Source organism: Priestia sp. 179-F W1.4 NHS (assembly GCF_045369295.1).
Classification (GTDB): domain Bacteria; phylum Bacillota; class Bacilli; order Bacillales; family Bacillaceae_H; genus Priestia; species Priestia zanthoxyli.
In genome coordinates this window covers 230,687-346,029 of the sequence record NZ_JBIQFF010000002.1, presented here as the reverse complement: position 1 = coordinate 346,029, position 115,343 = coordinate 230,687, and the positions used below count along the sequence as shown (strand labels likewise).

General features: G+C 37.9%; 118 protein-coding genes, 1 other RNA gene and 2 riboswitches (2 of these 121 running past the window's edge). Of the genes, 89 read left to right on the top strand and 30 right to left on the bottom strand.

Features of this window, described 5'->3' with window-relative positions; all coding sequences use genetic code 11:
- The 4 genes from ACH0CI_RS12260 to ACH0CI_RS12245 all read left to right on the top strand — a co-directional run.
- Positions 1–731, top strand: partial view of a hypothetical protein gene (locus ACH0CI_RS12260; RefSeq protein WP_033578430.1) — the 3' portion only. The gene continues 349 nt to the left of window position 1, outside the view; the window shows 731 of its 1,080 coding nt (coding positions 350–1,080); the start codon falls outside the window, past its left edge; its stop codon occupies positions 729–731.
- Between the two features lie 69 nt (positions 732–800).
- Positions 801–1,463, top strand: a complete 663-nt coding sequence (locus tag ACH0CI_RS12255) for a hypothetical protein (protein WP_033578431.1) — start codon at positions 801–803, stop codon at positions 1,461–1,463.
- Between the two features lie 166 nt (positions 1,464–1,629).
- A riboswitch (SAM riboswitch) is annotated at positions 1,630–1,747 on the top strand.
- Between the two features lie 71 nt (positions 1,748–1,818).
- Positions 1,819–2,964 (top strand): trans-sulfuration enzyme family protein, encoded by a 1,146-nt coding sequence (locus tag ACH0CI_RS12250; protein WP_328174718.1) that lies wholly within the window; start codon positions 1,819–1,821, stop codon positions 2,962–2,964.
- On the top strand, positions 2,948–4,129 hold the full coding sequence (locus ACH0CI_RS12245; RefSeq protein ID WP_048018481.1) for a trans-sulfuration enzyme family protein: 1,182 nt from the start codon (positions 2,948–2,950) through the stop codon (positions 4,127–4,129). Before ACH0CI_RS12250 ends, ACH0CI_RS12245 begins: the two co-directional genes overlap by 17 nt.
- Before the next feature lie 34 nt (positions 4,130–4,163).
- On the opposite strand, the gene ACH0CI_RS12240 is transcribed toward ACH0CI_RS12245, so the two are convergent.
- From ACH0CI_RS12240 to ACH0CI_RS12225, 4 genes are all read right to left on the bottom strand, one after another.
- Positions 4,164–4,430 carry a hypothetical protein gene (locus ACH0CI_RS12240; RefSeq protein WP_048018482.1) on the bottom strand — a complete coding sequence of 89 codons (267 nt, stop codon included), beginning with the start codon at positions 4,428–4,430 and terminating at the stop codon, positions 4,164–4,166.
- A 62-nt stretch (positions 4,431–4,492) separates the two neighbouring features.
- On the bottom strand, positions 4,493–5,152 hold the full coding sequence (locus ACH0CI_RS12235; RefSeq protein ID WP_335707001.1) for an SIMPL domain-containing protein: 660 nt from the start codon (positions 5,150–5,152) through the stop codon (positions 4,493–4,495).
- A gap of 183 nt (positions 5,153–5,335) precedes the next feature.
- Positions 5,336–6,814: a sodium/proline symporter PutP gene (gene putP / locus ACH0CI_RS12230; RefSeq protein WP_406901512.1), complete on the bottom strand. Its 1,479-nt coding sequence runs from the start codon at positions 6,812–6,814 to the stop codon at positions 5,336–5,338.
- 292 nt (positions 6,815–7,106) lie between these two features.
- The gene (locus tag ACH0CI_RS12225) at positions 7,107–7,652 is read right to left on the bottom strand and encodes a YhcN/YlaJ family sporulation lipoprotein (RefSeq protein ID WP_014460948.1); all 546 of its coding nucleotides are present in this window, start codon (positions 7,650–7,652) and stop codon (positions 7,107–7,109) included.
- Between the two features lie 111 nt (positions 7,653–7,763).
- Between ACH0CI_RS12225 and ACH0CI_RS12220 the strand changes: the two genes are divergently transcribed.
- The 3 genes from ACH0CI_RS12220 (at position 7,764) to ACH0CI_RS12210 (ending at position 8,707) form a co-directional block, all read left to right on the top strand.
- Positions 7,764–7,931: a hypothetical protein gene (locus tag ACH0CI_RS12220; RefSeq protein WP_165573336.1), complete on the top strand. Its 168-nt coding sequence runs from the start codon at positions 7,764–7,766 to the stop codon at positions 7,929–7,931.
- Positions 7,932–8,210: 279 nt separating this feature from the next.
- The gene (locus ACH0CI_RS12215; protein WP_013056130.1) at positions 8,211–8,414 is read left to right on the top strand and encodes a cold-shock protein; all 204 of its coding nucleotides are present in this window, start codon (positions 8,211–8,213) and stop codon (positions 8,412–8,414) included.
- A gap of 104 nt (positions 8,415–8,518) precedes the next feature.
- The gene (locus ACH0CI_RS12210; protein WP_028414062.1) at positions 8,519–8,707 is read left to right on the top strand and encodes a hypothetical protein; all 189 of its coding nucleotides are present in this window, start codon (positions 8,519–8,521) and stop codon (positions 8,705–8,707) included.
- A 277-nt stretch (positions 8,708–8,984) separates the two neighbouring features.
- Here ACH0CI_RS12210 and ACH0CI_RS12205 read toward each other — a convergent pair whose 3' ends face one another.
- From ACH0CI_RS12205 to ACH0CI_RS12195, 3 genes are all read right to left on the bottom strand, one after another.
- On the bottom strand, positions 8,985–9,296 hold the full coding sequence (locus ACH0CI_RS12205; RefSeq protein ID WP_028414061.1) for a DUF6509 family protein: 312 nt from the start codon (positions 9,294–9,296) through the stop codon (positions 8,985–8,987).
- 160 nt (positions 9,297–9,456) lie between these two features.
- On the bottom strand, positions 9,457–10,968 hold the full coding sequence (locus ACH0CI_RS12200; RefSeq protein ID WP_335706829.1) for a sensor domain-containing diguanylate cyclase: 1,512 nt from the start codon (positions 10,966–10,968) through the stop codon (positions 9,457–9,459).
- Between the two features lie 151 nt (positions 10,969–11,119).
- Positions 11,120–11,371: a hypothetical protein gene (locus tag ACH0CI_RS12195; RefSeq protein WP_013056134.1), complete on the bottom strand. Its 252-nt coding sequence runs from the start codon at positions 11,369–11,371 to the stop codon at positions 11,120–11,122.
- A 121-nt stretch (positions 11,372–11,492) separates the two neighbouring features.
- On the opposite strand from ACH0CI_RS12195, the gene ACH0CI_RS12190 reads away from it, so the two are divergent.
- From ACH0CI_RS12190 to ACH0CI_RS12130, 13 genes are all read left to right on the top strand, one after another.
- Positions 11,493–13,763 (top strand): DEAD/DEAH box helicase, encoded by a 2,271-nt coding sequence (locus tag ACH0CI_RS12190; protein ID WP_406901510.1) that lies wholly within the window; start codon positions 11,493–11,495, stop codon positions 13,761–13,763.
- Between the two features lie 4 nt (positions 13,764–13,767).
- Entirely contained in the window at positions 13,768–15,018 is a 1,251-nt protein-coding gene (locus ACH0CI_RS12185) for a ribonuclease H-like domain-containing protein (RefSeq protein WP_406901509.1), read from the top strand.
- 346 nt (positions 15,019–15,364) lie between these two features.
- Positions 15,365–15,874, top strand: coding sequence for a CotD family spore coat protein (locus tag ACH0CI_RS12180; protein ID WP_335706832.1), 510 nt, complete (start codon positions 15,365–15,367; stop codon positions 15,872–15,874).
- A 63-nt stretch (positions 15,875–15,937) separates the two neighbouring features.
- On the top strand, positions 15,938–16,489 hold the full coding sequence (locus tag ACH0CI_RS12175) for an SLOG family protein (protein ID WP_033578438.1): 552 nt from the start codon (positions 15,938–15,940) through the stop codon (positions 16,487–16,489).
- Positions 16,490–16,593: 104 nt separating this feature from the next.
- Positions 16,594–16,923 carry a cell division regulator GpsB gene (gpsB, locus tag ACH0CI_RS12170; protein ID WP_116371885.1) on the top strand — a complete coding sequence of 110 codons (330 nt, stop codon included), beginning with the start codon at positions 16,594–16,596 and terminating at the stop codon, positions 16,921–16,923.
- A 63-nt stretch (positions 16,924–16,986) separates the two neighbouring features.
- An RNA gene (rnpB, locus tag ACH0CI_RS12165) (RNase P RNA component class B) lies at positions 16,987–17,375 on the top strand.
- Positions 17,376–17,622: 247 nt separating this feature from the next.
- Complete coding sequence (locus tag ACH0CI_RS12160) at positions 17,623–17,967, top strand: lmo0954 family membrane protein (protein WP_028414056.1); 345 nt, start codon at positions 17,623–17,625, stop codon at positions 17,965–17,967.
- Between the two features lie 36 nt (positions 17,968–18,003).
- The gene (locus ACH0CI_RS12155) at positions 18,004–18,624 is read left to right on the top strand and encodes a PspA/IM30 family protein (protein WP_406901508.1); all 621 of its coding nucleotides are present in this window, start codon (positions 18,004–18,006) and stop codon (positions 18,622–18,624) included.
- Positions 18,625–18,765: 141 nt separating this feature from the next.
- On the top strand, positions 18,766–19,494 hold the full coding sequence (liaF, locus tag ACH0CI_RS12150) for a cell wall-active antibiotics response protein LiaF (protein ID WP_028414054.1): 729 nt from the start codon (positions 18,766–18,768) through the stop codon (positions 19,492–19,494).
- A complete protein-coding gene (locus ACH0CI_RS12145) occupies positions 19,491–20,537 on the top strand; it encodes a sensor histidine kinase (protein ID WP_165635696.1) in 1,047 nt (348 codons plus the stop codon). Before liaF ends, ACH0CI_RS12145 begins: the two co-directional genes overlap by 4 nt.
- On the top strand, positions 20,530–21,156 hold the full coding sequence (locus tag ACH0CI_RS12140; protein WP_028414052.1) for a response regulator: 627 nt from the start codon (positions 20,530–20,532) through the stop codon (positions 21,154–21,156). Before ACH0CI_RS12145 ends, ACH0CI_RS12140 begins: the two co-directional genes overlap by 8 nt.
- Before the next feature lie 132 nt (positions 21,157–21,288).
- Positions 21,289–22,956, top strand: a complete 1,668-nt coding sequence (locus ACH0CI_RS12135; protein WP_028414051.1) for a glycoside hydrolase family 13 protein — start codon at positions 21,289–21,291, stop codon at positions 22,954–22,956.
- A gap of 209 nt (positions 22,957–23,165) precedes the next feature.
- On the top strand, positions 23,166–24,311 hold the full coding sequence (locus tag ACH0CI_RS12130) for a THUMP domain-containing class I SAM-dependent RNA methyltransferase (RefSeq protein WP_028414050.1): 1,146 nt from the start codon (positions 23,166–23,168) through the stop codon (positions 24,309–24,311).
- 44 nt (positions 24,312–24,355) lie between these two features.
- Here ACH0CI_RS12130 and ACH0CI_RS12125 read toward each other — a convergent pair whose 3' ends face one another.
- Entirely contained in the window at positions 24,356–24,484 is a 129-nt protein-coding gene (locus ACH0CI_RS12125; RefSeq protein WP_013056148.1) for a hypothetical protein, read from the bottom strand.
- A 159-nt stretch (positions 24,485–24,643) separates the two neighbouring features.
- Here ACH0CI_RS12125 and ACH0CI_RS12120 point away from each other — a divergent pair, with 159 nt between their 5' ends.
- Positions 24,644–25,138 carry a hypothetical protein gene (locus ACH0CI_RS12120; RefSeq protein ID WP_028414049.1) on the top strand — a complete coding sequence of 165 codons (495 nt, stop codon included), beginning with the start codon at positions 24,644–24,646 and terminating at the stop codon, positions 25,136–25,138.
- Between the two features lie 34 nt (positions 25,139–25,172).
- Here the strand turns inward: ACH0CI_RS12120 and ACH0CI_RS12115 are convergent, their stop codons facing one another.
- Genes ACH0CI_RS12115 through ACH0CI_RS12100 form a run of 4 tightly spaced genes read right to left on the bottom strand, consistent with a single transcriptional unit; the run spans position 25,173 to position 29,312 of the window.
- The gene (locus ACH0CI_RS12115) at positions 25,173–25,985 is read right to left on the bottom strand and encodes a carbohydrate ABC transporter permease (protein ID WP_033578442.1); all 813 of its coding nucleotides are present in this window, start codon (positions 25,983–25,985) and stop codon (positions 25,173–25,175) included.
- Positions 25,986–25,999: 14 nt separating this feature from the next.
- Positions 26,000–26,953: a carbohydrate ABC transporter permease gene (locus ACH0CI_RS12110; RefSeq protein ID WP_028414047.1), complete on the bottom strand. Its 954-nt coding sequence runs from the start codon at positions 26,951–26,953 to the stop codon at positions 26,000–26,002.
- Positions 26,937–28,184 carry an ABC transporter substrate-binding protein gene (locus ACH0CI_RS12105; protein WP_406901507.1) on the bottom strand — a complete coding sequence of 416 codons (1,248 nt, stop codon included), beginning with the start codon at positions 28,182–28,184 and terminating at the stop codon, positions 26,937–26,939. The genes ACH0CI_RS12110 and ACH0CI_RS12105 overlap by 17 nt, the downstream gene beginning before the upstream one ends.
- Positions 28,185–28,220: 36 nt before the next feature.
- Positions 28,221–29,312: an ABC transporter ATP-binding protein gene (locus ACH0CI_RS12100; RefSeq protein WP_406901506.1), complete on the bottom strand. Its 1,092-nt coding sequence runs from the start codon at positions 29,310–29,312 to the stop codon at positions 28,221–28,223.
- Between the two features lie 332 nt (positions 29,313–29,644).
- Between ACH0CI_RS12100 and ACH0CI_RS12095 the strand changes: the two genes are divergently transcribed.
- The 5 genes from ACH0CI_RS12095 to ACH0CI_RS12075 all read left to right on the top strand — a co-directional run bounded on the left by ACH0CI_RS12095 (position 29,645) and on the right by ACH0CI_RS12075 (position 35,837).
- A complete protein-coding gene (locus ACH0CI_RS12095; RefSeq protein ID WP_028407999.1) occupies positions 29,645–29,824 on the top strand; it encodes a hypothetical protein in 180 nt (59 codons plus the stop codon).
- A gap of 224 nt (positions 29,825–30,048) precedes the next feature.
- Positions 30,049–31,986: an ATP-dependent DNA helicase gene (locus tag ACH0CI_RS12090; protein WP_013056155.1), complete on the top strand. Its 1,938-nt coding sequence runs from the start codon at positions 30,049–30,051 to the stop codon at positions 31,984–31,986.
- Between the two features lie 125 nt (positions 31,987–32,111).
- The gene (locus ACH0CI_RS12085) at positions 32,112–33,629 is read left to right on the top strand and encodes a carboxypeptidase M32 (protein WP_028414043.1); all 1,518 of its coding nucleotides are present in this window, start codon (positions 32,112–32,114) and stop codon (positions 33,627–33,629) included.
- Positions 33,630–33,726: 97 nt separating this feature from the next.
- A riboswitch (purine riboswitch) is annotated at positions 33,727–33,828 on the top strand.
- 103 nt (positions 33,829–33,931) lie between these two features.
- Positions 33,932–34,525, top strand: a complete 594-nt coding sequence (locus ACH0CI_RS12080) for a xanthine phosphoribosyltransferase (protein WP_406901504.1) — start codon at positions 33,932–33,934, stop codon at positions 34,523–34,525.
- Position 34,526: 1 nt separating this feature from the next.
- Positions 34,527–35,837 (top strand): nucleobase:cation symporter-2 family protein, encoded by a 1,311-nt coding sequence (locus ACH0CI_RS12075; protein WP_033578447.1) that lies wholly within the window; start codon positions 34,527–34,529, stop codon positions 35,835–35,837.
- Between the two features lie 138 nt (positions 35,838–35,975).
- Here the strand turns inward: ACH0CI_RS12075 and ACH0CI_RS12070 are convergent, their stop codons facing one another.
- A complete protein-coding gene (locus ACH0CI_RS12070) occupies positions 35,976–36,836 on the bottom strand; it encodes a LysR family transcriptional regulator (RefSeq protein ID WP_406901503.1) in 861 nt (286 codons plus the stop codon).
- A gap of 130 nt (positions 36,837–36,966) precedes the next feature.
- On the opposite strand from ACH0CI_RS12070, the gene ACH0CI_RS12065 reads away from it, so the two are divergent.
- The 11 genes from ACH0CI_RS12065 to ACH0CI_RS12015 all read left to right on the top strand — a co-directional run bounded on the left by ACH0CI_RS12065 (position 36,967) and on the right by ACH0CI_RS12015 (position 47,633).
- The gene (locus tag ACH0CI_RS12065) at positions 36,967–38,391 is read left to right on the top strand and encodes an NAD-dependent succinate-semialdehyde dehydrogenase (protein WP_406901502.1); all 1,425 of its coding nucleotides are present in this window, start codon (positions 36,967–36,969) and stop codon (positions 38,389–38,391) included.
- Between the two features lie 444 nt (positions 38,392–38,835).
- Complete coding sequence (locus ACH0CI_RS12060; protein WP_406901501.1) at positions 38,836–39,378, top strand: GNAT family N-acetyltransferase; 543 nt, start codon at positions 38,836–38,838, stop codon at positions 39,376–39,378.
- A gap of 224 nt (positions 39,379–39,602) precedes the next feature.
- Positions 39,603–40,688 (top strand): type III polyketide synthase, encoded by a 1,086-nt coding sequence (locus tag ACH0CI_RS12055; protein WP_098627144.1) that lies wholly within the window; start codon positions 39,603–39,605, stop codon positions 40,686–40,688.
- Between the two features lie 5 nt (positions 40,689–40,693).
- Complete coding sequence (locus tag ACH0CI_RS12050; protein WP_028414036.1) at positions 40,694–41,257, top strand: isoprenylcysteine carboxyl methyltransferase family protein; 564 nt, start codon at positions 40,694–40,696, stop codon at positions 41,255–41,257.
- Between the two features lie 6 nt (positions 41,258–41,263).
- The gene (locus ACH0CI_RS12045; RefSeq protein WP_155017140.1) at positions 41,264–41,434 is read left to right on the top strand and encodes a hypothetical protein; all 171 of its coding nucleotides are present in this window, start codon (positions 41,264–41,266) and stop codon (positions 41,432–41,434) included.
- Between the two features lie 199 nt (positions 41,435–41,633).
- Positions 41,634–45,251, top strand: a complete 3,618-nt coding sequence (locus tag ACH0CI_RS12040; RefSeq protein ID WP_406901500.1) for a dynamin family protein — start codon at positions 41,634–41,636, stop codon at positions 45,249–45,251.
- A 5-nt stretch (positions 45,252–45,256) separates the two neighbouring features.
- Positions 45,257–46,030, top strand: a complete 774-nt coding sequence (locus tag ACH0CI_RS12035; RefSeq protein WP_033578452.1) for a nucleotidyltransferase domain-containing protein — start codon at positions 45,257–45,259, stop codon at positions 46,028–46,030.
- A complete protein-coding gene (locus ACH0CI_RS12030) occupies positions 46,027–46,284 on the top strand; it encodes a DUF2533 family protein (protein ID WP_182029438.1) in 258 nt (85 codons plus the stop codon). Before ACH0CI_RS12035 ends, ACH0CI_RS12030 begins: the two co-directional genes overlap by 4 nt.
- A gap of 105 nt (positions 46,285–46,389) precedes the next feature.
- Positions 46,390–46,704 carry a hypothetical protein gene (locus tag ACH0CI_RS12025; protein ID WP_013056168.1) on the top strand — a complete coding sequence of 105 codons (315 nt, stop codon included), beginning with the start codon at positions 46,390–46,392 and terminating at the stop codon, positions 46,702–46,704.
- Between the two features lie 130 nt (positions 46,705–46,834).
- A complete protein-coding gene (locus tag ACH0CI_RS12020; RefSeq protein WP_013056169.1) occupies positions 46,835–47,296 on the top strand; it encodes a divergent PAP2 family protein in 462 nt (153 codons plus the stop codon).
- Positions 47,297–47,357: 61 nt separating this feature from the next.
- Positions 47,358–47,633, top strand: a complete 276-nt coding sequence (locus ACH0CI_RS12015; RefSeq protein WP_013082383.1) for a DUF6123 family protein — start codon at positions 47,358–47,360, stop codon at positions 47,631–47,633.
- 6 nt (positions 47,634–47,639) lie between these two features.
- On the opposite strand, the gene ACH0CI_RS12010 is transcribed toward ACH0CI_RS12015, so the two are convergent.
- Complete coding sequence (locus tag ACH0CI_RS12010; protein ID WP_033578453.1) at positions 47,640–48,038, bottom strand: reverse transcriptase-like protein; 399 nt, start codon at positions 48,036–48,038, stop codon at positions 47,640–47,642.
- A 219-nt stretch (positions 48,039–48,257) separates the two neighbouring features.
- On the opposite strand from ACH0CI_RS12010, the gene ACH0CI_RS12005 reads away from it, so the two are divergent.
- Genes ACH0CI_RS12005 through ACH0CI_RS11995 form a run of 3 tightly spaced genes read left to right on the top strand, consistent with a single transcriptional unit; the run spans position 48,258 to position 49,452 of the window.
- Positions 48,258–48,911: a ribonuclease H family protein gene (locus tag ACH0CI_RS12005; RefSeq protein ID WP_034266558.1), complete on the top strand. Its 654-nt coding sequence runs from the start codon at positions 48,258–48,260 to the stop codon at positions 48,909–48,911.
- A 29-nt stretch (positions 48,912–48,940) separates the two neighbouring features.
- Positions 48,941–49,123, top strand: a complete 183-nt coding sequence (locus ACH0CI_RS12000; protein ID WP_013056173.1) for a zinc-finger domain-containing protein — start codon at positions 48,941–48,943, stop codon at positions 49,121–49,123.
- Between the two features lie 56 nt (positions 49,124–49,179).
- Positions 49,180–49,452, top strand: a complete 273-nt coding sequence (locus ACH0CI_RS11995) for a DUF2564 family protein (protein ID WP_028414030.1) — start codon at positions 49,180–49,182, stop codon at positions 49,450–49,452.
- 59 nt (positions 49,453–49,511) lie between these two features.
- On the opposite strand, the gene cspD is transcribed toward ACH0CI_RS11995, so the two are convergent.
- Positions 49,512–49,715, bottom strand: a complete 204-nt coding sequence (gene cspD / locus ACH0CI_RS11990) for a cold-shock protein CspD (RefSeq protein WP_013056175.1) — start codon at positions 49,713–49,715, stop codon at positions 49,512–49,514.
- 275 nt (positions 49,716–49,990) lie between these two features.
- On the opposite strand from cspD, the gene ACH0CI_RS11985 reads away from it, so the two are divergent.
- The 3 genes from ACH0CI_RS11985 to ACH0CI_RS11975 all read left to right on the top strand — a co-directional run bounded on the left by ACH0CI_RS11985 (position 49,991) and on the right by ACH0CI_RS11975 (position 56,195).
- Complete coding sequence (locus tag ACH0CI_RS11985) at positions 49,991–50,278, top strand: hypothetical protein (protein ID WP_028414029.1); 288 nt, start codon at positions 49,991–49,993, stop codon at positions 50,276–50,278.
- 302 nt (positions 50,279–50,580) lie between these two features.
- Complete coding sequence (gene bcbE / locus ACH0CI_RS11980) at positions 50,581–51,822, top strand: bacillibactin exporter BcbE (RefSeq protein ID WP_028414028.1); 1,242 nt, start codon at positions 50,581–50,583, stop codon at positions 51,820–51,822.
- Positions 51,823–51,989: 167 nt separating this feature from the next.
- On the top strand, positions 51,990–56,195 hold the full coding sequence (locus tag ACH0CI_RS11975) for a tetratricopeptide repeat protein (RefSeq protein ID WP_406901499.1): 4,206 nt from the start codon (positions 51,990–51,992) through the stop codon (positions 56,193–56,195).
- 30 nt (positions 56,196–56,225) lie between these two features.
- Here ACH0CI_RS11975 and ACH0CI_RS11970 read toward each other — a convergent pair whose 3' ends face one another.
- Positions 56,226–57,521, bottom strand: coding sequence for a purine/pyrimidine permease (locus ACH0CI_RS11970; protein ID WP_047751354.1), 1,296 nt, complete (start codon positions 57,519–57,521; stop codon positions 56,226–56,228).
- 252 nt (positions 57,522–57,773) lie between these two features.
- Between ACH0CI_RS11970 and ACH0CI_RS11965 the strand changes: the two genes are divergently transcribed.
- The 12 genes from ACH0CI_RS11965 (at position 57,774) to ACH0CI_RS11910 (ending at position 71,303) form a co-directional block, all read left to right on the top strand.
- Positions 57,774–58,598 (top strand): M55 family metallopeptidase, encoded by an 825-nt coding sequence (locus ACH0CI_RS11965; protein WP_033578456.1) that lies wholly within the window; start codon positions 57,774–57,776, stop codon positions 58,596–58,598.
- A gap of 14 nt (positions 58,599–58,612) precedes the next feature.
- Complete coding sequence (locus ACH0CI_RS11960) at positions 58,613–59,542, top strand: ABC transporter permease (protein WP_406901498.1); 930 nt, start codon at positions 58,613–58,615, stop codon at positions 59,540–59,542.
- 1 nt (position 59,543) lies between these two features.
- Positions 59,544–60,482 (top strand): ABC transporter permease, encoded by a 939-nt coding sequence (locus tag ACH0CI_RS11955; RefSeq protein WP_028414023.1) that lies wholly within the window; start codon positions 59,544–59,546, stop codon positions 60,480–60,482.
- Positions 60,483–60,486: 4 nt separating this feature from the next.
- Complete coding sequence (locus tag ACH0CI_RS11950) at positions 60,487–61,485, top strand: ABC transporter ATP-binding protein (protein ID WP_028414022.1); 999 nt, start codon at positions 60,487–60,489, stop codon at positions 61,483–61,485.
- A gap of 23 nt (positions 61,486–61,508) precedes the next feature.
- Complete coding sequence (locus ACH0CI_RS11945; protein WP_406901778.1) at positions 61,509–63,152, top strand: peptide ABC transporter substrate-binding protein; 1,644 nt, start codon at positions 61,509–61,511, stop codon at positions 63,150–63,152.
- A gap of 88 nt (positions 63,153–63,240) precedes the next feature.
- Positions 63,241–64,185, top strand: coding sequence for a S66 peptidase family protein (locus tag ACH0CI_RS11940; protein WP_406901497.1), 945 nt, complete (start codon positions 63,241–63,243; stop codon positions 64,183–64,185).
- A gap of 31 nt (positions 64,186–64,216) precedes the next feature.
- Positions 64,217–65,125, top strand: a complete 909-nt coding sequence (locus ACH0CI_RS11935; RefSeq protein ID WP_406901496.1) for a C40 family peptidase — start codon at positions 64,217–64,219, stop codon at positions 65,123–65,125.
- Positions 65,126–65,137: 12 nt separating this feature from the next.
- A complete protein-coding gene (locus ACH0CI_RS11930) occupies positions 65,138–66,145 on the top strand; it encodes an ABC transporter ATP-binding protein (RefSeq protein WP_406901495.1) in 1,008 nt (335 codons plus the stop codon).
- A 14-nt stretch (positions 66,146–66,159) separates the two neighbouring features.
- Positions 66,160–66,921 carry a serine hydrolase gene (locus ACH0CI_RS11925; protein ID WP_406901494.1) on the top strand — a complete coding sequence of 254 codons (762 nt, stop codon included), beginning with the start codon at positions 66,160–66,162 and terminating at the stop codon, positions 66,919–66,921.
- Positions 66,922–67,259: 338 nt separating this feature from the next.
- A complete protein-coding gene (locus ACH0CI_RS11920; RefSeq protein ID WP_013056190.1) occupies positions 67,260–67,811 on the top strand; it encodes a hypothetical protein in 552 nt (183 codons plus the stop codon).
- Positions 67,812–67,920: 109 nt separating this feature from the next.
- Positions 67,921–68,448, top strand: a complete 528-nt coding sequence (locus tag ACH0CI_RS11915) for a GNAT family N-acetyltransferase (protein WP_406901493.1) — start codon at positions 67,921–67,923, stop codon at positions 68,446–68,448.
- 86 nt (positions 68,449–68,534) lie between these two features.
- Positions 68,535–71,303, top strand: coding sequence for a bifunctional diguanylate cyclase/phosphodiesterase (locus tag ACH0CI_RS11910; RefSeq protein WP_406901492.1), 2,769 nt, complete (start codon positions 68,535–68,537; stop codon positions 71,301–71,303).
- 38 nt (positions 71,304–71,341) lie between these two features.
- Here ACH0CI_RS11910 and ACH0CI_RS11905 read toward each other — a convergent pair whose 3' ends face one another.
- The gene (locus ACH0CI_RS11905; RefSeq protein WP_028414014.1) at positions 71,342–72,178 is read right to left on the bottom strand and encodes a TIGR03943 family putative permease subunit; all 837 of its coding nucleotides are present in this window, start codon (positions 72,176–72,178) and stop codon (positions 71,342–71,344) included.
- 16 nt (positions 72,179–72,194) lie between these two features.
- Positions 72,195–73,064 (bottom strand): permease, encoded by an 870-nt coding sequence (locus ACH0CI_RS11900; RefSeq protein ID WP_033578462.1) that lies wholly within the window; start codon positions 73,062–73,064, stop codon positions 72,195–72,197.
- 259 nt (positions 73,065–73,323) lie between these two features.
- On the opposite strand from ACH0CI_RS11900, the gene ACH0CI_RS11895 reads away from it, so the two are divergent.
- The 4 genes from ACH0CI_RS11895 (at position 73,324) to ACH0CI_RS11880 (ending at position 77,153) form a co-directional block, all read left to right on the top strand.
- Positions 73,324–74,274 carry an ABC transporter substrate-binding protein gene (locus ACH0CI_RS11895; protein ID WP_028414012.1) on the top strand — a complete coding sequence of 317 codons (951 nt, stop codon included), beginning with the start codon at positions 73,324–73,326 and terminating at the stop codon, positions 74,272–74,274.
- Between the two features lie 90 nt (positions 74,275–74,364).
- Complete coding sequence (locus ACH0CI_RS11890) at positions 74,365–75,372, top strand: FecCD family ABC transporter permease (RefSeq protein WP_406901491.1); 1,008 nt, start codon at positions 74,365–74,367, stop codon at positions 75,370–75,372.
- Positions 75,369–76,349 (top strand): FecCD family ABC transporter permease, encoded by a 981-nt coding sequence (locus ACH0CI_RS11885; protein WP_406901489.1) that lies wholly within the window; start codon positions 75,369–75,371, stop codon positions 76,347–76,349. Before ACH0CI_RS11890 ends, ACH0CI_RS11885 begins: the two co-directional genes overlap by 4 nt.
- An 18-nt stretch (positions 76,350–76,367) precedes the next feature.
- Complete coding sequence (locus ACH0CI_RS11880; RefSeq protein ID WP_028414009.1) at positions 76,368–77,153, top strand: ABC transporter ATP-binding protein; 786 nt, start codon at positions 76,368–76,370, stop codon at positions 77,151–77,153.
- Positions 77,154–77,182: 29 nt separating this feature from the next.
- On the opposite strand, the gene ACH0CI_RS11875 is transcribed toward ACH0CI_RS11880, so the two are convergent.
- The gene (locus tag ACH0CI_RS11875) at positions 77,183–77,482 is read right to left on the bottom strand and encodes a hypothetical protein (protein ID WP_028414008.1); all 300 of its coding nucleotides are present in this window, start codon (positions 77,480–77,482) and stop codon (positions 77,183–77,185) included.
- An 88-nt stretch (positions 77,483–77,570) separates the two neighbouring features.
- Positions 77,571–78,122 (bottom strand): TVP38/TMEM64 family protein, encoded by a 552-nt coding sequence (locus ACH0CI_RS11870; RefSeq protein WP_335708307.1) that lies wholly within the window; start codon positions 78,120–78,122, stop codon positions 77,571–77,573.
- 493 nt (positions 78,123–78,615) lie between these two features.
- On the opposite strand from ACH0CI_RS11870, the gene ACH0CI_RS11865 reads away from it, so the two are divergent.
- From ACH0CI_RS11865 to ACH0CI_RS11855, 3 genes are all read left to right on the top strand, one after another.
- Positions 78,616–78,954, top strand: coding sequence for a hypothetical protein (locus ACH0CI_RS11865; protein WP_406901488.1), 339 nt, complete (start codon positions 78,616–78,618; stop codon positions 78,952–78,954).
- A 29-nt stretch (positions 78,955–78,983) separates the two neighbouring features.
- Positions 78,984–79,166 (top strand): hypothetical protein, encoded by a 183-nt coding sequence (locus tag ACH0CI_RS11860; RefSeq protein ID WP_047751346.1) that lies wholly within the window; start codon positions 78,984–78,986, stop codon positions 79,164–79,166.
- A gap of 127 nt (positions 79,167–79,293) precedes the next feature.
- Positions 79,294–79,818: a cupin domain-containing protein gene (locus tag ACH0CI_RS11855; RefSeq protein WP_028414004.1), complete on the top strand. Its 525-nt coding sequence runs from the start codon at positions 79,294–79,296 to the stop codon at positions 79,816–79,818.
- Positions 79,819–79,851: 33 nt separating this feature from the next.
- Here the strand turns inward: ACH0CI_RS11855 and ACH0CI_RS11850 are convergent, their stop codons facing one another.
- From ACH0CI_RS11850 to desA, 3 genes are all read right to left on the bottom strand, one after another.
- Positions 79,852–80,454 carry a response regulator transcription factor gene (locus tag ACH0CI_RS11850; RefSeq protein ID WP_013056197.1) on the bottom strand — a complete coding sequence of 201 codons (603 nt, stop codon included), beginning with the start codon at positions 80,452–80,454 and terminating at the stop codon, positions 79,852–79,854.
- Positions 80,451–81,593 carry a sensor histidine kinase gene (locus ACH0CI_RS11845; protein ID WP_406901487.1) on the bottom strand — a complete coding sequence of 381 codons (1,143 nt, stop codon included), beginning with the start codon at positions 81,591–81,593 and terminating at the stop codon, positions 80,451–80,453. The genes ACH0CI_RS11850 and ACH0CI_RS11845 overlap by 4 nt, the downstream gene beginning before the upstream one ends.
- A gap of 112 nt (positions 81,594–81,705) precedes the next feature.
- Positions 81,706–82,749, bottom strand: a complete 1,044-nt coding sequence (gene desA, locus ACH0CI_RS11840) for a Delta(5) desaturase DesA (protein WP_028414002.1) — start codon at positions 82,747–82,749, stop codon at positions 81,706–81,708.
- Between the two features lie 219 nt (positions 82,750–82,968).
- Between desA and ACH0CI_RS11835 the strand changes: the two genes are divergently transcribed.
- The 9 genes from ACH0CI_RS11835 (at position 82,969) to ACH0CI_RS11795 (ending at position 92,466) form a co-directional block, all read left to right on the top strand.
- Positions 82,969–83,364, top strand: a complete 396-nt coding sequence (locus ACH0CI_RS11835; protein WP_335708305.1) for a ribosomal maturation YjgA family protein — start codon at positions 82,969–82,971, stop codon at positions 83,362–83,364.
- Positions 83,365–83,521: 157 nt separating this feature from the next.
- Entirely contained in the window at positions 83,522–84,076 is a 555-nt protein-coding gene (locus ACH0CI_RS11830) for a hypothetical protein (protein WP_034266583.1), read from the top strand.
- A 260-nt stretch (positions 84,077–84,336) separates the two neighbouring features.
- On the top strand, positions 84,337–85,839 hold the full coding sequence (cls, locus tag ACH0CI_RS11825; protein ID WP_033578467.1) for a cardiolipin synthase: 1,503 nt from the start codon (positions 84,337–84,339) through the stop codon (positions 85,837–85,839).
- Between the two features lie 35 nt (positions 85,840–85,874).
- On the top strand, positions 85,875–86,729 hold the full coding sequence (locus ACH0CI_RS11820) for a DUF1206 domain-containing protein (RefSeq protein ID WP_033578468.1): 855 nt from the start codon (positions 85,875–85,877) through the stop codon (positions 86,727–86,729).
- Between the two features lie 84 nt (positions 86,730–86,813).
- Positions 86,814–87,035 (top strand): spore germination protein, encoded by a 222-nt coding sequence (locus ACH0CI_RS11815; protein ID WP_028413997.1) that lies wholly within the window; start codon positions 86,814–86,816, stop codon positions 87,033–87,035.
- A 208-nt stretch (positions 87,036–87,243) separates the two neighbouring features.
- Complete coding sequence (locus tag ACH0CI_RS11810) at positions 87,244–88,698, top strand: LysM peptidoglycan-binding domain-containing protein (protein WP_406901486.1); 1,455 nt, start codon at positions 87,244–87,246, stop codon at positions 88,696–88,698.
- Between the two features lie 287 nt (positions 88,699–88,985).
- Positions 88,986–90,188, top strand: a complete 1,203-nt coding sequence (locus ACH0CI_RS11805; RefSeq protein ID WP_335707251.1) for a macrolide family glycosyltransferase — start codon at positions 88,986–88,988, stop codon at positions 90,186–90,188.
- 44 nt (positions 90,189–90,232) lie between these two features.
- Positions 90,233–91,141, top strand: coding sequence for a UTP--glucose-1-phosphate uridylyltransferase GalU (gene galU / locus ACH0CI_RS11800; RefSeq protein ID WP_028413994.1), 909 nt, complete (start codon positions 90,233–90,235; stop codon positions 91,139–91,141).
- A 113-nt stretch (positions 91,142–91,254) separates the two neighbouring features.
- On the top strand, positions 91,255–92,466 hold the full coding sequence (locus ACH0CI_RS11795) for a sugar efflux transporter (protein WP_406901485.1): 1,212 nt from the start codon (positions 91,255–91,257) through the stop codon (positions 92,464–92,466).
- 246 nt (positions 92,467–92,712) lie between these two features.
- On the opposite strand, the gene ACH0CI_RS11790 is transcribed toward ACH0CI_RS11795, so the two are convergent.
- The gene (locus ACH0CI_RS11790; RefSeq protein ID WP_028413992.1) at positions 92,713–93,936 is read right to left on the bottom strand and encodes an MFS transporter; all 1,224 of its coding nucleotides are present in this window, start codon (positions 93,934–93,936) and stop codon (positions 92,713–92,715) included.
- A 419-nt stretch (positions 93,937–94,355) separates the two neighbouring features.
- Between ACH0CI_RS11790 and ACH0CI_RS11785 the strand changes: the two genes are divergently transcribed.
- The 6 genes from ACH0CI_RS11785 to ACH0CI_RS11760 all read left to right on the top strand — a co-directional run bounded on the left by ACH0CI_RS11785 (position 94,356) and on the right by ACH0CI_RS11760 (position 99,858).
- Positions 94,356–94,727: a thiol-disulfide oxidoreductase DCC family protein gene (locus tag ACH0CI_RS11785; RefSeq protein WP_028413991.1), complete on the top strand. Its 372-nt coding sequence runs from the start codon at positions 94,356–94,358 to the stop codon at positions 94,725–94,727.
- 147 nt (positions 94,728–94,874) lie between these two features.
- Positions 94,875–95,795 (top strand): oxidoreductase, encoded by a 921-nt coding sequence (locus ACH0CI_RS11780; RefSeq protein ID WP_335707249.1) that lies wholly within the window; start codon positions 94,875–94,877, stop codon positions 95,793–95,795.
- Positions 95,796–95,975: 180 nt separating this feature from the next.
- Positions 95,976–96,956, top strand: a complete 981-nt coding sequence (locus tag ACH0CI_RS11775) for a DUF3231 family protein (protein ID WP_033578473.1) — start codon at positions 95,976–95,978, stop codon at positions 96,954–96,956.
- A 201-nt stretch (positions 96,957–97,157) separates the two neighbouring features.
- Complete coding sequence (locus tag ACH0CI_RS11770; protein WP_406901484.1) at positions 97,158–97,898, top strand: DsbA family oxidoreductase; 741 nt, start codon at positions 97,158–97,160, stop codon at positions 97,896–97,898.
- A gap of 200 nt (positions 97,899–98,098) precedes the next feature.
- On the top strand, positions 98,099–99,058 hold the full coding sequence (locus tag ACH0CI_RS11765; protein WP_033578474.1) for a S8 family peptidase: 960 nt from the start codon (positions 98,099–98,101) through the stop codon (positions 99,056–99,058).
- On the top strand, positions 99,055–99,858 hold the full coding sequence (locus ACH0CI_RS11760; RefSeq protein WP_335707246.1) for an endonuclease I family protein: 804 nt from the start codon (positions 99,055–99,057) through the stop codon (positions 99,856–99,858). The genes ACH0CI_RS11765 and ACH0CI_RS11760 overlap by 4 nt, the downstream gene beginning before the upstream one ends.
- A gap of 50 nt (positions 99,859–99,908) precedes the next feature.
- Here the strand turns inward: ACH0CI_RS11760 and ACH0CI_RS11755 are convergent, their stop codons facing one another.
- On the bottom strand, positions 99,909–100,370 hold the full coding sequence (locus ACH0CI_RS11755) for a MarR family winged helix-turn-helix transcriptional regulator (RefSeq protein ID WP_033578476.1): 462 nt from the start codon (positions 100,368–100,370) through the stop codon (positions 99,909–99,911).
- Positions 100,371–100,649: 279 nt separating this feature from the next.
- On the opposite strand from ACH0CI_RS11755, the gene ACH0CI_RS11750 reads away from it, so the two are divergent.
- The 4 genes from ACH0CI_RS11750 to ACH0CI_RS11735 all read left to right on the top strand — a co-directional run bounded on the left by ACH0CI_RS11750 (position 100,650) and on the right by ACH0CI_RS11735 (position 103,679).
- On the top strand, positions 100,650–101,288 hold the full coding sequence (locus tag ACH0CI_RS11750) for a biotin/lipoyl-containing protein (protein WP_048018524.1): 639 nt from the start codon (positions 100,650–100,652) through the stop codon (positions 101,286–101,288).
- Between the two features lie 33 nt (positions 101,289–101,321).
- Entirely contained in the window at positions 101,322–102,947 is a 1,626-nt protein-coding gene (locus ACH0CI_RS11745) for a DHA2 family efflux MFS transporter permease subunit (protein ID WP_033578477.1), read from the top strand.
- A 61-nt stretch (positions 102,948–103,008) separates the two neighbouring features.
- A complete protein-coding gene (locus ACH0CI_RS11740; RefSeq protein WP_047751338.1) occupies positions 103,009–103,437 on the top strand; it encodes a MarR family winged helix-turn-helix transcriptional regulator in 429 nt (142 codons plus the stop codon).
- Between the two features lie 44 nt (positions 103,438–103,481).
- A complete protein-coding gene (locus ACH0CI_RS11735; RefSeq protein WP_335706998.1) occupies positions 103,482–103,679 on the top strand; it encodes a helix-turn-helix transcriptional regulator in 198 nt (65 codons plus the stop codon).
- Between the two features lie 29 nt (positions 103,680–103,708).
- Here the strand turns inward: ACH0CI_RS11735 and ytzI are convergent, their stop codons facing one another.
- Positions 103,709–103,843, bottom strand: coding sequence for a YtzI protein (gene ytzI / locus ACH0CI_RS11730; RefSeq protein WP_080754395.1), 135 nt, complete (start codon positions 103,841–103,843; stop codon positions 103,709–103,711).
- Positions 103,844–103,971: 128 nt separating this feature from the next.
- Here ytzI and ACH0CI_RS11725 point away from each other — a divergent pair, with 128 nt between their 5' ends.
- Positions 103,972–104,133, top strand: a complete 162-nt coding sequence (locus tag ACH0CI_RS11725) for a YfhD family protein (protein WP_074894520.1) — start codon at positions 103,972–103,974, stop codon at positions 104,131–104,133.
- Positions 104,134–104,170: 37 nt separating this feature from the next.
- On the opposite strand, the gene ACH0CI_RS11720 is transcribed toward ACH0CI_RS11725, so the two are convergent.
- The 4 genes from ACH0CI_RS11720 to ACH0CI_RS11705 all read right to left on the bottom strand — a co-directional run bounded on the left by ACH0CI_RS11720 (position 104,171) and on the right by ACH0CI_RS11705 (position 107,981).
- Positions 104,171–105,178, bottom strand: coding sequence for a FecCD family ABC transporter permease (locus ACH0CI_RS11720; protein WP_406901482.1), 1,008 nt, complete (start codon positions 105,176–105,178; stop codon positions 104,171–104,173).
- A complete protein-coding gene (locus ACH0CI_RS11715; RefSeq protein ID WP_335706996.1) occupies positions 105,175–106,185 on the bottom strand; it encodes a FecCD family ABC transporter permease in 1,011 nt (336 codons plus the stop codon). Before ACH0CI_RS11715 ends, ACH0CI_RS11720 begins: the two co-directional genes overlap by 4 nt.
- Positions 106,186–106,265: 80 nt before the next feature.
- Positions 106,266–107,186 carry an iron-hydroxamate ABC transporter substrate-binding protein gene (locus tag ACH0CI_RS11710; RefSeq protein WP_033578480.1) on the bottom strand — a complete coding sequence of 307 codons (921 nt, stop codon included), beginning with the start codon at positions 107,184–107,186 and terminating at the stop codon, positions 106,266–106,268.
- Entirely contained in the window at positions 107,187–107,981 is a 795-nt protein-coding gene (locus tag ACH0CI_RS11705; RefSeq protein WP_014460855.1) for an ABC transporter ATP-binding protein, read from the bottom strand.
- A 189-nt stretch (positions 107,982–108,170) separates the two neighbouring features.
- Between ACH0CI_RS11705 and ACH0CI_RS11700 the strand changes: the two genes are divergently transcribed.
- The 7 genes from ACH0CI_RS11700 to ACH0CI_RS11670 form a co-directional block, all read left to right on the top strand.
- Positions 108,171–109,220, top strand: coding sequence for an NAD(P)/FAD-dependent oxidoreductase (locus ACH0CI_RS11700; protein ID WP_335706994.1), 1,050 nt, complete (start codon positions 108,171–108,173; stop codon positions 109,218–109,220).
- Between the two features lie 155 nt (positions 109,221–109,375).
- Positions 109,376–110,563 carry a methionine gamma-lyase gene (gene megL, locus ACH0CI_RS11695; RefSeq protein ID WP_406901480.1) on the top strand — a complete coding sequence of 396 codons (1,188 nt, stop codon included), beginning with the start codon at positions 109,376–109,378 and terminating at the stop codon, positions 110,561–110,563.
- Positions 110,564–110,762: 199 nt separating this feature from the next.
- A complete protein-coding gene (locus tag ACH0CI_RS11690) occupies positions 110,763–112,007 on the top strand; it encodes a Bcr/CflA family efflux MFS transporter (protein ID WP_028413975.1) in 1,245 nt (414 codons plus the stop codon).
- Between the two features lie 117 nt (positions 112,008–112,124).
- Positions 112,125–112,967, top strand: a complete 843-nt coding sequence (locus tag ACH0CI_RS11685) for an aldo/keto reductase (protein WP_406901478.1) — start codon at positions 112,125–112,127, stop codon at positions 112,965–112,967.
- A 139-nt stretch (positions 112,968–113,106) separates the two neighbouring features.
- The gene (locus ACH0CI_RS11680) at positions 113,107–113,592 is read left to right on the top strand and encodes a PaaI family thioesterase (RefSeq protein ID WP_034266606.1); all 486 of its coding nucleotides are present in this window, start codon (positions 113,107–113,109) and stop codon (positions 113,590–113,592) included.
- 38 nt (positions 113,593–113,630) lie between these two features.
- Entirely contained in the window at positions 113,631–113,879 is a 249-nt protein-coding gene (locus tag ACH0CI_RS11675; protein WP_049163732.1) for a hypothetical protein, read from the top strand.
- Positions 113,880–114,596: 717 nt separating this feature from the next.
- Positions 114,597–115,343, top strand: the start of a protein-coding gene (locus tag ACH0CI_RS11670) for a CHASE3 domain-containing protein (protein WP_406901475.1). Its footprint extends 2,007 nt past the window's final position; the window shows 747 of its 2,754 coding nt (coding positions 1–747); its start codon is at positions 114,597–114,599; the stop codon falls past the right edge of the window.

The following is a 115,343-nucleotide window of genomic DNA, read 5'->3' as shown; positions in this document are numbered from 1 at the left end:
TTTCTGGATTTAATAGTGAAGTAGAACTGCACAGAGCCAACACATTTGCAGGCACTTTATTATTAATGAAAGATAAACAAGTGCAAATAAATCAAGGAGGGCCAGAGAAAAAATTGGGTAAGATCCTTGATGTATTAGGCTCATTTGAATCTGCGTATGTCGTATTACTAACAGAAGATGACGGCGTCGTTTATATCAATGTAGAGCACATAAAGAGTGTAAGTGAAGTTGTAAGCAAAAATACGCCTGTTGTTCCGCAAAACCCATTATTAGTTGAAGAAACACCTGAGTATATTAAAGCGAAAAGTTTCAATGAACTGTTTGAAGAGTTTTCGCATAGATGGGTAGCTATTAACGGTGGAGGGCCAGAGGCTGTAGAAGGTGTGTTAGTTCAAAGTCGCAATGGAAACTTTACTCTTGTACAAAATAATCAAGTTTTACGTTTACAACCAAGACACGTAAAAACCATTGCCTTAGGATCAAAAGGATCTTTCAAGCAAAATGAAGAAAATTCTGAGCAAAATGGAGATACAAATGAAGAAGATTCTGTGCAAGAATCAACTACTGTAGATAGAACCGGAGGTCGCACGGATGGCCGTACTGGAGACCGTACCGGAAGACGTACAGGAGGTCGCACAGACGATCGCTCGGGAGGACGCCGTACGGGTTCACGCTCTTCAACACCAGGTGAAAAAGTTATTAAAACGAAAAATTATCGTTGGAAAGCATGATGAACTGGAACATAAAAGGTGCTTATAAAGCACCTTTTCTATCATATAGGAAAAAGGAGGAGAATGAGTATGAGTATGAATCATTATATTGATAAAATTGTTGAAGTCGATATATCAGGTAAAACAACGTTTGTAGGAAAACTTGTTGATCTCGGGTTAGATGTAATGGTTTTATATAATGGACATGATTATTTGTATATTCCTCTTTTACACATACATCGCTTGCGAGAGGTTTCAGAAGAAGATTATACACCTTTACGAACCATAGAAGAGAACTTAATAGAAGAAAGTCAGCGGATTTCTTATCGTAATATTTTACAGCAGGCAAAAGGAAAATTTATCGAAATTTATGTAACAGGAGGAAAATCATTGCATGGCTATATTACAAGCGTGCTGAATGATTATCTTGTGTTTTATTCTCCAGTGTATAAAAATGTCTTTGTTTCTTTACATCATTTGAAATGGCTTACCCCTTATAGTAATGAGTTAACCCCTTATTCTTTAAGTGACAAAGAGCTCCCAGTAAGGCCTGCCTCTGCACCTTTTGTCAGAAACTTTGAAGAGCAGCTTAAAAAATATGAAAATCAACTGGTCGTATTAGATTTAGGGGATCAATCAGAAAAAATTGGCGTACTTAAAGAAGTTTCTAATAATATTGTTGAACTAATTACGGCAAATGGAGAAAGTATGTATTGGAAGTTAGCTCACGTAAAATCTGTGCACTTGCCTTAGAAAAAGAGACCTTGGTGTCGTCTCTTTTTTAATGTGCTTATCAGGACAAGTATATTGAATAAACAAATGAGATGATTTAAATTTTTTAGAAAATTATGTTGACAATAAAGAAAATCTTTATTAAAGTTAGTAACAACAAACGTTAACCACCAACAATTATATAGAACTCTTATCAAGAGTGGCGGAGGGACTGGCCCTGCGATGCCCGGCAACCATCAAGTGAAACATTCATTTGAACGGTGCTAATTCCTGTGGAACATCAGTATTGTTCTAACAGATGAGAGAAATCGTGTATAAACGAACACTCTTCCATCTGTGAAGAGTGTTTTTTATTTTGAGTTAAGGAGAGAAATAGATGAAAATTGAAACTTTATTAGTTCGTTCAGGAGTAGGTCGTGACCCTTCAACAGGTTCTATTACAACACCCATTTACCAAGCATCAACATTTGCTCATCCTGCTTTAGGGCAAAGTACAGGATTTGACTATGCACGTACGGCAAACCCTACTCGTACAGCATTGGAAGAAGCAATTGCTGCTTTAGAAAAAGGAGAAGTAGGAGTAGCATTCGCTTCAGGAATGGCGGGTGTAATGGCAGTTTTAGCACTATTTAAAAACGGAGATCATTTAATTGTATCAGAGGATTTATACGGAGGAACGTACCGAGTACTAAATGAAATCTTTTCAGAGCAAGGAATTACTGTTTCGTACGTCAACACAGCCCATCTCGAGCAAGTAAAAGATGCGCTTCGTCCCAACACGAAAGCTTTATTTATTGAAACACCTACAAATCCAATGATGCACGTGACTGATTTGCCAGAAGCAATTGCGTTAGCTAAACAGCATGATTTGCTTACTATCGTTGACAATACATTCATGTCCCCTTACTATCAGCGTCCTTTAGAGCTTGGAGCAGATATTGTGATACATAGTGCAAGCAAATACATTGGGGGTCATAATGATGTTGTTGCTGGTCTTGTAGTCGCTCGATGTAGTAGCTTAGGAGAAAAAATTCGTTTTTATCAAAATGCAGCTGGGGCAATCTTAGGTCCACAGGATAGCTGGCTGTTATTGCGCGGTATTAAGACGCTAGCGCTTCGTATGGAAAAACATAACGAAAACGCACTGAAAATTGCAAATTGGCTTACTGCTCATGATCTCGTGGAAAAAGTGTATTACCCTGGTCTTGAAACACATCCGGGCTATGAAATCATGAAGAAACAAGCAACTGGATTTGGAGGCATGATTTCTTTTGCTGTCTCACACCCTGACATCGTGTCAGTACTTTTAGAAAATGTTAAAGTTATTACATTTGCAGAAAGCTTAGGAGGCGTGGAAAGTTTAATGACATTCCCAGCTCGTCAAACACACGCTGACATTCCGGAGGAAATTCGAAATCGTGTCGGAGTAACAAACTGTTTACTTCGATTATCAGTTGGAATTGAGCACGCAGATGATTTAATTAAAGATTTGAAGGAGGCATTTGATGCATACCAACAATAATAAACATAGATTTGGTACGAACTTAATTCATGCAAATACAGGAATTGACGGTCATTTTGGAGCGGTTAACGTACCTATTTATCAGGTATCTACATTTAATCAAGAAGATGAGACGAACAACGGCCGCTATGACTATTCTCGTTCAGGAAACCCAACGCGTGAGGCTTTAGAAAACACTATTGCTCAGCTAGAAAATGGATACGCTGGTTTTGCTTTTTCATCAGGTATGGCTGCTATTTCATCGGTGTTATCCATTTTTGAATCAGGAGATGAAATTTTAGTTTCACACGATACGTACGGCGGGACATATCGTGTATTAACACGATTATTTTCAAAGTTTGGTATCAAAACAACTTTTGTTGATACAACGAAGGTTGAGAAAGTAGAAGAAGCTATCACGAAAGATACGAAGGCGATTTATATCGAAAGCCCTTCAAATCCATTTTTACAGGTAACGGATATTAAAGCAGTAGCAAGTTTGGCGAAGGAGCACAATCTCCTTACAATTGTGGATAACACGTTTTTAACACCTTATCTGCAGCAGCCCATTGACCTTGGTGTAAATATTGTCATTCATAGTGCTACAAAATATATCAGCGGCCACAGTGACGTCATTGGCGGTTTAGTTGTAGTAAGCGATGAAAAGCTAGCGGAAGAAGTAAAGTTTGTACAAAATGCTTTTGGTGCTATCTTGGGGCCACAGGATTGTTTTTTACTGCTTCGAGGAATTAAGACATTAAAAGTTCGTTTAGATCAGCAGTTAAAAACAGCGCTGCAGTTTGCAAAGTGGCTTGAAGAACAATCTCTAGTGAGCCGTGTATACTACCCAGGCTTAAAAAGTCATCCGGACCACAAACTCATTTCAGAACAAGCAAATGGATACGGAGCTATGATTTCTTTCCAAGTGCAGGATGAAGAAGTAGCACGACATATTTTACAAGGAGTCAAATTAGCTTCAATTGGCGTTAGTCTAGGTGCAGTTGAATCCATTCTCACGCATCCTGCAACAATGTCTCATGCAAGTATCCCAAAAGAAGTACGTGAAGAAAAAGGAATTACTGATTCACTTCTTCGCCTTTCAGTAGGGCTAGAGGAATTCGAGGATTTGAAGCAAGACTTTAACGCTGTTTTTCAAAGCTTAGAAGAAAAAGCGTTAATTAAATAAAAAAAGGACTTCCATTAAGGAAGTCCTTTTTTTGTTATATACAGCTATCTAAAAGGTTTGTGTATAGGGACGTAAGCGCAACTTTTTCATCAGAGGAAAGACCGCTGTTTAGAATTCTTTTTATGCCAAGATGATATTTTACATACGGTGTTTGCCGAACGCGTGGATGAGTCATTTCATCTTTTAAATCTTTCAGAATGGCTTCGTGAAGCTGATCTTCACTTGTCAGGGCTTGTTTAGAAGCGAAAGAACGGTTCAACCATAGGGTCTGATAAGCTGCTAGTAAATGTTCAGAAGTCATTGTGCAAAGAGCTCCTTTAGATTAGTTTCTTCATTATAATAATCTATAGTTTATCATAAGTATTAATACGTGTACGTAACTTTTACAGAAGCGGATACAGTCAAGGACTGAGCTTGGATAGGGGGAGAGGCTGCTAATAACTTAGGCGAGGATCCAGATGACTGATAGACCGGGCCTTCTTCGATTAAAATGGGGATTTGGTTAATAGGGAGCTGCAGCGTGTTGGCAATGGTAAAGGCCTTTTCTTTAGCGTTAAGCAAAGCTTTACTTATCGCTTCTTGTTCATATTTATCATCATTTGTAACGTGAAATTGAAGATCTTGCGCTACGTTGGCTCCGCTTGAAAACGTAGCGTTATAAACATCGCCAGCTTGTTTTACATCTTGTACTCTTACTCTAAACAAATGCTGTACTTCGTATCCTGTAAGAGTCGATTTTCCATCGCTGTAATCATATTTAGGATTTATGGTGAATGAAGCTGTTTCAATTTGTTGGTCATTGATTCCAAGTTTTTTTATCTCTTGCAGCAGAGTATTTGAAACAGCTGAATTTTCTTTTAAGGCTTCTTGAACGTCTCGGTTTTCCGTGCGCGTTCCAATCGTCATGGAAATTTCATTTGGAATGGTTGAAGCACTTCCTTCACCAATTACTTTAATTTCTCTATTTTGTGTATCTACGCGCATTTGTTGTGTAGGTTCATAAGGGAAATAAGAATGTTGCATACAAAAACCTCCTTTATTAATCTTTAATATATATATGATAAGGAAGAGAGATTAAAAACAAAAAGAGATTGAGATATAACTAAATCAATTCAATCTACGTTCACTATCACAACCAAAAGCTCCGAACGATGAATCGTCCGGAGCTTCCTTCAATTGAAATATGTTTGTCCATCCTCTTTTTGTTTACTTCGATTCTTTTATTAAAATTTCTTTCATTTCAACAAATTGCTGTTGAACATCGCTTGATGGTTTCTTTGTTAGGAAACTTACAATAATGACAGCTAATAAACTTAAAAAGAACCCTGGAATCATTTCGTAAAGAGTATCCTTCAACGGAGTATTTACCCAAATTAATACCGTGACAGCACCTACAATCATTCCTGCAAGTGCCCCCCATCGAGTCATACGCTTCCAGTATAGACTTAGTAAAATAGCAGGACCAAATGCAGAACCAAATCCAGCCCATGCGTATCCGACAAGTCCTAAAATCGTATCACTAGGTTTTAAAGAAAGCAAAATACCAATAATTGCAACACCTAAAACGGCAGCTCTTCCGATTGTTACAAGCTCTTTGTCAGAGGCTTTGCGTCGGAAAAATGTTTTATAAAAATCTTCTGTAACAGAGCTTGCCGTTACAAGCAGCTGAGAAGAAATCGTACTCATAATTGCCGCTAGTAGAGCTGCATATAAAAATCCAGTAATTAACGGGTTAAAAAGTATATCTGCAAATTTAATAAAAATAGTTTCAGGATCTGCTAGTTTCATACCCGTTTTTTCTACATATGCAATTCCAACAAGTCCTGTCAGCATAGCACCAATAATAGAAATAATCATCCAGCTCATTCCAATACGACGTGCAGGTTTTAACTCTTTAACAGAAGAGATAGCCATAAAGCGAACGATAATATGAGGCTGTCCGAAATAGCCAAGTCCCCAGGCCAAGAAAGATATAATACCTAAAACGGTTGTACCTTTAAAAATGTCCAGGTATGCTGGATTAATGTTCTGTACAATATCCATTGTTGTGTTAACGCCTCCAACATTGGTGAAAGCTACAATGGGTACTAAAACTAAGGCAAGAAACATAATAACACCTTGAACAAAATCTGTTAAACTAACAGCTAAAAATCCACCGAAAAGAGTGTAGGCAATAACAACAGATGCTGTTACAAATAAGCCAATTTGATAATTCACACCAAATGCCGATTCGAACAATCGTCCGCCTGATACCATACCAGCTGAAGTGTAAAGAGTGAAGAAAATAAAGATAACAATCGCTGATACTGTTCGAAGAATCTTGGCGTGGTCGCCAAAACGATTTTCAAAAAAGTCTGGAATTGTAATAGAGTCGTTCGCTACTTCCGTATAAATGCGAAGACGCGGAGCGAGGATTAAATAATTTAAATAAGCACCAATAGATAAACCTACTGCAAGCCATAAACTTGAAAGGCCTGTCACATACATGGATCCTGGAAGCCCCATTAACATCCATCCACTCATATCTGAAGCGCCAGCTGAAAGCGCAGTAACGGCCGGACCTAGTCCGCGTCCGCCTAGCATGTAACCCGATACGTCTTGAGTTGTTTTTGTGTAGGCATACCATCCTATTCCAAGCATTCCTACAAAATAAATGCCCAGTGAAATATAAACACCAATATCCACCAAATCTCCCCTTTATGCATTTTTTATGCATGAAACGAGCATTGCTCGCCATGCAAACATCTTATGGTTTCTAAAACTAACAAACTTTTCCCTTACTATCAACCCACAAAATCGTAAATTACCTAAGTCTAAAATCCCCTAAACCTTTATATTACAGAAATGAAAACGTTTTCAAAATAAAGTAAAATAAAAATATTCAGAAATTTATAAGAGCAATTTTTATGCAATATTTTATGCAAAAAATAAAATAAAAAGAGCATTTCGTAAAATGCTCTTTTGTCATTCATGTATATTAGCGTGAGTTCGGGAATACGCGGCGAACCACTTCTGAAAACTCGTCAAACAGTCCAGAGACTGGTTTGCCGGTTTGAAGCTTGTCTACATATCCGTTCATACGGTTTACAAAGTCAGGGTTTGTTGATACAAACACTCGATGAACACTGCCGTCAGCTTTTCTCACTTCATGTGCAATCTTATGCTCCATATCTTTTGTGAGATTACCTTCTTTGTTATCGTCTAATACAGCTGCTACGTAAGCTGTATGATCGGTTACGATTACGTTAGCATCTTTTACGTTTTTTAACGCTACGATACGATCAGCTGCCACATCGGCTACTCTCATTCCGCCGGACTGATTGTACTGCTCTTTTTCATTACGCTGTACGTCTTGCGTATCGTTTACATCATTCATTTTCGTTTTATTGTTTCCATTTTCATATGTGACGTTGCGGACTGTATTATCGTCAATGACGCCATCTTTACCTTGATCTGCTGTGCTGCAGCCGAATAAAGAAAGGGTCGTCATGCAGCCTACAACAAACAAAAACGATTTCTTCATGATAGTATCACTCCTTATAAGTTTTAACCTTTCTTATAATTTGTTAAAAACGTGTGAAGCATACATGAAAAATATAAAAAAGCCTATACTATCGAAAAAGGAGGAATATGTATGAGTGAAATCCGACAAAGCATATTTGTGCTTCATACAAAAGAAGAAAACCATGAAGAAACAACAACGTTTGCGTTAACTTCAGAAGAAGCTAAGCTATTATTTGAAACCCTGCAAAATAAACGAAAAGAAATTATCGACGCCCATATTGATAACATGTTGACGTAAGGAAGGTAAATATCTTGTAAAACAGATGAGCCATATGTTAAAAGTGGCCAAATATTTGCATTCTACATATAGGTATAGTATAATGTAAACGCAACCAAATATAATTAATACTATGTTTTGACCATATACTCGAATTAGATTTAGTGAAAATTCACTTGTTATAAAGGAGATCTACTTCGCGTAGGTCTCTTTTATAATATGTGAATTTTTTATTTACGGTATAAATGTAAATATAGAGTAACATATTAAATTTTTTACATTTTTTGGAGGTTTTTTTACATGGCTACTACAGGTACAGTAAAATGGTTTAACAGTGAAAAAGGCTTCGGTTTTATCGAAGTACCAGGCGAAAATGATGTATTTGTTCATTTTTCAGCTATCCAATCTGAAGGCTTCAAAACATTAGAAGAAGGCCAAAAAGTTGAATTTGAAATCGTTGAAGGCCAACGTGGACCTCAAGCGGAGAATGTTGTAAAATTATAATTCAACGCTACATATGAAAGCTGCCGATCGGCAGCTTTTTTTGTGCAAATTTGTTTTATTTGTATGATTAAGAAAATAGATTAAAGTAGGGGAGAAGGGAAGGCGTGAGTTCATTTCATTGCTGTGCCACATGTCAACATTTTCAAAGCATTAAATTGGATAAGGGAATGAAGTATCAATGCAAGAGACTAGGCTATGAAACTCGTCCTGCTTATCAGTTTACATGCTGGGAACCAAAAGAAGTAGTTAAAAAGCTAATGGAAAAACGAAATCAAAAAGATATTGATACATAACGAAATCGATCCCATCTAAAGACGAACAGAGAACAAATGGAATGGATTCTCTAGTATGAATTGCTTGTTACATCGCTGTTGGTTTCCGTGCAAGACTGCGCTTTCCGCGGGCGGGCGCTGAGCCTTGCCCTCCAATCAACAGCTATAAGCACCTACATACATGAAACCTACGTTCATCATCACTACGAAAAAATCCGAACGAGTTGGATTCTCCATCAGGAATCTCAATTCATCGTTCGGATTTTTACTAAACTACTTTTGTTCTAGCCGCTTTTAATTATTCCTCTTTATCTGTCCCTTCCTCTGAAGGTAAATGCTTCCCGCAAAACTCTTTGACAGCTGCTTCTTCCTCTTCTTCTAGGTCGAAGTCTAATACTTTATTTGTTGAAACTTCGTAGAAATGAGTCTGGGCAATAGAAGTGTTATCTTCGCCTTTAATATACACTACGCGTAGTGCTAGGTCGCTGCCGGTATATAATTCATCCTCTTCTTCTACCTCAATGTATAAATGAAATTCATAGCGTTCACCTAGAAGGAGACCAAATGGATCCTGCAATTGTTCAGCTGTATATTCTTTAATTGTAAACATATGTACGTCCTTTCCATATATCAGTAAAATACTTGCATCATCTATTATAGTTTTTCTTTGCAAAGAAAGAAAGTGCATGCGTAATTCATGTACGGATTTATTCCTTGGTCATTCTATTTAGCGAATCTCCTTGATGCGATGGCGCAAGGACTTCGATGATTTACTTAAAGATGGAAGAAACGCGCGTATGTTTTTGCTTATACATGGCAGCATCTGCTTTTTGAATTAATGTATCTAGATTGGTGTCGTCTGAAGGCGCACATATAATAAACCCGTAACTCGCAGACAGTGCATATGGCTTCTTACATTCTTTCTTTTTATCTTCTAGCTGATTATTAATATTTTGCCACAGCTCGTGTACGTATTCTTCCGTTTGTTCAGGAGCAATTAATAAAAACTCATCACCTCCGTAGCGAAAGAGCGTATCATCCTTGCTAATATAACCACTAATTGATTCTGCTATTGTTTTAATAAGCCAGTCGCCTTCTCTATGACCGTATTGATCATTTACTAGTTTTAAGGAATTAATATCGATAAAACATAATACAAAAGATGTATCATTGGTTTTAGCTCTCAGCAGTTCCAGCTGCAGTTTTTCCATTCCGCTTCTTCGATTTAAAATTCCGGTTAGCATATCAGTTGAAGCGTGCAAGCTCAATTCATGCTCAACCGCTTTTAAATCGGTTATATCGGTAATACCTGCGAGTATGCAGCTTTCGCTTTTATACTCTAGTAATTCATAATTGATCATAACCCACTTAGAATCTCCATGTTCACGTGCTTCTAGGATGTAGTTTTTTACATGCTTTTCTTGTTGAAGACGTTTTAAAATCTCCTCTCGATCTTCATCAGTAGGGTAGATTATAAATCCGTCTAGTTGATCAAGATCTTGAGAAGCAAGATTGTAAAAATGAATAGCTTTATTGTTAATGAGCAGCACTTTGTGGTCGGATAATCTCGTTAATAGTAAAGGATAGGGATTAATTTTGAACAGCGTAAAAAAATTATGTTCGCTTTCTTTTAGCTGTAAATGATTCATATATTCTTTGTGACGGTATGTATAGAGAATATATGAGATAAGCAAAGCGATAGCAACTGCTGCAGTTGTATTGATCTGCTTTGAAATAAGAGAAAAAGAATCCGGTACATATCGTGATAAGCCATATAGTAAAAAAAGATGGTTAGGAATAAAAATAATGCACAGATGTTTTAATTTCATAGGACATAAAACAGCTGTGGAAATCAAAAGCATCATATAGACGTCTACGCGACCTGTGAAAAGCTGGCTGTTAATAGTAGAAAGTGCTGCAGCAAATACGTAATAAAATATATAGCCATATACCATGGTGCTTAAGTAGTTAGCAAATCGCTCTTTTCTTTTACTAAAATAATAGAAGAATAAATAAAGAGAAGAGAGAGCGAAACTAGTGAAATGAATACCAATTAGTGTATGTCTAAACTGAGATGTCCCCGCATGTTGAAGTAAAGAAAACCCTATATAAATATAAAGAGGGTAGGAAATGACAAGAGCAAGTGAAACTAGCTTGACTCTTTGTTGAAGCATTTCTGCATTCGTTTTATCGAACATTTTATCTTCATTAACTTCTCTTCCTGAAGGGAAACGAAATTTCTTCAGAAAGGAGAAAGGTAAAAGCGAAATAAGAAATGACATGACCATCATCTCCATATCTTTTTTTAGGTATTTTAGCATGTTTGTATAAGAAAAGACATGAATTTTTTAGATGAAAATGTCTGCTTTTCCATCAAGAAAAAGCACTAAGAGTTATAGGAGTAAAGGTGAGACCAAAGGGCCCCACCTTTTTTTATTGAAGTTTATTTGATTCAGCATGCCGTACAAACATGGTTTCATCTTCTACTAAGCCGCAAGCTCCGCACTGAATGCGTTTTTGGGGTCCGTTATAAGCAGCGTGAAAGGCATCGAGCGTATCGTTTGTGTATTCTTCTACGACGTCTCCGCTTCTTGGGTCCATTTTTACAGGTTTTGCATTTTGTTCAATGATATTAAAGCGCGTTCGATTTGTTTTGCAGCTGGGGCAAAGATAAGGGCTTCCCATTTTTAACATCTCCTTGAAAAATTTACTGTATTAATACCATGTCCGAATCCACCAAAAACATACAAAAACTTATGGTTTTCTATCGAACGTTCATTCGTTAAAATAGAAGCAGGTGATGAAAATGAGAATACGAAAAAACTTACAAGAAGTAATAGATATCTTGCAAACGAATCCATCGTATCAGCAAAATATTGTTCATTGGCATACAATCGAAGAGAAAGAAGCTAAAACTGCGCCATTTCCAGCTTCTTTGCATACGAAACTGCGGGAAGCACTTGAAAAACGAGGAATTGGTTCGCTCTATACGCATCAAAAAACAGCGTTTGATTTGGCGACAGCTAAGAAGAATGTTGTGGCCGTTACGCCAACAGCCTCGGGGAAAACACTGTGCTACAACTTGCCGGTACTGCAAAGTATTATGGAAAACGATCAAGCTCGAGCTCTTTATTTGTTCCCAACAAAAGCGCTTGCCCAAGATCAAAAAAGTGAATTAAATGAAATCATTGAAGAAATGGAAGTGCCAATCAATAGCTACACGTATGATGGAGATACTCCGGCAAATATCCGCCAAAAGGTGAGAAAAGCAGGGCATATCGTTATTACGAATCCGGATATGCTTCATTCAGCTATTTTACCTCATCATACAAAATGGGTATCACTGTTTGAGAATCTGAAATACATTGTGATTGATGAACTTCATACGTACCGCGGTGTTTTTGGAAGCCACGTAGCCAACGTTATCCGCCGGTTAAAGCGAATTTGCCGCTACTATGGAAGCGATCCTATCTTTATTTGTACATCAGCGACCATCGCTAATCCAAAAGAACTCGCTGAACATTTAACGGGAGCTCATGTTATGTTAGTAGATAACAACGGAGCGCCTAGCGGCCGCAAACATTTTATTTTTTATAACCCGCCTATTGTGAATAAACCTTTAAACATTAGAAGAAGTGCTACGCTTGAAGTGCGAAATATTGCAGGAGAGTTTTTGAAAAATAAAATTCAAACGATTGTATTTGCACGAAGCCGAGTACGAGTGGAAATTATTTTAACGTATCTGCAGGAGCTCGTAAAAAACCAGCTTCAACATAAGTCTATTCAAGGGTATCGAGGAGGATATTTGCCGAAGCAGCGACGCGAAATAGAAAGAGGACTTCGAGAGGGAAGTATTTACGGGGTAGTCAGTACGAATGCTTTAGAGCTAGGAGTGGATATCGGGCAGCTGCAGGTGTGTGTAATGACAGGTTATCCAGGCACGGTTGCAAGCGCTTGGCAGCAAGCAGGACGAGCAGGAAGACGTCATGGAGAAGCCGTCATTGTGATGGTCGCAAGTTCAAGTCCGCTTGATCAGTATATGATTCAGCATCCGGATTACTTTTTTAGCAGAAATCCAGAAACAGCTCGAATTAATCCTGATAATCTTGTTATTTTAGTCGATCATTTAAAATGTGCGTCCTATGAGCTGCCGTTTAAGCAGGGAGAAACATTTGATGGGGTAGAAATTGAAGACGTGCTGGAGTTTTTGCAAGAAGAACGAGTGATTCATTTTAGCGGAGATAAATGGTACTGGATGAATGATTCCTTCCCAGCTCATAATATCAGTCTGCGCTCTGCATCCCAAGAAAATGTTGTCATCATTGATCAATCGGACGTTGCAAATGTGAAAGTAATTGGAGAAATGGATCGCTTTAGTGCTATGACGCTTCTTCATGATGAGGCGATTTACTTGCATCAAGGCATTCAGTATCAAGTAGAATACTTGGACTGGGATGAGAAAAAAGCGTATGTTCGTGAAGTCGATGTAGATTATTTTACCGATGCAAACTTGGCGGTTAACTTGAAGGTTCTAGAATCTGATAAAGAACGACTGGAAGGGACATATTCAATCAGTTATGGCGATGTAATGGTCAGCGCCATGGCGACGATATTTAAAAAAATAAAGTTTGAGACGCATGAAAACATAGGGTCAGGTCCCATTTCACTTCCGGAAGAAGAGCTTCATACAAATGCCGTGTGGCTAAGCTTTGAAAAAGAACAGTTTCACGAATCTGAAGAACGATTGGAACAAGCTCTTATTTCCGTGGCAAATGCCATTCAGTCAATTGCACCGCTTATGGTGATGTGCGATCCTTCTGATTTACATGTAGTGCCTCAGATAAAAGCGGTGCACAATGAACAGCCCACTATCTTCTTATATGACCGATACCCGGGAGGCATTGGCCTAAGCGATAAAGTATACGAACAAATGAATGGTGTGCTAAGTCAAACTAATCAATTAATTGTAAATTGTTCTTGCGAAGGCGGCTGTCCGTCCTGTATTGGTATGGAAGCACAGGGAGAACACGCGAAAAGCGATGCGCTCGTACTGCTACAACAACTGCAAAGTAGGTGAACTCGTGTCTTTTAAAAATAAATTAAACCGTATGAAAAAGCATCTTCATGTTACAGAAGCGAAGCCTCCGGTTGAAAGTAACCCCCAGCGATCTAAGGGCGCGTCTATTCCCTATGAGCAGGAATGGAAGGGAAATCATGCTGCGCCTTACTTTGCCGAAGACAGCTACTGTATGATCAGAGAAGTGGTTTACCCGCTCGACTACAAGCATGGACATTATGAATTTAATGAGCTGAAAAAAGTAGTGGAAGTATGGAATCAGTCTACAGTTGCTCATCCGCTTTCATCAAAAGGCCACACATATTCAGATTTGTTTTTCTTTGATACGGAAACGACGGGGCTTAGTACAGGTACGGGAACGACTATCTTTTTGCTAGGATACGCAAGGGTGTTAAAAGATTCCGTCGTTTTTCGTCAGCATATATTAACCGAGCCAAGTGGAGAAGTAGCATTTTATGAAAGTTTTTTAAAAGAAGTAGACTACACGACGCTTGTGACTTATAATGGTAAATCTTTCGATTGGCCTCACGTCAAGACTCGCCATACGCTATTGAGAGATCATTTGCCCAAGCTGCCTAAGTTCGGTCACTTTGATTTACTGCATGCGTCAAGAAGGCTGTGGAAACATAAAATGGGTTCGGTTAAGCTTACGAATGTCGAAAAAGAAATACTTGGAATTGAACGAGTTGATGATATTCCCGGTTTCTTAGCTCCCATGATTTATTTTGATTTTATTGAAACGAAAAATCCAAGAGGCTTATTCGACATTATGAAACATAATGAACATGATATTTTATCGCTTATTACCTTATACATTCATTTATCAAAACATCTCCTTACTAGTGAGGAGTTTACAGAAAAAGAAACATATGAAGTGGCAAGGTGGTATGAGCAGTTGGGGGAGAACAAGCACGCTTTCTCTCTTTATCAAGGCGTAGCGGAAAAAGAAAAAGAAGAGCATAAAAAAGCTCAGCTAGCGATGGCTTATCATTATAAAAAAGAGAAGAGTTGGAAAGAGGCAGTGGACATGTTTGAACCCTTGGTTCAAACATGTGAAGGTGACGTCGCTATAGAAGCACTGGTTGAGTTAGCTAAAATTTATGAGCATCGTCTCAAAGATGTTCATCAAGCACTTCTATATACTGAGCTAGCCTCGGAGAAGTGGAATCAACTCAGGGGAATGACGAAAAAAACGTCGAAGGAAGCGCTTGAAAAAAGACTTCTTAGATTAAAAAATAAATCAGCTAAAGGATAGGCTTTAGCTGATTTATTTTAAAATATTCAGAATTATTATTCTTTTGTTTTTGTAGACGTTTTATATTGTTCTATTTTTCAGTCATTGATAAAATTAGTCAATGTAAGACTGATTCTTACAGCTTAAAAACAGAACTTTGGTGAGATGGAGAGAGGCCTCATGAAAAATGTGATTTTAGTATCATTTTTCGCATTAATTTGTTTAACAGTAATTGTCTTAAGCAGTTTGAAAAATTCGTATAACTCCTTTATGTAGGTCAAAAATAGGTGTTTGTCTTAGTACATGTACATTACCCTTCACATATTGTAATAGTGTAATAACTAAACAGTGAAAGGGGAAAAAGGATATGTATCCAAGACCAACAAAATGTATGCCACCAATTGTGCATCCAACAAAATGCTGCACACAGTTTACTTCTCAGGAGGTAGTTGTACCTCACATTCATCCAAGTCATAATACATTGGTGAATCATACAAATGTGAAGCACGTGCATTACTTCCCGCAAACACAATCTGTTGTAAATGAAACTTCAAATCAACAGTTTTTTGGCGGTGCGCAGCAATATCCAACTCAAGTAGGTGGAGCAGGCTATCCAGGTCAAATGGGAGGCTACCCAGGTCAAGTAGCAGGTGCTGGTTACCCAGGTCAAGGAGGTTACCCAGGTCAAGTAGGTGGAGCTAGTTATCCAGGCCAAGGAGGCTACCCAGGTCAAGTAGGTGGAGCTGGTTTTCCAGGCCAAGGAGGTTACCCAGGTCAAGTAGCAGGCGCTAGTTATCCTGGACACAAAGGTTGCGGCCAAGGAAGCTGTCATACAAAAGGCGCGCATCAAGGACCTAATTCAGGGTATTTTAGATAATGTACGTTAATAGGAGCTGATTACATCAGTTCCTATTCTATTTTGTTACAAAGGAGTTATATAATGAAGGTGCTAACGGTTACTGGTTATAAGCCATTCGAACTTGGAATTTTTAATGAAAAACATCAAGGCATTACATACATAAAAAAAGCGCTCTATAAAAAATTACAGGAATTAGTAGAAGATGGATTAGAATGGGTATTGATTAGTGGCCAGCTAGGAGTAGAGATTTGGGCAGCAGAAGTGGTATTTGATCTGCAGCTCGAGTATCCCGAGCTTCAGTTAGCTGTTTTAACACCATTTTTGGAGCAGGAAGAAAAATGGAATGACGTCAATAAAGAATTGTATGAATTCGTCTTAAGTCAAGCAGATTATGTAGATAGCATCACAAAAAAGAAATATGAAAGTCCAGCACAGTTTCGGTTGAAAAATCAATTTTTAGTAGAAAAAAGTGAAGGTATTTGTTTAGTTTACGACGAAGAGCACGAAGGAAGTCCTAAATATATGTTAGAAACGGCTAAAAAGCGTGCTGAACGAGAAGAATACCCTATTATAATGGTGACGTCTCACGACTTACAAGATATCGTGGATGAAGAAAAATTTTCGTCTTTTTAACGCCACTTGACGAAACATTTTAAAAGATAAATTGACATTTGAAGCTATTTTTGAAAAAATGAATTATAATAAAGATAAGGTTTATCGTATTCGAGGTGATAGAGATGTTAGCTGATAAAATTCGTTTAACGGCCAAAGAAATTTTAGAAAAAGAATTTAAAACAGGCATGAGAGGCTATAATCAAGAGGAAGTAGATAAGTATCTAGATTCTGTTATTAAAGATTATGAAGCATTTCATGAAGAAATTGAAGCATTACAAACCGAAAATTTACGCTTAAAAAAGCAAGTAGAAGAGTTATCTAAAAAGCCGCAACAACCTTCGTTTACCCCGCCGCCGGCTCAGCAGCAGCAAGCGGGTACGACAAACTTTGATATTTTAAAACGTTTGTCAAACTTAGAAAAACATGTGTTTGGAAGTAAATTATACGAATAACCTAAAAATAGGAGTTGCATTCAACTCCTATTTTTATTATACTAAGGAAAGTCGTTATCAATAACGTTCGGGTAATTGCTGCATCACATATGAGGATGTAGAGGAAAGTCCATGCTCGCACAGACTGCGATGTCTGTAGTGTTCGTGCCTAGCGAAGTCATAAGCTAGGGTAGCTGTTAAAAGCTAACGGCGGGGAAAAAGCCTAAGTCTTTTTAAGATATGGCTTGACTACTCTGAAAGTGCCACAGTGACGAAGTCTTATCAGAAATGATAAGAGTGGAACGAGGTAAACCCCTCGAGCGAGAAACCCAAATAATGGTAGGGGAACTTTCTGGAAGGAACTGAACGGAAGGAAGGACAAAATGGTTACATTTTGTAGATAGATAATTGCCACCGGAGTACGAGGTAGCTAGCCGCTTGCAGTACAATGGTACAAAACATGGCTTACAGAACGTTATTGAAAAGCAATCGACAATAGTTGTTATACACTATATTTTAATCCAACCCAGCTCTTCATATAACGGAAGAGCTTTTTTTATGTCAAAATGACAGCTTATCATAAGCTGTCATTTTTTTGTACAATCAGGCTGAGCTTGTTGTCAGCCTCAGGTCTTAGGAGAAAATAAAGCTCTAGCTCGTTTTGAAAAAACGTTATCATCCTTAAACTAAGTATATAGAGAAGCGAAAGGAGGAAACAAAATGAAAAAAGTTGGTTTGTTTTTGATTGGTGCGGTAGCTGCTATCGTTCTTCTTGCAAATGCTGGCCCCATGGTAGGACTTGCGCTTGGCTTGGTTATTTTGTACGTAGCATTTAAAGGGTTTGTTAAAGCAGAGACCCCCTTTAAAAAATGGTTCTGGGGGTTTATTGGTGTCGTCGTACTCTTAACAACCGTTTCAAACCTTCCGGCTCTTGCTGGTATCATCGCAGCAGTAGTACTTTACATTGTATATAAAAAGTGGAACAGCAGCAGGCCTATAAAAATGGAAAAAGAAGATCCGTTTAAGCACTTTGAACGTCAGTGGGCTGACTTAAATCAAAAATAATAAAATTTCACTTTATTATCTAAGGAGATGAACAAAATGAGAAACTTATTTACTCGGATGAAAGAAACGATTTCTGCAGACCTTCATCAATTACTTGATCACAAAGAACAAAAAAATCCAATTGCTGCGTTAAATCACTATTTGCGCCAATGCGAGCAGGAGACTGAAAAGGTAAGGCAGCTTGTTGAGCGGCAGCACACGTTAAAAGAGCAGTTTAATCGCGAATACCATCTGGCACTTGACATGATGAAAAAACGTCATGAGCAAGCACAAGTGGCGCAAGCAGCTGAAGAAGCAGAATTACATGAATTTATTGTAAAAGAGCATGCTCACTACGAAGAGAGAGCAAAGCGTGTAAAAGAATCTTATGAAGATGCATCCAAGCAGTTAGAAGAGCTTGAACAAAAGTATGAAGAAATGAAGCATAAGGTAAAAGATATGCATATTCGCCGTATGGAACTAATGGGGCGCGAAAATATTGCTCGTGCGCACCATCGTATGAATTCAGTAATGAAAACGGAAGCATCTTATGCGTCCTACAGTCAGTTTGACGAAATGGAAACCTATATTGACCAGCTTGAAAATCAAATTAATACAAATTACTACAGACAAACGGTAGACAGCAAGATTGCTGAATTAGAAAAAAGAGTAAAATGATCGTAAAAAATCAGTGTTTCTGCATAAAACATGGTATTCTAAAAAAGGCGTAGGTTTCTGCGTCTTTTTAAGGTGAGAGAATAGATATCTGCAGCATCCAAAGAACGCTATGTCATCTACGAGGAGAAAGGAGAGGGAGCTGTGCAAAGCGTAAACAAAACAGAATCTCTTATGTTCATTTTTATTTGCAGCTTATTTGTCCTGTTTATTGAAATTATGTTTTTTCACAGCGGCTTGATCTTTTCTGTATTAATTGCCGGTGCGTTCATGTATATTGGGCGAAAAAAAATGAGAAGAAAATTAGGGCGTATGTTATTTTGGATTGGCGTTATTGGGCTTGTGTTGAATATATTTAATACGGTTGCCTTTAAGTTTTTAGTTATTGCTCTTTTCCTGTACTTTTTACTTAGATTTATTCAATTACGAAAGCATCCGGTTGAATTTAGACCAACTGACGAGTTGACACAGCAGCCAAACCAAAGTTTGGTGCAGGTCCGGCCGGTTTTGACGAATAAACTTCTTGGTAGTCAAAGAACCGAAGACTCCGTATACGAATGGGATGATATTAATATTCAAAGCGTATGGGGAGACATTGTGATTGATTTAAGCAATACTGTTCTGCCAAAAGGCGATGCGGTTATCTTTATTCGTCAAGTGTTTGGAAATATTAAAGTGCTCATTCCTTACGAAACAGAAGTATCTGTGAATCATTCTAAACTAGCAGGAAACGTAACGGTTTTTGGCCATCAGCGCGGCTTTTCGTTCAATGAAAATTTGTCTATCAAAACAGAGGAATTTGATCAATCTGCTCATAGGGTGAAGATTGTTACAACTGTTGTGATTGGAGATTTAGAGGTGCAAAGGATATGAGTATTCTTCAACGGCAGTTATTGTGGGGGATTTTCTTAAGTTTTTTTGTATTTGTATCCGTGCTCCTTACCGTGTTTTTGGCATATCCTGTTTTTCAACTTAGCGACTTATGGAAAACGAGCGTATTTGGCATGCCTTTTGTGCTGTTTTCCTTCAGTTTAAGCCTTACGATTGGAAGTGTGATTGGAGGAATCATGGGGTTTATGTGGAGACAGCAGTGGACATATGTTGAAAACCGATTATATGAAATAGAAAATGGCCACCGGCATATGTCGGCAAATGAACCGCTTATTCAAGAAACGTCTCGAATTATAAGCCGTTTAAACAAAGTAGATCATAAAATGATTTTTCAAGCGCAGCAATCTCAAAAGATGGCAACGGAAAAAGTGGAAAATCAGCAAAAGCAAGTGCAAGAAATTGTTTCTCAAGAACGAAATCGGCTTGCTAGAGAACTGCATGACTCCGTTAGTCAGCAGCTATTTGCCGCTTCGATGCTTATGTCTGCTATTACGGAATCCAATCTTACGCTACAAGACTCTGAAGCTAAGCAATTAAAGATGGTTGAAAAAATGATTAATCAATCACAGCTTGAAATGAGGGCTTTGCTTCTTCATCTTCGTCCTGCAGCATTAAAAGGAAAATCGCTACAGGCTGGAATGAAAGAACTGATGAATGAGCTTGCTCAAAAAGTACCGCTTGAATTAAATTGGAAAATAGAAGGGTTTGAACTTGATAAAGGCATTGAAGACCACTTGTTTAGAATTTTGCAAGAATCCGTATCAAATACGCTGCGTCATGCAAATGCAACAGCTTTAGACGTGCTGCTGATCAAACGTGACTTTTCCATTATTTTACGTATTGTGGATAACGGAGTTGGTTTTGATGTAGAAAAGGAGAAAGTCGGATCGTACGGTCTGCAAAATATGTATGAACGCGCAGTTGAAATTGGAGGCCTATTAAAAATTATTAGTTTGCCCGACAAAGGAACAAAGCTAGAAGTAAAAGTACCGTTAGTAGAAAGAGAGGAGAAGCAAAATGATTAATGTACTGTTAGTAGATGACCATGAAATGGTTCGTATTGGCGTAGGAGCGTATTTGTCGGCTCAAACAGACATTCATGTAATAGCTGAAGCAGCCAATGGCCAACAGGCCGTTGAATTAGGGCTTCAGCTGCGCCCGGATATTATTTTAATGGATTTAGTCATGGAAGAAATGGACGGGATTGAAGCAACAAAACAGCTCATTAAGCAGTGGCCGGAAGCAAAAGTAATTATTGTCACTAGCTTTCTAGATGACGAAAAAGTATATCCCGCTCTAGAGGCAGGGGCAACAAGCTACTTATTAAAAACGTCTAAAGCAGGAGAAATTGCAGCTGCTATTCGCCGTACATATGAGGGGGAATCTGTATTAGAGCCTGAAGTAACCGGTAAAATGATGTCTAAAATGAGAAAGCCGTCTTTACCTCATGAAGAACTCACAGCTCGTGAAATGGAAATTTTACTTTTAATGACACAGGGTAAAACAAATCAAGAGATTGCAGACGAATTATTTATTGCGCTAAAGACGGTAAAAACACATGTGAGCAATTTATTAAGTAAGCTGGATGTGCAGGACCGAACTCAAGCCGTCATTTATGCCTTTAAACACAAATTAGCGCAGTGAGAATCGTTATTCAAAAGAGAATAACGATTTTTTTTGTGAAAAACCTATTTTTTTGCATGTATTCATTATAAAATAGCCATATGCGTAAAGGCGAACGCTTACGTAAAAGCACTATTTTGAGGGGTTGAGCACATGGAAAAGAAATGGTGGAAAGAAGCTGTTGCGTATCAAATCTATCCGCGAAGCTTCATGGATTCAAACGGCGACGGAATTGGTGACATTCAAGGGGTTATTTCAAAATTAGACTATTTATCTGATCTTGGAATTGATGTCATTTGGATTTGCCCGATTTATCAGTCTCCTAACGACGATAATGGCTACGATATCAGTGATTATAAAGATATTATGAAAGATTTTGGAACAATGGAAGACTTTGATGAGCTGTTAGATGAAGTTCACCATCGCGGAATGAAGCTGATTATGGATTTAGTTATTAACCATACTTCAGATGAACATCCTTGGTTTTTAGAATCTAGGTCTGCTAAAGAGAATCCATATCGTGATTATTATATCTGGCACGAAGGTAAAGATGGAAAAGAGCCAAACAACTGGGAATCTATTTTTAGCGGATCAGCTTGGGAGTTCGACGAAAAGACAAAAGAATATTACATGCACGTATTTTCTAAAAAACAGCCCGATTTAAACTGGGAAAACGAAAAAGTACGTCATGAGCTTTATGAAATGGTTAACTGGTGGTTAGATAAAGGAATTGACGGCTTTCGTGTAGATGCTATTTCGCATATTAAGAAAGTGGCCGGCTTCCCAGATCTGCCGAACCCTGAAAAGCTAGATTATGTGCCATCGTTTGAAGGGCATATGAATCGACCGGGAATTCAAGAACATTTAAAAGAGCTAAAAGAAAAAACGTTTGCCAAATACGATATTATGACGGTTGGAGAGGCAAATGGTGTAACATCGGACAGCGCAGATGAGTGGGTAGCTGAAGATGGCGGAAACTTCAATATGATTTTTCAGTTCGAGCATATGGGACTGTGGGATAAAGGAGAAGAAAAACCGCTTGATTTAATCGAGTTAAAAACAATTTTAACTAATTGGCAAAATGGTTTAGAAAAAATTAACGGCTGGAACGCTTTATATTTAGAAAATCATGACCAAATTCGTTCTGTAAATAAATTCGGCAGCACAGCTTACCGAGTGGAAAGTGCAAAGTGCTTAGCTGCACTATACTTTTTAATGAAAGGAACACCGTTTATTTATCAAGGACAAGAACTTGGAATGACCAATGTTAAATTTGATTCTATTGATGATTATGATGATGTTGGGATGATTAACTACTACCGTATTCAGCGTGAAAAAGGCGATTCACATGACGAGATTATGAAAGTTATTTGGGAAACAGGCCGCGATAACTCAAGGACGCCAATGCAGTGGAATACAGAAAAAAATGCAGGATTTTCTACCGGAAACCCTTGGATGAAAGTGAACCCAAATTACGTAGACATTAACGTAGAAGAGCAGAAAAGTGATAAGAATTCGGTACTGAATTTTTACAAACAGCTCATTAAAATTAGAAAACAGCATGATGTGCTGGTGTATGGAACTTATAAGCTGTTGGCAGAAGAAGATTCCGCTATTTACGCGTATACGCGAACATTAGAAGGTAAAACCGCTGTTGTTATTTGTAATATGTCACCGAATAATCAAACGTTCGAGTTTCCTTCAGAGAGCTCATTTACAAACATAGAAGTGCTGATTCATAATTATCCGTTGGATAAAAACGAAACGCTTGAACAATGTACGCTGCACCCATATGAAACACGTGTATACTTACTTTCATAAACAAGTTGAGCAACCGATTGCGCAACTGTAAAGTGGAAAGCTTTTAAAAACAAATTTAAACGTGACATAGGTAAAGAAACTGCTGGCTCTACCAAGAGCGAGCAGTTTCTGCATTTTGATAAAAAGACGGAGAAAGCTTTGACTACGGCGCATGTATATGGTACTTTTACACTTAGTGTAGATAATTAGAAACAAAATGAGGTTGAAAAATGGCGAAATATAAAATTATTGCAACAGCAGCAATGGGAATTGAAGCACTAGTCGCTAAAGAAGTGCGTGCTTTAGGATATGAATGTGAAGTAGATAATGGCAAGGTTATCTTTGAAGGAGACGAGCTTGCAATTGCTCGATGCAATTTATGGCTTCGTACAGCAGATCGAATTAAAGTACAGGTTGGACAGTTCAAAGCTCGTACGTTTGATGAGCTTTTTGAACAAACAAAAGCATTAAATTGGGGAGATTATTTGCCCGTAGATGCACAGTTTCCTGTATCGGGAAAATCAGTTAAATCTAAATTGTTCAGCGTATCAGATTGTCAAAGTATTGTAAAAAAAGCAATTGTTGACAGCATGAAAAAACATTATAACAAAACAACAGGCTGGCTCGAAGAAACGGGGTCAACGTTTAAAATTGAAGTAGCGTTATTAAAAGATGTTGCTACATTAACAATTGACGCAAGCGGTGCAGGACTTCATAAGCGCGGTTACCGCGTAGGACAAGGGGAAGCTCCTTTAAAAGAAACGCTGGCAGCTGCTTTAATTATGCTAACGCCGTGGAATGCGAATCGTCCGTTTGTCGATGTTTTCTGCGGTTCTGGTACAATTGCTATCGAAGCAGCGCTTATTGGTCAAAATATTGCACCAGGATTTAATCGTGACTTCTTATCAGAAGAGTGGCCGTGGATGTCAGCAAGCATTTGGGACAAAGCGCGCGAAGAAGCAGAAGATTTAGCGAACTACGACCAAGTGCTAGATATTGCTGGTCATGATATTGACCATCGTATGGTAAAAGTAGCGGAGCAAAATGCATTTGAAGCTGGACTTGGAGATTTAATTCAATTTAAGCAAATGCAAGTGCGCGATTTTACGACGCCGAAAGAATATGGAATCATTATTGGTAACCCTCCGTACGGCGAACGTTTAAGCGATCGTCCTTCTGTTGAAAAAATGTACGCTGAAATGGGCGAAGCGTTTTCTAAGCTTGATACGTGGTCGATTTATATGCTTACATCTCATGAACAGTTTGAACAGTACTACGGTAAAAAAGCGACGAAAAAACGCAAATTGTTTAACGGATTTATTAAAACAGACTACTATCAGTACTGGGGACCTCGTCCTCCACGCAACGATCAATAAATAAAAAAAGCCAAGCGGTGTAAAAACAGCTTGGCTTTTTTACGTTATTTCTTTTTTAAACCGCGATAAGCTAGCATTCCAAACATGCCTATCCCGAGCACGACAATTAATAAAATAAACCAAAACGTAGCATTAAGCAGGTATTTATATAGTCCGTCATAATAATCATGCATGTACTCACCCCATTATGTTTTTTTATAGTATGGGCGAGTAGCAGGGCAATATATGTATTCATTTCTTTTCAATAGCAGGCTTAAAACGAGAAATGATTAGCTTATTTCTAACATATTTACGAAAGGGAGATCTCATACTAAAACCTAAGAGGTGATAAAATGAGAAAAAATCGATCAGCACGGGTTTTTGGCGGGATGATGCTTCTTTCATGGTTAACCATCCCTTTTATAGGACGACAGCATATTAAGCGCTATTTATCATCTACTATGTTTATTTCCTTTTTAATTATGGTTGAAAGCTATATTGCTGAAAAAAAGAAGTGGTGGATATTCCCTAATCCCCCTCATCCATATTTAACAGGTGAAGCTGCTTTACTTTTAGGTCCATTTTTAGCAGGTTCTTTATGGATTAAAAAGTTCACATATGGCCATTTTGGAAGGTATATGTTATTAAATGCAATCGTAGATACATTTTTTGTTTATCCTTTTCAACGAGCTATGAGCCGTGCAAAGCTTTTTAGGGTAGGCACTTTTAAAGAGTACCATTTGCTAGGTATCTTTCTGTTAAAAGCTGCTTTAATGTACGTTTACCAACACCTAATAGTAGAGAAACCGAAACCTCAGCGTGCTTTAAAAAATAATCCTATAGAATAAAGGGGCAGGCAGGGAAGCGTGATTTTCTTGCCTGCTATTTTAATGCCCCAGAGGTCATTCCTGAAATGAAATGCTTTTGCAAAAACACGTACGCAATCAATAATGGAATAGAAGAAAGAACGACTGCTGAAAACAGCATAGGGTAATTGGTTAGAAATTCCCCTTGAAAGTCCAATAATGCAATAGGCAGCGTTTTTACTTCTTTAGATTTTAATAATAGCAAAGGGAATAACAGATCATTCCACACGATCACAAACGAAAAAATTCCTACTGTAGCCATTGAAGGTATGGAGAGTCGAAGAGCGATTTTTGAATATATTTTCCACTCTGACGCCCCGTCCATGCGAGCGGCTTCGAATAGTTCCTTTGGCAAAGTTTTCATAAACCCCGTTATAATAAACACACCGATAGGAAGCAAAAAACTTATGGAGACGATAATGACCCCTGTTAGCGTATTGACCAGTCCAAGCTTATTCATCAGCAAAAAGACAGGAATCATATTGACTTGAGTAGGGACAATCATTCCGCAAACAAAAAAGCCGTATACAATCCATCCAAGCTTTTGAGGTAGCTGAATAATAGCGTAAGCAATCATGCTTGAAAACCATAGAATAAAAAACGTGCTAAAGACGGTAACAATCACGCTGTTTTTAATATAGCCAAAGATGGGTTCATTGACGAGCAGCTGTTTATAATTTTCAATATTCCAGCCTGCTGGTAATCCAATTGGGTTGCTGTAAAGTTCAGGCGTTGTTTTAAAGGTTGTTAATAAAACCAAGCTTAAGGGCAACAGAATGATTAAACCGTATATCCCTAAAATTAGATGTCTGAATGGATTTTGTTTCATAAAAGAATCTCCTTTTACATTTTGGTCAGGCGAAGTACGCGAAATTGAAGAAACGTTAAAAGAGCAATCACAATCATAAATACAACGGAAATGGCAGAGGCATAGCCAAAACGAAAATTAATAAAAGCTTCGTGATAAAGAAGTGTCGAAAGAATTTCAGTTGAGTTGGAGGGACCTCCATTTGTCATTGCAATGATTAAATCAAATGCTTTAAAGCTTTGTATGGTCGTATAAGCCACAACCATTGTCGTAGCTGGAGCTAAAAGAGGCCACGTAATGCGCTTGAATTTTTGCCATCGTGTTGCTCCATCAATACTAGCAGCTTCATATAACTCACTGGGAATAGCTTGAATTCCAGCTACAAAAATAATAAGCATTTGACCAGTATGTGCCCAAAATTGTACAAAAGCCAAGCTGTAAATGGCGATATGTCCATTTCCGATCCAAGACTGTGTCCAATGCTCAAGGCCTATTTTACTTAAAAATAGGTTAACTCCTCCAATGTTGGGGTCATACATAAAGTTCCACGTGAACGCAATCGACACGGACGAAATAATCGTCGGTACAAAAAAGAGTGAGCGATAAAATGTATTCCATGCAGAATTTCTATAAAGTAAAAGTGCAAATCCCAAGCTCAATAACGTTTGAAAGATCAGCACGCCAATTGTGAACTTTAAGTTGTTTGTAAGCGACTGTGTAAAAATAGCATCGTTTGTTAAAATTTCTTTGAAGTTTTGAAACCCTACAAATGAGAACTGAGAAGACAATCCATTCCAATCAGTTGTACTTAAAAATAAAGCAGAAAGCGTTGGCAATGCAAAGAAAACCGTATATATGACAAAACCAGGAAGCAAAAACAACCATAGATGCCTGCTTTTAGAGATATTTTTAAATGAAAAGAGAGGAAAAGAGAACGAGGGAGTTCTCTTTTCTTCCTCTTGAATAGACGTATTAGTTTTTAGCGACACGTTCTACCTCTCCTTGTGCTTTTTCAGCAGCTTTTTTCGCTGACATACCAGATAGTACGTCCTGTACAGATGTTTCAACAGCTTTTGATACGCGCTCATTTAAAATGGTAAATCGAGGTTGGAAGACCGTTTTTTTGTCTTTCCACTTTGCGCTTTCTTTGAGTTCAGATGAATCATATTTCACGTCTTTGACCGTTAATAACTGGCCAGTAGCATTTGCATACTCAGAAGAAATCTTTGGATCTGCAAGGAAAGTTAAAAATTTCTTAGCAGCTTCTTTGTGTTTTGATTTTTCAGCAACACCTAATAAGAATGTTGTGGTATGAACACCTTCGTATTTGGCTTTATCTTGATCCACTGTAATCGGTGCAAGCAAACCTTGATCAATCTTTGGATTTTGCTGTTTGACTGTAGCCATCATATAAGAACCTTGAGCAAGCATTGCGCCTTTTTCCTGAGCAAAAAGTGCTGCAGCACTTTCTTTTTTCGTACCAAGAGCATCTTTTTGGAAGTAACCTTTATCATTTAATTCTTTAATTTGAGATAGGGTTTTGATAAACCATTCATCAGTTAGCTTGCGCTTGCCCGTTTCTACTTCGTGAAGGGCGTTATTTGTAGGTTCGTTATTCATAATCATTGGGTTAATAAATTGAGAAGGACTTACGTCTCCTGAAAATAAAATCGGCGTGTAACCATTTTTCTTTAATGTTTCAGCTGTTTTTAAAAAGCTATTCCAGTCTTTAGGAACATCTAAATTTAGTTTTTCAAAAATGCCTTTGTTATAGACAGGGATGTTATAGACTAGCTGATAAGGAAGAGCATATTGCGTATTATCCGCTTTACCCGCTTGGATTAGCTTTTCGTCAAATTTGCTCAGTAAGTTTTGGTCGTCCAGCTTTGCAAAACCGTTTGCTTTGCGAATCGTTTCAAATTGACTTCCTGGAAAACTAGCAAATACATCGATGCCTTCTCCAGATAATAGAGATCCTTGAATTTGTGATTGATATGAATCCGAAGGAAAGACGATCATCTCTACATGAATATTTGGGTTTTTCTTTTCAAATTGCTCAATGATAGAATCAAAGGCTTTCGTATCTTCTCCTCGCCAATGCGTAAAGTTAATGGTTACTTTTTTTGAAGAATCGCTGCTGTCGCCGCTTGTTGAACTGTTTTTGCCGCAGCCGGCGATGATCACGGTGAGCATTGCTAACAGAATTAATAATTTTTTCATTTTAGTTCCCCCATTTATAGAATTCTTTTTAGATAGTTATTGGTCAATTTTGATACGATTGGTAGATGCTTGGTCAAAGAAATGAGCATGATTCATTTGAAAATGAAACGGAAAGTGCTGATGAACTTGAATATGTTCATCCCCAGGGATTTTAGCCACAAAGAGCTGCTCTCCTAAACTGCTGTATAGTATGTACTCTGCTCCTAATAACTCAGACACATCTACCGGTAATGAAATATGAGGAGCATCAGAAAAGGCGCGCGTAATATGCTCGGGTCGAATTCCTACAGTAATGAATTGATTATTGTAGCCTTTTTCATGTAACGAATGCATTTGATTTTCTGTCAGTTGAAACTCATGTTCACTGATGTACAGTTTGCTGTTCACTACTTTTCCTGTGAAAAAGTTCATTCCCGGTGAGCCTATAAAACTGGCTACAAACGTATTCTCTGGAGCATTATACACTTGCATAGGTGAACCTATTTGCTGAATTTTTCCGTCTTTCATAACTACGATTCTGCTTGCCATCGTCATGGCTTCTGTTTGATCGTGGGTTACATAAATAATGGTCGTCTGCAGCCTCTGATGAAGCTTACTGATTTCAGCACGCATTTGTACGCGAAGCTTCGCATCAAGGTTAGACAAAGGCTCATCCATTAAAAAAATTTGGGCATTCCGTACAATAGCTCTTCCTAAAGCCACCCGCTGACGCTGACCTCCTGATAATGCTTTTGGCTTGCGTTTTAAATAGGGTTCTAAGTCCAAAATACGAGCCGCTTCACGAACGCGCTCATCAATTTCTTGTTTTGGGACTTTGCGGAGCTGCAAGCCAAATGCCATGTTGTCGTAAACTGTTAAATGAGGGTAAAGGGCGTAGTTTTGAAACACCATTGCAATATCCCGGTCCTTAGAAGGTAAATCGTTTGCACGATCTCCATTAATAAGCAATTCTCCTTCTGTTATCGATTCAAGGCCGGCGATCATTCGAAGGGTAGTGGATTTGCCGCACCCTGAAGGTCCTACAAATACAATAAATTCTTTGTCTTGAATATGAAGATTAAAATTATCAACTGCAAGACTATGTTTTCCGTATTTTTTATACACATGCTGCAACTGCAGTTCTGCCATTTTTTTCTCCTCTCAGCAGGCTTTTAAAAAATAAAAGCCTCTAATTGCACAGACGGATTGTACGTGTATCTGGCAATTAGAGGCTATCGGTTGACCGGTAAGCCTGTAGTATGTAGTTTTGAGTGATTGAATCTGTAAGTAATTTTAAAATATATTATTCCTATATGTCAAGTGAGAATTAAAATATTTTAATAAGTTCGATTATTTTCTTAAATGAAAGAATCCATTTATTAAGCCAGAGATGCTGGTTTTGAGAATAAAATAAACAGCTGGTGTATAGAATGATAGTATTCACTTTTATAGTAAGCACTACAGAGAGAGGATGTTTATAAATGGATAGAAACACGCAGTTCACTATGATTCGGCAAGCGTTGGAAAACAGCTATCATTTAATGCAGCAGGGAATAGAAGTTAGCGGAGAGACGCTTACTCAGCTGGAACAAGCAAAAGCCGAGTATGAAGCGGCCTTTTTATTGTCTCATTCCACGGATTCCAAATTCCGCTGCAATTAATTTTTTAATAGCACTTATTCCGTTTGCGTTCTATACACCCAGCTTTTATACAAAAAGGTTCTGTCCTTACAGGCAGAACTTTTTTATGTTCAGCTCTTTTTATTGACATTTTAGATAAAGTAGTCAATAATTAAGTTTTGCTTACATGAGAAATTTACTAGATAAAAAGAAGTGAAGCTAATTTTTATTGATAGATATTTACATAAATAAAGGAGTCAGTATCGATGATGAGAGAGCGGTTGCCTTTTACAATTGAGCGGGATGAAAACTTTTTTGACAAATTAAATGAATGGATAGGTGATGTTTTTTATGATCATCTTCCAGACGCAGGATTAGAACTTCGGGATGAACAAATTTTTATGGCTTTTCAAATCGAACGAGCTTTTAAAGAAAAAAATGTAATCTTTGCAGAAGCAGGTGTAGGAACAGGGAAAACCATTGTGTATTTACTGTACGCTATTTGTTATGCAAGGTATATTGGCAAGCCGGCTATTATTGCCTGTGCGGATGAAACATTAATTGAACAGTTAGTAAAAGCCGAAGGAGACATTGCCAAGCTCTCTGGTATTTTAGATATTAACATGGATGTTCGCCTAGCAAAATCTCAAGATCAGTATCTGTGTTTAAAGAAATTAGATGCTGTGACAGCGCGAACAGATAATGAAAACATTGAAGAAATTTACGATACGCTTCCTGATTTTGTTCATGATCATAGTGGTATGCAGTCGTTCTATCACTACGGAGACCGTAAAGAATATCCTCATTTAACGGATGAGGAATGGAATCAAATTAACTGGGATACGTTTCAAGATTGCTCTTCCTGTGAGCAGCGTCATAGATGTGGCTTAACGCTTTCACGCGAGCACTATAGAAAAGCACATGACTTAATTATTTGCTCTCACGATTTTTACATGGAACACATTTGGACATATGAAGCCCGCAAGCGTGAAGGACAGCTTCCGCTTCTTCCTGAAAGCAGCTGTGTTGTATTTGATGAAGGTCACCTGCTGGAATTTGCTGCACAAAAGGCTTTAACGTATCGCATTCAAGAAGATACGTTAGAAAACTTGTTAACGCGTCTATTAGAAAATGACGTGCGAGAAGAATTTGCTGTGAAGATCGAGCACGCTATCGATGTGTATGCAATGTTCTTTGACCGTTTAAGTGAAGCAAGCACAGAAATTGTTGGTTCTAGCCGTAAAGAAGTAGCCCGAACAAACGGATTACAAAGTGTAGGAAAAGAACTTTTATCGCTGCTTGAACATATCGGAAACGAGCTTGTGTTTGAGAGTGAGACCTATACAGTAGACGAATATACGCTGCGAATTGTAGATGAGTACCTAGATCAAATTGATTATTCGCTGCGCTTATTTATGGACAACGAAAATGCCATCTACTGGGTGGAAGAAAACAACTGGCAGCTGACGTTGGTTATTATGCCGCAAGCAGTAAAAGACGTCTTAAAAGAACGAGTATTTGCGAAGAAAATACCATACATTTTCACTTCTGCCACTCTTTCAGATAACCAATCGTTCGATTATTTAGCATATAGCTTAGGAATTGCAAAGCCGCTTTCTTTTTCAGTTGAATCGCCATTTGATTATGATGAGCAAATGAAAATTGCGGTGAAAAATGTTTCGGATGATCAAGAAGAAGCGTTTGCTGAAAAATTTGCCTTTGCTGTTGCTCAGCTCGAAAAAACGAACGGACGAGCACTTTTATTGTTTAACAGTAAAGAAGAACTAGAGATGTTCAAAGAAGTTTCCAAAGAGTTAAATCAGTACACATTTTTATTTGAAGGCGATCAAGAAATCAGTAAATTAGTGTCTCAGTTCCAAAGGGAAGAAGAAACGATTTTATGCGCTGTTCATTTGTGGGAAGGGTTGGATATTCCTGGGCCTTCGTTATCGAATGTAATTATTTGGTCTCTGCCGTATCCGCCAAATGATCCGGTCTTTGAAGCAAAGCGCAATCAAGTAGTCGATCCATTTTGGGATGCAGATATGCCGTATATGCTTCTTCGCTTAAAACAAGGAGTTGGAAGGCTGATTCGCTCTCATAATGATAAGGGTCTAATCACGATCTTTATGCCAAAAAGCACAGATTCAAAAGTGCGTTCAATCATTGAACAAAATGTTCCAACGAAAATAGAAAACGTATAAAAAAGCGCGGTGGCAGCCGCGCTTTTTTATATGCACAATAGATTGAATTTTCAGTTATATACACACCGTTACTATTATGATAAAATAATTTATGGTGAAATAAGGAAAGTAAGGAGGAAAAAACAATGAGAGAAGACATACAGAAAATTGAGAAACAGTTTTATGAATACATGAATAAAATCAAAAGTTATCACGAGGCAATCGGAGTGATGTACTGGGATTTGAGAACGGGTGCTCCAAAAAAAGGGGCGGATCAGCGTTCTGAAGTGATTGGCATGATGTCATCAGAAGCGTTCAATCTTTCCGTTTCTAATGAAATGGCAGGTTTTATTGAGAAATTAACGAACCCTGAGTCACAGCCTTACATAAACGATATTACGAAAAAAGCAGTGGAAGAATGTAAAAAAGAATATGACTTAAATAAAAAGATTCCTCCACACGAATATAAAGAATACGTTACGTTAACTTCAAAAGCGGAGTCAATTTGGGAAGAAGCAAAAGAAAAAGCAGATTTTGCTTTATTTCAACCGTATCTTGAAAAAATTGTAGCGTTTAATCAGAAGTTTGTGGAGTATTGGGGGTATGAAGGAAACAAATATAACCGTTTATTAGACCTTTTTGAACCGGGAATGACGGTTGAAATTTTAGACGAGGTATTTGGAAAGCTGCGGGAGCATATTGTGCCTCTTGTTCAGCGAATCGCCGGGTCAAATACAAAGCCCAATACGGAATTTTTATTCCGTACTTTCCCAAAAGAAGCGCAAAAGCAATTTAGTCTAGACGTGTTAAAAACACTCGGCTATGATTTTGAAGCGGGGAGACTTGATGAAACCGTCCATCCTTTTGCTACTGGCTTAAACCCGGGAGATGTGCGCATCACCACTAAATATGCCGAGAACGATTTCCGAACGGCTATTTTTGGCACGATTCACGAATGTGGCCATGCTTTATATGAGCAGAATATTTCAAAGGATCTTGTTGGCACGGTTCTATGTGAAGGTACTTCAATGGGAATTCATGAATCACAGTCGCTGTTTTTTGAGCAGTTTGTCGGGAAAAATAAAGCATTTTGGCAGCATCATTACGACGTACTAAAAAAGCATGCGCCGGAACAATTTGACGATGTAGGTTTAGAAGATTTTTACCGAGGAGTAAATGAAGCAAAACCGTCTCTTATTCGTATTGAAGCAGATGAGTTAACGTATCCTCTTCATATTATGATTCGTTACGAAATTGAAAAAGGATTAATAAACGGGGAGTATAAAGTTGAGGATTTACCGGAAATTTGGAATGAGAAATACGAAGAATATTTAGGGGTTCGTCCAAGTCACGATGGAGAAGGCGTGCTTCAGGACGTACACTGGGCCGGAGGAAGCTTTGGGTACTTCCCTTCCTATGCTCTGGGCTATATGTACGCAGCGCAGTTTAAGCATACCATGTTAAAAGACTTGCCTAATTATGATGAACTCTTGGAAAAAGGAGAAATTTCGCCTATTACAAATTGGTTAACAGAACATATTCACCAGTACGGAAAAATGAAAAAACCTCTTGAAATTTTAAACGATGTGACGGGTGAAGGGCTAAATGTAGATTATTTAATTCAATATCTAGAAGAGAAATACGGACAAATTTATCACGTATAAAAAGTGCTATAACCGAATATTATGTTTTGTATTGCAAGTAAATGTTCGAAAATATCTTTTTTAGATATTTTCAAATAAAAGATTTACTGATATAATACAAGTAACTCAATAACACACTCATATAATGACGAGAATAAGGCTCGTAAGTATCTACCAAACTACCGTAAATAGTTTGACTATGGGTGAGCGATGAAGTTTGTTTTTCACTTTTGTGCGTAAAAGCTCAAAAACATTGCTCTACTCATATACGAGTGCAGCTATGTTTTTGAGCTTTTTTAATACAAACGTTGGAGGAACGAACTATGAAAGCTTTGCAAAACAAAATTTTAACAGATGGAATCGTATTATCGGACACGGTTTTAAAAGTAGACACATTTTTAAACCACCAAATGGATCCTGTACTGATGAAAGAAATTGGAGAAGAATTTGCTTCGCGCTTTGAAAATGCAGGAATTACGAAGATTTTAACGATTGAATCATCAGGAATTGCTCCAGCGATTATGACCGCATTGAAGCTAAACGTTGGGATGGTGTTTGCCAGAAAAAGAAAATCTTTAACACTTCAAGACGGACTCATTACATCAAAAGTATATTCATTTACAAAAAAAGAAGAAAATGAAATTTCAGTTGCTGATAAATTTATTCGAGAAGATGACGTGATTTTAATTATTGATGACTTTTTAGCAAACGGCCAAGCTGCATTCGGCTTGATGGATATCGTGCAAAAAGCAGGTGCTAAAGTAGGCGGCATTGGTATTGTTATTGAAAAAGCGTTCCAAGATGGAGGAAAACAAATTCGTAAATCAGGCGTTAAAGTAGAATCATTAGCGCGCATTCAGTCTTTATCAAATGGTAAAGTTACATTTGCTGAAGATAAACCAACAGTGGAGGTTTAATATGAATAAAGGAAAAGTCTTTTCACTTGGTTTACAGCATGTTTTAGCTATGTACGGAGGTGCGATTGTTGTCCCTCTTATTGTTGGAGGAGCCATTGGCTTGACTCAGCAGCAGCTTACGTATTTAGTGGCGATTGACTTATTTATGTGCGGTGTGGCAACGTTACTGCAAGTATGGAAAAATCGTTTTTTCGGTATTGGTCTTCCAGTTGTATTAGGGTGTACGTTTACTGCCGTAGGACCTATGATTTCAATTGGAGGTTCTTACGGCGTTTCCTCCATATATGGTTCTATTATCGTCGCCGGTTTACTCATTGTCCTTCTTTCTGCTTTTCTAGGTAAATTGGTTAAGTTTTTCCCTCCTTTAGTTACGGGTTCGGTTGTAACGATTATTGGAATTACGTTAATTCCTGTAGCGATTAAAGATTTAGCTGGAGGAGAAGGAAGTAAAGATTTTGGCAGCTTGAGCAATTTAGGTTTAGGTTTTGGCGTTTTGCTATTAATTATTGTTCTGTATCGATTTACAAAAGGATTTATGCGCTCCGTCTCTGTGTTATTAGGATTGGTTGTTGGAACAATTGCAGCGTCTTTTATGGGGAAAGTCGATTTTTCCGGCGTAAAAGAAGAAGCGTGGATTCATATGCCGCACGTGTTTTACTTTGGGATGCCAACGTTTAATATTATGGCCATCCTGACAATGTTCCTTGTTTTACTTGTTGGCATTGTCGAGTCCACAGGCGTTTATTTTGCCGTTAGTGATATTTGTAAAAAAGAAGTGGATGAAAAAGATTTATCTAAAGGCTATCGTGCAGAAGGATTGGCGATTTTATTAGGCGGATTTTTTAACGCATTTCCTTATACAGCGTATTCTCAAAATGTAGGACTTTTACAGTTGTCAGGTGTTCGCACAAGAAATGTTGTGTTTGCAGCGAGTGGAATTTTAATCATTTTGGGCTTTCTACCTAAAATCGCAGCCGTGACGACAGTTATCCCGAGCTCTGTACTTGGAGGAGCTATGGTAGCCATGTTTGGGATGGTCATCTCTTCAGGTATAAAAATCCTTAGTCAAGTTGATTTAGCAAAACAAGAAAACCTTCTTGTAATTGCATGTTCGGTTGGTATGGGTCTAGGGGTGACGGTTGTACCTGAACTCTTCAAAAACTTACCAGAGAGTCTTCAAGTTCTCACTGGAAGCGGTATTGTGATGGGGAGTTTTACAGCAATCTTTTTAAATATTGTCTTTAATATGATGAAATCACCACGTGCGCAAGTTGCGGAAACAAAATTAGCAAATGAAGTAATATCGAAATAAAAAGAGGCTGGCGCCAAAATATTTTAGTTGAAGAAGATCCGAACGATTAATCGTTCGGATCTTTTCAATGTCATAGGGAACATAGCTGTAACAAGCGATTCATAGTAGATTATTTGTCCAATTTGGTCGTCGTTCCTATTAAGAACGTGTTTTGAAAAACAGTGTATAAAGCATTTTCCCCACGTCAGGATTTTTTGCCACTAATGAAATTTCCCTTTTGAATTTGAAGTCTGTAATAGGCAATGCTTTAATGTTTGAGCTTTGTAAATGGCGCATAAAAATTTCAGGGAGAATTGAAATACCTAAATTAGCTGAAATAAATCCCATAATACTTTGAGCAAATTCAATTTCATTGGCAATGGAAATTTTTAAGTTATGACGATTGTACGCTTTTTCTACTAGTGTCCGAACATCGCACCCTGGAGGGAGAACTACAATGGGTTCTTCTTTGAAATCTTCAAATGATACGCTTTCTTTTTCGGCTAACGCGTGCTGATCATTCACAAATAAATAAAAGTCTTCTTTGAATAATAATTTTGACCAGTAGGTATGTTGAATCTCTCGATCATCAAATAAAGCTCCATCAATTTGATTGCTTTCTAACTGCTCTAACAAATCATAATAGTGATGCGAGGTTTTTATATCAATATGGCGATTGTGATCTTTAGCAGAAGCCAGTTGATAAGGTAAGTAAAAAGCAGCCATACTTTGCCACGTTCCGATAGTTAAATCACAAGCTTCTTGCGTAGACACTAATTTTTTTTGAAGAGCATGAACGCTTGATAGTATGGATTCACCTTCTTGTAAAAGAATTTCACCTGCTGAGGTTAATTCTACTCCTGTAGCGGAGCGAATAAATAATGTTACTCCTAAATCTTCTTCTAGTTTTCTCATTTGCTTACTGAGCGCGGGCTGCGTCATATGCAGCTGTTCGCTTGCTTTGCTTAAGCTTTTTGTTTTGGCTGTTTCAATAAAAGACTCAAGCCATTCTGTTTTCATATTTATCACCTATAACCTTTTGTTATACCCATAGTATAGAAGGGAAGTTCTCATAAATCAACGAAGATGCTAGTGTATATAGTGTAGTTAACACAGCGCAAAGAAATTCACACAACTAGGAGGATGAATGATGTATCCAAACAAACTATATATTAACGGTGAATGGACAACAACAGAAGAGAAAATTGATGTGATTAATCCAGCAACAAAAGAAGTTATAGGACAAATTCCCAAGGCAGGCGCAAAGGAAGCAGCACTTGCCGCTGATGCAGCAGCGACAGCTTTTAAAACATGGTCGAAAAGAACCGCTCAAGAGCGCAGTGCTATTTTAATGAGATGGCATCAACTTATTGAAAATCATAAAGATGAACTAGCAGAAATTATGACAACGGAACAAGGCAAACCATTTGCAGAAGCAAAAGGTGAAGTGCAGTATGGCAATGATTATATTGCTTGGTTTGCTGAAGAAGGAAAGCGTGTATATGGTGAAACGATTCCAGCTCATCATACGCATAAGCGTATTACGGTTAAAAAACAGCCTGTTGGCGTTGTAGCAGCTATTACGCCATGGAACTTCCCTGCAGCCATGATTACGCGTAAAGTGGCCCCAGCTCTTGCAGCAGGATGTACAATTGTTTTAAAACCATCTGAAGAAACACCATTTACAGCATTTCGTTTAGTAGAACTCGCAGAAGAAGCGGGCGTTCCACAAGGTGTGATCAATGTTGTTACTGGAGATGCAGCAGCTATTGGCGACACATGGCAAAAAGACGGACGCATCCGAAAATTAACATTTACTGGTTCAACAGCGGTTGGTAAACATCTAATGCGGGGTGCTGCTGATACTGTGAAAAAATTATCGCTGGAATTAGGCGGTCATGCACCGTTTATCGTAACAGAAAATGCAGATTTAGACGCTGCTGTAAACGGCGTAATTGCTTCTAAGTTTGTCAACGCAGGTCAAACGTGCATCTGCACAAACCGCGTATACGTACAAGAATCCATTGCAGATGCTTTCGTTGAAAAATTTGCAGCAAAAGCGGCGAAATTAACACTAGGAAACGGATTAGAAGAAGGTACACAAGTTGGACCGTTAATTAACGACAAAGCGGTTGAGAAAGTAAAAGCACAAATTGCGGATGCAAAAAGTAAAGGAGCTAAAGTTGTAGTTGGCGGACAAGCTATAACAACTAAAAACGGTTTCTTTATGGAGCCGACAATTATCACAAATGTAACTGATGACATGAATTGCATGTTTGAAGAAACGTTTGGACCATTGGCACCTGTAGCAACATTCAAAACAGTAGAAGAAGCCGTAGAACGAGCAAACAATAGCCCTTATGGTTTAGCAGCTTACGTATTTACAGAAAACATCAAAGAAGCAACATTTGTATCTGAAGAATTAGAATACGGCATTGTAGGAGTAAATGATGGCTCTCCATCTGCAGCTCAAGCTCCATTCGGCGGCTTTAAAGAAAGTGGCCTTGGACGTGAAGGAAGTCATTACGGCATTGAAGATTATTTAGAAGTAAAATATATCTCAATGGGACTTTAATAAAAAGTAGGACAAAAATAGTTTAGTCGAAGTGAAATACGAACTAGCAACTAATAATCAAAATTATTGGTTGTTAGTTCGTATTTTTTTATTGTTAAGATGGACGTAGCTTTCATGCGTTTCGTTGCTTCTAGCGGATTAATCCCATTTGTTCGTCTTTAGGTCGGAGTGATTTCGTTGTGTCCCAGCCTCTTTTTTATGCACTTTTGTAAAGAAAATTTGAAATAATAGTTCTTTAACGCAATTAATTGCATTTCTAGGATGTCTGTGCAAGAATAAATATTTCAAAAATGGTTTAGCTTTGTTTAAAGCGTGGGTAATACAACAAATGCACATGATTGCTTGTTAGATGAAAGGAAAAGCAGAACTTTACCACTGATAAATTACGCAAGCTAGAACCAAAATAGTAGTACTGAATGGTGAAAAATATAGGAGTTGATATAGATGATTACAGCAGAGAAAAACATAGTGAAATTTAAAGCAAAAGACGGACGTGAAGTCACTATACGCCCTGCAAAGGCAAATGATGCAGAGCATATTACAACAGCGGTAAGAGAAATTATTGAGGCCGGGGAATTTATTCAAAAAGATGAGCCGCGCACAGTCCAAGAAGAGCAAGATTTTATTGCATCAGTAGAAAAGAACAATCACATGTACGTTGTAGCTGAAGTCGAAGGTGAAGTGCTTGGAATCGCACGTGTTCTGAGAGGCGAAATTAAAATGAAGCGCCACACGGGGCTCTTCCGTACATGGCTTATTTCAAAAGCACAGGGAATGGGAATAGGAAAACAATTTATGAATTATACGCTAAACTGGTGCAAAGAAAATAATCTTCATAAACTTTCTTTAACTGTGTTTGCTTCTAATAAAGTGGCATACGAATTGTATAAAAAGGTAGGATTTGAACAAGAAGGTGTTATGAAAGAACAAGCTTATTTCAACAATGAATATGTAGATGAAATCTATATGTCCATTTTCTTTTCATAAAAAATAAGCACTTATTTTCGTCAATCCATAAATTGTATCTGTACATTCAGATTATTTGCGCTATAATAAAAGTGCACAACAAACATACACTTCTTCAAAACGTAGACTTTCCTGAGTTACAGGAAAGTTTTTTTATGTTTCACCTCCATTCCACTAAAAAAGAATTGAATAAATCCCCAGCTATTACAAATGTTAAATGTAACGCAATCAAAGAGGTGAAGTGTATGCCAAAAATTATCTCAGTTGGATTTGGAGTTCCCCCCTATGAATTAACTCAGCAAGACACGCTGCTATTTGCAAAAGAACTTTTTTCCGAGTCGTTTAAAGATATTAATCGTCTGCTGACCGTTTTTCAAAATGGTCAAATTGAAAAACGTAATTTTGCCAAAGACTTATCTTGGTTTCAAGAAGATCATACATTCGAAGAAAAAAATGATGCTTTTATAGAATGTGCTGTTGAATTAGGTACAAAAGCCATTGAAGAATGCTTAACAAATAAAGACTATGTAAGTACCCCTTTGCCGTGTGGAGAAATTGATGCTATTTTTTACGTTTCAACAAGCGGTGTAGCTACGCCTAGCATTGAAGCGCGAATTATGAATAAGCTTGCGTTTTCAGACCATACAAAAAGAATCCCTATATGGGGATTAGGGTGTGCCGGAGGAGCATCTGGACTTTCAAGGGCTTACGAATATTGCAAAGCCTTTCCGCGCGCTAAAGTTCTTGTATTATCCGTTGAGCTGTGCAGTTTGACTTTTCAGCGGAATGATCGTTCAAAAAGCAACTTAATCGGTACATCTTTATTTGCTGATGGAGTAGCAGCTGCTTTAGTCGCAGGTGACGAAGCAGATATCACTTTTGCCCGTTCAAAAAGCTTTCCTTACATTTTACATACACAATCGACGCTTATGCCAAATTCCGAAGACGTAATGGGATGGGAGATTAAAAATGATGGGTTATTTGTTGTCTTTTCAAAAGATATTCCCACTATTATCGATTCGTGGTTAGGCGGAGAAGTTGAGTCTTTTTTACAAACTCAGAATTTGACCAGTCGGGATTTAAAACATTTTGTTGCTCATCCTGGAGGGAAAAAAGTGCTTGAAGCATATGTATCAACGCTATCGCTAAACGAAAATATGATTGCTGATTCACTAGATGTACTTAAAAACCATGGAAACATGTCTTCGGCAACCGTTTTATATGTGCTAGACCGCTTTATGAAGAAAGAAATTCCGAGTAAAGAATACGGTTTATTAACAGCTCTTGGTCCTGGATTTAGTTCTGAAATGCTTCTATTAGAGTGGAGGTAAAGCGATTGTTTTTTTATAGTTTTTTTGTATTTATTATCTTACAGCGTCTATGTGAATTGGTGATTGCCAAAAGAAATGAAGCTTGGATGAAGAAGCAGGGAGCGTACGAAGCTGGTCAAAGTCACTACAAATGGATGGTAAGCATGCACGCCGCTTTTTTTGCTGCTCTTTTTACGGAAGTGTATGTGTTAAACGGTGGAATGTATCACTTTTCTTTTTTGTTGTTTAGCTTTTTTGTGCTTGTGCAACTTGCAAGAGTATGGGCTATTTCTTCGTTAGGAAAGTATTGGAATACAAAAATTATCGTCTTGCCTAACGCGAAGGTTGTGCTAAGAGGTCCTTATCGGTTTATGAAGCACCCAAATTATACAGTTGTAGCGGCAGAATTGGTGTTAGTTCCGCTTATGTTTCAGGCATACTGGACGTTAGCTATTTTTTCTGTTTTCAATTTGTGTATATTAGCCGTTAGAATTCCTTTAGAAGAGCAAGCGCTAACGAATGAAACAAATTATGGCGAGGTCATGCAAAATACGGGACGTTTCTTTCCTGCAAAAAAATCTCAAAACTAATTGAAAATGATTATCTTTCATGATAAGATGAAATCAAATGATAAAGATTATCAATTTCATCAAGTAGAAACGGTGGTGGACGTAATGGTTAGTCTTTTTGTGATCGGAGCACTTGCTACATATGTTGGCGTCACAACGTATGTAATGAAAAATATTGAAAAAGCCCAAAAGGCGTAATATATACACGGTAAATAAATACAATGCAAAGCTGTCAAATTATTGACAGCTTTTTTTATTGTTTTTGTAACTAAAAATTCAGTTTTTTATGGGAAAACGTAGGTGAATCAAGTAAAATAGAGAAAGAATAAGCAGAAACAAAGATGGATAGAGAACATTTAAATACAGTCTTGAATGAGGCAAAAGGGGTAGAGTAATAATGGGTAAAGTGAGTGTGAAACATCAAGAAAATCTCCAATTGGAAGCATCTCTTTTTCATTTACATAAGCAATTTCAAGCAGCTGGAGATGAACAGCAGGCAGCAAAAGCAATACAGCTGTTAAAAAAGTGGGTGAACGGTGAATTTGTTGTAGCATTTTGCGGACATTTTTCGGCTGGGAAATCGAGTATGATTAACGAATTAATGGGGCAAGCAATTTTGCCTGCAAGTCCTATTCCGACAAGCGCAAACTTAGTATCAGTAAAGGCTGGGGATGAGCATGCAACCGTTTATTACCGCAAACAGCCGCCGGTGCGTTATGAAGCGCCTTATCAGTATGAACAAATTAAGCAGTTTGCTGTCGACGGAGATGAAGTAGAGTCCATTCATTTATCAATCGAGACAAACGCTATTCCTAAAAATGTTGTGGTGATGGACACACCGGGGATTGATTCAACAGATGATGCGCATCGTGTATCGACCGAGTCAGCTCTTCACTTAGCGGACGTTATTTTCTACGTGATGGATTATAATCATGTGCAGGCAGAATTAAATCTTCAATTTGCAAAACAGCTGCAAGAAGCTAATAAAACGCTTTATTTAATTGTAAATCAAATCGATAAACATCAAGAAGATCAGCTAACATTTCAAGCATTTAAAGAATCTGTAGAAACGTCATTTTTAAAGTGGAATGTTAGACCAGAAGGAATCTTCTATACGTCGTTAAAAGAGCCAGCCAACCGTCATAATGACCTTTCGTACGTAAAATCTCTATTACTTGCTATGATGACGGAAAAAGAAAACCGACATCAGCATATTCAACATGCGATGCAAATGTTAATTGACGATCACCTTGCCTTTATTGAAGACCAAGAAGAAGAAAAGTTAACGATTCATGACGAGCTGCGCCATAAGCTGACGCTTGAGAACCATGAAATAAATAAGCAGCAAAAAGAGCAGCTTCTCGAAAAAGAAGCGGAAATAAAGCGTGCTGAAAAGCAGTTAGCAGAAACATACCAACAAGAAACAGGCAAGATACTAAGCAACGCCAATTTAACACCATATGAAATGAGAGAAAAAGCTAGGCTGTTTTTAGAAACGACAAAGCCTGATTTCAAAGTCGGTCTTTTGTTTGCTAAGAAAAAGACCGAGGAAGTAAAAAAAGAGCGGCTGACGTTATTTTTTGACGATATGAAAGAACGAACAGCCTCTCAGCTGCAGTGGCACTTGCAGCAATATGTGCAAGGTCTGGTGAAAAATCAAAATCTTACTGACCCGGATCTTATACGCCAGGTTCAGCAGTTTGAAATTCCGTTAGAACCTCATGACTTAATTGAAACGGTAAAAGCAGGAGCTACGATTAATGGTGATTATGTTTTAACGTACGCAAAAGATGTAGCTGATCACATTAAGAAAAAAGCCACGCGATTATTATACGAGCTCTATGCGCAAATCGAACAGAGCAAAATGGAGCAAGATGAAGTAAAGCGTGAGAATATTTCTCAACACTTGCAGGAATGTGAGGCATTTGAAGAAGCGTATACATCTCTTCAGGAAATGAAAGCAAAACTGGCACGTACAAAAGCGTTGCTTCAATCTTTACAGCAAACTGATGACGACCTAACGCTAGAAGATACAAACGAGTTGTCATATATGTTACAAGAAGAATATGAAACGGGCATCATGAAAGCTGAAGAAAAGCATGAAGCTGCGAGTGAGCAGCAGTTAGTTTCACAGCCTGAGGAAGCTGTGCATGAAACAGGAACAGAAAAGGTTCTTCAAGATGTATCAGCTGTTCTCGAACAGCTCCGTTCATTTGGAAAATTAGACCGCTTTATTAATAGGCTTCAAGAAAAACGTAAAAAGCTATCAAATCAAACGTTTACCGTAGCTTTATTCGGAGCATTCAGTGCCGGTAAGTCATCTTTTGCTAATGCGTTGATTGGAGAAAGATTACTTCCTGTATCTCCGAATCCAACAACAGCAACCATCAATAAAATTATGCCTCCAACAGAAAAACGGCCGCATAAAACAGCTGTTGTGCAAATGAAAACAAACGAGCAGATGATCCAAGATTTAAATGGTGCACTTAAGCTGTTTCATCATGAAGTAGAAACAATTGACGAAGCGCTAACGATTATTCCGACCCTGCAGGCAACAGAAGAGCTGCAGCTGCATTTGTCGTTTTTACAGGCAGTAGAAAAAGGCTACGGCGAAGTCAAGCATCATATCGGTTCAGAAGTAGTAGTGGATACAGAAGGATTTCATGATTATGTAGCCAAGGAAGAAAAAGCGTGTTTTGTTCAATTTATTAACCTGTATTATGACTGTGAATTTACTCGCTTAGGCATTACGCTTGTTGATACACCTGGAGCTGATTCAATCAATGCGAGACACACGGGAGTAGCGTTTGAGTATATCAAAAATGCAGATGCCATTTTATTTGTAACGTATTATAATCATGCATTTTCAAAAGCTGACCGAGAATTTCTTATTCAGCTTGGCCGTGTAAAAGATGTATTTGCGCTTGATAAAATGTTTTTCTTAGTAAATGCAGCGGACTTAGCCAGCTCGGATACAGAGCTGCAGTTAGTTCAGACGTACGTAAAAGAGCAGCTTGAACAGTATGGTATACGCTTTCCGCGCTTATACCCGGTATCAAGCTTGCAGGCTTTGCAAAACCACGAGGATAAAATGTTTCTGCCATTCAAAAATGCGTTTTACCGCTTCATAAACTATGAATTACCAGAGCTTGCTATCCAAAGTGTCTATGCAGATTTCGAACAAATTTTAGCAGTTGCCAATGAAATGAAACAGGTGCAGACAAAATCAGAAGTCGATAAAAAGCGATACATTCAATCTCTTCACATAAAAAATGAGCAGGTAGCAGCAAAACTGCATGAAATTCATTTTGAATATGAACAACAGCAGTTTGACCGAGAATTAGAAGAGCTCTTATTTTATGTGAAAAAACGTCTGTTTGTGAGGTACGATGACTTCTTTAAAGAAGCATTCAGTCCGGCAAACTTAAGGGATGATCGAGGTGAAAAGCAAAAACAGCTGCGCCTGTGTTTGCAGGAGTTGTTAACGTCTATTTCCTTCGATGCAACGCAAGAAGTGCGTGCGACCACTTTGCGAATCGAAAAATACATCGTAAAATTAATCGAAGACTGGCATCGAATGATCATTACAAAGCTACAGCGCTATGAACCGACGTTTACTCCAACGTTGAACTCGTTAGAGCCTCCAAATGGCAGCGAAGTTGTGACAAGTCATCAATTCGATAAGAATGAATCGTATCAAAAAGAGCTTTCACTGTATAAAAACAATAAAAGCTTTTTTGAAAAAAATGAGAAAGCAAAGCTCCACGCTGCTTTATTAGAACGTATTAAGCCGGATGTTAATCACTACATTGCGAAAGAAGAAGCTGCTCTTCATTCACACTATACCTATTTAGTGAATCAGTACGTTTTAGCGCATAAACAGTCTGTATCTGAAGAATGGTATGATTATTACAAACAGCTGCAAGCGGCCGTGTCTGAAGAATTTCCAATTCAAGAATTGGTAAGTACAATGACGGTGCTAGAACATGTATTGGAGGAAAGAAAGGGTCATTAATTTTTATGTCTACACACATAAATAAACGTTTACAGGAAATTGAAAAAGAATATAATGTAGAAATTTTGTTTGCATGTGAATCAGGGAGCCGTGCTTACGGACTGGACACGTTAGCGAGTGATTTTGACGTCCGCTTTATATATAAATATAAAGCATCACGCTATCTTCATCTCAATAGACCTCAAGAGGTCATTAATGTAGCAGAAGGCAATTATGATATGCAAGGGTGGGATTTGTACAAAACCATTTATTTGTTTACAAAATCAAACCCTTCGCTTTATGAGTGGCTATGGTCGCCTTTTGTTTATTATCAAAAGTCATCGTTTGCTGAGCCACTCCGGCAAATGATGGCTCAATCATATTCCTTAAAAGCATTGGGATATCATTATTTTAAAATTTTAACGATAAATAGTAAAAGAAATCTGACATCTTCTGTTACAATAGAGGATATAAAAGTGATGCTCCAACTGATTCGTGCATTTTTATCACTGAAAGTAGTAGTAAAGCAGCGCAGTTTCCCTGTCATTTTATTTGCCGATTTATGTAAGCAGGCAAATCTCGACGATAGGCAGCAATCCATCATTGAGCAATTTGTACAATGCAAGATAAGCGGGAAAGTCGCTTTTAATGAAAAGATGAAAAACTTTTTGGATAGCATTAAGAAAGAATCTGCAGCGATAGAAAAAAACTTAAAAGAATTACCGGAAAAGCAAATCAGTTATGAGGACATTAACTTATTTTTACTAACTCAGCATAATATAATGGAGGAACGAACATGAGTGTACATAAAGAAATTTCAGCCCATTCTAAAAAACAGCACGAATTAGTACGTGCTTTTGCCAGCTTAGAAGCTCGACGTGAGCAAGCTATTGAAGCAGCTGTGCTTCTCTGCAAAGAAGGGAAGCCCTTTTCTGTAGACGGTATTAACGCTGTAACAGCAGAAATTAATGAGCTGTCTCAAAAATATACCATCATTCCAGGCCGTAAAGTAGTGACGGAAGAAATGGTTAAAGAGTACGCAGCAAGAATATAAACGTGCTAAGCTCTGGTGTTTTTACCTTAATTTGAACAGGATATGACGTGCCGCTTGATCCATACTAATAGTGTACCAACGAGGTACAAATAGGAGGAGATAGCGATGGGTCGTCAAAAATTAGGTAATAAAAATGCGCAAGCGAATAACAATGCAAAGCATAATTATAACCAAGAGTTCTCTTCTGAGTTTAAAGCAAATCAGGCTCAAAAAGCAAAGCGTGCAAAAAGTGCAAATGACACTTATGCTGGGGAGTTTGCTTCTGAGTTCAACGTACAACAAAACCAAAATAATTCTGTTAACAAGAAGTTAGAAGCTAATAAAAGTGCAAATAATCAATATGGACAAGAATTCGGCTCTTATGCTGAAGTTGAATCTGCCAAAATGAATAATGCTGCACAAAAAAAGCGTAAAAAATAACAGAACTGTTTCCAAAAACGCCGGGATTAGTCTGCTCTGTCAGCAGATTAGCCCGGCGTTTTTTGTTGGGCAATATTTGCTTGGGTACAAGATGTCAATCCATCGCAAACTATAGATGAGGTGAAGCAATATGAATAAAGGAATTGTCATTGCTCTTTCATCAATCGGTTTAGCACAAGCTTTAAAAATCCCAATTAAAAAGTATCAAACAGGAAAATGGGATATGCGGATGATTGCTGCGTCGGGTGGAATGCCAAGCTCTCATTCAGCCGGCGTATCTTCTTTGGCTACCTATGTAGCATTAAAAAGAGGTGTTTCTACGATTGACTTTGCGTTAGCATCTGTTTTTGGAATTATTGTGATGTACGATGCACAAGGAATTCGAAGGCAGACTGGCGAAATTACTATTAAAGTGAATACGTTAGATGAAGAAATTGAAAAGCTTGCGGGTCTTCCAGACGGAGGCTTTCACGATTTGACGGAACAGCGCTTGAAAGAAATGCTTGGTCATCAGCCAGAAGAAGTGATTGGCGGAGCCATTTTAGGAGTAGCACTTGGAGCAATTGGCTATTTTTTAGAAGGGAAATCATAGTCAAATAGCCAAAAGTAAGCTAAGATAAAGAAGAACCTTTGCAAAAGGATGGGACGAAAAAGTGACAAAAACAGCTCAAACCGTTGAAGAGTATCTTCTTTATCTTGAAGAAAAAGGCTTTCATTTAGCAGAAGATGCACGTGGATTTATTTCATTTGGTCAGCAGTATACGCGTGCAGCTGACGAGATGGTCATATTTACAATTGAATGGACACTAAAAGTACAAAAAGAATTTGACGGCAGTTTTTTTGTATCGCTCCTCGAGAATTTGACATCAAATCGTATTAGCAATCAAAAACAAGCCATTCAATATTTAAAGTCATCAGGTATGATTTAAGCAGGATTACATTCCTGCTTCTTTTTGATTAATGGCTTGTCTGGCCAGCTGATCAGCACCTGCATTTTGAGAGCTAGGGATCCACTTTATAAAAAATAAATCAAATTGACTGGACAATTTGAGGGCTTCTTCCAGTAAAGGAGCAAACGCTTTATTTTTAACGTATTCTTGGTTCATTGCGCGGTCTACTAGCTGAGAGTCTGTTCGAAAAGATACGCTCGTATACTTTTTTTCTAAACAAATTTTTAATGCATGAAGAAGTGCATGGTACTCTGCTTCATGATTCGTCATTGTCCCAAGAGCAATAGCGTAACGATGATGTTCACCATTTCCTTTAATTAAAATACCAGCTCCAGAAGGACCAGGATTGCCAGCAGTGGCTCCGTCTATATAAACTTCAATCATCATACAGCCTCCTTGTTAAAACAATATAAGCTTAAACCATGTTTTTTCATCAATAGTATTGTATCATAAGTACTTCAGCTATTTTATATTAGCACGTATAAACGCTAAAATCCGCTTATTAGGTAAGAAAACTGTCATGAAAAGACATAATAGAAGATAAAATACAAAAAAGCAGAAAAAGTGTTGAATTCAAAATTGCTGATGAAAGGAATGCTCGTTATGAATTTCCAAATTGAATGGCATTATAAATCCTCGAAACATAAACAGTTAATTTTCACATCCGATTTCACAGATGCGAATGAGGCGCTAATGATTGTGGGTGATTTAGAAAAAACAGGTCGAACGAAGGAAATTTTTCTACTTGATGAGCAGCAGCAAAAATGGACTGTAAAAGAAGCGAAAAAGCTCTTACAGGAAGTACAGACAGAGCCTCACGATATTGTGGCATATTTTGACGGAGGCTATGAGCATGATACGCTTTTAGCGGGGCTTGGGGCTGTGATTTATTTTAAACAGAACAACCAGTCTTACCGAATACGACGAAACTCAAGACTGCAAGAGATAGAATCAAATAATGAGGCAGAGTATGCTGCTTTTTATTATTTAATACAAGAGCTTGAGGAACTTGGTGTTCATCATATACCGGTAACGTTTAGAGGTGACTCTCAGGTTGTATTAAATCAGCTTGCAGGGGAGTGGCCCTGTTTCGAAGAAGAGTTTAATCGGTACTTAGATCGAATAGAAGATAAAATGCAGGAACTTGGTATCCGACCGGTATATGAGCCTATTTCAAGGAAGGAAAATGAAGAGGCCGACCAGCTTGCGACTCAAGCTCTTCAAGGGATACCAATTGCTAGCAGGAAGCAAGTGTAACACACAGAACGAAATGGAGATGAACGAGAGTGGAACGTAAACAATTATTAGAAGAAGTAACGGAGTTATTGGATTACTACTGTAGTGATTGTTTTGTAAAAAAAACGTTTAACAAAGAAAAGGGCAAAACATACGCTCAGACGTTTTGTATTAAAGAGTGTACCGTAGGAGAAAAGATTAAGCAGTATGGAGATTTGCTGACTAAAAAGTAAGCGTGTATAATTTGTCGGCAGCAGCTTCATTCTATCCATATGGAGGTGTTCTTTCAATGGATAAGTTTTCAAATGAAGAAGTAACAACAGGATATAATGATTTAAAGCAAGTAGAAGTGTCCATTCAATCTGCTCAAAAGATGATTGGGACAGCTACGATGAGTATGAGTCCTCAGCAGCTTGAAGAGGCAACGAATGCGCTTAATGATGCAAAAGCACAGCTTCAATCTGCCAAAGCTCATGGCACAGGAGTAGACGAGCAATTTCTTCAGCAGTGCATGCAGTCTATTCAAACATGTGACCAGCAGCTTACTGAGGCCAAACGCTAGGTATAACAAAAAAGAGACTCAGAAAAGAGTCTCTTTTACTATAAAATAAAAAGATCTATTTATGATAGCTTAGTGACATTAGCGGCTTGTGGGCCTCTATTGCCTTCTACAATTTCAAAAGATACCTCTTGTCCTTCTTCCAAGGATTTATAACCTTCGCTTTGGATGGCAGAAAAATGTACAAATACGTCGCTTCCGCCTTCAACTTCAATAAAGCCATAGCCTTTTTCATTGTTGAACCATTTTACTTTACCATTTTGCATAACTTGAATCCCCCTAGTACTGTGCAGCATCATGCTGCTGAAACTCGAATTATCATTTCCAATAGAGGTAAATGATTGTTTATATTATATAATAAGAAGAAATAAAATTTCAATATTAAAATTTAACTTTTCTGAAAATTAAATTTTATTTAACGGGGACATAGTCTATTTTTAATAAAAAAATTTCTCGTGAGATGAAAAATAACTGAAAATTTAGTTTATAATAAAAGTATAGTCAGCATAATTTTAACGCGGTGATAAGGAGTGGGTCGTGTATGTATCGTACACAAATAAATGGAAAAGAAATCATTTTGTTATTTTCAACGCTCGAAGCAGCAAAGAGCCGCAGCAGCCTAGAGAAAGAACAAATTTATAAGCGCGTATTGCATTTAAATGAGCAGCTGTTAATGTTTCAAAATGGAACAAGCTTCACCATCGGTGATCCGTTAGGATTAATTGTAGCTCAAGTGAAAAAAAGCGATTTGACAACCATATATATCGAACATATTATTGATAAACAGTTTATGTATGATGGAGATGGTCATCGAGGTGAAGTAGTGTAATAAGATGACGCCTATATATGAAGAAGCGTACGGAGATACTCGTACGCTTCTTCATATATGGGATTAAAAACATGTGTTTTTACAAGTATTAACAAGAATAAATAACAAAGTTCAATAAATTAAAGAAGAACAGTGAAACCATGAATAGCAATTACCTTTTTAGCTAAAAAATATAGATACACATCATCTTATGTAATGAGATAGTTAAGCTTTGAAATCAATGAACACGAGAAGTTTTATAAAGCTTAAATTGAAAAACGTGTGATTGTGACGTTAATTAGAAGTAAGGTTTGGAGGACGCTATGGAAAGTAGAAAAAAATTGGATTTACTTGCTCTTGCTTCTGTGCCACTTATCATGACCCTCGGAAATTCAATGTTAATTCCGGTGTTGCCGGTGATTGAAAAACGTCTACAGATAAGCTCGCTGCAGGTATCCATGATTATCACGGTCTACTCAATTTTCGCTATTTTTTTAATCCCGATTGCTGGTTATTTATCAGATCGATTTGGCCGCAAGAAAATTATTATTCCTAGTTTGCTGCTTGCTGCAGTAGGAGGGGCTTTAACAGGCTGGGCTTCATGGCAAATGGCCAATCCATTCTGGGTTATTTTAATTGGCCGCGCGATTCAAGGAATAGGTTCAGCAGGGGCTATGCCTGTTGTGATGCCTTGTGTAGGAGATATGTTCAAAGACGAGCAAGAAATTACAAAAGGACTAGGTTTAATTGAAACAGCCAATACGTTTGGGAAAGTACTAAGCCCAATACTGGGAGCTTTTTTAGCGGCTATGATTTGGTTTCTTCCTTTTTGGTTCATTCCTATTCTTTGCCTTATTTCGATTCTTTTAGTTATCTTTTTAGTAAAAGTTCCGAAAAATGATAGTTCTTCTGAATCTGAACAAAAAAAGAAAAGTATCACGCAGTTTTTGAAGGATTTGAAGAAGACGCTCAAAGAAAATATTGGATGGCTTATGGCTATTTTTATTTTAGGCGCCATTATTATGCTTGTATTATTCGGGGTTTTATTTTACCTATCGACCATACTAGAGGAGCGTTATCATATTGTGAATACGAAAAAAGGCTTGGTAATGGCTATTCCTTTGCTCGCTTTATCTATTTCTTCTTTTGTAGCGGGGAAAAAAGTTGGCAACAATAAAATCGTTATGAAGTGGTCTGCTTTTTTTGGCTTTTTATTGTTAACATGTTCTTTCATCATTTTATTTTTTAATACGTCTCTTTTTAGTATTTTACTCACTTTAGTGCTTGGTGGAATTGGAATTGGAGCAGCTCTTCCCAGTCTTGATGCACTTATTACAGAAGGAATTGAAAAGGAAGAGAGAGGAACCATTACGTCTCTTTACAGTTCGATGCGCTTTGTCGGAGTAGCAGCTGGGCCTCCTCTTTATACATTGCTTATGAAGTGGTCGGACATGGCTGTGTTCCAAACGTCTCTAGGGGTTAGTGCAGTAGGTGCCATTTTAGTTTTAAAAGCTATCAAACCAAAACCTGAAGGCGGCGTAAAACTGAAGAAAGCTGAAGTGTGATTTTACGGAGCTGTCTTATGATAAAAGACAGCTCTTTGCTATTTAAAGACCCGTCAATATGCTTAAATTTATATTGTGTCTAGAAAAAATCCTTGAAATTTCTTATACTTCAATTTATAGACAGCAGATGCAATAGTTCTTATTTTATTGAATAAGGTGGTTTTGAATTGAGTATAAATTATCAGAAATTAAAAAGCATGGTGGATCATTATCAAATATTTGATCTTGTAGCGTATATAACAGAAGAAGTACAAAGCCTTCAACCAAAGAGCCTTACGGGTATTGTGAAAGAATGGTTAGCAAACTTACAAACGGAAGAAGAGCTGTACGAGCTTATCCGCTTTTGTGATGAAGCTTTATTAAATCGTTTAAGTCGAATGTTAACGACATATGGATATCGTCGATTTAGCTCGATTCGAATGGTAACTCTTTATTGTGATGATCTCCTGCGAGAAGGCAAGATACTCGACGCTGATGATAGACTTTCTTTATTAATTTCTCAGCTGGATACGGAATCAGTTAAAGAGGAACAGCTTGAGAAAATCTATTTTTTAAAGGTAAGAATTCTTTTAGAAATGAAACAAGTGGATGAAGCTTCTGAGTGGATGAAACAAGTAACGTCCCATAATCAAAAGGGTATGGCTGACAGATGGGGCTATTTTTATTTGCAGCTCAACGACAGAATGAAAGCTGAAGCCTGCTTAAAAGAAGGAACGACATATAAGGAGAATGGAGATTTTTGCTATGCAATGCTCGCAGATCTATATGCCTATGAAGGGAAGCATAAACAATCGCTTGAAAAAATTAACGAGGCTATTGTCCGCTACCCACAGCTTCCGTCTTTATATATGGATAAAGTGATGCGATTAAAAGATTTAAAAGAGTATTCTCTTTTGCTTGAAACGATTGAATTTATCGATTCAAAGTTACCCTATCACGATTATCAAGATTTTTTTACGCTGCTGCGCGCCGACATTTATTTTGAACAGAAGCAGCAATCTCAGCTTACGCATCTGCTCTCGACTAAGCGATGTTTAAAAGATTCACCTTATCAAAAATTAATTGGAAAGAATACAGACGATAAATGCAGTACAATCAAGCTTCCTATTGTACCGATTGTTCAAAAAGATAATTATTGCGTGCCAGCTAGTATGAGTATGATGTTAAGGCTTTTACATACCGAAAAAACACAGGATGAGATTGGGACGCGTATTTACGGAGGGTTAGGCTCCAAATTATCAACTGCGGTGAGCTACTTTGAATCTCTTGGCTTTGCAGCGATGTTTTTTACAGGCACAGTTGAACAGTTTAAAGAACTATTAGACAAAGGGCTGCCTATTTTGGTCAGTCTGGAATTTGAACAAGCTTCCCATGTTCAAGTTGTATTTGGCTATGATGATGAACTTGAACTTTTTCATGTACAAGATGCTAATTTTCTAAGTCCAACGTATGTAGAATATAAAAATTTTGATCAGCATTACGCTAATTCGGGTTTTTTATCAATTGTTGCTTCTAAAGCGGCAGCGGATCTCGCTTCACTTTCTAAAGAGCAAGATGTGTTTATTCGTCAGCTGTATGACTTAATCGAACTAGTTGAAGCGGATGAAGAGGCACACATTAATGATCTCGTTTCTTTACTAAAAGCAAATGAGCATGTTCCATTTGCCGCTATTTACAGTATGAAGCATTTGTATAGAAAAGAGCATGAAGCTTATATTCGTACGTGTATTAATCATGTGTTAGAGAAATATAGCAATCATGATTATCTTAAGCTTCACGCCGCATATGCCTTTTTTAAACTTGACGACAGTAAGGGAGCATCTTCCTTGTTACACCACATAGATAACAAAAAGCATAGCTCTTTTTATCACTATCTTAAAGGAAGAATTGCGCTGGATGAAGAGAAATACGATGAGGCTGTTGAAGCACTGCGCAGCTCGCTGCAATTAGACGTAGAGCAGCATTTGAACTGGAGCTATCTAGCACTTGCATACATGTACCAGGGAAACCTCGAAAAGGCTTTTGAATGCTCGACTATTTCCTTAAATATGTATAGTGATGAATCTTATACACAAATCAATCACGGACTTATTTTAATGGAGAAAGAAAGATACGCAGCAGCCAGAAATCTTTTCGACGCGTTATTAAAGGAAAACCCAAAAGATGCGCACAGCTGGTTTGAAAGAGCCCGTTGTGATGAACATTTAAAAAAGTTTCGTAAAGCTTACCGGGGGTTTCAAGTAGCTAAACAGCTTTTGCCGACTGTTCCTTATCCATATCTTTCGATAGCTGATTTGCTACAATATCAACTAGAAAAAACGGACGAAGCTGAAAGCTATCTCAAAGAAGGCATGAAGCATCTACCGGGCGACATGACAATTCGAGGAAGACTAGGCGATTTATACGTCGCGAATCAAAGGTACGAAGAAGCTATTGCTCTGTATAAAGAAGGCTTAAAAATAGAGGAAGATGCCCTTATGTATTTGGGGTTATCTTATGCGTATTTAGAAACAGGTGAACATTTAACGGCCGTTGATACGCTCACGCTTATTGCGCAGAAGTTTTCATCGAACAGCGACGTCATGTTGGATGCAGGCAGTATGCTTTTAGATGCAGCAAAACAAAAGGAGCTAGACAATCAAACGTTAGAGTTTGGATTTGCTCTTTATGAAGAAGGACTTCATTTTGCTCAAACAGCGTTAGATGAAGTGTTAGAAGCATATACGGGTTATTTAGAAGACACGGCGTTATTGACTCGTGGAATTAAGTTTTTAACTGCAGAACATCAAGAGCACCCTAATGAGATTTTGTACATGTGCTATTTAGGCATATTATACGAACAGGTCAAGCAGCTAACAAAAAGTGAGAAGCTTTATCATCAAGCGCTTCGTATCAAGCAAGATGCTTTGCCATACTATCGGTTAGGTGAAATATATCAATCAATGAATCGCATCACTGAAGCAAAAGAGGCCTTCCGAAAATGCTTAACTCTTGATAAAACATTTGAAGCCGCTTGTATGAAGCTTGCCGAAATAGCTTGTGAAGAACAAAATCGAACGGCTGAAAGAAATTGCCTGCTTCAATGGATACAGCTGAATCCTATGGAAGTAAACATTGAGCACGTAGCTTCACTTTGTGAAACAGAGAAAGAGTATGGAGAGCTGTTAGAAGTATTAAAGAGCGTAGAGGAAATTGTGCTTCCTCAATGGCTCGCTGACAGCCAGGCTCATGTGTATCGTCTAAAAGGAGACATTTCACAGGCTGAAGCGTATTTAGAGAAGGCTCTTGAACTAGATCCACAGAATGCAGCTATTCGCCACCATCAGGCAAAATGGCTCATCATGGAGCAGAGATATGAAGAAGCTAGAAAAATTCTTACAGAGTTGCTAAGTGAGGATCCGGAAGATTACGCTCTATTTCAAACATTCATGTCTAGCTTTCCAAATGGAAAAAAACTGTCCGGGCTTACGGCAGATTTAAAAAAGATAAAAATGGAAAAACAAAGCAAAAGCTTGTTATTTAAAAACGCAGCCGAGGCTTTAAATGAGTATGCCGATTCGATTGTAGAAGAGCAACAAGGATCTATCTTCAAACGAAGCTTAGCAAAATTCAAAGCAAAGGCAAAAACGGTTACGCTGCTTGGCTTAACGATTGAACTGTATGAACTTGCCATAAAAACGGATCGAAATAATAAAGAGGCTGTGCATGCATTTGCGGCTTTTTACGAAGAGAAAGGGTTGATTGAAGATAGCATCACCGTGCTGAAAAAATCGCTGCATCAAAGCTGGGATTTTGATGTTGCCTATCATTTAGCCAACATACTCGTTAATATCCAAGAAAATGAACAGGCTGCACATGAAGCGCTAAACTTAGTTCAAAAACTTCTCAAACAGCAGCCAAATCATATAGATTTGCAGATATACCGAGCATTTATTTTGAGTAACCTTGAAGAGGTAGAAAAATCAGAGGCTGCTTTTCAAGAATTACTTCAGCAGGAGATTTATCAGCCTGACATATATGCAGGACTAGCAAAACTGTATAATAAAACGGAACGTTATCATGAAACTGTTCAGCTTCTTCAAAAAGCAATTGAACAGCATCAAGAGTATGAAGGAATGTATACCGATTTAGGCATCGCGTATCATTTAGAAGGTGAAACAGAAGCAGCAGCTTCGCTTATGATAACCAGAGTAGAAAGCGGAGACGAAGATCTTTTTATTCGCTATAACTTGGCATGCTACCTAGCTGTTCTTGGAAAAACTGCCTCTGCTCAGGAAGAGTTGGATTATGTTTTAGCGCACGATGAAACGGGAGAATTTTATGAAATGGCTATGGAAGACGATGAACTAAAAGGATTAACGGTAAAAAGGTAAAAAAAGAAGCTGAGTTTCAGCTTCTTTTTTTTATCCCTCTTTTGCATCTTGTCTTTTCAACGAAAGTGATTCGGAAATTTCCAGTGCAAGAATGATAATGGTGCCAAGAACTAATCCGTTGCTTAAAAACGTAGTAACTAAAGGTGGCAGCGTTGAAAAAGCTTGGGAAGGCAAAAACATAACCCCTATCCCCGACAGCAGCGCAATACCTGCTTTTTTCATTGCTTTTTCGGGCTGTTTGGCATGCTTGAATTCTCCAATTCCAAGAGCCATCATACCTGTAAAAACAGGAAAGATTGCCGCGTATCCGACGGCAGGAGGAAGAGCGGACATAATGGACGTTAAAGGGGTAAAGATACTCAGAAAAAGCAAAAGACACGATGCTACAATAAAAGGAACTCGACTATAAAGATTTGTAGCTGAAATAAATCCACCGGAACCTGAAATAGGAACGGCCCCGACACCTGAAAACAATCCTCCAAGCAGCTGGCTTATACCCGAAACCATCCCGGAACGTTTAATATTGTCTTTTTCAATTTTTTCTCCTTTGTGTTTATAAACAGACTCAACAACACGAATAGAAGCGAGCATGTTTGTAATTAAAATGAGTGTTACAAAAAAAGCAGTAACAACCATATTCCATTCAACGCGAGGAGCTCCGAATACAAACACTTTAGGTATGTAAAATAACTGCGCCTGAAATTCGATAGGTTTAGCTAACCCTAACATTGCAAATACTCCCCAGCCTACACCAATACTAATAATAATGCTGAGTTTATTTAACGTCCGGTGTGATAATAAATAAAAAGTCAGCAGCAAAATCGCAGCTGAAGTCAGCGCAATTGGAAGTTTAATAGCTGAATTCGTTTCTGTAATGCCAAACATTCCTTTTAAAAAGGAACCGCTGAGCTGCGTCACTAATAAAATTAAATATGTACCGGTAACCGTTGGAGTAAAGTATTTTGCTAGTTTATCAATGAGACCAAATAGGCTCATTAAAATAGCAATTATCCCGCTTATAAGAAGGGTGAACTGCAGCACGCGAAGCGTTTCGGAGTGAGAACCAAACAGAACGGTTCCAAGACTCGCATACAGAGAAAAGACGCCCCACCAAACGCCAGCAGGCCCTTCCATGATTGGGTATTTATGCCCTATAAATACCTGCAAGAGCCCGGATAAAGCCAAAATAAATAACGTTCGCTGTAAAAATTGAATAGAATCTGCTGCGTTTAAATGAAACTGAGAAGCAATTACAATAGGAACAATCATACTATTAGAAATCATAAATAAAAACCATTGTAGCGAAGCAATGGAAACTCGAAACATTCTTAACACCTCAATTAATGCCGACGAGCGGCTGAATGAACCAACAGGTTGCTCTATTATTTTACCATGGGATTTCCAATTTGTAAGCGATATCTTGTTAAAAGGATGACGAGTAAAATGTCAAAAGATTCAATATATTGTTGTAAAAAGAAGAAAGATAATTTATAATTTTCTTACAATTATAAATTATAAACATAAGAATAATTTATAATGAACTGACTAACAGTCAAGGAAGGAGGAGGGATAAGACAAATGAAACTATACCTGTCGGTTGATATGGAAGGAATTACGGGACTCGTCGATCACACAAATGTTCTGCGAGAGAAAGAGAATTATGAAAGAAGCCGCAAAATAATGACGGATGAAGCGAATGCAGTCATTTATGCAGGGTTTAGAGAAAAGTGCTCAGAAGTTGTGGTAAATGACAGTCATTCGAGTATGAATAATCTCCTTGTTGAACGGCTTCATCCAGAAACTCAGCTTATTTCAGGAAGCGTAAAACCATATTCAATGGTACAGGGATTAGATCAGACTTTTGATGGTGCTATATTTCTAGGGTATCATGCTAAAGCATCCATGCCTGGTGTCATGTCTCATTCAATGATATTTGGTGCTCGCAATATGTACATAGACGATATGAATATTGGAGAGTTAGGCTTCAACGCATACGTCGCAGGCTATTACGGCGTGCCAGTTTTAATGGTAGCTGGTGATGACCAAACGGCGCTGGAAGCACAGCAGCTTATTCCAAACGTGACGACTGCTATCGTCAAACAGGCCATTTCACGTTCTGCAGCCAAAACATTAACCCCTAAGAAAGCAGAACAATTACTTCAAGAAAAAACAGCCGCAGCTATTCAGCACAAACACCTTGTTAAACCTTTAATTCCACCTAAACACCCAACCTTACGAATAGAATTTGCAAATTATGGTCAAGCAGAGTGGGCGCATTTAATGCCGGGCACGGAAATTGAACCTGGAACGACGACCGTTCGGTTTCAAGCAAAAGATATTTTAGAAGCTTATCAGGCCATGCTTGTTATGACTGAATTAGCTACGCGCACAACATTCTGTTAGAAGGTGGGATAAAGGTGAAAAGTTATATTTTAAAGCGATTTTTATCCATGCTTGTTACGCTATGGGTAATTGTGACCTTAACCTTCTTTTTAATGCATTCGATTCCTGGATCTCCATTTAATGAAGAACGAGCGACAAGCGATGTAGTTCAAAAAAACCTGGAATCATTTTATCACTTAGATGAGCCCCTAGCTGTGCAATATGTTCTTTATTTGAAATCTATTGTTACCTTTGACTTTGGTCCTTCTATTAAACAGCCGTCTCAAACGGTTAACGACCTTTTAGGAAGAGGGTTTCCCGTGTCATTTGAACTTGGAATGGTGACGTTAATTCTTGCGGTGATTTCCGGTATTACACTAGGCATTATCGCTGCTCTTAGAAGAAACGGAATAATTGATTACATTGCGATGAGCATAGCAGTTATCGGATTGTCGGTTCCAAATTTTGTTATGGCCACGTTGTTAATTCAACAGCTTTCTGTCAATTTAAAAATTTTACCCGCTGCTACGTGGACGAGCCCTTTACATATGATTCTTCCGACTCTAGCTCTTGCCACAGGTCCTATGGCTATTATTGCACGTTTGACTCGCTCAAGCATGATAGAAGTACTGACTCAAGATTATATTCGAACAGCGCGTGCAAAAGGGCTTTCGCCAATGAAAATTGTATTTAAACACGCGCTTAGAAATGCTTTAATGCCTGTTATAACAGTTCTTGGAACGATTGCAGCCAGCGTATTAACTGGCACATTTGTTATTGAACAAGTCTTTGCTATTCCTGGCATGGGGAAATATTTTGTGGACAGTATTAATACGAGAGACTACCCCGTAATTATGGGCACTACGGTCTTTTACAGTTCGATTCTCATCATTATGCTTTTTTTAGTAGACATTGCTTACGGAATACTTGATCCACGAATCAAACTGTATAAGAAGGAGGGATAACGTGCTGGAAAAACAGGAGTATAAGCAAATTCCTGATGAGTGGTTTACGCCAAAGAAAAAAAAGAAATCTGAAGCCGAAGCAGTTGTAAGGCCGAGTCTTTCTTATTGGCATGATGCATGGCGCAGGCTTGTAAAAAACAAGTTGGCCATGCTGGGTCTCTTTTTTTTAGTCATCCTCGTTGTGATGGCTATATTCGGTCCTATGTTTTCACCCTACAGCGTAACGAAAGCCTCTTTTACAGAGCAAAACCTTCCTCCTTCAGCTAGTCATTGGTTTGGAACGGATGACTTAGGCAGAGATATGTACACTCGGACATGGTACGGGGCTAGAATCTCTTTATTTGTAGGGCTGATGGCAGCGCTTATTGATTTTATCATCGGTGTCATTTACGGGGGCTTCTCAGGCTATAAAGGAGGAAAAACAGATAATGTCATGATGCGCGTAATTGAAATTTTATACGGTCTTCCTTATTTATTAGTGGTAATTTTACTAATGGTAGTCATGGGACCCGGGCTTTCTACGATTATTGTGGCACTTTCCGTTACAGGTTGGATCGGGATGGCGAGAATTGTACGGGGGCAAGTATTGCAAATAAAAAACTATGAATACGTGCTTGCATCCAAAACGTTTGGAACAAAAACAAGCCGTATCATTAAGCGAAACCTGCTTCCAAATACGATGGGACCGATTATCGTTCAAATGACACTAACCGTACCAACTGCCATTTTTGCTGAAGCTTTTTTAAGCTTTTTAGGGCTGGGTGTACAGGCTCCTTATGCGAGCTGGGGAGTAATGGCAAACGATGGTTTATCAACGATTCTATCAGGCTATTGGTGGCGTTTGTTTTTTCCCGCGTTTTTTATTTCTCTTACCATGTTTGCTTTTAATGTCCTTGGAGACGGACTGCAAGATGCACTTGATCCGAAATTAAGGAGGTAAGCAAATGGAAAAAATAATCCGAATCAAAAACTTACACGTACAGTTTTCAACTTACGGAGGGCAAGTTCAAGCTGTAAGAGGCGTTAGTTTTGATTTACATAAAGGAGAAACCCTAGCGATTGTAGGAGAGTCAGGTTGCGGAAAAAGCGTAACATCTCAAAGTATCATGAGGTTAATTCCAACACCTCCGGGCAGGATCACAAGCGGCTCTATTTTATTTAAAGACCAGGATTTAACAAAACTATCAGAAAAGAAAATGCGAGACATTCGAGGCGCTGATATTTCGATGATTTTTCAGGATCCTATGACTGCGCTTAATCCAACTCTTCGCGTAGGTGAGCAAATTGCAGAAAATATTATGCAACATGAAAACATTTCAAAAGAAAAAGCCAAAGAAAAAGCATTTGAAATGCTGGAGCTAGTCGGAATTCCAAATCCTAAAGAACGCCTAAAGCAATATCCTCATGAATTTAGCGGGGGAATGAGACAGCGTATTGTCATTGCAATGGCCCTTGTATGCAACCCCGAAGTGCTAATTGCTGATGAACCTACCACAGCCCTTGACGTCACGATACAGGCGCAGATTTTAGAATTATTTAAGGATATTCAGCAGAAAACGGATGTCTCCATTGTTTTAATTACCCATGATTTAGGTGTAGTTGCTCAGGTAGCTGACCGTGTTGCCGTAATGTATGCAGGAAAGATTGTAGAAATTGGAACAAGAAGAGACATCTTTTATACGCCGCAGCATCCGTATACAAAAGGATTGCTGCGTTCAGTTCCTCGGTTAGATCTATACGAAAGTGAGCTTGTGCCTATTGCAGGCTCACCTCCCGATTTATTTGCACCTCCATCTGGATGTTCGTTCGCACCTCGCTGTCCTTACGTAATGGAAGTGTGTGATCGCATGTATCCTACGTCGACAAAGCTGAAAGAAAGTCACCAAGTGCACTGCTGGCTTCAAGATGAGAGAGCCCAAAAATTTGTAACAACTATAAGCTAGATTTATAGATGAATAGCGAACTTATGAAAGAGGGGAAAATGATGAAAAAAATAGGGTCTTTACTAATGATGTGTGTACTTATATTTGCACTTGCTGCCTGTACGGCCACAAAAGATTCAGACGCGGAGCCAGAAAAGAAAAGCAGTACAGCAAAAGAAGACGGTAAGGTCCTTTATATGAATAATGGCGCAGAACCTACGTCTTTTGATCCGCCTATTGGGTTTGATTCATATTCATGGAATATGCTTAATAACTTAATGGAGGGGCTGACTCGTTTAGGAAAAAGCGATGAGCCTGAAGGAGCAATGGCCGAGAAATGGGATATTTCTGACGATAAAAAAGTCTATACATTTCATTTGCGAAAAGATGCTAAATGGTCAAATGGAGATGACGTAAAAGCAAGTGATTTTGTGTTTGCATGGAAGAGGCTGTTAGATCCTAAGACTGGTTCTCCAGCGGCGTTTTTAGGCTATTTCATTCAAGATGGAGAAGAATTTAATACGGGTAAAGGCAGTGCTGATCAAGTAGGAGTCAAAGCGCTAGATGACAAAACTTTTGAAGTTACGCTTAAAAGTCCGCAAGCCTATTTCTTAAGCGTAGTTTCCAATCCAGCGTTTTTTCCAATTAATGAAAAAGTAGCAACAAAAAATCCGAAATGGTTTGCAGAAGCAGATTCGTTTGTTGCTAATGGTCCTTTCAAATTAACTCAATGGAAGCATAACAGTAATCTAGTAATGGAAAGAAACGATCAGTACTGGGATGCTAAAAATGTAAAGCTCGATAAGGTAAAATGGGCAATTGTTGAAAATACAAACACAGAATACCAAATGTATCAAAATGGAGAACTAGATGTTTCTGAAATTCCATCGGATTTAAGTGAAAAGCTGTTGAAAGATGGAGATGTTCATATCGAAGACCAAGCGGGAACTTACTTCTATCGCTTTAACTTAGATAAAGAGCCCTTTCAAAACAAAAATATCCGTAAAGCATTCGCAATGGCTGTAGATCAAGATCAAATTGTTAATTTTGTTACAAAAAATAAAGAAAAACCAGCTCGCGGGTTTGTATCATACGGATTTAAAGATGCAGATGGAAAGGATTTCCGTAAAACAGGCGGCGACTTACTAAAAACAGATGGCAAAGAAGCAAAAGCACTTCTGAAAAAAGGAATGAAAGAAGAAGGATATAAAAAGCTGCCAGCTATTACGCTAACATACAGTACAGACGATACACATAAAAAAATAGCAGAAGCACTTCAGCAAATGTTCAAAGAAAATCTAGGTGTAGATGTGAAGCTTGCCAATATGGAATGGAATGTTTTCCAAGAAGAACAAAAAGCGTTAAAGTTTCAGCTGTCACGAAGTTCGTTTTTAGCTGATTATGCAGATCCAATCAACTTTTTAGAGAGCTTCCAGACGGGTCATTCAATGAACCGTACAGCTTGGAGCAATAAAGAATATGATAAGTTAATTAAACAAGCTATGAACGAAACGGATAATAAAAAACGTTTTGAGCTTATGTATAAAGCAGAAGGTATTTTATTTGATGAGATGCCGATCATTCCTATTCATTTCTACAACTATGTGTTTTTAATAAAAGATAACGTATCTGGAATTGTTCGTCATCCTGTTGGCTATTTAGATTTGAAGTGGGCAGATAAACAGTAAAGTGGAACTTTTCGTCAGAGGGGATTTCAATTCCCTTCTGACCCAAGTTTCACTTTCTTCATTTCTTTACACAAAAGGAGTGTAGCAAATGATCAAACCAAAACGATTAAAAAAAGGTGATACAGTAGCTGTTATTGCACCTGCTAGTCCGCCTAATCAGCACAATCTAAAAAAAGGACTAGAATATTTGAAGGAAATAGGATTAAACGTAGTAACGGGTGCGCATTTATATAAAAAAAACGGGTACTTGGCAGGGACTGATGAACAGCGAGCAGCCGATATACATGCGATGTTTGCCAATAAGGAAGTAAAGGCAATTATCTGTGCATGCGGAGGGTACGGGACTGCTAGGCTTGCCTCGCAATTAAACTACAATTTAATTAAGCAAAACCCAAAGATTTTTTGGGGATATAGCGATATTACGTTTTTACATACCGCTATTCATCAGCACACAGGTTTGGTTACCTTTCACGGGCCAATGCTTTCGTCGGATATCGGAAAAGAAGATGTTCATATAGAGACGAAGCAAGCTTTTTATCAATTATTTTCTCACCGTTCTTTTTACTATACGGATCAAATTAGCCCGCTCGACACTATTTGTGAAGGAGAAGCAACTGGTCAGCTGATAGGAGGAAATCTGACTTTGCTCGTGAGCACGCTTGGCACTCCATTTGAACTAGATACGAAAAATAAAATTTTATTTATTGAAGATATTGACGAAGAGCCGTATGAAATTGACCGCATGATGACACAGCTGTATATGGCCAATAAACTGCAGGATGCAGCGGGAATTCTTATCGGAGATTTCCATAACTGCTATCCTAAAAAACGTACAGAGTCGCTTTCATTAGAAGAGGCATTAACAAGTTACCTGACTTCTTTAAAAAAGCCTGTTATGAGAGGGTTTCGCATCGGGCATTGCTCGCCTCAAACAGCTGTGGGAATTGGAAGTTATGCCACGATGTCGACTTATGAACGAATGGTGGAATTTGAATCTGGTATTACATTACCAAAAGATAAAGTCGAACGCTGAAGGTTAAACCTGCAGGGAGGAGAAATAAGTGATGGATAAAAAAGCGTATTACGTTTGTGTAGCTGTGGCGACTGTGTGGACTTCCTATGACTCTAGCAGAGAAATAGATGACAATGCAACAAGTGTCCCAGTAAAACTGGATAAATGGCTGGAGCAATTAACGTATACACGTCGGTTGGAGCTTTGTGAGAAAAATTTAGTTCAAACGCAGCTGTTACTAGGAGAAGAAGTATATGTAACGGAACTGAAAGGTAAATGGGCAAAAATCGTTATTCCTTCTCAGTTTTCTTCTAAAGATGAAAGAGGATATCCCGGGTGGGTTCCTTTCCAGCAACTGATTTCCCAAGCTGAATATTCTCCATTGAATAAACCAACGGTAGTGGTAACAGCAGCGATTGCGACACTGCAGCTAGCGGAAGAAACCTTGCAAATTAGTTATCAAACGCAGCTGCCTCTTTTAAAAGAAGATAAAGAATGGCTAGAGGTTCAAACGCCGATTGGCAGTGGGAAAATAAAACGTCAAGATGCTGTTGTAATAGAGGATAGCAACCGTAAAGCAACAAAAGGAACTGGAGATATGATTATTGCAGCAGGAGAACAGTTTTTGAACCTTCCATACTTATGGGGTGGCATGAGTGCTTGGGGATATGATTGTTCCGGGTTTGCCTATGCTACTCATAAAGCAAACGGCTATCTTATTCCAAGAGATGCCACCGATCAAGCAAGGCGGGGCAAAGAAGTAGGATTAGACTCTATTCAACCTGGAGATTTATTGTTTTTCGCGTATGAAAAAGGGAAGGGGGCTATCCACCATGTTGGTATTTGTTATGGCAGAGGAAAAATGCTTCATTCACCTAAAACGGGTAAAACCGTCGAACTGATTGAATTAAAAGGAACGCTTTATGAAGAAGAGCTGTGCGCAGCCCGGCGCTATTATTAGGAGGTGGCAGTTATGACAACAAAGCATTTGTTAGAAGTAAAGCAGCTGAGCAAATATTTTTCAATTACGAACAAGCAGGTTTTGAAAGCAGTAGACGGCGTGTCTTTTTATATTTCAAAAGGAGAAACCTTTGGACTTGTTGGTGAATCCGGCTGCGGAAAATCCACTGCCGGGCGAACAATCATTGGATTGTATAACCGTACATCAGGGGAGGTGCTTTATAAAGGGAAAAACGTGCATGAGCTATCAGAGAAAGAGAAATTTGCTTTTCATCGTAATATGCAAATGATTTTTCAAGATCCATATGCTTCACTGAATCCTCGTTCTACCGTAAAGGAGATTATCTCAGAACCAATGGAGGTTCACGGACTTTATTCCAATAAAAAAGAAATGCTGAACCGGGTGTATGAGCTGCTAGAAGATGTGAGGCTAAATCGTGATCATGCCAACCGCTATCCTCATGAGTTCAGCGGCGGGCAGCGCCAGCGCATAGGGATTGCGAGAGCTTTAGCGTTAAATCCAGAATGCATTATTGCAGACGAACCTATTTCTGCTTTAGATGTATCTGTACAGGCTCAAGTAGTTAATTTATTAAAAAAACTCCAAAAAGAAAAAGGGTTAACTTATTTATTTATTGCACATGACTTGTCGATGGTAAAGCATATAAGCAGTCGTATTGGAGTTATGTATTTAGGGCATTTAGTAGAATTAACAACAAGTTCGGAGCTGTATCAAAAACCGCTTCACCCATACACTCAAGCTCTACTGTCAGCTATTCCTATTCCCGATCCTGACGTTGAGGATAATCGGAAGCGGATTGTTCTTAAAGGAGAATTGCCAAGCCCCATTAACCCTCCCTCTGGCTGCGTGTTTAATACGCGCTGTCCTCTTGCAGTAGCAGCCTGTAAGACTCAAAAACCAGAGTGGCAGGAAGTTGAAGAAAATCATTTTGTGGCCTGCCACTTATACAATCAAAAGATAATGAGTACCAACTATATTGAAACAGCTGCGACAAAATGATGGAAAAAGCAAGGATGAAAATAGAAGATGCAGTTACGAAATGGAAACGGAGGAATAATGGACTTATACGGATTCATATTGAAGGGAAAGAATCCATACAGATTAATTCTTTTATCCAACAACGAGCAGCAAGTACAATCAAGCTGCTGCTTGCAATAGAAGCGTTTCGTCAAATTGATGAGGGCATCTTGGCTTTAACATCTGTCATTCAAAGAATGGAAAAAAATACGGTTGGCGGAGCAGGTGTACTTAGAGCTCTTCCGCGGTTAACACATATTAAAGTGGAAGAGCTGCTTACCCTTATGATAATGGTTTCTGACAACACAGCTACAAATGAGCTCATTTCTTTAGTAGGATTTGAAAAAATTAACGAATGTGCTAAAAATCTAGGATTAAAGAAAACCGTTTTAAACCGCTATATGATGGACGAAACAGCTGTTAAACAAGGGATTGATAATTATACGTGTGCCTCTGACGTAGTAAAGTGCCTAAAGGAAATATATGTAGGAAACTTTTTGCGAAAATCTAGTTGCGAAAAAATAATGAGAATGCTAGAAATGCAGCAGTTTCGGCATAAGCTTCCAGCACGTATAGGATCAGCGTTTCAAGCTGCGAATAAGACTGGAGAACTACAGGGAGCAGAACATGATAGTGCTATTCTCATGCGAGGTAACGAAACGTATTATGCCGTTGTTTTGATAGATGGACTAAGTGACAATGAACAGGGAAGAAGATTGATTACTGATATTGGATACCTTCTGTCATCTAACATCTAAAAATCTTTTCACCATTTCAATAAGCGGGGGTAGTTTGGTCTCTTTTTATTTAATGTCTTCCATCAAAGAAAAACTGACATGTACTAATAATAAATGCTTGTCTTCTCAGATTTTGGCGAGACCGTTGTTTGCAGTGCTGGATTTGTGCTAGTAATAGATAAACATGTTCTTTTTCATAAAATTTTATGAAAAAATAATGATAAATCATTCATCCTATACCAACTTATTCATATTTTTTATATAATAGAATAATAGTATATATTTTAAACGAATAGTGAATGTCTATGCCAATTAGCAAGGAGCATGAAATTATTCGATTCATAAATGGTGGTGTATGTATGGCAAACGAACATGTAATGATAGATATTATAAAAGCATTTAAACGCAATTCAACTGAATCCATTGCCATGGATTTAATTAAGGAAGTGCGAGGGACATTTAGTCCTTTACCTAAATATATAGCGGATTTAATTGATGAGCTGAGAAAATTAAATTTAAAAGACGAAGTGATCAGTGTAATCTTGTATCAATCTGTATATGTGGCGGATCATCAATTTAATATTAAAGATACCATTACCAATCGTCAGTTTGTAAAAGATACGATTGAAATGGGCAGAAGATGGGTGCATCAGTACGGCCGAATTGAAACAGTAGAAGAAGCAATTCATATTGCAGAGCAAGTGTCTACAAAAGAGGACTTGCCTCATCATTTGCAAACAGCAACAATTGACGAAAAAATTACGCTTGAGGTGCAGCTTGATCATCAAACATATGAAATGTTAAAAAATATAGCGGTTTATTATGATCATCATTCCTATGAACAGTCAATGACTGTAGCAATTAATCGTTTATATACGCAGCTGCGCGATGCACAATCAAAAAATAGTTAAATGTCAAATCTCACATGTTCCGTGCACCATGTGAGATTTTTTAAGATGTGAAAGAGGCGCAGATGAAAATGTCTTGCTCCATCATTCATCAAAAGGAGGGAGAACATAGATGAGGGTATATTTATCTCCTCTTCAAGAAAAAGATGCTTCTAAAGTTTTTGCATATTGGTCGGATGAAGAGGTTACGAGATATATGAATATTGAGCCCTTTACGACGCTTTATCAAGCGGAAAGCATGATTGCACTTCTTCAAAGTTTGACGAAAGAAGGAAAAGCAATACGCTATGCTATTCGATTAAAGACTTCCGATGAAATCATTGGAACCTGCGGTCTAAACCGTATTGATTATGATAAAAAGCAAGCAGAGATAGGGTATGATTTAGGCAGACCTTTTTGGAAAAAAGGCCTCATGACAGAAGCGCTCTGCCTTTTGCTAAAAAAAGCTTTTGAAGAGTTTCATATAAAGGAGATTGAAGCAAAAGTTGATCCTAATAATAAAGATTCAATTACGCTTTTAAAAAAATTCTCGTTTCAACTAGAAGAGGAGTATGAGTCAGATAACTGTACGTGTTTATACACCGTCAACAAGGAAAAAGTGAGCACGATATTGTCAGGATGTTCAAAAGGCAGGAAGTAAATCAAACAGAAGTTCTTTTGAAATAGTAAATATTTTGGGGCCTTAACCGATAACAAAGAAAAGAACGAATTGAAGGAAGGTCATGAATGAATCATCATACACATTTACTAGAAGGAACGTACAATGAATTACTCGTTACACTCTCTTTCCTTATCGCTATTACTGCGGCGTACGCTTCTTTTGGGTTAGCTAATCGTGTGAAAATTTCCCGGGCAAAATTTATTCAGTTTTGGCTAATCAGCGGGGCATTTACATTGGGAGTAGGCATTTGGTCCATGCATTTTATCGCCATGCTTGCTTTTCACTTGCCCGTAGATGTTTCATACAATTTATGGTTTGTTCTTCTCTCAATCTTGGGAGCGATAACAGGATGTTATATAGGCCTTTACCTCATTCACAAACAAAAGAAAAGTATGAAGGCACTCACCATTGCGGGGAGCTTTATGGGAGCTGGAATTGTTTTTATGCATTATTCCGGCATGATGGCAATGCAGCCCATTATGATTTCATATGATCCATTTGTCGTTTTTCTCTCTATTCTTATTGCTGTTGCTGCTTCTAATACAGCTTTGTGGCTTGGTTTTTACTCAAAGCTAAATGAAGGGAAGCTTACCGTTTTTGCTAAGCTTATTTGTTCTACTATTATGGGCATTGCTATTGCTGGTATGCACTATACGGGCATGCAGGCAGCTTCTTTTTCAGGAATGCGAATGCCTGAACAATCAAACGGTTTTGCTTTAAATCCACTATATTTATCCGCCGTTATTATTTTTTTTGTTGTCTGCCTATTTACGGCTGTGTTTTTAACCATTTTTATGGATCGACGCGTACAAAAACAAGAAGTTTTAAAATGGGCTTTTTTTGAATCTGCCCTGGATGCTATTTTGGTGATTGATGAAAAAAGACATGTTTTATCGCTCAATTATGCAGCAGAAACGCTTTTCTCTCTTAAAGCATCAGATGTAATCGGGAGTGATGTTGTTAAGCTGCTGCCCTTCTATAAATTTTCTTCTCTACAAGACGGACGGACTGAGCACTCCCTTTTGATAAGTAATAGAGAAGTTACGGTTGAGATAACGGTGATGGCGGTAGCGATTGAAGAGACGGTTGAGTATATGCTGTATATACGCAATATGACGCAAGAGCGTGAAGCGGAAAAAACGTTGATTGAAGCAAAAAATCGTTATGAAAACTTGTTTTACTCCTCTCCATTGGCAATTATGGTCCATCGAGAAGAAGAGGTCGTGTCCGTGAATGATGCTATGATTCAGCTTTTAGGAGTAACGGAAGACCAGCTCGTTGGGAAATCGTTATATGATTTCTTTTCATCTGAACAAGTTCCTGATATTAAAAAAGGATTGAAGGCAGTAAGAGATAGAAAAGATGAGCCAAGACCTCCATTAGCTCAGTTGAAAATGTTTAATGCGTTAGGTAAGGAACTCTTTTTAGAAGTAAAATCTACGCTCATTCAAATTAATGGAGAGACGCTTTTTCAGACAGTAACTAGAGATGTAACGGAGCAGAAAAAAGCTCAAGAATCGCTTCAATATATGGCTTTTCACGATATGCTAACAGATTTACCAAATCGAAGTATGTTTTCAAACATTGTAGAGAAATCCATTGATTCAGCAGCTGCTTCAGGAAAAAAGCTTCATTTCTTATTTTTAGACCTCGATCGTTTTAAACAGGTAAATGACACGCTTGGTCATCATGCTGGAGATCAGCTTATGCTTCAGGTGGTCGATCGAATAAAGAGCTGCCTAAGAAACCAAGATGTGCTTTCGCGTTTTGGAGGAGATGAGTTTTTAGTTTTACTGCATGATAGGACGGATGAAGAAGTGAGAAAAATCTGTCAATCATTAAATGACTGCTTATCCACTCCTTTTGTAGTGCTATCGAGAGATGTTTATTTAGGGGTAAGCATCGGAGTTAGTTTATTTCCTAAAGATGGAAAAACGCTTGAGGTGCTAGTTCGCCATGCTGATTTAGCGATGTACGAAGTCAAAAAACAAGGGCGTAATCATTATCTGTTTTATCAAAAAGAAATGCAGGTTCATACTACGCGACGAATGAGAATTGAAGATGGTTTACGAAAGGCTTTTGAGCTGGGCGAAATGGAGCTTCACTATCAGCCGAAAGTCAATATTCAAAGTGGCCATATTGTTGGAGTGGAGGCTTTGATCCGGTGGACTCACGCCGAGATGGGCGTTATTTCTCCCGCAGAATTTATTCCGATTGCTGAAGAAACAGGCGTTATTGTTACATTGACGAAATGGGTATTAAAAAAAGCGTGCCATCAAAATAAGTATTGGCAGCTGAAAGGACTTCCTCCCTTAAAAATGAGTGTGAACATATCAAGCGTGGATTTTGGTATAACTGATTTTGTTGATTATGTGTTAGATGTCTTGCGTGAAGTAGAGTTAGAATCACGATATTTAGAACTTGAAATTACGGAAAGTGTAACGATGAAGCATGTTGAGCAAACAATCGAAAAGCTACAAATTTTAAAAGATGCAGGAGTATTTATTTCGATTGATGATTTTGGCTCAGGATATTCCTCATTCAGCTATATTCAGAAGCTGCCTATTCATACCCTGAAAATTGACCGGTCTTTTATTAAAGATTTAGATCCTAATACAACGGAAGTATCGATTGTCAGAGCCATTATTACACTAGCCAAAAGTTTGCAGCTATCCGTCGTAGCAGAAGGTGTAGAAGAAGTTGAACAAGTAGAACTTCTTCATAAAGAAAAATGTGATGAAGTGCAGGGATACTATTTCTCCAAACCGATTTCAGCGCAGGAATTTTATGAGAAATTTCATAAAATCGAAGAAAAAATGGAATTTGTTCATTAATGTAAAAAGCCGTTCTTCTAAATAAGAACGGCTTTTTATTATTGGTTATTTCGATATACATAAGGGTCTTTTGGAGACTGCTCACGCTTTACTTTTGTTACTTTCACAACAGGGATGGTTTTTTTGAACGGCTGGTAATACATTGTACTAATTTTTCCTGTAACCGTTGCCCAGTCATCATTTTTAAAAGTAACATCATCTGGAAACTCAATAAGCATTCCAAACACCCCTGAATCTGCAATACAATGAATGATACCAAAGCGAAAGAGAAAATATTGATTCTTTTTTAATTCTTTCGTTTGATACATAAATCCTTTAAAAGAAATGGTTTTGTCAGTGAATTCACCAGGATATCGGTAAATAGTCTCCATTGCATTTAAAAATTCCTCGTCTTCTAAGTTGATATTTTCTCCTTTAGAAAACTTTTTAAGATCACGATGAATCATTTTGTCATAGGCTTCTTCTCCGTAAAAAGAACTTGTGTCAGGCTGTAAAAATTGATGAGAAGAATAAGGATCCTTTTTGTCATAAATAGGAAAATGAAACCCTTTAGCTTCAACAATATTAGAATCAAGGGTTGCGACAGGTAAAAATAAGACCGTGAGTACAGGTAAAATATAAATTGGGTACCATACTCTTCGTTTCCATTTGCCATCTTGCTGATTATGGACGCATCCACAGCTACAATCATCATCATGTTTTTTAGGGCCTATCATGTAAAAGATTAATTCTGCAATGGTCAAGAACCAAAGGACAAAGATGGTGCAAAATGAAATCCAGGAATATTTCATATTGATATATTTTGAGATATCCCCAGTTGCATGAAGGTGCATGAAGATGAATGTAAACCCTATTAAAATTAAAATACGAATCATGCCAAATCCCTCCTTACTAATGAACAATTAAAATCGAAACAATAAGTACTAAAATGAAGACATACGCCAAAAGCGTAAAGACAAATTTAGTCTTAAACTGGCTTAGCATCATCAGCGTATTCTTGATATCAAACATTGGACCGAATACCAAGAATGAAACAATAGCACTATCTGTAAACGTACTGCGAAACGAGGAAGCGATAAACGCATCTGCAGAGGAACAAAGCGATAATACATAGGCAAGTCCCATCATTACCGCATTTGATGAAACATTTCCTTGTCCCAATGAAAGTAAAGTAGAGGTCTTCACGAACGTTTGCATGCCGGCTGCAATTAATCCGCCAATAATTAAAAATTTCCCAACAGAAAAAAACTCATCAATAGTATGACGAATCGATTGTGAAACTTTCTCACTCATTTTCTTGGGGGAAGTATGCAAATGAACCTCACGTTTTGTCTGAGGTGCTTTGAATTGAACACTTAAAATAAGACCTACAAGTAAGGAAACAATAAAAGCTACTCCTGCCCGATAAAATACTATTTTCCAATCATTTCCGAAAGCTACAAAGGTAGAAAATAAAACAACAGGATTAATAATAGGGCCTGTTAACATAAAAGGAATGGCAGCATAAAGGGGAACCCCTTTTGCCATTAAGCGCCTAGTAATAGGAACAATTCCACATTCACAGGCTGGAAAAAGAGCTCCAATCACACTAGCTAATATGACAGCACCTATTTTATTTTGAGGAATAACTCGAGCCATCATTTCATCCGTTACAAAAATTTGAATAATTCCTGAAATGATCACGCCTAATAATACAAAAGGAAGAGCTTCAATAAGAATACTAATAAATATAGTATTCATTTGTAATAGAGACGAATTCATTATTTTCACTCCAAAATTAAGTTTATCTAAAATGTATTAGTGCAATAAAGTTGTATTTGGTCAACTTATACATAGTGTATCGTAAAAAGGGAAGGGAATAAAGCTTTTTCAAAAAGAAGTGAAAGGATTTTTTTGTTATTTATTCAAAATATGTCCCGTATTATGAGAAAACTATTGACTCATCTTGAATTAACAGATAACATTGATGATAATGATTATCAGCGTCATCAAGAGTATATACATAGGAGGAAGCATTAAAATGAAGCAAGTTAAAAAGATTAGACTTCTCAGTATAGCTACTATTGTTGCTATTTTATTTGTTCTAGCAGGATGCGGGTCAAATCAAAATTCTTCAAAAGAAAATTCAGATAATAACCAAAAGGTGTCTGTTCAGCATGAGCTTGGAAAAACGAAAGTTCCTAAAAATCCTAAAAAAGTAGTTGTTCTTGAACTATCCTTTGTGGATGCTCTGCAAGGTTTAGGAATGAAGCCAATAGGGATTGCAGACGACAACAAAAAAGATATGATTAAAAAACTTGTAGGTGGAAAGATTGACTATACTTCAGTAGGAACACGTCAACAGCCGAATTTAGAAGTAATTAGTTCCCTGCAGCCGGACTTAATCATCGCCGATGTGCAGCGTCATAAAGCAATTTATAAAGAATTAAACAAAATTGCACCTACAATCGAATTAAAAAGTCGTGAATCTACATATGAAGAAAATATAGACTCATTTAAAACAATTGCAAAAGCAGTAGGAAAAGAAAAAAAAGCAGAGCAGCGATTAAATGAGCATGAAGAAACGATTTCGAAATTAAAAAATGAGTTAAAAGAAGAAAGTGGTCAGACAGTCTTACCAGCAGTTGTCAGAGATACTTCTTTCCAAGCGCATACGTCTTCTTCTTATGACGGAGAGTTTCTTGAAAAGCTAGGGTTGAAGAACGCTGTGCAGAACAAAGAAGCATATGCTGAAATGAATTTAGAACAGTTGTCAGACATTAATCCAGATATTTTAATCCTAGCAAATAATGAAGGCAAACTTGTAACGGATGAATGGAAAACAAATCCTCTTTGGGAAAATTTAAAAGCTGTTAAAAATGATAAAGTGTTTGTAGTAGACCGTGATTTATGGACAAGATTCCGAGGGGTAATTTCAGCTGAGGCAATTGGAAAAGATACGGTTAAGTTACTAAACAATAAGCAGCAGTAATATAACGGAATCTGACAAAGAGGCGAGAATAGTTATTCTATTCTTGCTTCTATTTGTTTAGAAAAGAAAACTGTAGAAAGTGTGTTGGAAATGACAAATCTTGTCCAAAAGCAAAAAATAAATAAATACATTGTGTTGGTAGCTAGTGTTTGCTTGTTAATCATCGGAATGATTTTACATGTCGCTGTGGGATCCTCTGCAGTTAGTTTTACAGAAGTAATTAAAGCAATTTTTGCTCCTGATGACTCTAAGCAGACAACGATCGTACAGACGCTCAGGTTGCCAAGAGCCGTGCTGGCAGCTCTTATTGGAGCCAGCTTGGCAGCTGCTGGAGCATTGATGCAAGCTATTACACGAAATTTGCTTGCTTCACCCCAAGTGTTTGGGGTAAATGCAGGTGCTTCATTAGCGATTGTAATAGCTTTTATTCTATTTCCTGATTTTACCTCTCAATCAACTGTTTATATTGCCTTTTTAGGAGCAGCTTTAGGAGGAATAACGGTTTATTTGTTCGCATCGGGCGGAAAGACAACTCATGTGAAACTAGCACTTGCCGGAATGGCCGTGCATTTATTTTTATCGTCGCTTACTCAAGGAGTGATTGTGTTAAATGAACAAGCTACGGACGTTTTGTATTGGCTTGTAGGTTCTATTAACGGGAAAGACTGGACTCATGTAAAAATTTTGTTACCTTGGTCATTTCTAGGTCTTCTTCTAGCTTTTGTATCATCTCGTTCTATATCGATTCTAGTGTTAGGAGAGAATATGGCAACGGGTTTAGGCGAAAAGGTAAAATGGATTCGCTTTTTTGCAGGTATACTAGTCATTATGCTTGCAGGTGCATCTGTTGCCGTTGCGGGGCCAATTGGGTTCGTAGGTCTCATTGTACCTCACATAGCTAGAAAATTAGTAGGAGGAGACTACCAGCGAATCCTGCCATTTTCAGCTCTATTAGGAGCCATTTTGCTTGTCTATGCCGATGTGCTTTCTCGTTTCATTGCCTATCCTTTTGAGTCGCCAGTAGGGATTGTAACAGCTCTTATCGGAGCTCCTTTCTTTTTATATCTTGCTAGAAAAGGGAGGAATATTAAGCAATGAAAAGAAAACACCCTTATCAAATATTAAGTATCTTATTGCTATGTTTAATCATCACGGTTGTAATTAGCTTAGGAGTAGGAGCCGTTTATATTTCCCCTGCAGAAATCTTTCAGCAAATAGTAGGTAGTTCCCAAGGTAGTTCCTTTATTTTAACAAATTATCGCATTCCACGTACCCTCATTGCTATTGTGGTCGGTGCGGCTTTAGCGGTAGCAGGAGCTATTTTGCAAGGGATATTAAAAAACCCGCTTGCTTCTCCTGATGTTATCGGTGTAACAAAAGGAGCAGGGCTATTCGCCGTTTTTATCTTAATTGTATTTCCAGCTGCTTCTATGCTTCTGCTGCCGCTTTCAGCTTTTTTAGGAGCATCGGTCATCGCCGTTATACTCATGGTGTTTTCCTATTCTCAAGGAGCTAAAACTCATACGCTGGCTTTAGTGGGTGTAGCTTTAGGAGCTATTTGCCAGGCTGGAATTCAGTATTTTATGATTAAGTTTCCAGATGACGTGAATACAACTCTTCTTTGGCTTACAGGAAGTTTATGGGGAAGAGGCTGGAGTGAGCTTTTGATGTTAATTCCTTGCGTCGTACTTGTTCCTTTTATTATTATATTTGCATCTAAGCTCGATATTTTAAACTTAGGAGATGAGATTGCAGTTGGCCTAGGAGAGCGAACAAAGTACGTTCGTTATACACTATTGAGTATGGCTGTGATATTGACAGGGTTATCTGTAGCTGTGGTTGGGTCAATTGGTTTTATTGGTTTAATTGCTCCTCATATTGGCAGGAGGTTAGTAGGAAGTCGTTCGAAATTCTTGTTACCAGTTTCAGCAGCAGTAGGTGCTTTATTCCTGATAATTGCTGACAGTCTCGGAAGAGGGGTTGTGCCGCCCATTGAGATTCCCGCTGGAATCGTAACATCCGTTATTGGTGCCCCTTATTTTCTATATTTACTGCGGCGTGAACAGAAAAAATAGGAGAAAGGAGGAAGAGTAATGACAAAGTTAACTGCGGAAAAACTTTCGCTATCATATGATTCAACTTCAGTTATTCGCGATATTGACCTTCACATTCCAGAAGGAAAGATAAGCATAATCATTGGATCAAATGGCTGCGGAAAATCAACAATCCTTCGTTCATTGGCGCGTTTATTAAAGCCGACAGAAGGAAATATTTATTTAAACGGAAAAGATATTCATCAACATTCATCAAAAGAAGTAGCAAAAAAACTGGCTATTTTGCCTCAAGCTCCTGAAGCTCCTGAAGATTTAACAGTAAAAGAGCTATGCTATTATGGTCGTCACCCTCATAAAGGCTTATTTGCTCGCTATTCTGCTGAAGATCATCAAATTGTAGAGGAGGCTTTACAGGCAACTAAACTGTCTAATTTAAGTCATCGCACACTGGATGCGCTCTCTGGAGGACAGCGTCAAAGGGCCTGGATTGCAATGGCATTAGCACAGGGTACGGAGCTTCTGCTTTTGGACGAGCCTACCACATATTTAGATTTAGCTCATCAGATTGAAGTGCTTGAACTTCTTCGTTTCTTAAACCAAAAGAGAAATTGTACAATTGTGATGGTCTTGCACGATTTAAACCAAGCAGCTCGCTATGCAGATCATTTAATCAGTATTTCAAACGGTCAGATTTACAAAGAAGGTTCTCCTGCTCAAGTATTTACAGAAGAAATGATAAGGGATGTGTTTAATTTATCATCAACTATCATTCAAAATCCGGTTGATGGTTCACCTCTATGTATACCAACTGGAATCATAAAATAAACTGCACTTAAAAAAACAGCGTACTATTTTCACATAGTACGCTGTTTTACATTTAAGGTCAGAGCTAACAGTTTATACAATACATAGATTCCAAGGTATGCACCGGTTAATAAAAAAGCTGAATTTAAAAAGATTGCATGAATGCTCGTCATAAAAACAGTATGATTTTTTAAGATACGATAGATAGAAGCAGCGGCTATATTTCCAAATACTAGCGCTGAAAGAAGGGCTAGCGTATTAAAAACTAGTTCTGCTCCTTTCCACTTTAGTGAGAAAAAAAGCATGATAATAGGAACAATAATACTTGCAGAAACCAACAGGAAAATCAATGGACCATCTCCAATACGTTATCTTATTACAGTTACATAGGATAATGTTTTTACTTATTTTTAGATAGTCTTCCCTTTTTATAGTCTGTTAAGCTTTTTTCTTCCATTTTTCACTTATATAAAAAAGTGAAATAATGGATAAAACCACTAAGATGATTTTTCCTTGCATAGATCCTTGTGAAATATGATAAATCGAATAAACTTCAATAAAAAGCGCTGGAATTTTTCCAAGTGCGCTAGCAGAAATGAATACCGCAAAGGAGCCTTTTCCTACAGCACTGAAGAATGTAATGAGGCCTGATGGAACAAAGGGAAGTAATCGCAAAGAAAGAATGAATATAAAAATCTCTTTCCCTTGTACGCGCAGCAGCTTTAGCCACTTGGAGTGAGAAGGTGTTTTGGTATGAACAAGTGTACGGAAACCTTTTCGGTACAGCCAAAAAGAGAGAGCTACACCTAAAACTTCTCCAATAAAAGAAAGTAAAAATCCATTCCAAAAACCAAATAATTTTACGTTTACGAACGTAAGGGGCGCGCTTGGAAATACGCCCGTAATGCTAATAAGGATGTTCAAGAGAACACTGATAAGCTCTGCTGCTTCTAAATGTTCAAGCAGAAATGTTTGAAGATAGTCAGTCATGGTTATACTCCCGTTTATGTTTTATATGTAGGGCTAATTTAAGCTCATTTTCTACTATTATATAATTTTTGGCATGAAATAAGCAGTCAGCAGTTTATAAAAAACGAAACAGGGTAACTACTTACTAACGAAAGACGATTTACTGATTTGAAGGGATGGACAACTCATGTTGAAATTTTTGCTTGTTATTGTGGTTGTATTATTAATTATTATGATTTTTAAACGCATTATCCGAAAATAAAAATGCTAACTAAGCAGCTCGTGAGACCTTTCTCACGAGCTCTTTTGCGGAGCTATTCGGCAGCTCTACAATACACTTTTTACTGTGATGAATATCACTGCAGCTAGAGAAATGAAGGGGTAAGATAGAAATGGGAGGGAGGTATATGGAGCTAATATTCTATCTCAGCACTTATTTATCAGGGGGAGCTATCGCATTATGGCTAATTAATGCAGCGTTTAATGGATTATTAAAATAACAGAGGGAGAGAAAATGAACGATTCTAAAGGTATAATGAACGATTCTAAAGGTATATTTAACAATAAAGAAAGAAAGCTTGCTCGCTATTTGGAGACGTACACAACCGAGCAAATTTTAAACGAAGCAGGCATGTCTTCGTCTGCTGCGTTATATGAGTTGAAAAAAATAAGATTACCGCGGGCAGTTGCTAATACGATTGTTTATTACGTACTGGCAACCAATAATCAAAAGCTGGTTATGTACAAACTGCTCATGTTAGCGGGCGTTTGTAAAAAGCTTGGCATTCAAGATGCACAGGCAGCCCTCACTTTTATCAAAAAATATTACGTTTGTCATCAGCATTTACACTAAAAAGCACATCTGTCTGAGGGGGAAAAGAGATGAATATTGTCCCGTTTAAGCAGCGTTCATCTGCGGAAATTTATCAAGATAAAGAACAGCCGTTTCAATGTTTCATTGAGGGAGATCGATTTCAGTTAGATTTGTATATGACGTATTTATTTCATCGCTGCCATTCTAGCAGGTATAGATATAGCCGTGCTAACAGAAAGGGTAGGATGTAATGATAAGATATCGGTGGTAAGCGGCTTCATTTTCCTAATGGAATAATGAAGCCGTTTGTTGTGTTAGAAAGAATGATTTACTATGATGTAGTTAATGATAAAAGAAAAAAGGAAGGGAAGGAACGTAATGGATTTACATAATTGGGAATATTGGATTTCAAAGCTTGAGCTGCAGCCTCATCCAGAAGGAGGGTTTTATAAACAAACCTATCGTTCTAATGATGAAATTTCTGATAAAGAAGTGTCATCTCAGTTTGATGACAAACGATTTCTATATACGAGTATTTACTTTTTATTAAGGTCTCACGATGTATCGCATTTCCACCGGCTGCAATCAGATGAATTATGGTACTATCATGGGGGAAGTTCTTTAACCATTCATATTATCTACCGCGACGGAACCTATCAAGAAGTAAAACTAGGTACAAACTTAGAAAATGGAGAAGTTCCTCAATTTTTAGTTCCAAGAGATACCATTTTCGGTTCCTCTGTCGCAAATGAGAATACGTTTTCCCTGGTAGGGTGTATGGTCGCACCAGGCTTTGATTTCCGTGACTTTGAATTATTCACAAAACAGCAGCTGCTTGATGAATTCCCCGAGCATGTCGTGATCATCGACAAATTAGGGTACGATAAACTCCCAAATGATTAAAAAGCATGCATCTCGGTTTGATGCATGCTTTTTTCATTTGAACCATCCTTTTTCCTTAAAGCGAGTAATGGCTTCAATGCGATTCTTTACTTCGAGTTTGTCCAGAATGGTAGAAATATAGTTGCGCACTGTTCCGGTCTTAATAGATAGTTCGTCAGCAATTTCTTTTGTGTTTTTTCCATCAGCTACTAGAGCTAATACTTCTTTCTCTCTAGCTGTAAGAGGACTGGTAGATTCACTATATAAGTCATCCACTAATTCTGGAGCATAGAGGCGTCTGCCTGCCATCACGCTTCGAATTGAATTTGCGAGTTCTTCACTTGGACTATCTTTTAGCAAGTAGCCACTTACGCCTGCTTTCAAAGCTCTTTGAAAATAGCCGGAGCGAGCGAACGTTGTTAAAATGATGACTTTGCAGTTTAAATCTTTCAGTTCCTCTGCAGCTTCAAGCCCAGTTTTAAGTGGCATCTCGATGTCCATTACGCATATGTCTGGCTGGTGCTGCTTAGCAAGTGATACCGCTTGTTCCCCATTTGAAGCTTTTCCGACAACTTCCATGTCATCTTCTAAATTTAACAAAGAGCCTAAAGCTCCTAACATCATTTGCTGATCTTCGGCAATGACAATTCGAATCATAATTGTTCCTCCTTAATATGTTTGACGATGTTTGGAACTGTAATATGAATAATCGTCCCCCCTTGACTGGAGATATCAAGATGGCCGTTTACAAACTCCAACCGCTCTTTCATTCCTAAAAGTCCGTTTCCTTCCAAGCAGGTTTTTTTCGTATTAATACCCACTCCATTGTCTGCTACCGTTATACCTACTTCTTTTGCAGACTGATGTAAAGTAATCGTGCAAACGGTGGCTTGACTATGTTTGACCACATTGGTTACGGCTTCTTTTAAGCACATGCTCAGAATATTTTCAATTAGCAAAGACACATTCTCTAATGAAATATCCTTTTCTCCTACAAACGTAATTTCGGCAGCTTCTAAAAGCTCTTGAACGCGTTTTAGTTCTTCGCTAAGGCGAATTCCACGCATTTGAGAAACCATTTTTCTCACTTCATTAAGAGCCGTGCGCGCTGTTTGCTGGACATCTTTTAATTCAGATTTTGCTTTTTCAGGATCTTTTGCAATAAGTTTTCTTGCTAAATCACTTTTTAGACCGATAAGAGACAGCTTTTGTCCTAGCGTATCGTGCAGGTCGCGAGCTATACGCTGGCGCTCTTCCTGTTTTACAAGCTCAGAAATACGTTTATTTGCATCTTCCAGCTGTTCTTCCAGACGGTCTCGCTTCTTCCGGTTATAAATGCTAAATGGCAGTACAATTACACTAATGGAAATTACAAAAATGAAAGGCAGCTGTTTTAAAAAGATCTCTTCTTGCATAACAACGTTAAAGTTTACTGAAATAACGGTGCTGATCAAATGAACAGCATACAAAGTGAAGAAAGCGAGCCGTTTTTGGATATTTCCAATAAAATAAGCGATAAAAAAAGCGAAGTAAAAGGCAAAGTAAATATAATTAAAAATCGTTGTTAGTGCTAAGGAAATGACGATTAATAAAGCCGTCCATACGTAAACGGACTTGTCTGTTGAAACAAATGCAAAACGATAGAAAATAAAAAATAAGATGGTTAGTAAAGAGCCAAGAATAATGTGATTCATGGATGAAGACTGTAAGATAAAATAAAATGGTAAAATGGCAAATACCGTCCATATGTAAGGAGATAGCCCAGTGATTTTTTGGAAAAACGTATATTTTTTCATAAAGAACCTCATTTGTTTGTTAAAATACACTATTAGTTTACCACAAAGTAGAATGAAATAAGTTTAGGCGAATAGATAAAACAGTCAAGCTTTTGAAAGCTTGACTGTTTTATTAAAGTTCTGCTTTTGTTTGAGAAGAAATTCTGCTTGCTTTTGGTGCAGCTGAGCGTTTTTTTATTTCTTTAAAGCTCACAAACATTTTGTTTTCTTCATCCCATAAACGGAATCGAAGAGAGCGAAGGCTTGTTGCGAGTGTAATGGTTGGTACATTTTGAAGAGGCTGTGTGTGTTGATGAACAGCTTCAAGCTTATAGTTGGGCACTCTTGGGCTTAAATGATGTACGTGGTGAAACCCGATATTGCCTGTTAGCCATTGCAAAAGTTTTGGAAGCTTGTAAAATGAACTTCCTTCAACGGCTGCTTTTACATAATCCCAGTGCTCATCTTCTTCAAAATAAGAATCTTCAAACTGATGCTGTACATAAAACAGCCAAATTCCAATTGAACCTGAAATGAAGAAAATCGGTCCTTGAATTAATACAAACGCCTGCCAACCTACCAACCAGCAGGTCGCTGCTGCTAATGCAACAATCAATACATTTGTAAGATACGTGTTCATTCTCTCTTTTTTCTTCGCATTTTTTCGATTGAATCGGTTTGTAATCAAAAATACATATATAGGTCCCACGCCGAACATAACGAACGGGTTGCGATAAATACGGTAAGCGATTTTTTTCCAAATAGAAGCTTCTTTATATTCCGTTACGGTTAACACCCAAATGTCACCCGTACCTCTTTTATCTAAGTTGCTGCTTGTTGCATGGTGAATGGCATGGCTATGTCCCCATTGACTGTAAGGAAACATCGTTAACACACCGGTAATTGTTCCGAGAATTTTATTGTGTTGTCTACTCTTAAAGAAAGAGTAGTGACAACAGTCATGAAAAATAATGAATATTCTTACTAAAAACCCTGCTGCGATAACAGTTAGCGGAAATGCTAAAAAATAAGAAATTGAAAGGCTCTCATAAGCGAGAAACCATAGTGTGAAAAAAGGTAAAAAAGTATTAATCAATTGTCTTATGCTGTCTTTCATTACTGCTTTTTCAAAGGGTGCAACTTGTTTTCGTAAATTCTTTTGTTTTTGTATAGTCATATGAAATTCCTTTCATCACCGTATATTATCCTCAGTATAAAGGGATTTTTCTGACTATTTAAGACATACGTGTCATATAGAAACTATGACACTTGTCATATATACGTAGGGGGAAGCTGTAAAAAATGAAAAAAAGCGGTATTTAACAGTTTGCGGTTCTGATAAAATTATACAGTGAAGGCTTATTGTTACGGAGCATTTAAGAAAAAGGAGTTTGAAATGAATAAAAGAAATAGATGGGTATATCTGCTTCTAGCTATTGTTGTCATGGGAGCGGGCCTCTTATCAAGAAAACTTACTGCGTATCTTCCTCACATCATAAATATATATGCGGGAGATTCGTTATGGGCCTTAATGATTTTTGTCAGCGCGGGTTTTTTGTTTCCTACATGGAAGACAAAAATGATTGGTATGTTTGCTATAGGGTTTTGTTACTTCATTGAATTTACACAGCTGTATCACGCTCCGTGGATTGATGACATAAGAAGGACTGCGCTAGGAGGGCTCATTTTGGGGTATGGCTTCTTATGGAGCGATATACTAGCCTATTCGATTGGAGTCGCGGTAGGAATGAGCTGGGAGTATTATAGATATCGATTTAAAAGACCCGCCTAGCAAATACGTTTCAATGAATCTTAGAACTCAGCTGAGGATGGAATAAGCCGTAGGGTTATGAAGCAGGATGTATATACATAAAAATAAACTTATGCATAAAATTTTTTATTTAAAACCTATTATCTATTCGTTGAACGAGAGGAAGAGAGGGGATTATTTGAATTTAATAGCCTGGATGATTATTGCATGTGAAATCGCTTTTTGGATAGTCATCATTTTAGGATTAGCAACAAGGTATATGTTTAAAAAACAAAAGCTCAGTTTTTTTATTTTAGCTTTAACACCTGTTGTTGATTTTTTTCTTCTGATTGTGACGAGCATAGACCTTTACGGAGGTGCTACAGCGACTTATGCTCACGCTATTGCAGCCGTGTATATTGGAATTTCGATTGCTTTTGGAAAAAGTATGATTCAATGGGCAGACGAACGCTTTCAATATTATGTGATGAAAAGCGGAGAAAAACCTCGTAGGCGCTATGGAATAGAATATGCAAAGCATTATTTTAAATCATGGATACAGCATCTTATTGCTTACGCTATTGGGGCAGCTCTTTTAGCGGCGATGATGTATATAGTACCAAATGGAAAAACTAACGTGCTGCAAAATGTAGTGGAAGTTTGGACAGTTATTGTAGGAATTGATTTCTTATTATCTCTTTCTAATTTCGTTTGGCCTAAAAAAGAAAAAGAGTCTGGTTATACTAACTCATAAAAAGGCATCGATGCTTGAAAAGCCAGTGAAAAAACCTCCCTGTAAGGAGGTTTTTTGTTTTACCATCCAGGGTATAGGTATATGAATGATGCTTGTCTGAGGTAGTTCAGTTTAGTTGCTTAAGCGGCTAAACTGCTTTTTGTGCAAATATATGTACATTTTATGTAGCATGCATGATAAGAATTCTGTGTATTCCATATACTACCTCATATGAAAGGTAGGCAAGTGATACAATACAGTTTGTTTTTAGGAGAGCTTTTATGAAAAAACGCCGGTTGGACTTTATTTTTTTATTTATTATTTTACTTTCAATTTATGCTTTCTTTTTTACCTCTATTGATATTCATTGGAAGTATGCCTTAGTTGGATTATATGGTGTCATCATTTTCATTTGTATGTATTCACTTATGCTTGAAAATCGAACGCCTGAAAGTACGTTGGTTTGGATGTATGTCCTCTTTTTCTTCCCTGTTGCAGGCTTTTTCTTTTATTTGTATTCAGGACAGCTCTATTTAAAGGGGCATATGTTCAAAAAAAAGCGTATGCATAACCGAGAGATGCTTAGAAAGATGGCAGATAAAGAAACGACGCCTGATCTATCAACGCTTCAATCTCATCAGCGTTACTTTGCTCAGTATCTTCAATGTGTATCTTTGACAAAGATGAATGTTCATACAAAAACCTACGTCCTTAAGAACGGGCAAGAAACGTTTAACGAAATCAAAAAGCATTTGCAGTCAGCCAAACATTTTATTCATATGGAATACTACATGTTTCACTCAGATTCGTTAGGAAAAGAAATCATTGATATTTTAATTAAAAAAGCAAGCGAAGGTGTAGAAGTGCGCTTTACGTTTGATACAATGGGAAGCTTTACATTATCGGGTTCAGATATTAAGCGAATGAAGAAAGCGAATGTTAAAGTGCATCCTTTCTTACCTATTAAGTATGGATTTTTTAATCAAAAATTTAACTTTCGAAACCACCGTAAAATAGTTGTAATTGATGGGGAAGTAGGTTTTGTAGGGGGACTAAATGTAGGAGATGAGTACTTAGGGAAAAATAAAAAAATCGGTTTTTGGCGAGATACCCACCTGATGTTAAGAGGTGAATCTGTTCAAACGCTGCACTCAATTTTTATGTTTGACTGGGAATACGTTTCTGGAGAATGCTTAATTCATAATGAAGCGTATACAAAACCTCATCGTGTTGAAGGAGAAGGGTTCGTTCAAGTAGTGGCGACGGGGCCAGATACGCAGGAAAATATGAGCGACTATTATTATACAATGATTACAAGCGCGACGAAGTCAATTTGGATTTCTACCCCCTATTTTGTTCCAAACGAAGCTATAAGAACTGCTCTTCGTATTGCGGCTAGAAAAGGTGTAGAAGTACGAATTATGGTGCCGGAAATTAATGATGGCTTTCTGACTCAATATGGAACAAGATCATATTTTGCCGAACTTCTTCGATGTGGAATTGAAGTATATTCGTATAGAAAAGGATTTTTGCATCAAAAAATTGTGATTATCGACGGAGATATGGCTTCGGTCGGTACCGCAAATATGGATATGAGAAGTTTTCATCTGAACTTTGAAGTGAATGCATTTTTAATTGAGGGAGAGACGATTCAAACGCTCATTAAAAATTACGAAGAAGATATGGAAGACAGTCATTTGATCAAACCAGTAGCATTTTACAAGCGAAGCTTAGTAGAACGTTCGAAAGAGTCATTTGCTCGCTTATTTTCAGGTGTTTTATAAAATAAAGTTTGTTTTCAAAAAGCAGGAGGAAACGTATGGGTGAATCTCCATTTGTTAAAAAAGATACGTTTGGTCGAAAGTTACATCGCTTAAAAGAACGCACTAAGCCGTTTGTCGTGCGTTTTTCACGGTTTGGTCATGTAGCTCAAGGTGTGGTCTATTTTGTCATCGGTATATTAGCGATTCAGACAGCTTTCGGATTAAAAGGCGATTTAGTTACTTCTCAAGGGGCCCTACACACAATTGCAAAGCAGCCGTTTGGATTTTTAATTTTAATCGTTTTGGCAGTAGGTTTAAGTGGATATGCGTTTTGGCAAATCATTTCTGCTATTTTTGACCCTCACCACGTTGGGCATGGTGTAAAAGGCGCTTTTACTCGTTTAGGCTATTTAGTTGTAGCCACGTTTTATATTAGTCTTTGTGTGAGTTCGATAAAAATTTTGCTTCATGCTCACGTTCATACGTCAGGTAAGCATTATCAAACGGTATCAGCCAAGCTGTTATCTTATCCCTTTGGGCAAACCATCATTGCGCTTACAGGTATCGGCGTTATTATCTTTGGGATTGGACAAGTATATTGGGCTCTTTCAGGACGCTTCCTAAAAAAACTAAAGAAAAACGAAATGTCAAAAGAAGAGTGGCGATGGAGCGGGCATATTGGAAAAGCGGGTATTATTGCTCGAAGTATCGTCTTTGGGATTATTGGCTTCTTTCTTATTCGCACGGCTCTTCAAGCTGATCCAGATGAAACGAAAGGGTTAGATGGAGCCCTTGCTGAAGTAGCGCAGCGTCCTTTTGGGTCTGTACTGCTGGCTATCGTATCAATCGGGCTTATGGCATACGGAGTATATATGTTTGCAGAATCAAGGTATAAACGAATTGATCCTTAATAAAATTAAAAAGATGAAAAAGCTACTTTTTAGCCTTCTGCTCATATCATATAGCAGATAGATAGTGAACAGGAGGAGAGGCAGATGCCATCGGTAGTAGGAGCCGTAAATATCTCGAATGTATTGGTTTCATCTTCAGTGGAGTTTGGTGATTGTCTGGCTATTAAGCCAAAGAGTACAGCTTTTACAACAGTCGGTTCTGGTAGCGGGAACACAGGAAACTTTATGAATATTACAAGCAGTGCCAGTACCGCCAATACAATTGATATGGATATTAACGATCAAAATGTAGTGGGAAATGCATAAGAAACGAAAGCTTATCGTCATCGGACGGTAAGCTTTTTTATTTGAGTTTGACGTATACCCAGACGTTTCTTTACCACAATGTACCTCTAGGATTCTATCTTATAGGAGTAGTAAACTAGACAGGTGATGTCAAAAAGTGGGGAGGCGAGATTATCAAATGAAGAAAATATGTATGAGCCTACTTATTCTCTGTCTTTTCAGTGGAGGATTGGCCCCAATAAGTAAAGGAGACGCTGCTTCTTCAGTAGGCACTGTCAAAGGTGATAATGTAAATGTGTATCGTTCTCCATCTTTACATTCTTCGGTTGTTCAGACAGTGAAAAAAGGAGAAGAATTTCCTGCTATTTCATCTGAAGCGGGAGATGCAGCTCAAGTTATCACCCATAAAGTAGTGCCAGGAAATACACTATGGCTACTAGCTAAACAATATGGTGTAACAGTCAGCGAGCTAATAAAACAAAATCAGCTAAAAACGACGGAGCTAACTCCGGGGCAAACGCTGAAAATACCACCAAAAGGCTTGTTACATAAAGTAGTATCAGGAGATACGCTTTGGAAAATCTCTGTAAAGTACGGTGTAAAAGCGACTGAATTAACAAAGTTAAATCAGCTATCATCAACAAATATTAAGCCTGGACAAATGCTTATTATTCCTGATTACTATGTACAAGTACAGCTTTTGGAAGGGAAAAAGGGCTGGATCAAAAAATCTGATTTAGCACAAAAGAAGCATCAGCCAGTAGTTATGGGCTGGAGCTTTAATGAAAAAACAGCAGGCTATGCAGAATCGATGAAACAAAAGAACTTAGACGTTGTTTCACCACGCTGGTTTACGTTAACGCGGAGTGACAAAGTTGTTTCATCTTCTATAAATCCATCGTATGTTCAAACAGCTCACAAAAACGGCAAAAAAGTCTGGCCGCTCATCGGTAACAATTTCGATGATGTGCTGACAAGTGACGTCCTAGGCAATAAAACAAAGCGGCAAAAGCTTGTATTGTCAGTCGAAAGTTCGCTTGTGAAAACAAACAGTGACGGTATTAACGTTGACTTTGAAAATATTAATATCAAAAACAAACAAGATTTTGTTTTATTTATTAAAGAATTAAAAGCAGCGTTAAAGCCTCATGGTATGACCGTTTCAGTAGACGTAACACGAGAGAATAATGATCCGTTTTGGTCAGGAAGCTTTGATCGAAAACAGATTGGTCAAGTTGCAGATTACGTCATTATGATGGGTTATGAAGAACACTGGGGAGGAAGTCAGGTTCCAGGGTCTGTGGCTTCGCTGCCTTGGGTGAAAGAAGGAACAGAACTTCTTATGAAAGATGTACCTGCACACAAAATCCTGCTGGGAGTTCCTTTTTATACGCGAGAATGGAAAACGGATCTATCGACCAAAAAAGTTGTCACAAAAGACTTAACGATGAAAGAAGCCGAAGCAATTATCTCTTCTAAAAAGTTAACTAAAAAATGGGACAGCCAAGCCTCTCAGTACTATGTAGAATACACCGAAAATGGTACGAAGCATCAAATATGGCTCGAAGACAAAGCATCTATGCAGCGCCGGGTTAAATTAATTAATGACTATCATTTAGGCGGGGCGGCAGCTTGGTATATTGGTTCAGAAACATCAGATATATGGGAGTTATATAACTTCTAAATAAAAAACACACCTTATGCTTAATGTAGCTAGGTGTGTTTTTTATTTTCATCATATTGAAGCGCATACATCTATTTACAAACAAGATAAATTTTACAATATTTGTTTTTCTTGAGTTAATTTATAACTATATTCCAAAATGAGCCTATTTAACCTTTTTTTAGTTGAAAACGCTTAATGACTTTACGATAAAGATAATTTATAGTAAATTCAGTTTCTATACAATAAATTTACCAAATGAATAATTAAGTTATTTAATTATTAACTAAGTGAAAGGAATGGATGTTATGGGAAATGTATTAGTAATAGGCTTTCCAGGTGAAGGACATGTGAACCCTTCTTTAGGAATTGTAAAAGAATTAATGGCTCAAGGGGAGAAGGTCGTCTATTACGGCATTGAAGACTATGCTGAAAAAATCCGAAAAGCAGGAGCGGAATTTCGTGAATACGAAGATTTTCGTCCAAGTCTTGATATGAGCAACCGGATGACCAAAGAAGAGTCTTATGACCGCTATGAAATAATGAATTTGTTTTTAAATGAATCTGAAAATATTATTACTAAAATTATGAGTGAAACGAAACATGAAACATATGATTATGTACTTTATGATTATCACCTTTTAGCAGGTTCCGCTGTGGCCGACCTTCTTCAGCTTCCAAAGGTTTCTCTTTGTACGACGTTTGCGTTAAATAAGGAGTTAGCAACTTGTATGATGCCAAGTGGTCAAACAGAACCTGACCAATCTTCCTTTTATCCTCAATTCGAAAAATCATTAAATAAGTTCAACAGCCAATATAATACGGAGTTAAAAGACTCCATGGACATTATGTCAAATCCAGGGGATATTACGTTAGTATTTACGTCAGAATTCTTTCAGCCGCACGTATCTGAATTTACGAGTGAGTACAAGTTTATTGGTCCTTCAATTGTTAAACGACTAGATATTGAAGATCCTTCTTACTTACAAAATGAAAATGAAAAAATTATTTTTGTTTCTATGGGAACTATTTTTAATCAGCAGCTAGAAATCTATAACTTATGTATAGAAGCATTAAAAGATTTTGAGGGTAAAATTATTTTATCTATTGGTAAAAATACAAAACCTGAAGAATTAGCACACATTCCAGAAAACTTCGTTGTAAAACAATACGTACCGCAGCTAGAAATTTTAAAACGTGCGGATTTATTTATTACTCACGGCGGAATGAACAGCAGCAGTGAAGGATTATACTACGATACACCGCTTGTCGTTATTCCAATGGCAGTGGATCAATTTATGGTGGGCGATCGCGTGCAGGAGTTAGGAGCAGGCGTGAAATTAGATAAAAATAACGTATCTGCTGAGCTCATCAAAAATACAGTTAACGACGTTTTAACTACTCACACATATAAACAGCATGCACAACAAATCGGAGAATCACTTCGCTCAGCGGGAGGATACAAGCAAGGTGTGAAAGAAATTTTCAAGATGGTGCCTGTTAAAGCGTAATAGATGTAAGACAGCTAGATAACTAACAGAGAGGAGTAAATCATATGCAGACTATAAAAAAAGCAGTTATACCAGCAGCAGGGTTAGGTACTCGTTTTTTACCCGTTACAAAATCTATCCCAAAAGAAATGCTTCCAATTGTAAATAAGCCCGTCATTCAATTTATTGTGGAAGAAGCCTTAAAATCAGGCATCGAAGATATTTTAATTGTTACAGGAAACGGAAAACAAGCGATTGAAAATCATTTTGACCATAATATTCAATTAGAACACTTGCTTCATCAAAAAGGAAAGACCGAACTATTAGAGGAAATGGAGCATATCTCTGAACTAGCGAATATTCATTACGTTCGTCAAAAAGAAATGAAGGGCCTTGGCCATGCGATTGGCTGTGCTCGACAATTTATTGGAAACGAACCGTTTGCAGTTTTACTTGGAGATGACTTAACAGACCCAGATCAGCCTTGTTTAAAACAGCTGATTGACCAGTATACCCAAACGGGATCGTCGGTTATCGGCGTGCAGCGCGTAGAGGAAGAAGCCGTTCATCGTTACGGGATTATAGATCCAAAAGCAAATAAAAACCGATTATACGAAGTGAATGGTTTTGTAGAAAAACCATCAGTCGAAGAAGCTCCGTCTAATTTAGGAATTATTGGACGCTATGTATTTACACCTGACATTTTTGATTATCTTGAAACGCAGGAAGCTGGAAAAGGTGGGGAGATTCAGCTAACGGATGCTATTCAGCGTATGAATATAGACCGTTCTATTTATGCTTACGAATTCGAAGGCGAACGTTATGATGCAGGGGAAAAATTAGATTTTATTTTTACGACCCTTGCTTTTGCGTTAAAAGATGAAGAATTAAAAGCACCTCTTTTAACTAAATTCAAAGAGCTGATCAACAAGGAAGAACAAAAAGAAAAAATTGCTGTACAAATTGGAAAATAACCTTCATTTACACACCTTTCTTCTACTGTTTCTTGAAGAAAGGTGCGTTTTTTTGCGAAAATGGAACGTTTGACAGCTGGATAGAACTGGATAGAAAGGGTTGAAATGAGTTTATGTCGAAAACAGAAAATTCGTTTGTATCAGGCATAAAGATTGTATTTACAGACCGGGATTTTCGAACGATTTTTATTTCATTATTTATTATTGGGTTGTCTGTTGGCGGCTTTATGCCTTATTTAACGGTTTGGGCAACAAATACATTGCACGCCACTTCGTTTCAAGCAGGATTTTTATTTGTCCCAATGAGCATTCTTGGTTTAATCGTCTCGTTTTATTTGGCTTCTTTATCAGACAAATGGGGAAAACGAAAGCCATTTATTATTTGGGCCTTACTGATTGGAACCATTTCAAGAGTTCCCTTAGCGTTTACGCATTCTTATACAATAGCACTCATTTTACTTGCTATAGGAGGGTTTAATGCGTTCTCTTTTTTCTTTGCTCTGCTGAATGATTTTATTGTTAAAAAGGAAGAAAGTAAATCGCAGGCAGGTACGATTACCGGTACTGTGCGAATGGCATTTTCACAAGGCTATATTTTTGGACCGATGCTCGGAGCTTTAATCATTGACCACGGAGGGTATACTCTTTTATTTTTACTATCAGGGTTGTTATCGCTGGCAACTTTAGTGTGGGTTCTTTTTGCGCTTAAAGAAGACAGTATGCCTCAACCTTCAGCACATGCATCTTCAAAAGCGCCAGCTGGTATACCTTCTGTATTAATAGCTGTATTCGTAGCAGCTCTTTTCATTTTTGCGGGTGATTCCGGACGTTCTATGTATTTGCCGCTGTATATAACGGATACGTTAAAGCAATCCGTTTCGATTGTAGGAATTCTTTTTACCGTTACGTCTGTTTTTGAACTAATATTTATGCCGTTAGGAGGCTATTTTTCTGATAAAATCGGAGTCAAACGCTTCTTTGTTATCGGCATAGCTTGCCAAGTGCTTTATTTTGTTTTAACAAGCCTTCATTTACCGCTGAGTGGATTGATTGCGCTTCAAGTATTTTATGCTTTCATTCTATCCGCTACAATGGGAGTTGGCATGGTGTATGCTCAGTCACTGGCCCCGCGTCAAATTGGACTAGCCACGACGGCATATATGACAGCTATACAAACTTCAGCAGTTGTCAGCAGCTTAGCTATGGGGTCACTAGTTAGTGTGATTCCGTTGCCTTCTACTTTTTACATTTTAGCTGTTTTTGCGGTTATTTCAGGTGTAATGTTTCTATTGATGAAGCAAAAATCAGCTGAGGAAGTGAGCTGAAAAGTTAAGAAGAGGTTGAGATATTACCAAATTAATCTAATCTAAAGACAAACAAATAGTATGCATGAGCTGCACTGCTTGTGACACCGCAGTTGATTTCCGTGCAAGTCTTCGCCTTGCTCTCCAATCAACTGCTAGAAGGACCTAAAGAAATGACACATACGTTCACCATAACAAAAAACGAACCATTCATTAATGGTTCGTTTTTTTACTTTCTCTAAAATACTTTTGCCCCCAGCCTCTTTTTTATGAGGCTGTTTCTTGAATTTGTTCGCGGGGCTTTTTATTTAAAATTTTGCGGTAGCGGTAATTAACAAAAGCCGCCGCCGCCATACCTACTACTGAAAGCATCGCATCAAAGATAAAGATAATTGAAATATGTCCCGTTTTAGACATGAGCCCTGTTGCTAAAGGCAATAAAATTGCAGCTAATCCAGCAGCGGTCGCTACAATTCCTGTAACCGTTCCTTTTTTGTTCCAGAAAAGCTCGGTCATAACGGTAATCGCTAATTGAAAGACCCCAGCCGTAGAAAATCCCATGAAAAAAGCAGCTGCAATTGCAATAGCAGGTACTTTAACAAATAGAAGCGTAAGTACAGCGATAAGGGTAATCATCGGGTAAACGAGAATAACCGTTACAGGACGAAGCACTTTGCTTAATAATACGGCTAATACTAAAACAGAGATTAAAGCTCCGATGCTGTAGTAGCTTAAAAGGCGAACCGAGCTGCTTTCAGCCATACCTAATACTTGTTGACCATAAGTAGGAAGCCAAATTTGAGCCACTGTAAACAGAGCTGTAGAAGTAAATCCAATCACAATAAGAGCGATTCCTTCTTGTTTCATGTTAGGAGGAGAGATAAATTTATTCTCTTCTGTACTTTGCTGTTGAACTGTATTCTGTTCGCGTTTATGATTGGGAAAAGGCAGTTTGAACATAAAGATCATATTTAGTAAATAAATAAGAGCGGGAAGGAAAAAAGCATACCCATAAAACAAATCACGATCCGCAAAAAAGGCAATCATAAACGGCAGAAGCGCTGCTCCAGCTGATATAAATGCTTTTACAAGAACACTGGCTGAACCTGAAGATTTAGGAAAAACTTCAATCAAAGCAGGGTATGTTCCAGCGTCCATAGCAGAGTTTGCAATACCAGCAATAATGGCAAAGATAAAGGCTGTTTGATAATTTGGCGATAATGGAATGCCAATTAAGAAAATAGCCATCGTCAGAGACGAAACAATAATCAAAGGTTTTCGTCCGACTTTATCAGACAAGATGCCTGATAGAGAATATGAAAGCAATTTTCCAATTCCGATAGCAGAAATGATATAGCTGATTCCAGCACCGTCGGTATTTAATTGTTTTGTCAAAAATGACATATTTGATGCAAGCATGATATTGACCATGCCAAGTAGAAAATAGTTAATATACATACCTGAAGCTGACAGCATGTACTTATTTTTCATCGTTTACACATCCTTACGTAAAAAAGCTTATATGAAATGGATAAAAGCAATCACCCAGCCCTCCTTTTTTCATCGTTATTTATAAACCTACTTCCATGATAAGTTTATGAAGACATTACCTTTACCTTTTATCATTGGATTTATTCAGTTCTTTTTAGTATGCGACTAAATGCGTGCATCTAGTGCTTCAAATCAATATGAAATCTATTCTAACATGTTTTTAGCGCTTTAAACCAAAAAAGTGATATTTTATAAAAAAATCCTATCTTCTTTCGCGGCTTCACAAAAGAAACTCCACAAAAAATGTTCGCTTTAAAGCCAGGCTGCACAAGAAGTACCTCTTAATGATGGTTATTAAAAATGAGAAAAGGGTATTTATAAACTAAGGAAAAAGAAATAAGGGAAGAAAGGTGGAAACAATGAAGCACAAAGTATTTTTTGATGCGGAATGTCCTTTATGTTACAACGTAAAAAAAATAATTAAAGCGCTGGACTGGACGAACCAAATCCAGTGGATTCCAGTTCAATACATTGAGCGAACGGAGTATAGCTACTTAAAAGAAGAAGGAAGAGACTTATATGATCAAATTCATATGGTCACCAAAAAAGGGGAAGTATTAGCAGGATTTGAAACGGTCAGACGGCTTTTAGCTGTTTTGCCTCTTACATGTCCAATCGGCGTGCTTCTGCATTTACCATTAATGAAAAAAGCGTTTAGTCCGCTATACAAATGGATATCCACAAACAGGTACGACTGGTTTGGGCGCTACGATTCGCCGCGAACCACATAAACATATAAAAAGGACAAGCTTTTAAAAAGCTTGTCCCTTTTGTTTTGAAAACATTATAATTTATACATACTTTAATTTCTAAAAACGTATGTGACCGAGATGCGTAAATTCTAGAAAAGCAGCTATAGCTGAAAGGGAGAACTTTATATGAAAACAAAATGGACAGCTGAACGAATGCCTGATCTAACGGGGAAAACTGCCCTTATAACGGGAGGAAACAGCGGTATTGGGTTTGAAGCTGCAAAGGCTCTAGCAGCTCGCGGAGCAGAAATCATTCTTGCTGTGCGTAATGAAGCAAAAGGGAAAGAAGCTAAGAAAAGAATTAAAGCGGATAACGGAAATGCTAAAATGACTATTATGTCATTAGATCTTAGTGACTTGAGCTCTATTTGGCATTTTGCCAATCAATTTCTTCAACAATACTCGTCTTTGGATCTTCTCATTAATAATGCAGGCGTGATGGTGCCGCCTCACAGCAAAACGAAAGACGGATTTGAACTGCAGTTTGGCTGTAATCATTTAGGACATTTTGCACTTACGGGCTTGCTGCTTCCTTTACTAACGGCCACTCCACATTCACGTGTCGTAACGGTAAGCAGTATAGCCGCTAATTCTGGAGAAATCTATTTTGATAATCTCGACGGAGAAAAAGGCTACAGTCCAATGAAGTTCTATAGACAAAGCAAACTCGCCAACCTATTGTTTGCCAAAGAATTGCAAATTCGCTTAGAAGCAGCCGGATCAACGACAATTAGTGCCGCTGTACATCCGGGTATTTCAAATACAAACCTATTATCACGCGGTTCAGGAAAAGAACCAAACGGCTTGTTGAAATTTTTAGTCAAGCTATTTAGTCAATCTGCAGAAATGGGCGCGCTGCCTACTCTTTATGCAGCCACTGAATCAATAGAAGGCGGTACATATATTGGGCCAGACGGAAAAGATGCTAAAAAAGGATATCCTGTAAAAGATATGATGGGAGATGTTTTATTTAAACCGGACGTAGCGGAAAAACTATGGAGCGTATCTGAGGACTTAACAGGTGTTGAGTACTCGTTTCGTGCTTAAGATAAAAAACAGTTCTGTAAGTGCGGAGCTGTTTTTTTGTTGCTCAAAAACTATAGATCAGCGGGTTAAATAAAAAAAAGAATGTTGGATAGCATAATGGTAAGTAAACGTACAATGAGTATGTTCTCTTTTGAGCGATAAAAGCACTCAACAAAGCTCAAGAAGCGGAGGAAAGTAACAGTGCCTGACAAACCTAGTATTACCTCAAGTGAAATTGGAACGCTGTGGATGACATATCAGCAGAAAACGTTAATCATTTGCTTGTTGGATTATATGATTGAACATGCAGACGATGAAGATGCTAAAACAATTATGACAGATTTGCGTGAGCAGCTTATTATATACATACGAAAGATAAAAACAATATTTGAAAAAGAAGGAGCCGTAGTGCCAACCGGGCTTTCATCTCAAGACGTAAACATACAGGCTCCAAAACTATTTACTAATGGATTTGATATTATGTTTCTTCGTGTTATTAAAGAAATTAGTATGGGGATGTATACATTAAGTTTAGGTAAGGCCTACAGAGAAGATGTGGTGAAATTTTATCAAGATTTAACAAAGATTACGCAACATTGTTATGATTCCTGTACGCAGTATTTACTGAAAAAAGGGATTTTATCACGTCCACCCTATATTCCGATGCCAACCACTGTTGAGTTTGTTTCTGACAGAAAATATTTGAGCGGCTTAAATGTATTTGCGGATAAAAGAGTATTAAATACGATGGAGCTAGCTCAGCTTTATCATGGGGTCGAAACAAACATTGTGGGGATGAAGTTAATGAAGGCTTTTTCTCAAACGGCTAAAGATACCGAAGTCAAAAAGCATTTTTTGAAAGGAAAAGAGCTCAGTAAAAAGATTATTACGCGTCTAGAAGAAATAATTATACAAGACGATATTTCACCTTCTGTTGCCTCAACAGGAAGCATCACGACTTCTGAAACGCCTGCTTTTTCTGATCGTTTGATGCTGACATGCGATATTTTACTAAGTAATTTTAGTATTGGAAGTCAGGCATTTGGAGCAGCATTTAGTTTTCGAAGAGATATTGTGGCTAAAATGATGCTGATAGGAGAAGATGCGTTTCAATATGCAAGCGAAGCGACGGAAATTATGATTAAAAAAGGCTGGCTTGAAGTTCCACCAAGTATTGATTAGCTAATATGAAAATACGTATTTACATGATGATCTTTTAAAAGCAATGAATTTAAAATAAGTGAGATAAAAACACGGTGCTGATTCAATACACTTAGTATGTAAATCAACACCGTGTTTTTTGCTTTGTTTGAGCAAGTTATGATGGAAATTATTCAAAGGTATGCTACGATAAGAATTATCTTGAATTGAAGAGGTGTCACGATGAAAATAGAAGTTTGGTCAGATTTTGTCTGTCCTTTTTGTTATATTGGAAAGCGTCGATTAGAGCAAGCGCTTCAGCAGTTTGCACACAAAGATGAAGTGCAGGTTGAATTTAAAAGCTTTGAGCTAGATCCAAATGCTTCAGTTAATACTGGTAAAACGATTAATGAAGCTCTTGCTGCTAAATATGGAATGACCATTGAACAAGCAAAGCAAGCAAATGAAGGGATCGGACAGCAGGCAGCTGGTGTGGGATTATCCTTTAATTTTGACGATATGAAGCCAACTAATACGTTTGACGCTCATCGTTTAGCTAAATTTGCAAAAGCTCAAGGAAAAGAAACAGCTATTACAGAAAAACTCTTATATGCATATTTTACTGAATCAAAACATCTAGGTGAAGAAGCGACGCTGATTGCTCTTGCTGAAGATGCAGGTCTTGATCGAGAAGAAGCACGTCAAATTCTTGCAGATAAAAACGCATATGCAAATGAAGTGCGCAGTGATGAAGCAACGGCTCAGCAATATGGCATTAGCGGCGTTCCGTATTTTGTTATTAATCAAAAATATGCGATTTCAGGTGCACAGCCAGTCGAAACATTTGTAGGAGCTCTCCAACAAGTATGGGAAGAAGAAAATCCGACTCCCGCTTTGAAGAGTTTGTCTCCAGAAGGCGCAGATGATGCCTTTTGTGCAGATGGTCAATGTGCTGTGCCTGATCCTTCTAAAGACCAACAATAAAAGAAAGCAGAGGCGGAAAATTCCGGCTCTGCTTTTTGTTTATTTGTGAAAATTTTATCCAAAACACAAACATGTGTTCTGTTTTTGTGCTATAATAGACTTAGAAGCAACAAACCTCGATGAGTGAACTCCAAAAATAAGCGATTAAAAGTGATCCCACCATGAACTAGCTTCCATTTAATCCTGCAGGGGGAATCTAAATGAAGAACAAAGTGCGCATTATCCCATTTCAAGTAGTTGAACAATTAAGTCAATTTAATGAAGTCCCACAAGGAGTGGCTCTAATTGGAGCAGAGGAAGTATGGAAGCAAACAAAAGGACAGGGAATAACCGTAGCGGTTTTGGATACTGGCTGTGAGGTTACACACCCAGATTTGCAGGAGCGAATTATTGGAGGAAGAAATTTTACGCACGATGATCAGCAAAATCCTGATGTTTATCAAGACTATAATGGTCACGGTACTCACGTAGCAGGCACAATTGCAGCAGCTCATAATGGAGCGGGCGTTGTAGGAGTGGCTCCTGAGGTGAATTTACTTATCCTGAAAGTACTTGATGGGAATGGTTCAGGTCAATATGAATGGATTATTCAAGGTATTACCTACGCCATCCAGCAAAAAGTAGATATCATTTCAATGTCACTTGGAGGTCCGGCCGATGTACCTGAACTGCATGAAGCGATTCAGGATGCTGTTGATCAGAATATTTTAGTTGTCTGCGCAGCGGGAAATGAAGGAGATGGAGAAAGCTCCACAGATGAGTTTGCATACCCAGGCTCATATAATGAAGTGATTAGCGTAGGAGCGGTTGATCTAAAGAAACGTTCTTCGATATTTTCCAACTCAAACAATGAAGTGGACGTAGTGGCTCCGGGGGAGAAGATCATATCAACCTACTTGAATGGAAAGTATGCCGCACTGAGCGGAACTTCTATGGCCACGCCTCACGTGGCGGGAGCTTTGGCATTGATAAAAGTTCTTTCAAATGAAACGTTTGGAAGAGAACTTACAGAACCAGAGCTTTACGCACAGTTAATCAGAAGAACACTTCCATTAAATGAATCACCAAGAGAAGTAGGAAACGGGTTTGTGCACTTGACCATTGTTGAAAAGCTATTGCGTGAAATTCAACGTCAAATGACTTCAGAGGTGATGGGATGAAAAGCAGTTTAGATATATTAATGGTGGAAAAACAGCAGGCAAAAGCCCTTTATCACGAATACGTAAACAAACGAAGCTATTATGATGAAAAGACGGATGAAGAGAGTAAAAATCTTTATTATCGAGGTACTCTCTTTGAAAGAGAAGCCATGCAAGCTTTGTTAACGGAAACGCATCAGCATTTGCTGAGTTATTCGCCGCATAAATATGTATATCCATGGGTGGATCTACAGGAGAATGGAGAGCTGAAGAGTCTGTATTCAGGGAAAGGTATGGATCCGTTAGAAGCGATACAGCAAGATATTGATGCACTTCAGTCGCTTAGTCACTCATCTGTTTCAAGCAATGATATACTGCTAAACTGTGAGCACGTTGTCCCGCAATCTTGGTTTGGAAAACAAGAGCCTATGAGAGGCGATTTGCATCATTTGTTTGCGTGTGAACCTTCTTGTAACAGCCGAAGAGGTAATTCCTCTTATATTGACTTCCCGGATTATACACCGGAAGTTAAGCAATCAGATGTGAAAGAAGGGTGCGGCAAATCAGAAAAAGGTAAGTTTGAACCCGAATATGGAAAAGGAATTGTCGCCCGAGCTACGCTTTATTTTTTAATTCGCTATCATAATAAAATTGACTCTTCACGAGTAGATCTTCCTCTTTTACTAAAATGGCATGAAGAATTTACCGTTTCACTTTATGAAAAACATCGCAATGCAGCAATTTTTGAATTGCAAGGCAACCGAAATCCTTTTATCGATTTTCCTGACAAAGCAGCTGCATTAATGAATTCGGCTTTCTAAAATAAAAAAGGAGCTCCGTTTCTATTCGAAACGGAGCTCCTTTAGGTATCCTAATAAGAAAATCCATATTTATCGCTCAAAAGGGCATCCATTTTATTTAACAAGCGAAAATATTCTTCTTGTTCTTCTACAGTTAGAGCTGCTAGCATATCTTTTAAAAATACATTTCGCTTCTCTGTAATCATTGAAACAAGCTGTTTGGATTCATCGGTCAATGAAACCCACACGACTCTCCGGTCTTTTTCGTCTCGCACGCGCTGAATGAGAGATTCTTCTTCCAATTGATTTAATAAGCTAGTTGTAGCGCCAGAGGTTAAGTGAAGTTTATTTGAAATATCTGCCACCATATACTTTGTACCGCTGGCAATGTAGTTTAAGATATAAAATTTAGTGGGTGTTAAGTGATAAGGCTGCGTTTTTAATGTTTCTTCGACTAAATGTCGCATATATTGAAAAAAAGATGTGTTAATTTGATAAAGGTGTTCAATTTTTGATTCTACATTGTTATCCATGCTAGCTTCCATCTCCTTGTACACTACGGACATATATAAACTAACTCTAAAATAAAATGAAACAATTGTAAAGGATGGAAACGATTATCTTTAACCCCCATTATTATTTTTAAATTAATATCTTTACGAAAAAATATCTTTATGATAAAGTTATTTAGGTAGTTAACCAAATGGATGATTATAAAGAAACATATCTCCTAATAGATGGAGATAATATCTTTATGAAAAAGCTATATCGAAAAGTAGTTTCATTAGTGAAGTATTAAGGAGGAGTAATGAATGTCTAGAAGTCGCTTAATGGTAACAAATTTTATTGGAATCATCGTTATTTTAGCTTTATTAATTGGAGGAGGATATTATTACGTTCAAAAATCCAACTATATTACAACGGATAACGCTAAAGTATCTGGAGATGTATACAACGTAGTTGCACCTGCAGCAGGTAAGGTAGCAAGCTGGACAGTGGAAGAAGGAAATGATGTATCAAAAGATGCTGAAATTGCTAAGATTCAAGCTGAAAAAGGCTCTGTAGCTGCTACAGTACCAGCAGATGGAAAAATTATTCAAACGAATGTAAAAGAAAATCAAATGGTTCAAGCTGGACAGCAAATTGCAACCGAAGTAGATATGAAAGATCTATTTATCGTAGCGAATATCAAAGAGGATCAGCTTAAGGATATTAAAGAGGGCGACGATGTAGATGTAACAGTAGATGGAGACAGTGGTACAAAAATTGACGGTAAAGTTGAAGAAGTGGGATATGCAACTAATTCACTTTCATCTTTAACATCGAACTCAAGCTCAGATGGAAACTACACAAAAGTATCTCAAACGGTTCCTGTAAAAATCTCTATTTCTAATTATTCAGAGCATGTGCTACCAGGAATGAACGCTGAAGTAAAAATTTCAAAAGACTAATTCTTACTACAACAGTTCAAGAAGGGAGGAAATATGATGACAGCCAGTATAGAAAACACAAGTGATGGATCCATCAAAAAGCATATTCCGCTATTGATTGTTTTAATGCTTGGTTTGTTTCTTGCAATATTAAATCAAACGTTACTAAACGTAGCCATCCCGCATTTAATTACTGAGTTTGGCGTAACCGCAAATACAGCTCAGTGGTTGTTAACTGGATATATGCTTGTGAACGGGGCGTTAATTCCGCTTTCAGCTTTTTTAATTGAACGATTTGGTGTACGTCGCTTGTTCTTATTTGCAATGGTTTGTTTTACAGTAGGGTCATTGATTTGCGGAATTGCACCTACATTTTCGATTATGCTTACCGGCCGTTTAATTCAAGCTATTGGCGGAGGTGTCTTATCGCCTCTTGTTATGACCATTATTGTGTTTATTTTCCCTCCTCACATGCGAGGAAAAGGGATGGGTATTTTTGGATTAGCCATGATGTTCGCACCGGCTATTGGCCCAACATTATCTGGATGGGTTATTCAAAACTATGATTGGCACATCCTTTTTAACGGCATGGTGCCATTAGGTGCGATTGTATTAATTATTGCTTTCTTTCAATTAAAAGACATTCAGCCTCCAAAGGATGTAAAAGTTCACATGCCTTCGGTTGTGACATCACTTGCAGGTATGGGATTATTGCTTTACGGATTTAGTGAAGCTGGAAATGACGGCTGGACGGATTCAGTTGTTCTTTCTACAATCATTGGCGGGGCAGTTCTTTTAATTATATTTGTTCTTCAACAAATTAAATCTGAAAAGCCGCTATTGGATATGCGCGTGTTTAAATATAATATTTTTTCACTATCAAATATTATTAGTATTGCGATTACAATCAGTATGTACGCAGGTATGTTCTTGCTTCCAATTTACTTGCAAAATATCCGCGGATATTCTGCTTTTGATTCAGGACTGCTGTTGCTTCCTGGCGCACTTGTTATGCTGGTTATGTCGCCGATTTCAGGTACATTGTTTGATAAAGTGGGACCTCGTCCGCTAGCAATCGTTGGTATGTTCATTACATCTATTTCAACGTTTGAATTTACGAAGCTGACGATGGATACACCGTTTAATCATATTTTAGCGATTTATATTATCCGCTCGTTTGGTATGTCACTTTTAATGATGCCAATTATGACAGCCGGTTTGAATCAGCTTCCGCAGAGACTAAGCAGTCACGGAACGTCAATGTCTAATACGCTTCGTCAAGTAAGTGGTTCAATTGGTATTAGTTTAATGACGACCATTTTTACAAACCGTACAACGTATCATGTAAATGAAATCAGCAGTTCCATGAATACGTCTGATCCATTCTTTATGAATAGCTTTCATTTATTTGTACAAAAAGTAGCTGCTACTTTGCATTTATCACAAGATCAAGCTCAGCAGCAAGCGCTGACGATTTTATCTGGAAAAATGACGCAGCAAGGTACGATTCAAGGTATTAACGATGCTTTTTATTGGGCAACAGCGATTTCTGTTATCGGTTTAATTTTAAGTTTCTTCCTTCGTGACGTACGTAAAGATAAAGTAGTCGAAGAAAAGAAATCAAAAGCTCAAGAGGAAGATATTCGTATGCTTCCAGCTCCAAAAAGTATAAATTCATAAAGTGCTATAGAATCAAAAGTTCATCATAAAACATGTTGGAGAGAAAGGGGCGGTGAGGTGGATGGATCCATTGATATTTGGTGAAGAAATTCAAAGAATTTCAATATCTTTAAACAAAAAAGTAATGACAAATGTAAAAAGCCTTTTACAGTATTACAGAATTACCCCTTTTCAATATCATATTTTACTGATTGTTGAACGTGCACGTACAATGCCTGTGACCAAAGTGGCAGACGAAATGAAGGCGAGCCCAAGCGTTATCACAGCATCAATTACACGTTTGTATGAACTGAATCTTGTGGAGCGCTACCATTCAAAAGAAGATCGGCGTAAAGTTATGGTTGAGCTTACAAACAAGGGAAAACAAGTGATTCAAGCGGCTGAGAAAGACATGCAGCAAAGGGTTGAAAAACTGTTTGCATGCTATAAAGAAGAAGAGCAGCAGCAATTTCTTACGCTCTGTCGGCAGCTAGATGAACATGTGACTTGAAGAGGAATAAAAAAAGTATATTGAGTTATGCGGAGTGAGTGTAAATGGATAAAGAGATGGTAAAAAACATTCGAAAAAACTACAATATGAATCAGCGAAACTTCGCTCAAGCAGTGAACTGCAGTTTTTCTTTAATCGCCCTGGTTGAAGTGGGGAAGAGAAGAGTAACAAAAAACTTAGAAGACAAAATTAAGCAAGCATTTCAATTGAACGATTATGATTTAAAATCACTGCAGGGCTAATAAAAAAAGTAGGTGTGAAACGAGCGCACCTACTTTTTTTCGTGTTGTTTTTTTGTAAGCGGATCTACGGTATGTTTATAATCATAAGCTTTTGAGGTGGTAACTACGCACAGCAGTAAAATAACAAATACAATGATAATAGAGAGCGTAATAATGATAATCATATAAAACGTCCTTTCTTTTTCTTATGACGTATGCTTTCGGTCTTATTGGTAAAATTCCTTCTTTCTCCACATAGTGCAGAAACGACAAACGCATACTAATAACAGTCTAGAATAAAGGAGTGTTCATTATGAATGAAAAAGAGTTGAAGAAACAATTAAAAAAGGTAGCAGATTATCCTGCATCTAAAGCAGATGGAGTGGATGAAGAGTTTTCTCGTGAATTAGCAGACCAAGATGATTTAGAAGCACAGGCTAGAGCGAACGCTGCAGATGAAAGACAAAAAAAATAATAACTAGACGCGCTTTCTGAAAAAGCGCGTCTGCTTATTATTTTTTCAAAAGCAAATAAACAAAATAAGGAGCACCTATTACGGCGGCAATAATTCCTGCCGGTATACCGTTAGGATCGGCAATGTTATGTCCTATTGTATCTGCAATCAGCAAAAGCCAGCCGCCTAGTAAAATGGCAACGGGAATAAAAAGCTGACTTCTCGGTCCTACTAAGCCTTTAGCAATATGAGGAGCAAGAAGTCCAATAAAAGCCACGCCGCCCGTCACTGAAACCGCGGCTGCCGCTAATGCCACCGCGGCTAAAAGCAATGTTACACGTTCTTTCTCCAGAGAAATTCCGACTCCAATAGCTGCAGCTTCATTTAAATTAAAAATGTTTAATGAGTTTGCTTTGTACAATATAAAAGGAATCAAGACAAGAAGCCAAGGTAGAAGAGCCCATATAAAAGGCCAGTCTGTCCCCCAGATGCTCCCTGCAATCCATTTAGCAATAAAATCAACTTTAGCACGATCAGCTGATGACATAATCACCACCATCATTCCAGAAAGAGCCATGGAAAAACCTACGCCTGTTAAAATAAGCTTTACAGGCTGCAGCCCTTGGCTTTTACTATATGAACAAAGGTAGATAAGACCAGCTGTAAACAAGGCGCCGATGAATCCTACTAACGGAAGAGCATACACGAAAGAGCCAGCTTCAATTGGAAAAAATAAAAAGAATACGGCAATTGCGACGCCTGCTCCTGAATTAATTCCTATAATTCCAGGTTCCGCTAAGTCATTGCGTGTAACACCTTGTAAGATAGCGCCCGATAAAGCTAGAGCCATTCCTGCTAAAAGAGTAATGATAATTCGCGGAAGTCGAATTGAAAAAAGAACGAACTCATCTGCAAAATTCCCTTTGCCAAAAAGAGTAGGAAACACTTTATTATAAGGAAGGGGTGCATCACCAAGCCCCATTCCTATTACAATCGTTCCAAGAATCAAAACAGTGAGCAGCATCATAATTATTCGTTGTTTTCTAATAAGCGCTGGGTGAATCATGAGAATGCTTTTCCTCCTTTACGAACAATGACTAAAAAGAAAGGTAAGCCAATCATCGATACAACTGCTGCTATCGGTGTTTCATAAGGCGCACTTACGGTTCGGCCCAACGTATCAGCGAGAAGCATAAACGCTGCGCCAGTGACAGCCGACATAGGGATAATATAACGATAGTCGGTTCCTACAATTCCTCGTACAATATGAGGAATCATCAAGCCGATAAACACCATGTTTCCCACTAGCGCAACAGAAGCACCTGCAAGAAGAACCATGACAACAAATAAAATGGTTTTGACTTTTGTTGTTTGCTGACCTAACCCCACAGCCACTTCTTCATTTAAGCTTAAAATAGTAAGCTGCCGAGAAAGCAAAAGGGCAATGAATATACCGCCGAGAATAAAAGGAACAATGATTTGAAGCTGTTCCCAAGAAGTGCCTACCATTCCGCCAGCAGTCCACATCGATATATCTTTTGAAATTTTGAAATAAATACCAACGCCTTCTCCAATGGCATAAAGAAATGCTGAAACGGCAGCTCCCGCTAGTACAATTCGAAGCGGAGAAAATCCTCCTCTTTTTAGAGCAGCAATCCCAAACACTAGGATTGCGCCAACCCCGGCTCCTATAAAGCAAGCAATCGTAATACCCAAATAATTTATAGCAGGGATCAAGGCAATTGTTACAGCTAAAGCCGCATTTGCGCCAGACGTTAACCCTAAAAGTCCTGGATCTGCAAGTGGGTTTCTTGTCATACCTTGCATAATAGCCCCTGATACTGATAAAGCAGCCCCCACAAAAACAGCGGCGATTTCACGAGGTAAACGAATATCTCTGATGATCGAAATCTGTTCGTTTACACTGCTCGATGAAAGTGCTAGCCATACATCTTTTATCGATATGTCAGCAGCGCCAAAAACCATTGAAGAAACAAACATTATGATGAATACGAGCAGCATACCTATTAATTTGTATAAAAAAGGAATGAAACGCTGATTGTCTTTTTTCATAACACACCCATCTTTTCATGTAAGAATAAATTTAGTAAAACAAAGTAAGAGGAATTCTAAAAGAATTCCTCTTGAATGAATTACTTGCCAAGAAATTTTTGAGTAAAGAAATCTAGTTGATAATCTAATGTGATTGGATCATTAAAATAAAATTCTTTTGCATTTGCTTCAAATACGTGATTATTCTTTACAGCAGGAATATTTTTGTACGTATCTGTTTTCTCAAATGATGTATCTCCATCTTGGTTTTTGCTAAAGATTAAATAATCTCCGGCATATTCAGGAAGAACTTCTGGCGAAATCGCATAGTATCCATCTTTCAAAGCCATTTTCTTTACTTTCTCCGGCATTTTTAATTTCATTTCTTGATAAAGAATCTCCGTTCCGCGTCCCCAGTTATCCCCAAACACATAAAGCTGCTTGTCAAAGTTCTCAATAACTGAAACCGTGCTATCTTCGCCAATTTTAGCTTTGATATCAGAACCAGCTTTTGCCGCACGTTTTTTAAAGTTGTCTACCCATGATTGTGCTTCTTTTTCTTTATTTAATAGCTTTCCAATTTCTACATGCTGAGTAAGGTAATCTACTTTATCGTATGTATACGTGACAGTAGGGGCAATTTTTTTCAATTTATCAATATTTTTTGTAGTAGATAAGCCAATAATTAAGTCAGGCTTTAACTCAATGATCTTTTCTAAATTTTCGTCTGATACTTCTTCCACGCCTTTTAATTTCTTTTCAAAGCGGGGATTCATTTTAGACCATGAGTCTACTCCGACAATGTTAACACCTAAAGAAAGTACGTTACCTGCATAGGAACCTAACACAACAACACGTTTCGGATTAGCCGGAACTTTTACAGGGCCGTCTTCAGATTGATATGTGATCGTCTTGGATTCGCTGTTTTTGCTAGAATCATTTTTGCTTTCAGTTGAACCGCTGCTGCAGGCACTAATAAGTAATACGAATATAAGCATGAATGGAAGCAATAATTTTTTCATTTAGTTATCTCCTCTTAATAAGTTATACGTGATGCACATTGGTTTATTTGTTCTCGGATCTCGTCCAATTTCAGCGTCGATATGAAACACTTTTTTTAGAACGTCCTGCGTAATGACTTCTTCACATTTTCCGGCTTTGACAATTTCACCATCTTTTAAAGCGATAATATAATCCGCAAAGCGAGCGGCTTGATTTAGATCATGAAGCACCATTACAACTGTACGTCCTTGCTCTTTGTTTAATTTTTGAAGCAGCTCAAGCACTTCTAACTGATGAGCCATATCCAAGTAGGTAGTCGGCTCATCAAGAAATATAATATCGGTTTCTTGAGCTAAAGCCATCGCAATCCACACTCGCTGGCGCTGACCGCCTGAAAGAGAATCTACAGGACGAAACTTGTAATCTTTTGTTCCGGTTACTTCAAGTGCCCAGTCAATCGTTTGATAGTCTTCTTTCGACAGACGTCCAAAACCTTTTTGATAGGGGAATCGCCCATAAGATACGAGTTCTCCCACAGTTAGGCCTTTAGCACTTTCTGGTGTTTGAGGGAGAATAGCCATTTTTTTAGCAAGTGCTTTTGTATGTTCTGTTGAAATATTTTCACCATCTAAAATAACGGAACCGGATTGATGAGAAATAATGCGGGTGATGGCTTTTAAAAGCGTTGATTTGCCGCATCCGTTTGAACCAATAATTGTGGTAATCTTTTTGTCTGGAATGTTAACGCTTAAATTCTTTACTATTAGACGTTCACCATAACTAATATGTAATTTCTCTGTATATAGGCGAACCATATCTGACCCTCCGTTTATGTTTAATACAACAAATATTTGATAATGATTATCAGTATCGTTTACTTTACATACTATAATTCGAACGTTTCCGGATGTCAATAGTTAATTTTATTGTCAAAACGTTGAAGAAGATGTATATTTAAATGAGAATGATAATCAATAACAATTGATTGCGAGGAGTGAACGTGCATGATACACAATGAACTTTTTGATGTGACAATTATAGGCGGGGGACCGGCTGGCCTTTACTCGGCCTTTTACAGTGGACTAAGAGACATGAAAACAAAGTTGATTGAATATCAGCCAAAACTAGGTGGAAAACTTCACGTTTATCCTGAAAAAATGATTTGGGATGTAGGGGGCCAAACTCCTATTTCCGGTGCGGAGCTTATTGAACAGCTTGTTGAACAAGGGATGACGTTTGATCCGACTGTTGTTTTAAATGAGAAGATTGAAGCTATTTCTCGCTTGAAAGATGGTATTTTCCAGCTGACGAGTTCTTCAGGTGAACATCATTACTCTAAAACCATTATCCTTGCTGTCGGAGGAGGTATTTTAAATCCGCAAAAGCTCAAAATTGAAGGAGCAGAACGATTTGAAATATCAAACTTAAACTATACGGTTAAATCTCTGCAGCATTTTAAAAATAAAACGGTGATCGTTTCCGGGGGAGGCAATTCAGCCATTGATTGGGCAAATGAGCTAGAGCCCGTTGCTAAAAAAGTATATATTACGTACCGAAACAGCGAACTAAATGGTCATGAAGCACAAGTGAGGCAATTAACGAACAGTTCAGCGCAGTGTCTGCTTAATACATCTATTACAAAATTAGTGGCTGATGCTACGCATGAATTTATTGAAAAAGTTGAGCTGACTAATCATCAAAGCGGTGAGGTTTCTTATTTATCGATTGACGAAGTTATCATTAATCACGGTTATGAAAGAGATACAGAGCTGTTAAAAAACAGCGAACTACATATCAAAACCATTGATGACTATTATGTTGCAGGCAATGCAGCAAGCGAAACATCTGTAGAAGGCGTATATGCAGCTGGAGATATTCTCATGCACGAAGGAAAAGTCCATTTGATTACCGGCGCTTTTCAAGATGCTGCTAATGCCGTAAACAAAGCAAAACAATTTGTTCAGCCCTCTGCAGCTAAGACAGCTATGGTTTCTTCTCATAATGAAGTATTCAAAAAGCGTAATTCAGCACTAATTAAACAAATGATGAAGTGAAGCGAGGTGCAGTGTGCATGTCGCTTCTTTCTCTACGGTGTAATTATCTAAATGGAGAGGCAGGGAACGAAAAAAGAAAAGAGAAATATAATAAAAGAAAACGCTTACATTTTTTTAAAATAACACAGCGCTTGTTTGCATAAGGGGGAAGTCGTATGAACGAAAAAGAGAAATATCAGTTTGAAACAAAAGCCATTCACGCAGGGTACGAATCAAAACATCATTTTGATAGTTTAGCTCCGCCCATTTATCAAACCTCTACATTTACATTTTCATCTCTAGAACAAGGTGCAAACCGATTTAGCGGAGCAGAAAATGGTTATGTATATTCCCGGTTATCTAATCCAACGATCAACATTTTAGAAGAGCGTATGGCACAGCTTGAAGAAGGCGAAGCCGCTTTGGCATTTGGATCGGGAATGGCTGCAGTATCGGCTGTATTGATTGGACTTACAAAAGCAGGCAATCATATTTTATGTTCTAAAGGAGTGTATGGATGCACGTTTGGTTTACTGGAAATGCTTGAGGAAAAATATCAAATCCATCATTCCTTTTCCAACTTGGAAACTGAGGAAGAAATTCTTGCTGCTATCAAAGAAGATACAGCATGTATTTATATTGAAACACCGATTAACCCGACTATGACTTTAGTAGATTTAGAGTTAGTTACTTGTATCGCCAAACAAAAAGGAATTCCCGTGGTAGTAGACAATACGTTTTCAACTCCTTATTTGCAGCAGCCGCTGAAGCTTGGATGCGACTTAGTCATTCATAGCGCAACAAAATTTATTGGTGGACATGGAGATGTTGTTGCGGGAATTGTAGTAGGGGACAAAGAGGTTATTTCCGTACTGCGCAAAACGACGCAAAAAGATATCGGAGGCATTCTTTCACCGTTTGATGCTTGGCTGTTACTCCGAGGCTTAAAAACGCTGGCCGTTCGAATGGATCGTCACTGTGAAAATGCTGAACATATCGCAAAACAATTAAGTCTTCATCCCAAGGTGAAAGCAGTTTATTATCCAGGTGATAAAAAGAGCACTGCTTATTCTCTCATGCAAAAGCAAATGAAAAAAGGAGGGGGGCTTCTCTCTTTTGAGGTGAAAGGAGGTTATGAAGAAACCGTAAAAGTGGTCAATCAGCTTAAGCTCATTTCCATTGCAGTAAGTCTTGGAGACGCTGAAACACTTATTCAGCATCCTGCCTCGATGACGCATGCAGTTGTGCCAGAAGAAGCTCGGAAAGAAATGGGAATTTCAAACGAACTCCTTCGTTTATCAGTTGGACTGGAAGCTTGGGAAGATATTATGAGAGATTTACAGCAGGCATTAGATAGTATATAAAAAACAGCGCTTGGAGGAATTTCAAGCGCTGTTTTTTATGTTAACCATATGTAGTTGTAGTTACTCATACCTCCTTCTTTGCCAGTGGAACTTTATCTGCATCTCTAGACAAATGTCCTAGACAGAAGGGGTGCCTTTCAATAGACTAGAGGTTATCTGTGAAAATACAATATTTAGGTAAGGAAGGTGCTCTGCTATTATGCTTCATAATCCAACTGGAAAAAAACGTCTAGGATTGGCGTTTCTTCTCAGCACGCTTGCGATATTAGGTCCGCTTAATATCGATATGTATTTGCCAAGTTTTCCTGCTATTGCTGATCATTTAGATGCGCGAGCTTCACTTGTACAGCTTAGCTTAACATCGTGTTTACTAGGACTTGCCGTTGGTCAAATCGTGATTGGTCCAATCAGTGATGCAAAGGGACGAAAAGGACCTTTACTCATCTCCATCTCTTTATTTATGTTATCGTCATTGCTCTGTGCACTGGCTCCTACTATCACGGCTTTAGTTATCGCACGCTTTTTGCAGGGGTTTACGGCTTCGGCAGGAGTTGTTCTTTCTCGCGCCATTGTCAGAGACGTTTTTAGCGGAAGAGAACTTACGAAGTTTTTTGCTCTGTTAATGGTTATCAATGCCTTTGCACCAATGATAGCACCAATGGCCGGAGGTGCTATTTTACTTCTTCCTTTTGCAAGCTGGCATACTATTTTCTTGTTTTTAAGTTTAATAGGTCTTTTAATTGTTTTAACAATCTCAATGCGTTTAAAAGAAACTTTGCCCATTGAAAATAGAACACCAAGTTCAATTGGTCATTCTGTTCGCACAATGGGCAGTTTATTACAAGACCGTTCTTTTATTGGGTATGCCCTAATTATCGGACTGGTCCATGGAGGAAGCTTTGCTTATGTATCAGGCACTCCATTTGTCTATCAAGGGATATACCATGTTTCTCCGCAAGTTTTTAGCATTTTGTTTGGTATTAACGGCTTGGCTATTGTGACTGGAAGCTTTATTATTGGGCGCTTTAGCGGAATTATCCATGAAAGAAGCCTGCTTCGCATTGCCGTGATTACGGCTGTAAGTGCTACTAGCGTACTTCTTATCATGACTATGCTTAAAGGACCGCTTGCTACGATTGTTATTCCCATTTTTATTTACATGATCTCTATAGGAATGACGATCACAGGCTCGGTGACATTGGCAATGAAAAATCAAGGACATAGAGCAGGGAGTGCGAGTGCCGTGTTAGGCATGCTTCCATTAACTTTAGGATCAATTGTTTCTCCTTTAGTAGGGATTAACGAAACAACAGCGATTCCGATGGCTGCTATTTTATTTAGTACGGCGCTTTTAGGTTTTGTAGCTTTCTTTACGTTAACTAAAAACAAGAAAGAAGCAGAAAAGTGCGAAGTTAACGAGTTTAAAACGGAGGTTTCTCCGTAATCGCTTTTTTAATTGTTTGAAAGCATCACTCCTTTGTGAAAAGGAGTGATGCAAATTTATTCAAGTATTGGATAATATATGCTAACCTTATGACATGATCGAAAGGAGTGGATAATAATGAGTAAAGTAATTCCTGAAATAACGCTTAATGACGGGGTAACCTTGCCTGCTATAGGTTTTGGTACATACAAGCTTAACGGAAATGAAGGAGTCAACGCTATAACGAGTGCGATTGATGTAGGGTATAGTTTAATCGATACTGCTTATAATTACGAAAATGAAGGCACCGTGGGTCAAGCGCTTCGAAGAACACCGGTTTCTAGACAAGAACTGTTCGTTACGTCTAAACTCCCCGGGCGATACCATACGTATGAAAAAGCAATTCCTACCATCCAAGAATCTTTATATCGGGCGAATTTAGACTATTACGATTTGTATCTTATTCATTGGCCTAATCCTAAACAAGATCATTATGTAGAAGCTTGGCAAGCACTGATTGATGCGAAGCGCTGGGGCTTGGTTCGTTCAATTGGTGTTTGTAATTTTCTTCCCGAGCATATTGAGCGCTTGGAAAAAGAGACCGGCATTTTACCAAGCATCAATCAAATAGAACTGCATCCTTTTTTTAATCAACATCAATATCGAAATTGGTATCAAGAAAAAAACATTCAAATTGAATCTTGGAGTCCACTAGGACGAGCGAGTGCTGTTTTAGAAAATGAAACAATTAAACAAATTGCAGACCGTCATAATAAGACAGTTTCACAAGTGATTTTGCGATGGCATTATCAGCTAGGCGCCATTTCAATCCCAAAATCGTCATCTCGCAAGCGGCAGCTTGAAAACATATCGATTTTTTCATTTTCTTTAGATGAAACGGAGATGAATATTCTTTTAGAATTGAACCGCGAAGATGGAAGACTTAATAATCAAGACCCCGCTGCCTATGAAGAATTTTAACGATAAGGCCTCACTTATTTTTTAAGTGAGGCTTTTCTTCTAAGATTTTTAGTTATGTAAGCTTGAAAATAGTCCGTTTAGTTCTAACGATTGTAAGAGAAAATGTGTTAAAATATTCCGAAAAAAGGAGTGGTGAACCATGGAAAAAGTAGTAAAAGCGATTCAAGACGAATATCCGGATGATTTTGCATGGTGTTACGGCTGCGGCCGATTAAATCAAGACGGCTATCATTTTCGGACAGGATGGCTAGGAGAAAAAACAATTACCCTTTATACACCTAAGCCTGAACATACAGCTATACCAGGATTTGTATATGGCGGACTTCTTGCATCACTGATTGATTGTCATGGAACAGGCTCTGCATCTCTTGCTCTATACCGTAAAAATGGCTGCGAAATAGGAGATTCAGCAGAGCCGCCGCGGTTTGTTACCGGTTCTCTCCACGTAGATTTTAAAAAACCAACGCCACAGGGTGAAGTACTAAAAGCGATAGGAACGGTTGAAGAAATTCACCCGAAGAAATGGAAAGTTAAAACAGAAGTATACGCGAATGATATCGTTGTTGCGACTGGAGAAGTTGTGGCAGTGGTGATGCCAAATACGTTTAAACGAAAAGAAGACTAAAAAATGCAAAACAGTTACATAAAAGGGGAGGAAAAGGTATGGGTAAATGTAATTTAGACCACTCGGTAGAAGATGTACAGCAGAAGTTTAACGCGCAGTCACAGTGGCTGCCAGAAGATATTCGTTCATTATTTCATGAGTTTCTTGTACGAAATCCTTCGCAAACAACATTAAACGAGATGTTTCATTTGCTGAAGAAATATGATTTAGTTGATGAACAAGAAAGAAAAGAGCGAGATCGAAAAATCAAATGGCTGATATTAAATAAAGAAGATACGAAGATTTAATTTTTTAAAGTGAGATACATTAAGTGAATTGAAGAGATGTGAAACACTGATCAAAAACAAGTTCTAAAAAGAATCTGTTTTTCTACGAGATTACAAATAAACTAGGATATTTGTAAAACTACCACCAAGTGAAGTGATCGACTTAGAGAACGTTTTTGGTGGAAGAACTTTTTATCTGCAGCTTTTCTAACGGATTAAGGCCAGTAAAGGCTCAATAAATGAATGTTTTTTAACTTGATATGTAAATTAAAAAAATATATTTAAATTAAAAAAAGTGGCATTGCTTTTTATTATCCAAGTACAATTTAAGTAATGAATGCTTTACGTTTCGCATGTAAGTATTTATTTATACCTATGTTGTCATAATTTATGTGATTCCCCAAAGCATAAATTACTTTTCATTACCTTATTGTGTACAAATATATTATGAGATAAGCCCATGCCTGTACAGGCATGGGCTTATCTTTATATGGCGTTTTAAAACGTCAATTTTTAATTGGGGAATTAATCTTCACCTCTTGCACAATAAATATTCTTCTGTACAAAAATAGAGTGTATAATAGGAATGTTGACTTGATAGGAAAAAGAGAGAAGCCTTATCAAGCAAAGGAATATGGAGTGGAGAGTGTGTACTGAAAGTGAAATTGTCCAGCGGCAAAAATAAACATGTTTTTCGAATGCTTCTAGAAGAATATCTAGAATGAAAGTAGGAACATTATGGAAAAGAAAATGAGGTTTGGCATCAAATCCAAAATTATTATTGGATATTTAATTGTTATTGTCTGTTTATTTATTGCATTTATTGTTTTAAACAGTCAAATTTCATCTTTGCAAAAAGAGCGGAATTTTATCATTGATCATGATATTGAAGTCCATGATCTGACCAATCGAATTGAAAAGCACCTGCTTGATATGGAAACCGGACAAAGAGGCTATATTATTACAGGAGAAGCGAGTTACTTAGAACCTTATAACAGTGCAGCAACAAGTTGGGAAAAAGATTATAATGCGCTGTATCAGCTTCTAAATAATAATCCAAATCAGCAGGAGAAACTGGAGAAGATTAAAGGAAGTATTCAAGACTGGGTTGAAGCTGCTGGTGAACCGACCATTGCATTAAAAAAAGAAAATAATACAAAAGAGCTTCAGCAATTTTTTGAGAAAGATCCTGGGCGCCAGTATATGGACGATATACGCAGCCAGTTTACTTCTTTTAGAAATGTAGAGAAAGAATCGACTGAAACAAGAGCAACAGAGTTAGACGAGAAAAATCAAAAAATTAAAATTGGACTTTACGGTTTGCTGTTATTCGTTACGCTTATTTCACTTGCTATCGCTATTGTGTTGTCTAATTCTATTGTGAATACGATTAAAGAAGTTACGCAAACGATCAAACGAATTACGGCTTCAAAAGGCGAGTTAAAAGGAAGAATTAAAGTTCGATCTAATGATGAAATTAAAGAT

Bases quoted from the DNA above. Each gene is read 5' to 3' on its own strand.
- ACH0CI_RS12255 (WP_033578431.1), top strand. From the start codon at position 801: ATGAGTATGAATCATTATATTGATAAAATTGTTGAAGTCGATATATCA.
- ACH0CI_RS12250 (WP_328174718.1), top strand. From the start codon at position 1,819: ATGAAAATTGAAACTTTATTAGTTCGTTCAGGAGTAGGTCGTGACCCT.
- ACH0CI_RS12245 (WP_048018481.1), top strand. From the start codon at position 2,948: ATGCATACCAACAATAATAAACATAGATTTGGTACGAACTTAATTCAT.
- ACH0CI_RS12240 (WP_048018482.1), bottom strand. From the start codon at position 4,430: ATGACTTCTGAACATTTACTAGCAGCTTATCAGACCCTATGGTTGAAC.
- ACH0CI_RS12235 (WP_335707001.1), bottom strand. From the start codon at position 5,152: ATGCAACATTCTTATTTCCCTTATGAACCTACACAACAAATGCGCGTA.
- ACH0CI_RS12225 (WP_014460948.1), bottom strand. From the start codon at position 7,652: ATGAAGAAATCGTTTTTGTTTGTTGTAGGCTGCATGACGACCCTTTCT.
- ACH0CI_RS12220 (WP_165573336.1), top strand. From the start codon at position 7,764: ATGAGTGAAATCCGACAAAGCATATTTGTGCTTCATACAAAAGAAGAA.
- ACH0CI_RS12215 (WP_013056130.1), top strand. From the start codon at position 8,211: ATGGCTACTACAGGTACAGTAAAATGGTTTAACAGTGAAAAAGGCTTC.
- ACH0CI_RS12205 (WP_028414061.1), bottom strand. From the start codon at position 9,296: ATGTTTACAATTAAAGAATATACAGCTGAACAATTGCAGGATCCATTT.
- ACH0CI_RS12200 (WP_335706829.1), bottom strand. From the start codon at position 10,968: ATGTCATTTCTTATTTCGCTTTTACCTTTCTCCTTTCTGAAGAAATTT.
- ACH0CI_RS12195 (WP_013056134.1), bottom strand. From the start codon at position 11,371: ATGGGAAGCCCTTATCTTTGCCCCAGCTGCAAAACAAATCGAACGCGC.
- ACH0CI_RS12190 (WP_406901510.1), top strand. From the start codon at position 11,493: ATGAGAATACGAAAAAACTTACAAGAAGTAATAGATATCTTGCAAACG.
- ACH0CI_RS12180 (WP_335706832.1), top strand. From the start codon at position 15,365: ATGTATCCAAGACCAACAAAATGTATGCCACCAATTGTGCATCCAACA.
- ACH0CI_RS12175 (WP_033578438.1), top strand. From the start codon at position 15,938: ATGAAGGTGCTAACGGTTACTGGTTATAAGCCATTCGAACTTGGAATT.
- gpsB (WP_116371885.1), top strand. From the start codon at position 16,594: ATGTTAGCTGATAAAATTCGTTTAACGGCCAAAGAAATTTTAGAAAAA.
- ACH0CI_RS12160 (WP_028414056.1), top strand. From the start codon at position 17,623: ATGAAAAAAGTTGGTTTGTTTTTGATTGGTGCGGTAGCTGCTATCGTT.
- ACH0CI_RS12155 (WP_406901508.1), top strand. From the start codon at position 18,004: ATGAGAAACTTATTTACTCGGATGAAAGAAACGATTTCTGCAGACCTT.
- ACH0CI_RS12145 (WP_165635696.1), top strand. From the start codon at position 19,491: ATGAGTATTCTTCAACGGCAGTTATTGTGGGGGATTTTCTTAAGTTTT.
- ACH0CI_RS12140 (WP_028414052.1), top strand. From the start codon at position 20,530: ATGATTAATGTACTGTTAGTAGATGACCATGAAATGGTTCGTATTGGC.
- ACH0CI_RS12135 (WP_028414051.1), top strand. From the start codon at position 21,289: ATGGAAAAGAAATGGTGGAAAGAAGCTGTTGCGTATCAAATCTATCCG.
- ACH0CI_RS12130 (WP_028414050.1), top strand. From the start codon at position 23,166: ATGGCGAAATATAAAATTATTGCAACAGCAGCAATGGGAATTGAAGCA.
- ACH0CI_RS12125 (WP_013056148.1), bottom strand. From the start codon at position 24,484: ATGCATGATTATTATGACGGACTATATAAATACCTGCTTAATGCTACG.
- ACH0CI_RS12120 (WP_028414049.1), top strand. From the start codon at position 24,644: ATGAGAAAAAATCGATCAGCACGGGTTTTTGGCGGGATGATGCTTCTT.
- ACH0CI_RS12115 (WP_033578442.1), bottom strand. From the start codon at position 25,985: ATGAAACAAAATCCATTCAGACATCTAATTTTAGGGATATACGGTTTA.
- ACH0CI_RS12105 (WP_406901507.1), bottom strand. From the start codon at position 28,184: ATGAAAAAATTATTAATTCTGTTAGCAATGCTCACCGTGATCATCGCC.
- ACH0CI_RS12100 (WP_406901506.1), bottom strand. From the start codon at position 29,312: ATGGCAGAACTGCAGTTGCAGCATGTGTATAAAAAATACGGAAAACAT.
- ACH0CI_RS12095 (WP_028407999.1), top strand. From the start codon at position 29,645: ATGGATAGAAACACGCAGTTCACTATGATTCGGCAAGCGTTGGAAAAC.
- ACH0CI_RS12090 (WP_013056155.1), top strand. From the start codon at position 30,049: ATGATGAGAGAGCGGTTGCCTTTTACAATTGAGCGGGATGAAAACTTT.
- ACH0CI_RS12085 (WP_028414043.1), top strand. From the start codon at position 32,112: ATGAGAGAAGACATACAGAAAATTGAGAAACAGTTTTATGAATACATG.
- ACH0CI_RS12080 (WP_406901504.1), top strand. From the start codon at position 33,932: ATGAAAGCTTTGCAAAACAAAATTTTAACAGATGGAATCGTATTATCG.
- ACH0CI_RS12075 (WP_033578447.1), top strand. From the start codon at position 34,527: ATGAATAAAGGAAAAGTCTTTTCACTTGGTTTACAGCATGTTTTAGCT.
- ACH0CI_RS12070 (WP_406901503.1), bottom strand. From the start codon at position 36,836: ATGAAAACAGAATGGCTTGAGTCTTTTATTGAAACAGCCAAAACAAAA.
- ACH0CI_RS12065 (WP_406901502.1), top strand. From the start codon at position 36,967: ATGTATCCAAACAAACTATATATTAACGGTGAATGGACAACAACAGAA.
- ACH0CI_RS12060 (WP_406901501.1), top strand. From the start codon at position 38,836: ATGATTACAGCAGAGAAAAACATAGTGAAATTTAAAGCAAAAGACGGA.
- ACH0CI_RS12055 (WP_098627144.1), top strand. From the start codon at position 39,603: ATGCCAAAAATTATCTCAGTTGGATTTGGAGTTCCCCCCTATGAATTA.
- ACH0CI_RS12045 (WP_155017140.1), top strand. From the start codon at position 41,264: ATGATTATCTTTCATGATAAGATGAAATCAAATGATAAAGATTATCAA.
- ACH0CI_RS12040 (WP_406901500.1), top strand. From the start codon at position 41,634: ATGGGTAAAGTGAGTGTGAAACATCAAGAAAATCTCCAATTGGAAGCA.
- ACH0CI_RS12035 (WP_033578452.1), top strand. From the start codon at position 45,257: ATGTCTACACACATAAATAAACGTTTACAGGAAATTGAAAAAGAATAT.
- ACH0CI_RS12030 (WP_182029438.1), top strand. From the start codon at position 46,027: ATGAGTGTACATAAAGAAATTTCAGCCCATTCTAAAAAACAGCACGAA.
- ACH0CI_RS12025 (WP_013056168.1), top strand. From the start codon at position 46,390: ATGGGTCGTCAAAAATTAGGTAATAAAAATGCGCAAGCGAATAACAAT.
- ACH0CI_RS12020 (WP_013056169.1), top strand. From the start codon at position 46,835: ATGAATAAAGGAATTGTCATTGCTCTTTCATCAATCGGTTTAGCACAA.
- ACH0CI_RS12010 (WP_033578453.1), bottom strand. From the start codon at position 48,038: ATGATTGAAGTTTATATAGACGGAGCCACTGCTGGCAATCCTGGTCCT.
- ACH0CI_RS12005 (WP_034266558.1), top strand. From the start codon at position 48,258: ATGAATTTCCAAATTGAATGGCATTATAAATCCTCGAAACATAAACAG.
- ACH0CI_RS11995 (WP_028414030.1), top strand. From the start codon at position 49,180: ATGGATAAGTTTTCAAATGAAGAAGTAACAACAGGATATAATGATTTA.
- cspD (WP_013056175.1), bottom strand. From the start codon at position 49,715: ATGCAAAATGGTAAAGTAAAATGGTTCAACAATGAAAAAGGCTATGGC.
- ACH0CI_RS11985 (WP_028414029.1), top strand. From the start codon at position 49,991: ATGTATCGTACACAAATAAATGGAAAAGAAATCATTTTGTTATTTTCA.
- bcbE (WP_028414028.1), top strand. From the start codon at position 50,581: ATGGAAAGTAGAAAAAAATTGGATTTACTTGCTCTTGCTTCTGTGCCA.
- ACH0CI_RS11970 (WP_047751354.1), bottom strand. From the start codon at position 57,521: ATGTTTCGAGTTTCCATTGCTTCGCTACAATGGTTTTTATTTATGATT.
- ACH0CI_RS11965 (WP_033578456.1), top strand. From the start codon at position 57,774: ATGAAACTATACCTGTCGGTTGATATGGAAGGAATTACGGGACTCGTC.
- ACH0CI_RS11950 (WP_028414022.1), top strand. From the start codon at position 60,487: ATGGAAAAAATAATCCGAATCAAAAACTTACACGTACAGTTTTCAACT.
- ACH0CI_RS11945 (WP_406901778.1), top strand. From the start codon at position 61,509: ATGAAAGAGGGGAAAATGATGAAAAAAATAGGGTCTTTACTAATGATG.
- ACH0CI_RS11940 (WP_406901497.1), top strand. From the start codon at position 63,241: ATGATCAAACCAAAACGATTAAAAAAAGGTGATACAGTAGCTGTTATT.
- ACH0CI_RS11935 (WP_406901496.1), top strand. From the start codon at position 64,217: ATGGATAAAAAAGCGTATTACGTTTGTGTAGCTGTGGCGACTGTGTGG.
- ACH0CI_RS11930 (WP_406901495.1), top strand. From the start codon at position 65,138: ATGACAACAAAGCATTTGTTAGAAGTAAAGCAGCTGAGCAAATATTTT.
- ACH0CI_RS11925 (WP_406901494.1), top strand. From the start codon at position 66,160: ATGAAAATAGAAGATGCAGTTACGAAATGGAAACGGAGGAATAATGGA.
- ACH0CI_RS11920 (WP_013056190.1), top strand. From the start codon at position 67,260: ATGGCAAACGAACATGTAATGATAGATATTATAAAAGCATTTAAACGC.
- ACH0CI_RS11915 (WP_406901493.1), top strand. From the start codon at position 67,921: ATGAGGGTATATTTATCTCCTCTTCAAGAAAAAGATGCTTCTAAAGTT.
- ACH0CI_RS11910 (WP_406901492.1), top strand. From the start codon at position 68,535: ATGAATCATCATACACATTTACTAGAAGGAACGTACAATGAATTACTC.
- ACH0CI_RS11905 (WP_028414014.1), bottom strand. From the start codon at position 72,178: ATGATTCGTATTTTAATTTTAATAGGGTTTACATTCATCTTCATGCAC.
- ACH0CI_RS11900 (WP_033578462.1), bottom strand. From the start codon at position 73,064: ATGAATTCGTCTCTATTACAAATGAATACTATATTTATTAGTATTCTT.
- ACH0CI_RS11895 (WP_028414012.1), top strand. From the start codon at position 73,324: ATGAAGCAAGTTAAAAAGATTAGACTTCTCAGTATAGCTACTATTGTT.
- ACH0CI_RS11890 (WP_406901491.1), top strand. From the start codon at position 74,365: ATGACAAATCTTGTCCAAAAGCAAAAAATAAATAAATACATTGTGTTG.
- ACH0CI_RS11885 (WP_406901489.1), top strand. From the start codon at position 75,369: ATGAAAAGAAAACACCCTTATCAAATATTAAGTATCTTATTGCTATGT.
- ACH0CI_RS11880 (WP_028414009.1), top strand. From the start codon at position 76,368: ATGACAAAGTTAACTGCGGAAAAACTTTCGCTATCATATGATTCAACT.
- ACH0CI_RS11870 (WP_335708307.1), bottom strand. From the start codon at position 78,122: ATGACTGACTATCTTCAAACATTTCTGCTTGAACATTTAGAAGCAGCA.
- ACH0CI_RS11865 (WP_406901488.1), top strand. From the start codon at position 78,616: ATGAACGATTCTAAAGGTATAATGAACGATTCTAAAGGTATATTTAAC.
- ACH0CI_RS11860 (WP_047751346.1), top strand. From the start codon at position 78,984: ATGAATATTGTCCCGTTTAAGCAGCGTTCATCTGCGGAAATTTATCAA.
- ACH0CI_RS11855 (WP_028414004.1), top strand. From the start codon at position 79,294: ATGGATTTACATAATTGGGAATATTGGATTTCAAAGCTTGAGCTGCAG.
- ACH0CI_RS11850 (WP_013056197.1), bottom strand. From the start codon at position 80,454: ATGATTCGAATTGTCATTGCCGAAGATCAGCAAATGATGTTAGGAGCT.
- ACH0CI_RS11845 (WP_406901487.1), bottom strand. From the start codon at position 81,593: ATGAAAAAATATACGTTTTTCCAAAAAATCACTGGGCTATCTCCTTAC.
- desA (WP_028414002.1), bottom strand. From the start codon at position 82,749: ATGACTATACAAAAACAAAAGAATTTACGAAAACAAGTTGCACCCTTT.
- ACH0CI_RS11835 (WP_335708305.1), top strand. From the start codon at position 82,969: ATGAATAAAAGAAATAGATGGGTATATCTGCTTCTAGCTATTGTTGTC.
- cls (WP_033578467.1), top strand. From the start codon at position 84,337: ATGAAAAAACGCCGGTTGGACTTTATTTTTTTATTTATTATTTTACTT.
- ACH0CI_RS11820 (WP_033578468.1), top strand. From the start codon at position 85,875: ATGGGTGAATCTCCATTTGTTAAAAAAGATACGTTTGGTCGAAAGTTA.
- ACH0CI_RS11815 (WP_028413997.1), top strand. From the start codon at position 86,814: ATGCCATCGGTAGTAGGAGCCGTAAATATCTCGAATGTATTGGTTTCA.
- ACH0CI_RS11805 (WP_335707251.1), top strand. From the start codon at position 88,986: ATGGGAAATGTATTAGTAATAGGCTTTCCAGGTGAAGGACATGTGAAC.
- galU (WP_028413994.1), top strand. From the start codon at position 90,233: ATGCAGACTATAAAAAAAGCAGTTATACCAGCAGCAGGGTTAGGTACT.
- ACH0CI_RS11795 (WP_406901485.1), top strand. From the start codon at position 91,255: ATGTCGAAAACAGAAAATTCGTTTGTATCAGGCATAAAGATTGTATTT.
- ACH0CI_RS11790 (WP_028413992.1), bottom strand. From the start codon at position 93,936: ATGAAAAATAAGTACATGCTGTCAGCTTCAGGTATGTATATTAACTAT.
- ACH0CI_RS11785 (WP_028413991.1), top strand. From the start codon at position 94,356: ATGAAGCACAAAGTATTTTTTGATGCGGAATGTCCTTTATGTTACAAC.
- ACH0CI_RS11780 (WP_335707249.1), top strand. From the start codon at position 94,875: ATGAAAACAAAATGGACAGCTGAACGAATGCCTGATCTAACGGGGAAA.
- ACH0CI_RS11770 (WP_406901484.1), top strand. From the start codon at position 97,158: ATGAAAATAGAAGTTTGGTCAGATTTTGTCTGTCCTTTTTGTTATATT.
- ACH0CI_RS11765 (WP_033578474.1), top strand. From the start codon at position 98,099: ATGAAGAACAAAGTGCGCATTATCCCATTTCAAGTAGTTGAACAATTA.
- ACH0CI_RS11760 (WP_335707246.1), top strand. From the start codon at position 99,055: ATGAAAAGCAGTTTAGATATATTAATGGTGGAAAAACAGCAGGCAAAA.
- ACH0CI_RS11755 (WP_033578476.1), bottom strand. From the start codon at position 100,370: ATGGATAACAATGTAGAATCAAAAATTGAACACCTTTATCAAATTAAC.
- ACH0CI_RS11750 (WP_048018524.1), top strand. From the start codon at position 100,650: ATGTCTAGAAGTCGCTTAATGGTAACAAATTTTATTGGAATCATCGTT.
- ACH0CI_RS11745 (WP_033578477.1), top strand. From the start codon at position 101,322: ATGATGACAGCCAGTATAGAAAACACAAGTGATGGATCCATCAAAAAG.
- ACH0CI_RS11740 (WP_047751338.1), top strand. From the start codon at position 103,009: ATGGATCCATTGATATTTGGTGAAGAAATTCAAAGAATTTCAATATCT.
- ACH0CI_RS11735 (WP_335706998.1), top strand. From the start codon at position 103,482: ATGGATAAAGAGATGGTAAAAAACATTCGAAAAAACTACAATATGAAT.
- ytzI (WP_080754395.1), bottom strand. From the start codon at position 103,843: ATGATTATCATTATTACGCTCTCTATTATCATTGTATTTGTTATTTTA.
- ACH0CI_RS11725 (WP_074894520.1), top strand. From the start codon at position 103,972: ATGAATGAAAAAGAGTTGAAGAAACAATTAAAAAAGGTAGCAGATTAT.
- ACH0CI_RS11720 (WP_406901482.1), bottom strand. From the start codon at position 105,178: ATGATTCACCCAGCGCTTATTAGAAAACAACGAATAATTATGATGCTG.
- ACH0CI_RS11715 (WP_335706996.1), bottom strand. From the start codon at position 106,185: ATGAAAAAAGACAATCAGCGTTTCATTCCTTTTTTATACAAATTAATA.
- ACH0CI_RS11710 (WP_033578480.1), bottom strand. From the start codon at position 107,186: ATGAAAAAATTATTGCTTCCATTCATGCTTATATTCGTATTACTTATT.
- ACH0CI_RS11705 (WP_014460855.1), bottom strand. From the start codon at position 107,981: ATGGTTCGCCTATATACAGAGAAATTACATATTAGTTATGGTGAACGT.
- ACH0CI_RS11700 (WP_335706994.1), top strand. From the start codon at position 108,171: ATGATACACAATGAACTTTTTGATGTGACAATTATAGGCGGGGGACCG.
- megL (WP_406901480.1), top strand. From the start codon at position 109,376: ATGAACGAAAAAGAGAAATATCAGTTTGAAACAAAAGCCATTCACGCA.
- ACH0CI_RS11690 (WP_028413975.1), top strand. From the start codon at position 110,763: ATGCTTCATAATCCAACTGGAAAAAAACGTCTAGGATTGGCGTTTCTT.
- ACH0CI_RS11685 (WP_406901478.1), top strand. From the start codon at position 112,125: ATGAGTAAAGTAATTCCTGAAATAACGCTTAATGACGGGGTAACCTTG.
- ACH0CI_RS11680 (WP_034266606.1), top strand. From the start codon at position 113,107: ATGGAAAAAGTAGTAAAAGCGATTCAAGACGAATATCCGGATGATTTT.
- ACH0CI_RS11675 (WP_049163732.1), top strand. From the start codon at position 113,631: ATGGGTAAATGTAATTTAGACCACTCGGTAGAAGATGTACAGCAGAAG.